This window comes from Bradyrhizobium sp. AUGA SZCCT0177, from assembly GCF_018130125.1.
Lineage (GTDB): Bacteria > Pseudomonadota > Alphaproteobacteria > Rhizobiales > Xanthobacteraceae > Bradyrhizobium.
Genome location: NZ_JAFCMA010000005.1, coordinates 166,351 through 281,693, shown reverse-complemented (window position 1 = coordinate 281,693; position 115,343 = coordinate 166,351). Strand labels below are relative to the sequence as shown.

The 115,343-nt window shown below is 62.7% G+C and carries 101 protein-coding genes, 1 tRNA gene and 1 pseudogene (2 of these 103 only partly in view); 42 read left to right on the top strand and 61 right to left on the bottom strand.

The window, feature by feature from the left end:
• Window positions 1-553: the end of a xanthine dehydrogenase family protein molybdopterin-binding subunit gene (locus JQ597_RS08510; protein WP_212263743.1), read on the top strand. Its footprint begins 1,811 nt before the window's first position; only the last 553 of its 2,364 coding nucleotides appear in the window; its start codon lies off the left edge, out of view; the stop codon is at window positions 551-553.
• A 185-nt stretch (window positions 554-738) separates the two neighbouring features.
• Here JQ597_RS08510 and JQ597_RS08505 read toward each other — a convergent pair whose 3' ends face one another.
• Window positions 739-2,664, bottom strand: coding sequence for an FAD-binding monooxygenase (locus JQ597_RS08505; protein WP_212263742.1), 1,926 nt, complete (start codon window positions 2,662-2,664; stop codon window positions 739-741).
• A 129-nt stretch (window positions 2,665-2,793) separates the two neighbouring features.
• Here JQ597_RS08505 and JQ597_RS08500 point away from each other — a divergent pair, with 129 nt between their 5' ends.
• Window positions 2,794-3,276 (top strand): MarR family winged helix-turn-helix transcriptional regulator, encoded by a 483-nt coding sequence (locus tag JQ597_RS08500; RefSeq protein WP_212263741.1) that lies wholly within the window; start codon window positions 2,794-2,796, stop codon window positions 3,274-3,276.
• 99 nt (window positions 3,277-3,375) lie between these two features.
• Here the strand turns inward: JQ597_RS08500 and JQ597_RS08495 are convergent, their stop codons facing one another.
• Complete coding sequence (locus JQ597_RS08495; protein WP_212263740.1) at window positions 3,376-3,582, bottom strand: hypothetical protein; 207 nt, start codon at window positions 3,580-3,582, stop codon at window positions 3,376-3,378.
• Here JQ597_RS08495 and JQ597_RS08490 point away from each other — a divergent pair.
• Window positions 3,581-4,411 (top strand): annotated as a pseudogene (locus JQ597_RS08490) (LysR substrate-binding domain-containing protein); the annotation flags it as partial. The gene JQ597_RS08495 and the pseudogene JQ597_RS08490 sit on opposite strands and share 2 nt — an antisense overlap.
• An 87-nt stretch (window positions 4,412-4,498) precedes the next feature.
• On the opposite strand, the gene JQ597_RS08485 reads toward JQ597_RS08490, so the two are convergent.
• From JQ597_RS08485 to JQ597_RS08395, 19 genes are all read right to left on the bottom strand, one after another.
• Complete coding sequence (locus JQ597_RS08485; RefSeq protein ID WP_349628802.1) at window positions 4,499-5,956, bottom strand: amidase; 1,458 nt, start codon at window positions 5,954-5,956, stop codon at window positions 4,499-4,501.
• Window positions 5,957-5,963: 7 nt separating this feature from the next.
• Entirely contained in the window at window positions 5,964-6,767 is an 804-nt protein-coding gene (locus tag JQ597_RS08480) for an FAD binding domain-containing protein (protein ID WP_212263739.1), read from the bottom strand.
• Between the two features lie 11 nt (window positions 6,768-6,778).
• Window positions 6,779-9,166 (bottom strand): xanthine dehydrogenase family protein molybdopterin-binding subunit, encoded by a 2,388-nt coding sequence (locus JQ597_RS08475; protein WP_212263738.1) that lies wholly within the window; start codon window positions 9,164-9,166, stop codon window positions 6,779-6,781.
• A gap of 2 nt (window positions 9,167-9,168) precedes the next feature.
• Window positions 9,169-9,657, bottom strand: coding sequence for a (2Fe-2S)-binding protein (locus JQ597_RS08470; RefSeq protein ID WP_212263737.1), 489 nt, complete (start codon window positions 9,655-9,657; stop codon window positions 9,169-9,171).
• A gap of 28 nt (window positions 9,658-9,685) precedes the next feature.
• On the bottom strand, window positions 9,686-10,792 hold the full coding sequence (locus tag JQ597_RS08465; protein ID WP_212263736.1) for an ABC transporter ATP-binding protein: 1,107 nt from the start codon (window positions 10,790-10,792) through the stop codon (window positions 9,686-9,688).
• A gap of 10 nt (window positions 10,793-10,802) precedes the next feature.
• Window positions 10,803-11,669 (bottom strand): ABC transporter permease, encoded by an 867-nt coding sequence (locus JQ597_RS08460; protein WP_502754339.1) that lies wholly within the window; start codon window positions 11,667-11,669, stop codon window positions 10,803-10,805.
• Between the two features lie 23 nt (window positions 11,670-11,692).
• Window positions 11,693-12,553, bottom strand: coding sequence for an ABC transporter permease (locus JQ597_RS08455; protein ID WP_212263734.1), 861 nt, complete (start codon window positions 12,551-12,553; stop codon window positions 11,693-11,695).
• Between the two features lie 91 nt (window positions 12,554-12,644).
• The gene (locus JQ597_RS08450) at window positions 12,645-13,991 is read right to left on the bottom strand and encodes an ABC transporter substrate-binding protein (RefSeq protein ID WP_212263733.1); all 1,347 of its coding nucleotides are present in this window, start codon (window positions 13,989-13,991) and stop codon (window positions 12,645-12,647) included.
• A 375-nt stretch (window positions 13,992-14,366) separates the two neighbouring features.
• Window positions 14,367-15,533: a M20 family metallopeptidase gene (locus tag JQ597_RS08445; protein ID WP_249147596.1), complete on the bottom strand. Its 1,167-nt coding sequence runs from the start codon at window positions 15,531-15,533 to the stop codon at window positions 14,367-14,369.
• A gap of 114 nt (window positions 15,534-15,647) precedes the next feature.
• Window positions 15,648-17,231, bottom strand: coding sequence for a GMC family oxidoreductase (locus JQ597_RS08440; protein WP_212263732.1), 1,584 nt, complete (start codon window positions 17,229-17,231; stop codon window positions 15,648-15,650).
• A gap of 4 nt (window positions 17,232-17,235) precedes the next feature.
• The gene (locus JQ597_RS08435) at window positions 17,236-18,798 is read right to left on the bottom strand and encodes an ABC transporter substrate-binding protein (RefSeq protein ID WP_212263731.1); all 1,563 of its coding nucleotides are present in this window, start codon (window positions 18,796-18,798) and stop codon (window positions 17,236-17,238) included.
• A 292-nt stretch (window positions 18,799-19,090) separates the two neighbouring features.
• Entirely contained in the window at window positions 19,091-20,281 is a 1,191-nt protein-coding gene (gene mmsB / locus JQ597_RS08430) for a multiple monosaccharide ABC transporter permease (protein WP_212032451.1), read from the bottom strand.
• Window positions 20,278-21,867 carry a multiple monosaccharide ABC transporter ATP-binding protein gene (gene mmsA / locus JQ597_RS08425; RefSeq protein WP_212263730.1) on the bottom strand — a complete coding sequence of 530 codons (1,590 nt, stop codon included), beginning with the start codon at window positions 21,865-21,867 and terminating at the stop codon, window positions 20,278-20,280. Before mmsA ends, mmsB begins: the two co-directional genes overlap by 4 nt.
• An 80-nt stretch (window positions 21,868-21,947) precedes the next feature.
• Entirely contained in the window at window positions 21,948-23,012 is a 1,065-nt protein-coding gene (gene chvE / locus JQ597_RS08420; protein ID WP_212263729.1) for a multiple monosaccharide ABC transporter substrate-binding protein, read from the bottom strand.
• Window positions 23,013-23,195: 183 nt separating this feature from the next.
• On the bottom strand, window positions 23,196-24,083 hold the full coding sequence (locus tag JQ597_RS08415; protein ID WP_212263728.1) for an SMP-30/gluconolactonase/LRE family protein: 888 nt from the start codon (window positions 24,081-24,083) through the stop codon (window positions 23,196-23,198).
• Between the two features lie 10 nt (window positions 24,084-24,093).
• On the bottom strand, window positions 24,094-25,119 hold the full coding sequence (locus JQ597_RS08410) for an aldose epimerase family protein (protein WP_249133282.1): 1,026 nt from the start codon (window positions 25,117-25,119) through the stop codon (window positions 24,094-24,096).
• Window positions 25,120-25,201: 82 nt separating this feature from the next.
• Window positions 25,202-26,131: a Gfo/Idh/MocA family protein gene (locus tag JQ597_RS08405; RefSeq protein WP_212263726.1), complete on the bottom strand. Its 930-nt coding sequence runs from the start codon at window positions 26,129-26,131 to the stop codon at window positions 25,202-25,204.
• Window positions 26,132-26,170: 39 nt separating this feature from the next.
• Entirely contained in the window at window positions 26,171-27,103 is a 933-nt protein-coding gene (locus JQ597_RS08400) for a dihydrodipicolinate synthase family protein (protein WP_212263725.1), read from the bottom strand.
• Window positions 27,104-27,123: 20 nt separating this feature from the next.
• Window positions 27,124-27,846 carry a FadR/GntR family transcriptional regulator gene (locus tag JQ597_RS08395; protein WP_212263724.1) on the bottom strand — a complete coding sequence of 241 codons (723 nt, stop codon included), beginning with the start codon at window positions 27,844-27,846 and terminating at the stop codon, window positions 27,124-27,126.
• A 466-nt stretch (window positions 27,847-28,312) separates the two neighbouring features.
• On the opposite strand from JQ597_RS08395, the gene JQ597_RS08390 reads away from it, so the two are divergent.
• Entirely contained in the window at window positions 28,313-29,269 is a 957-nt protein-coding gene (locus JQ597_RS08390) for a Bug family tripartite tricarboxylate transporter substrate binding protein (RefSeq protein ID WP_212263723.1), read from the top strand.
• Between the two features lie 15 nt (window positions 29,270-29,284).
• Here JQ597_RS08390 and hutU read toward each other — a convergent pair whose 3' ends face one another.
• Genes hutU through hutI form a run of 3 tightly spaced genes read right to left on the bottom strand, consistent with a single transcriptional unit; the run spans window position 29,285 to window position 33,740 of the window.
• Window positions 29,285-30,955 carry a urocanate hydratase gene (gene hutU, locus JQ597_RS08385; RefSeq protein ID WP_212263722.1) on the bottom strand — a complete coding sequence of 557 codons (1,671 nt, stop codon included), beginning with the start codon at window positions 30,953-30,955 and terminating at the stop codon, window positions 29,285-29,287.
• Complete coding sequence (hutH, locus tag JQ597_RS08380) at window positions 30,952-32,529, bottom strand: histidine ammonia-lyase (RefSeq protein WP_212263721.1); 1,578 nt, start codon at window positions 32,527-32,529, stop codon at window positions 30,952-30,954. The genes hutU and hutH overlap by 4 nt, the downstream gene beginning before the upstream one ends.
• Window positions 32,526-33,740 carry an imidazolonepropionase gene (gene hutI / locus JQ597_RS08375; protein ID WP_212263720.1) on the bottom strand — a complete coding sequence of 405 codons (1,215 nt, stop codon included), beginning with the start codon at window positions 33,738-33,740 and terminating at the stop codon, window positions 32,526-32,528. The genes hutH and hutI overlap by 4 nt, the downstream gene beginning before the upstream one ends.
• Before the next feature lie 89 nt (window positions 33,741-33,829).
• Between hutI and JQ597_RS08370 the strand changes: the two genes are divergently transcribed.
• The 5 genes from JQ597_RS08370 to JQ597_RS08350 all read left to right on the top strand — a co-directional run bounded on the left by JQ597_RS08370 (window position 33,830) and on the right by JQ597_RS08350 (window position 38,637).
• Window positions 33,830-35,188 carry a formimidoylglutamate deiminase gene (locus JQ597_RS08370; protein ID WP_212263719.1) on the top strand — a complete coding sequence of 453 codons (1,359 nt, stop codon included), beginning with the start codon at window positions 33,830-33,832 and terminating at the stop codon, window positions 35,186-35,188.
• Window positions 35,185-35,928, top strand: coding sequence for a histidine utilization transcriptional repressor HutC (gene hutC, locus JQ597_RS08365; RefSeq protein WP_212263718.1), 744 nt, complete (start codon window positions 35,185-35,187; stop codon window positions 35,926-35,928). The genes JQ597_RS08370 and hutC overlap by 4 nt, the downstream gene beginning before the upstream one ends.
• Before the next feature lie 115 nt (window positions 35,929-36,043).
• Complete coding sequence (locus JQ597_RS08360; protein ID WP_249147594.1) at window positions 36,044-36,994, top strand: ABC transporter substrate-binding protein; 951 nt, start codon at window positions 36,044-36,046, stop codon at window positions 36,992-36,994.
• Between the two features lie 87 nt (window positions 36,995-37,081).
• Window positions 37,082-37,855 carry an ABC transporter permease gene (locus JQ597_RS08355; RefSeq protein WP_212263784.1) on the top strand — a complete coding sequence of 258 codons (774 nt, stop codon included), beginning with the start codon at window positions 37,082-37,084 and terminating at the stop codon, window positions 37,853-37,855.
• A complete protein-coding gene (locus JQ597_RS08350; RefSeq protein WP_212263717.1) occupies window positions 37,852-38,637 on the top strand; it encodes an ABC transporter ATP-binding protein in 786 nt (261 codons plus the stop codon). Before JQ597_RS08355 ends, JQ597_RS08350 begins: the two co-directional genes overlap by 4 nt.
• A 42-nt stretch (window positions 38,638-38,679) precedes the next feature.
• On the opposite strand, the gene JQ597_RS08345 is transcribed toward JQ597_RS08350, so the two are convergent.
• From JQ597_RS08345 to JQ597_RS08275, 15 genes are all read right to left on the bottom strand, one after another.
• Complete coding sequence (locus JQ597_RS08345) at window positions 38,680-39,765, bottom strand: putative FMN-dependent luciferase-like monooxygenase (protein ID WP_212263716.1); 1,086 nt, start codon at window positions 39,763-39,765, stop codon at window positions 38,680-38,682.
• A 143-nt stretch (window positions 39,766-39,908) separates the two neighbouring features.
• A complete protein-coding gene (locus JQ597_RS08340) occupies window positions 39,909-40,904 on the bottom strand; it encodes an ABC transporter ATP-binding protein (protein WP_212263715.1) in 996 nt (331 codons plus the stop codon).
• Window positions 40,901-41,890, bottom strand: a complete 990-nt coding sequence (locus tag JQ597_RS08335) for an ABC transporter ATP-binding protein (RefSeq protein WP_212263714.1) — start codon at window positions 41,888-41,890, stop codon at window positions 40,901-40,903. Before JQ597_RS08335 ends, JQ597_RS08340 begins: the two co-directional genes overlap by 4 nt.
• Before the next feature lie 4 nt (window positions 41,891-41,894).
• A complete protein-coding gene (locus JQ597_RS08330) occupies window positions 41,895-42,818 on the bottom strand; it encodes an ABC transporter permease (RefSeq protein ID WP_212263713.1) in 924 nt (307 codons plus the stop codon).
• The gene (locus JQ597_RS08325) at window positions 42,815-43,756 is read right to left on the bottom strand and encodes an ABC transporter permease (RefSeq protein WP_212263712.1); all 942 of its coding nucleotides are present in this window, start codon (window positions 43,754-43,756) and stop codon (window positions 42,815-42,817) included. Before JQ597_RS08325 ends, JQ597_RS08330 begins: the two co-directional genes overlap by 4 nt.
• A gap of 17 nt (window positions 43,757-43,773) precedes the next feature.
• Window positions 43,774-45,378, bottom strand: coding sequence for an ABC transporter substrate-binding protein (locus tag JQ597_RS08320; RefSeq protein ID WP_212263711.1), 1,605 nt, complete (start codon window positions 45,376-45,378; stop codon window positions 43,774-43,776).
• Between the two features lie 234 nt (window positions 45,379-45,612).
• Window positions 45,613-46,785 carry an amidohydrolase/deacetylase family metallohydrolase gene (locus JQ597_RS08315; protein ID WP_212263710.1) on the bottom strand — a complete coding sequence of 391 codons (1,173 nt, stop codon included), beginning with the start codon at window positions 46,783-46,785 and terminating at the stop codon, window positions 45,613-45,615.
• 81 nt (window positions 46,786-46,866) lie between these two features.
• Entirely contained in the window at window positions 46,867-48,240 is a 1,374-nt protein-coding gene (locus JQ597_RS08310) for an amidohydrolase family protein (RefSeq protein ID WP_212263709.1), read from the bottom strand.
• Window positions 48,237-49,817 carry an ABC transporter substrate-binding protein gene (locus JQ597_RS08305; protein ID WP_212263708.1) on the bottom strand — a complete coding sequence of 527 codons (1,581 nt, stop codon included), beginning with the start codon at window positions 49,815-49,817 and terminating at the stop codon, window positions 48,237-48,239. The genes JQ597_RS08310 and JQ597_RS08305 overlap by 4 nt, the downstream gene beginning before the upstream one ends.
• Before the next feature lie 49 nt (window positions 49,818-49,866).
• Window positions 49,867-50,751: a polysaccharide deacetylase family protein gene (locus tag JQ597_RS08300; RefSeq protein ID WP_212263707.1), complete on the bottom strand. Its 885-nt coding sequence runs from the start codon at window positions 50,749-50,751 to the stop codon at window positions 49,867-49,869.
• Complete coding sequence (locus JQ597_RS08295; RefSeq protein WP_212263783.1) at window positions 50,738-51,550, bottom strand: ABC transporter substrate-binding protein; 813 nt, start codon at window positions 51,548-51,550, stop codon at window positions 50,738-50,740. Before JQ597_RS08295 ends, JQ597_RS08300 begins: the two co-directional genes overlap by 14 nt.
• A gap of 16 nt (window positions 51,551-51,566) precedes the next feature.
• On the bottom strand, window positions 51,567-52,331 hold the full coding sequence (locus JQ597_RS08290) for an amino acid ABC transporter ATP-binding protein (protein WP_212263706.1): 765 nt from the start codon (window positions 52,329-52,331) through the stop codon (window positions 51,567-51,569).
• Window positions 52,328-53,185 (bottom strand): amino acid ABC transporter permease, encoded by an 858-nt coding sequence (locus JQ597_RS08285; RefSeq protein ID WP_212263705.1) that lies wholly within the window; start codon window positions 53,183-53,185, stop codon window positions 52,328-52,330. The genes JQ597_RS08290 and JQ597_RS08285 overlap by 4 nt, the downstream gene beginning before the upstream one ends.
• Entirely contained in the window at window positions 53,182-54,006 is an 825-nt protein-coding gene (locus tag JQ597_RS08280) for an ABC transporter substrate-binding protein (protein ID WP_212263704.1), read from the bottom strand. The genes JQ597_RS08285 and JQ597_RS08280 overlap by 4 nt, the downstream gene beginning before the upstream one ends.
• Before the next feature lie 41 nt (window positions 54,007-54,047).
• Window positions 54,048-55,007, bottom strand: a complete 960-nt coding sequence (locus tag JQ597_RS08275; protein WP_212263703.1) for an N-carbamoyl-D-amino-acid hydrolase — start codon at window positions 55,005-55,007, stop codon at window positions 54,048-54,050.
• A 149-nt stretch (window positions 55,008-55,156) separates the two neighbouring features.
• On the opposite strand from JQ597_RS08275, the gene JQ597_RS08270 reads away from it, so the two are divergent.
• The gene (locus tag JQ597_RS08270) at window positions 55,157-56,056 is read left to right on the top strand and encodes a LysR family transcriptional regulator (RefSeq protein ID WP_212263702.1); all 900 of its coding nucleotides are present in this window, start codon (window positions 55,157-55,159) and stop codon (window positions 56,054-56,056) included.
• 28 nt (window positions 56,057-56,084) lie between these two features.
• Here the strand turns inward: JQ597_RS08270 and JQ597_RS08265 are convergent, their stop codons facing one another.
• From JQ597_RS08265 to JQ597_RS08255, 3 genes are read right to left on the bottom strand one after another with little or no spacing between them, the layout of a single operon-like run.
• Window positions 56,085-57,125 carry a 5-oxoprolinase subunit C family protein gene (locus JQ597_RS08265; protein ID WP_212263701.1) on the bottom strand — a complete coding sequence of 347 codons (1,041 nt, stop codon included), beginning with the start codon at window positions 57,123-57,125 and terminating at the stop codon, window positions 56,085-56,087.
• Window positions 57,122-57,850: a 5-oxoprolinase subunit B family protein gene (locus tag JQ597_RS08260; protein ID WP_212263700.1), complete on the bottom strand. Its 729-nt coding sequence runs from the start codon at window positions 57,848-57,850 to the stop codon at window positions 57,122-57,124. The genes JQ597_RS08265 and JQ597_RS08260 overlap by 4 nt, the downstream gene beginning before the upstream one ends.
• Window positions 57,847-58,617, bottom strand: a complete 771-nt coding sequence (locus JQ597_RS08255) for a 5-oxoprolinase subunit PxpA (RefSeq protein WP_212263699.1) — start codon at window positions 58,615-58,617, stop codon at window positions 57,847-57,849. The genes JQ597_RS08260 and JQ597_RS08255 overlap by 4 nt, the downstream gene beginning before the upstream one ends.
• Window positions 58,618-58,935: 318 nt before the next feature.
• On the opposite strand from JQ597_RS08255, the gene JQ597_RS08250 reads away from it, so the two are divergent.
• Genes JQ597_RS08250 through upp form a run of 3 tightly spaced genes read left to right on the top strand, consistent with a single transcriptional unit; the run spans window position 58,936 to window position 62,086 of the window.
• Window positions 58,936-60,186: a GTP cyclohydrolase II gene (locus JQ597_RS08250; protein ID WP_212263698.1), complete on the top strand. Its 1,251-nt coding sequence runs from the start codon at window positions 58,936-58,938 to the stop codon at window positions 60,184-60,186.
• A 30-nt stretch (window positions 60,187-60,216) separates the two neighbouring features.
• A complete protein-coding gene (locus JQ597_RS08245; protein WP_212263782.1) occupies window positions 60,217-61,440 on the top strand; it encodes a URC4/urg3 family protein in 1,224 nt (407 codons plus the stop codon).
• A 16-nt stretch (window positions 61,441-61,456) separates the two neighbouring features.
• Window positions 61,457-62,086 (top strand): uracil phosphoribosyltransferase, encoded by a 630-nt coding sequence (gene upp, locus JQ597_RS08240; RefSeq protein ID WP_212263697.1) that lies wholly within the window; start codon window positions 61,457-61,459, stop codon window positions 62,084-62,086.
• 8 nt (window positions 62,087-62,094) lie between these two features.
• Here upp and JQ597_RS08235 read toward each other — a convergent pair whose 3' ends face one another.
• Window positions 62,095-62,880, bottom strand: a complete 786-nt coding sequence (locus JQ597_RS08235) for an alpha/beta fold hydrolase (RefSeq protein WP_212263696.1) — start codon at window positions 62,878-62,880, stop codon at window positions 62,095-62,097.
• Window positions 62,881-63,025: 145 nt separating this feature from the next.
• On the opposite strand from JQ597_RS08235, the gene JQ597_RS08230 reads away from it, so the two are divergent.
• Window positions 63,026-63,781 (top strand): helix-turn-helix transcriptional regulator, encoded by a 756-nt coding sequence (locus JQ597_RS08230; RefSeq protein WP_212263695.1) that lies wholly within the window; start codon window positions 63,026-63,028, stop codon window positions 63,779-63,781.
• A 30-nt stretch (window positions 63,782-63,811) separates the two neighbouring features.
• Here JQ597_RS08230 and JQ597_RS08225 read toward each other — a convergent pair whose 3' ends face one another.
• Entirely contained in the window at window positions 63,812-64,648 is an 837-nt protein-coding gene (locus JQ597_RS08225) for a hormone-sensitive lipase (protein WP_212263694.1), read from the bottom strand.
• 186 nt (window positions 64,649-64,834) lie between these two features.
• Here JQ597_RS08225 and kynU point away from each other — a divergent pair, with 186 nt between their 5' ends.
• The gene (gene kynU, locus JQ597_RS08220) at window positions 64,835-66,028 is read left to right on the top strand and encodes a kynureninase (RefSeq protein WP_212263693.1); all 1,194 of its coding nucleotides are present in this window, start codon (window positions 64,835-64,837) and stop codon (window positions 66,026-66,028) included.
• A complete protein-coding gene (kynA, locus tag JQ597_RS08215) occupies window positions 66,025-66,894 on the top strand; it encodes a tryptophan 2,3-dioxygenase (RefSeq protein WP_249133270.1) in 870 nt (289 codons plus the stop codon). The genes kynU and kynA overlap by 4 nt, the downstream gene beginning before the upstream one ends.
• A gap of 3 nt (window positions 66,895-66,897) precedes the next feature.
• On the opposite strand, the gene JQ597_RS08210 is transcribed toward kynA, so the two are convergent.
• From JQ597_RS08210 to JQ597_RS08200, 3 genes are all read right to left on the bottom strand, one after another.
• Window positions 66,898-67,680, bottom strand: coding sequence for an aspartate/glutamate racemase family protein (locus JQ597_RS08210; RefSeq protein WP_249147592.1), 783 nt, complete (start codon window positions 67,678-67,680; stop codon window positions 66,898-66,900).
• Window positions 67,681-67,759: 79 nt separating this feature from the next.
• A complete protein-coding gene (locus JQ597_RS08205; RefSeq protein ID WP_249147589.1) occupies window positions 67,760-68,947 on the bottom strand; it encodes an ABC transporter substrate-binding protein in 1,188 nt (395 codons plus the stop codon).
• A gap of 263 nt (window positions 68,948-69,210) precedes the next feature.
• Entirely contained in the window at window positions 69,211-69,780 is a 570-nt protein-coding gene (locus JQ597_RS08200) for a winged helix DNA-binding protein (RefSeq protein WP_212263692.1), read from the bottom strand.
• Window positions 69,781-69,854: 74 nt separating this feature from the next.
• Here JQ597_RS08200 and JQ597_RS38250 point away from each other — a divergent pair, with 74 nt between their 5' ends.
• The 13 genes from JQ597_RS38250 to JQ597_RS08130 all read left to right on the top strand — a co-directional run bounded on the left by JQ597_RS38250 (window position 69,855) and on the right by JQ597_RS08130 (window position 87,256).
• Window positions 69,855-72,689, top strand: a complete 2,835-nt coding sequence (locus JQ597_RS38250; protein WP_349628801.1) for an ABC transporter permease subunit — start codon at window positions 69,855-69,857, stop codon at window positions 72,687-72,689.
• Window positions 72,686-73,405 carry an ABC transporter ATP-binding protein gene (locus tag JQ597_RS08185; RefSeq protein ID WP_212263691.1) on the top strand — a complete coding sequence of 240 codons (720 nt, stop codon included), beginning with the start codon at window positions 72,686-72,688 and terminating at the stop codon, window positions 73,403-73,405. Before JQ597_RS38250 ends, JQ597_RS08185 begins: the two co-directional genes overlap by 4 nt.
• Window positions 73,406-73,410: 5 nt before the next feature.
• A complete protein-coding gene (locus tag JQ597_RS08180) occupies window positions 73,411-74,580 on the top strand; it encodes a thiolase family protein (RefSeq protein ID WP_212263690.1) in 1,170 nt (389 codons plus the stop codon).
• A gap of 13 nt (window positions 74,581-74,593) precedes the next feature.
• The gene (locus JQ597_RS08175) at window positions 74,594-75,838 is read left to right on the top strand and encodes an SDR family NAD(P)-dependent oxidoreductase (protein WP_212263689.1); all 1,245 of its coding nucleotides are present in this window, start codon (window positions 74,594-74,596) and stop codon (window positions 75,836-75,838) included.
• On the top strand, window positions 75,835-76,662 hold the full coding sequence (locus JQ597_RS08170) for a cyclase family protein (protein WP_212263688.1): 828 nt from the start codon (window positions 75,835-75,837) through the stop codon (window positions 76,660-76,662). The genes JQ597_RS08175 and JQ597_RS08170 overlap by 4 nt, the downstream gene beginning before the upstream one ends.
• Window positions 76,659-78,269 carry an ATP-dependent acyl-CoA ligase gene (locus JQ597_RS08165; protein WP_212263687.1) on the top strand — a complete coding sequence of 537 codons (1,611 nt, stop codon included), beginning with the start codon at window positions 76,659-76,661 and terminating at the stop codon, window positions 78,267-78,269. The genes JQ597_RS08170 and JQ597_RS08165 overlap by 4 nt, the downstream gene beginning before the upstream one ends.
• Window positions 78,270-78,353: 84 nt before the next feature.
• Window positions 78,354-80,504, top strand: a complete 2,151-nt coding sequence (locus tag JQ597_RS08160; RefSeq protein WP_212263686.1) for a ferredoxin family protein — start codon at window positions 78,354-78,356, stop codon at window positions 80,502-80,504.
• 12 nt (window positions 80,505-80,516) lie between these two features.
• Window positions 80,517-82,067, top strand: coding sequence for an indolepyruvate oxidoreductase subunit beta family protein (locus JQ597_RS08155; protein WP_212263685.1), 1,551 nt, complete (start codon window positions 80,517-80,519; stop codon window positions 82,065-82,067).
• Window positions 82,068-82,075: 8 nt separating this feature from the next.
• The gene (locus JQ597_RS08150; protein ID WP_212263684.1) at window positions 82,076-83,038 is read left to right on the top strand and encodes a PDR/VanB family oxidoreductase; all 963 of its coding nucleotides are present in this window, start codon (window positions 82,076-82,078) and stop codon (window positions 83,036-83,038) included.
• 17 nt (window positions 83,039-83,055) lie between these two features.
• A complete protein-coding gene (locus JQ597_RS08145; protein ID WP_212263683.1) occupies window positions 83,056-84,369 on the top strand; it encodes an aromatic ring-hydroxylating dioxygenase subunit alpha in 1,314 nt (437 codons plus the stop codon).
• An 8-nt stretch (window positions 84,370-84,377) separates the two neighbouring features.
• A complete protein-coding gene (locus tag JQ597_RS08140; RefSeq protein ID WP_212263682.1) occupies window positions 84,378-84,860 on the top strand; it encodes an aromatic-ring-hydroxylating dioxygenase subunit beta in 483 nt (160 codons plus the stop codon).
• A 7-nt stretch (window positions 84,861-84,867) separates the two neighbouring features.
• Entirely contained in the window at window positions 84,868-86,520 is a 1,653-nt protein-coding gene (locus JQ597_RS08135) for an AMP-binding protein (RefSeq protein ID WP_212263681.1), read from the top strand.
• 7 nt (window positions 86,521-86,527) lie between these two features.
• Window positions 86,528-87,256: an SDR family oxidoreductase gene (locus tag JQ597_RS08130; RefSeq protein ID WP_212263680.1), complete on the top strand. Its 729-nt coding sequence runs from the start codon at window positions 86,528-86,530 to the stop codon at window positions 87,254-87,256.
• A gap of 6 nt (window positions 87,257-87,262) precedes the next feature.
• Here JQ597_RS08130 and JQ597_RS08125 read toward each other — a convergent pair whose 3' ends face one another.
• The 6 genes from JQ597_RS08125 to JQ597_RS08100 form a co-directional block, all read right to left on the bottom strand.
• Complete coding sequence (locus JQ597_RS08125; protein ID WP_212263679.1) at window positions 87,263-89,134, bottom strand: bifunctional sugar phosphate isomerase/epimerase/4-hydroxyphenylpyruvate dioxygenase family protein; 1,872 nt, start codon at window positions 89,132-89,134, stop codon at window positions 87,263-87,265.
• Window positions 89,135-89,264: 130 nt separating this feature from the next.
• The gene (locus tag JQ597_RS08120) at window positions 89,265-90,326 is read right to left on the bottom strand and encodes a Gfo/Idh/MocA family protein (protein WP_212263678.1); all 1,062 of its coding nucleotides are present in this window, start codon (window positions 90,324-90,326) and stop codon (window positions 89,265-89,267) included.
• A 3-nt stretch (window positions 90,327-90,329) separates the two neighbouring features.
• On the bottom strand, window positions 90,330-91,625 hold the full coding sequence (locus tag JQ597_RS08115; RefSeq protein WP_212263677.1) for an NAD(P)/FAD-dependent oxidoreductase: 1,296 nt from the start codon (window positions 91,623-91,625) through the stop codon (window positions 90,330-90,332).
• 19 nt (window positions 91,626-91,644) lie between these two features.
• Window positions 91,645-92,376: an amino acid ABC transporter ATP-binding protein gene (locus JQ597_RS08110; protein WP_212263676.1), complete on the bottom strand. Its 732-nt coding sequence runs from the start codon at window positions 92,374-92,376 to the stop codon at window positions 91,645-91,647.
• Window positions 92,373-93,026 (bottom strand): amino acid ABC transporter permease, encoded by a 654-nt coding sequence (locus tag JQ597_RS08105; protein ID WP_192734427.1) that lies wholly within the window; start codon window positions 93,024-93,026, stop codon window positions 92,373-92,375. Before JQ597_RS08105 ends, JQ597_RS08110 begins: the two co-directional genes overlap by 4 nt.
• 101 nt (window positions 93,027-93,127) lie before the next feature.
• Window positions 93,128-93,895, bottom strand: a complete 768-nt coding sequence (locus JQ597_RS08100) for an ABC transporter substrate-binding protein (RefSeq protein ID WP_212263675.1) — start codon at window positions 93,893-93,895, stop codon at window positions 93,128-93,130.
• A gap of 184 nt (window positions 93,896-94,079) precedes the next feature.
• Between JQ597_RS08100 and JQ597_RS08095 the strand changes: the two genes are divergently transcribed.
• Window positions 94,080-94,679: a cupin domain-containing protein gene (locus JQ597_RS08095; protein ID WP_212263674.1), complete on the top strand. Its 600-nt coding sequence runs from the start codon at window positions 94,080-94,082 to the stop codon at window positions 94,677-94,679.
• 768 nt (window positions 94,680-95,447) lie between these two features.
• Here the strand turns inward: JQ597_RS08095 and gntH are convergent.
• Both gntH and JQ597_RS37575 read right to left on the bottom strand, forming a co-directional pair.
• Window positions 95,448-96,956 (bottom strand): guanitoxin biosynthesis MBL fold metallo-hydrolase GntH, encoded by a 1,509-nt coding sequence (gene gntH, locus JQ597_RS08090; RefSeq protein WP_212263673.1) that lies wholly within the window; start codon window positions 96,954-96,956, stop codon window positions 95,448-95,450.
• Between the two features lie 223 nt (window positions 96,957-97,179).
• On the bottom strand, window positions 97,180-97,392 hold the full coding sequence (locus JQ597_RS37575; protein WP_502754336.1) for a hypothetical protein: 213 nt from the start codon (window positions 97,390-97,392) through the stop codon (window positions 97,180-97,182).
• A gap of 398 nt (window positions 97,393-97,790) precedes the next feature.
• On the opposite strand from JQ597_RS37575, the gene JQ597_RS08085 reads away from it, so the two are divergent.
• From JQ597_RS08085 to JQ597_RS08070, 4 genes are all read left to right on the top strand, one after another.
• Window positions 97,791-98,792 carry a SphA family protein gene (locus JQ597_RS08085; protein WP_249147605.1) on the top strand — a complete coding sequence of 334 codons (1,002 nt, stop codon included), beginning with the start codon at window positions 97,791-97,793 and terminating at the stop codon, window positions 98,790-98,792.
• Window positions 98,793-98,959: 167 nt separating this feature from the next.
• On the top strand, window positions 98,960-100,909 hold the full coding sequence (locus tag JQ597_RS08080) for a DUF3604 domain-containing protein (RefSeq protein WP_212263671.1): 1,950 nt from the start codon (window positions 98,960-98,962) through the stop codon (window positions 100,907-100,909).
• Complete coding sequence (locus tag JQ597_RS08075) at window positions 100,906-101,766, top strand: peptidylprolyl isomerase (protein WP_249136237.1); 861 nt, start codon at window positions 100,906-100,908, stop codon at window positions 101,764-101,766. The genes JQ597_RS08080 and JQ597_RS08075 overlap by 4 nt, the downstream gene beginning before the upstream one ends.
• Entirely contained in the window at window positions 101,763-102,785 is a 1,023-nt protein-coding gene (locus JQ597_RS08070; protein ID WP_212263670.1) for a HupE/UreJ family protein, read from the top strand. The genes JQ597_RS08075 and JQ597_RS08070 overlap by 4 nt, the downstream gene beginning before the upstream one ends.
• Window positions 102,786-102,864: 79 nt before the next feature.
• Here the strand turns inward: JQ597_RS08070 and JQ597_RS08065 are convergent, their stop codons facing one another.
• Window positions 102,865-103,500, bottom strand: coding sequence for a hypothetical protein (locus tag JQ597_RS08065; protein WP_212263669.1), 636 nt, complete (start codon window positions 103,498-103,500; stop codon window positions 102,865-102,867).
• A gap of 366 nt (window positions 103,501-103,866) precedes the next feature.
• On the opposite strand from JQ597_RS08065, the gene JQ597_RS08060 reads away from it, so the two are divergent.
• The gene (locus JQ597_RS08060; RefSeq protein ID WP_212263668.1) at window positions 103,867-104,175 is read left to right on the top strand and encodes a hypothetical protein; all 309 of its coding nucleotides are present in this window, start codon (window positions 103,867-103,869) and stop codon (window positions 104,173-104,175) included.
• Between the two features lie 122 nt (window positions 104,176-104,297).
• On the opposite strand, the gene JQ597_RS08055 is transcribed toward JQ597_RS08060, so the two are convergent.
• Entirely contained in the window at window positions 104,298-104,837 is a 540-nt protein-coding gene (locus JQ597_RS08055) for a PRC-barrel domain-containing protein (RefSeq protein ID WP_212263667.1), read from the bottom strand.
• 408 nt (window positions 104,838-105,245) lie between these two features.
• Between JQ597_RS08055 and JQ597_RS08050 the strand changes: the two genes are divergently transcribed.
• Window positions 105,246-105,488 (top strand): hypothetical protein, encoded by a 243-nt coding sequence (locus JQ597_RS08050; RefSeq protein WP_212263666.1) that lies wholly within the window; start codon window positions 105,246-105,248, stop codon window positions 105,486-105,488.
• A 330-nt stretch (window positions 105,489-105,818) separates the two neighbouring features.
• Here JQ597_RS08050 and JQ597_RS08045 read toward each other — a convergent pair whose 3' ends face one another.
• Both JQ597_RS08045 and JQ597_RS08040 read right to left on the bottom strand, forming a co-directional pair.
• On the bottom strand, window positions 105,819-106,163 hold the full coding sequence (locus JQ597_RS08045) for a hypothetical protein (RefSeq protein ID WP_212263665.1): 345 nt from the start codon (window positions 106,161-106,163) through the stop codon (window positions 105,819-105,821).
• 212 nt (window positions 106,164-106,375) lie between these two features.
• Window positions 106,376-106,469, bottom strand: a tRNA-Ser gene (locus JQ597_RS08040).
• Window positions 106,470-107,460: 991 nt separating this feature from the next.
• Between JQ597_RS08040 and JQ597_RS08035 the strand changes: the two genes are divergently transcribed.
• Window positions 107,461-109,017 (top strand): porin, encoded by a 1,557-nt coding sequence (locus JQ597_RS08035; RefSeq protein ID WP_212263664.1) that lies wholly within the window; start codon window positions 107,461-107,463, stop codon window positions 109,015-109,017.
• Window positions 109,018-109,241: 224 nt separating this feature from the next.
• Window positions 109,242-109,508 (top strand): DUF3551 domain-containing protein, encoded by a 267-nt coding sequence (locus JQ597_RS08030; RefSeq protein ID WP_212263663.1) that lies wholly within the window; start codon window positions 109,242-109,244, stop codon window positions 109,506-109,508.
• Window positions 109,509-109,544: 36 nt separating this feature from the next.
• Here the strand turns inward: JQ597_RS08030 and JQ597_RS08025 are convergent, their stop codons facing one another.
• Window positions 109,545-111,764 carry a lytic transglycosylase domain-containing protein gene (locus tag JQ597_RS08025; RefSeq protein ID WP_212263776.1) on the bottom strand — a complete coding sequence of 740 codons (2,220 nt, stop codon included), beginning with the start codon at window positions 111,762-111,764 and terminating at the stop codon, window positions 109,545-109,547.
• Window positions 111,765-112,134: 370 nt separating this feature from the next.
• Here JQ597_RS08025 and dapA point away from each other — a divergent pair, with 370 nt between their 5' ends.
• From dapA to JQ597_RS08005, 4 genes are all read left to right on the top strand, one after another.
• The gene (gene dapA / locus JQ597_RS08020; RefSeq protein WP_212038330.1) at window positions 112,135-113,025 is read left to right on the top strand and encodes a 4-hydroxy-tetrahydrodipicolinate synthase; all 891 of its coding nucleotides are present in this window, start codon (window positions 112,135-112,137) and stop codon (window positions 113,023-113,025) included.
• 42 nt (window positions 113,026-113,067) lie between these two features.
• Complete coding sequence (mscL, locus tag JQ597_RS08015) at window positions 113,068-113,484, top strand: large conductance mechanosensitive channel protein MscL (RefSeq protein ID WP_212263662.1); 417 nt, start codon at window positions 113,068-113,070, stop codon at window positions 113,482-113,484.
• Window position 113,485: 1 nt separating this feature from the next.
• Entirely contained in the window at window positions 113,486-113,959 is a 474-nt protein-coding gene (gene smpB, locus JQ597_RS08010) for an SsrA-binding protein SmpB (RefSeq protein WP_027537130.1), read from the top strand.
• A gap of 149 nt (window positions 113,960-114,108) precedes the next feature.
• Window positions 114,109-114,684 (top strand): peroxiredoxin, encoded by a 576-nt coding sequence (locus JQ597_RS08005; protein ID WP_212263661.1) that lies wholly within the window; start codon window positions 114,109-114,111, stop codon window positions 114,682-114,684.
• An 87-nt stretch (window positions 114,685-114,771) separates the two neighbouring features.
• Here JQ597_RS08005 and JQ597_RS08000 read toward each other — a convergent pair whose 3' ends face one another.
• Window positions 114,772-115,343: the 3' portion of a uracil-DNA glycosylase gene (locus JQ597_RS08000; RefSeq protein WP_212263660.1), read on the bottom strand. 82 nt of this gene lie beyond the right edge of the window; 572 of the gene's 654 nt are visible here — the last part of the coding sequence; the start codon falls outside the window, past its right edge; the stop codon is at window positions 114,772-114,774.

Genomic DNA, 115,343 nt, shown 5'->3' with positions numbered 1-115,343 from the left:
ATGCGTCGCCGGCCACTTCATCGACGCGATCGACATCCCCGTATTCGCTGTCCATGATTGCGAGGTCGCCGTCGACGGAGAGACCGGGCATGTCGAAGTGCTCAGCTATCGCGTCGTCCAGGATGTCGGCCGCGCACTGAACCCGCGCGCGATCCAGGGCCAGATCCAGGGCGGCGTCGTGCAGGGACTGGGCTATGCCTTGCACGAAGAGGTCACGATCGGCACCAACGGCCGCGTCAACCAGAACGGATTCGAAACCTACCGCGTGCCGCTGGCGCTCGATGTCGTGCCGGTCGAAATCAGCCTCTACGAGGGTGCGCCGTCAATCGGACCGCTCGGTACCAAGGGTGCCGGCGAAGTGCCCATCCTCAATGTCGGCGCGGCCATCGCATGCGCGGTTGCTAACGCAACGGGTAAACGCGTCCAGGAGCTGCCACTCACGCCACCGCGCGTGCTCGAACTGCTCCTCGACCAGAAGCCAGACCTCTCGCTGCCCCACATTGCCGAAGACTGGATGGATAATCTGGTACGCCCGCACGGTACTACCGGATAGAATTGAACGAAGACTGCGATCGATCGCAGCTTTGCTGCCAGGCGTCCCCCTTGGCAGGTGAGCAAGCACCAGTTTCAGGACGAGATAAGAAAAGCAGCGTGCTCAACAGCCGCCGCTAGACTAGACACAGCTCGAGATGCACAACGAAGACGTCCTCAAAACTTCAATTCGGGCGCTGGCTGCGTTCAGTCCGGTTGGGTCATGAAGCCATCGAAGAATGTCGTGAGCGGCCCATAGCCATCGAGCGGCAGAACGTGCGCCACGTACTGGTCTGGCCGCACAACCACCATGCATCCCCGTTCGCGATCGATGCCACGCATCGTGAAGATATCGTTGCCGCCTGTCAGGCCGGCGCAGAACATTTTCTCGTAGTCGCGAAGTCCATATCGTCCCTTCCCCGGCAGCAGGAAGGACGGCATCGCCTCGATAGCGAGCGCATGATGATGCTGCTGGAAAACCGCGCGAACATCGATCACCGAGTCGATGTCCTCACCATCAGGGGTGTATTTCCGCACAGGAGAGTCCTGCGCCTCGCCGAGGAAGTCGCACAGGGCCCGGATGCCGGAGTTGGGCGCCGCAGGATCCTCCGCGCCGGCAAAGGCAAAAATGCGCCAGCGTCCGTCCGCCCTGACCGCGTGGCCGAGGTGAACCGGCTTGGCGTCGGCCACACGGATGACCGGCGCGGAATGAAAGCGCATGCCGATCGTCAGCCCCTTGGCCAGATGCTGATGGGTTGGCTCGCCGGTCAGGATCGAGGGCCGGTAACGGGCCGCGGTTCCGGCGGTGTAGCGCCCGTGACTCACAAAGTATCCCTGCGTCTCGGCCGGATCGAACCCCTCGCTCGACGCGAGCAAGGCGGCCCATTCGCGGTCGAAATCAATCAGTTCCTTGGCGATCGCCTGGCGTTCGGCCGAATAGCTGTGCAGGAGGCTGGGCGCGCATCGCTTCCGCAAGACAGCCGCCAGCTTCCATCCGAGATTGAAACCGTCCTGCATGGATACGTTCATGCCCTGGCCCGCTTTCGGGCTGTGGGTGTGGCAGGCGTCGCCGGCGATGAACACACGCGGCAGACGTTTCGCGACGTCCGCTTCCGGCACGTCATCGAACTTGTCGCACAGGCGCTGGCCGATCTCATAGACCGACCACCACGGAACCTCTTTCACGTCGAGCGAATAGGGCTTGAAAATGCGCCGCGCCGCCGCGATCAGGTCGTCGGCCGTGATGTTACGATTGGAAATCCTCTCGCCGGCATCGAGCTTGTCGAGTTCGATGTACAGCCTGAAAAGATAACCGCCTTCGCGCGGAATGATGATGATGCTGCCGTGGTTGGCGGACTGTATCAATGACTTGAAGCGGACGTCCGGAAAGTCGGTGACGGCCAGCACGTCCATGACGCCCCAGGCATGGTTGGCGGAGTCGCCGCGCAGCGTGCGCCCGATGCTCGCGCGCACCGTGCTGCGCGCGCCGTCGCAGCCCACCACATAGCGCGCCTTGATGGTCTCGATCTGTCCTTCGTGCGCGGAATCGAGCCGTTCGAATCTCGCGGTCACCTGATGGGGACCGGCATCGTCGCCGGAGGTGGCAGCAGGGTCGATCTGAAGATCGAGCAGGCGCCGCGCATAATACGGCTCGAGCCGCGACGGCGATTTGCGCATGACGTCGAGGTAGAAATCATGCACCCGCGCCTGGTTCAGGACCACATGCGGAAACTCCGACAGCCCGTCTTCGGTGTCCTGCACCCGTCCGCTGCGGACGATGTTGTCGGGCTGCGCAGCGTCGGGCTTCCAAAAGGTCGTCTCGTTGATCCAGCAGGCTTCCTTCAGCACACGCTCGCTGAAGCCGTAGGCTTCGAACATCTCCATCGTGCGGCAGGCAACGCCATCAGCCTGGCCGCGGAGCAAAGGGCCCGGCTTCTGTTCAACGATGCAGGTCTTGATATCGGGAAAGGCGGACAGTTGAGCCGCCAGCGTCAGCCCGGCCGGACCGCAGCCGACGATGAGGATGTCGACCTCCGCCGGAATGGCGCCGGCAGATCCTGACGCAACAACCCGTTGTGCAGGGTCTTGAATCTCGGGGTCGCCGGGTTCGAATCCGTTCAGATGAAATTGCACGAAACCCTCCCCGCGCCTGACGCGACTTCCGGGCCGTCAGCTTGCTGGGGCTCCAAAAAGTCGTTGCCGAATTTAATCAGTATGCTTATTATCAGTATACTTGTCAAGCGAGCAACCTGGAGGGTTTTGGTGACCGAGAACGACGACAAGCCGGGGCACCTGGCGCGCCGGTTCCAACAGATTGCGGTGGCGGTCTTCCATGCCGCGGTCGAGGAAGCCGGCTATGACCTCACCCCAGTTCAATACGCAGCGCTCACCACCATCGGGACGCAACCGGGAATCGATCAGGCGACGCTTGCCGGGTTGATCGCCTATGACAGGACGACCATCACCGGCGTTGTGGATCGGCTGGTGCAGAAAGGCTTGCTGGTTCGGCTGGCTAGCCGCACCGACAGGCGCGCCCACGCGTTGCAGGTCACCGATGAAGGACATCGGACGCTCGACGGGATAGAGCCGGCAGTCGAGGCTGCACAGCGGATCTTGTTGGCTGGCCTGTCCAATGCCGAGGCCGCGACACTCATGCGGCTCTTGCGCAAGGCCATCGCCGCCGGCAACGAACTTAGCCGCGCCCCGCAGCAAACGGCTTTGACAGATGCCGCCAGAAAGAAATAGCTTTCGTTCGTCAGGCAGCGACGACAGGAAGCCCACGGTCCCCTACTCGGCGCGCGTGTTGACAAGCCTTAATCCGGTCGTTTCCTGCCGACGTCCAGCTTAAATCGCACTGACTGCTATCTTTTTTGGCTTGCTGCTTAATCCGTGATCGCTGGCGCGCGAATCTTTCGAGAACAGGACGCGGCGCTCCGCGCCAGTCGTAAGCACACCCCGCTCTTTATCAGCACCGGCCCAGGACTCCTTATTTTCCCACCCAAGCACGAAAATTGCATAGAACGGCCCTGCCTGCACAGCGAGCAACGCCATGAACCTGATCAATCTGGACATCCGCATGCTGCGTTCGCTGATGTCGGTCGTCGAAACCGGCAGCATCACCGAGACGGCGCGGCGGCTTGGTCGTACCCAACCCGCGATTACCCTTCAGCTACAGCGGCTGGAGGAGCTCACCGGAAAGGCGATTTTCATTCACGAGGGCCGCCGGCTGTTTTTGACGGCGGAAGGCGAGACGGTCCTGAGTTACGCACGATCGATCGTCGGATTTCACGACGAAATGTTGTCGCAACTCGCCTCTCCGGACATCGAGGGTCACGTGGTGCTCGGCACCCCGGACCTCTATGCCGCCTTCATGCTCCCCTCGATCCTGAGGATTTTCCGCAAAGCCTTTCCGCGCGTTCAGCTGGAGCTGAACTGCTCTCTTTCGACACCACTCGTCGGATGCGTGAAGCGCGGCGAAGTCGATATCGCGCTGGTGACCCGCATGAACGATTTCACCGGCGGACTGGTGGTGCGGCAGGAGCAGTTAGTCTGGATGACCGGGGAGCAATCCACGGCGCATAACGAAAAGCCGATCCCCCTGGCGCTGCTGCCGCCGGGCAATATCTTTCGCGACCATGCGATCGAACGGCTGGAAGCATCAAGACTCCGATGGCGCATTGCCTGCGTCAGTCCCAGCGTCGGCGGTTTGCAGGCCGCCGCTTTCGCCGGCATGGCGGTCACCGTCCTCGGCCGCTCCGCACTGGTGCGCAACATGCGCGAGATCGGCGACAAGGAAGGGCTGCCGCCGCTACCGAAAGTCGATCTCCTGCTGTACAAGTCCCCGACCGCGACATCAAAGGCCGCGAGCGCCCTGCACGACTATCTCGCACACTATCTCAATCTCGAAGACGAGCTCCTGCTGGGCAAGGAGCTTCCGCTATCCGAAAGCGACAGCAGCGCCAGCCGATCAGCTCATCTGGGGCCGAAACTCGGCCCAGGGCCGCGCCCGCTCGAAGGCGGCGGCGATGCGGATGATGAGCCCCTCCTCGAGCCACGGCGCGATAATCTGAAGTCCAATCGGAAGCCCGTCGCTGTCGAAACCGCAAGGAATCGTGGCGGCCGGCAGCCCGGTCAGATTTATCGGCCAAGAGAACGGCGACCAACCTAGGTGGCGGTCGACGGCAACGCCGTCGACTTCATCGACCCCAAGTGCACCGGCCGGAAATGCCGTCACGGCCACCGTCGGCGTGACGATCGCATCGACCTTGCCAAACATTTCCAAAAACGAACCGCGCAGGCTGTTGCGGCGATAGCTGGCCTCGACATATTGGACGCCGCTATACACTGCGCCCTTCGCCACGACGTCACGGTAGTCGCCATCCGAGCCTGCGAGCGCGCTGGCGTCGCTGGCCGCGACGGCTGCGGCCTGCTCGGTGTAAGCGATCGGCTTCAATATTCGTTCGAGCATATCAGGTTCGAAATGAACGCAATCCGGAACGATGCTGGCGCCAAGCGAATCGAGCGTCTCAACCGCCGACTGAAAGGCCTTGCGAATGTCGGGCGCCACCGCCGCATAGCCGAAGTCGACACTGCTTCCGATCCTGATCCCGTCGAGCTTTACCGCTGTGGCGTCAAAGCTGCGCGTCGGCACCGGCAGGCTGGCGGCATCACGCAGATCGTGGGCGGCGATCACTTCGAGAAGCAGGGCCGCGTCGGCGACCGTACGCGCAATCGGTCCGGTATGTGCGAGCGACGCCCATGACGGCGGCGAGAAGCCCGGCGACCTCGGAACCAGCCCAAAGGTCGGCTTGATGCCGACCACGCCGCAGAAGGAGGATGGCACGCGTATCGATCCGACTCCGTCGGTGCCGATCGCGAGCGGCCCGCATCCGGCAGCGACCGAGGCCGCGGCCCCGCCACTCGATCCGCCACTGGTCCGTTTCGTGTTCCAGGGGTTGCGCGTGATACCGGACACCGGGCTGTCGGCCGTCAGCTTGTAACCGGATTCGCAAGTCGTGGTCTTGCAGGTCACGATTGCACCTGCCGCCTTCAAGGCCGCAACGGCCGCGCCATCGACGGTCGGCACCAGATCCCTGTTGGCGGGCGCGCCTCCGAGCGCGCGCACGCCGGCGACGTACACGAGGTCCTTGATGCTGACCGGCACGCCGGTCAGTTTGCCTGCCGGCTGTCTGGCAGACCAGGCAGCTGTCGCCACGTCAGCCGCCTTGCGCGCCTGATCATAGGTCTCGGTCACGACCACGTTGCAGGATGCATTGGTCAGTTCCAGTGCGGCAATCACATCCTCGATGACGTCGCGCGGCGTGAACCGCCTGGTGCGATAGCCCTCCAGTAATTCAACGGCTGACAGCCTGGCCAACGCATTGGCTTCAGTGGCGCCGTCGGCGCGGGCCTTTCCTGCTTTCACGGCAACCTCACAACGTCTGGAGAGCGGCCGCTATGGCCTTCTTTGCCATCACAGTCACGAGATGGGCGCGGTATTCCGCATCCGCGTGGATATCGGAGCTGAGGTTTTCCGAACTCACCTTGATGGCGGCGACTGCACCCGGCGTGAACGAGCCTTCGAGCGCAGCTTCCATCGCTCCGACGCGAAACACGCCGGGCCCCGCCCCGGTCACTGCGACCCGGACCTTTCCGGCCTTCTTCGCCGCGCAGACGCCGACGACCGCATAGCGCGACGCCGGGGATTTGAACTTGGCATAGCCGCCGGCCGACGGCACCGGGAAGCGCAGCGCAATAATGATCTCGCCCGGTTCGAGCGCCGTTTCAAACAGCCCGCGAAAGAACGCGTCGGCGGCGATCTCCCGGCGATCGGTCACCACAATCGCATCCAGCGCGAGCACCGCGGCCGGATAGTCGGCCGAGGGATCGTTGTTGGCGACCGAACCGCCGATCGTGCCGCGGTTGCGAACCGCGGGATCGCCGATACCGGCGGCGAGACTGGCCAACAGTGGGATCTTGCCGCGCACCAGTTCTGATTCCGCGACATCGACATGCCTGGTCATCGCGCCGATCGTCAGGACATCGTCCTTGAACGAAATCCCCGCCATTTGCGGGATCTTCGACAGGTCGATCAGCGCGGCCGGCGCCGCCAGCCGCTGCTTGATGGTCGGCAGCAATGTCATCCCGCCGGCCAGTGGCATGCTGTCTGCCACACCGCCAAGCAGCGCCGACATCTCGTAAAGCGTGCTCGGCCTGTGAAATGCAAATGATCTCATTTCGACTTCTCCTACTCTGCGGCCTGCGGCATTGCGGCATTCTGAATGACGCGCCAGATCCGGTTCGGCGTCGCCGGCATATCGACATGCATCACGCCAAGATGCGACAAGGCATCGACGACGGAGTTGATGACGGCCGCGGGCGACCCGATGGTGCCGACCTCGCCGCAGCCCTTCACACCCATCGGGGTGTGCGTACACAGCGTGGAATGGGTCTTGATCGTCATGTTCGGCAGATGATCGGCGCGCGGCATGGTGTAGTCCATGAACGATCCTGACAGCAGCTGCCCCGAGACGTCGTCATAGACGGCGTTCTCATAGAGCGCCTGGCCAACGCCTTGAACGATGCCGCCATGCAGCTGGCCTTCGACGATCATCGGGTTAATGACGGTGCCGACGTCGTCGACCGCGGTATATTTCTCCAGCGTCACGATGCCGGTCTCGGGATCGATTTCGACCTCAGCGATGTGACAGCCGCCGGGATAGGTGAAATTGACGGGATCGTAATAGGCCTGCTCCTCCAGCCCGGGTTCGAGGATTTCGAGCGGATAATCGTGCGGTACATAGGCGGCGCCCGCGATTTCCTGAAAGGTCTTGCTGCGGTCGGTACCGGCGACCGAGAAGACGCCCGCCTCGAACTGGATATCCTGCTCACTGGCTTCGAGCAGGTGCGCGGCGATCTTCTTGCCCTTAACGACCACCTTGTCGCTGGCCTTCGAGAGCGCGGCGCCGCCGACTACCAGCGAACGCGAGCCATAGGTGCCCATGCCGAATTGCACACGGTCGGTATCGCCGAACACGATGTCGACATTGTCGAAGGCGACCCCGAGCTTTTCCGACACGATCTGCGCGAAGGTGGTCTCGTGCCCCTGCCCGTGATTGTGGGTCCCGATCAGCACGGTCACCTGCCCGGTCGGATGCACACGCACGGTGGCGCTTTCGTAAAGACCGCCGCGGGCGCCGAGCCGGCCGGCAAAGCGTGACGGTGCAAGGCCACAGGCTTCGACATAGGTCGAATAACCCAGCCCGCGGAACTTACCGTCGCGTTCCGACGCCGTCTTGCGTTCCGCAAAGCCGGCGACATCCGCCGCCACGAGAGCGCCTTCGAGGCAACCCATCGGATCGCCGGAATCATACTCGACCAGAACCGGCGTCTGGTACGGATAGGCTTCCTTGGGGATGATGTTGCGGCGGCGCAATTCGACGCGATCGATGCCCATTTCCTTGGCCGCGACATCCACCAAACGCTCGACCACGAAGGTCGCTTCCGGTCGCCCGGCGCCGCGATAGGCATCGACCGGCACCGTGTTGGTGAAGACTACCTTCACGTTGCAATAGATCGCGGGCGTGGTGTAGACGCCGCCGAGCAACGGTCCATAGAGGTTGGTCGGGATGTTGGGGCCGAAGGTGGAGAGATAGCCGCCCATATTGGCCAGCGTGACCACCTTCAGCGCCAGGAATTTTCCGTTCTCGTCGAGCGCGAGTTCAGCCTCGGTGACGTGATCCCTTCCGTGCCGGTCCGAGACAAACCCTTCCGAACGGTCCGCTACCCATTTGACGGGACGGCCGACGCGTTTGGCCGCCCAGGTGATCACGGCCTCCTCGCCGTAATGGAATTGCTTGACGCCAAACCCGCCGCCGACATCAGGCGCCACCACGCGCATTTTCTGCTCGGGAATCTTGAGCACCAGCGCGCTCATCAGGAACCGCACCACGTGCGGAAACTGGCTGGTCGTCCACAGCGTGTAGTGGCCCGTTCCGCCATTATACTCGGCAATCGCCGCGCGCGGCTCCATCGGGTTGCCGATCAGCCGATTGTTGACGAGGCTGAGGCGCGCGACATGCGCGGCCTTCCTGAACGCGGTCGCAACCGCGGCCTTGTCGCCGAGTTCCCAATCGCAGCAGAGATTGTTCGGCACCTCGTCGAACAGTTGCGGCGCGCCAGGGCGAACGGCTTCGAGCACGCCGACTACCGCCGGCAGCACGTCATAGTCGATCACGACCGCTTCCGCCGCCGCGCGCGCGAGCTCCAGCGTATCGGCGATCACGAAGGCGACCATGTCGCCGACGAAGCGCACCTTGCCCTGCGCCAGCATCGGAAACGCCGGCTCCTTCATCGGCAGGCCGTCCGAGCCGTGAATGCCCCAGCCGCACGGCAGCGAACCGAGCCCGTCGGCGGCGACGTCGTCGCCGGTGAGCACGGCCTCGACGCCCGGCATTGCCAGCGCCGCCGTCCTGTCGATGCCACGGATGACAGCATGGCCGTGCTGGGAGCGAATGAACACGCCGAACGTCATGTCAGCGCGCTTGACGTCGGCCACGTAGTTGCCGCGGCCGGTCAGAAACCGGAAATCTTCCTTGCGACGGGGCGCGGCGCCAATTCCGATAATGTTGGACATGGCTATTCTCCGATCGCAGGTGCGTTCATGGCGGCGGCACCTGAAAGCACCGATGCCACGATGTTCTGATAACCGGTGCAGCGGCAGATATTGCCCTCGAGACCGTGGCGGACCTCGGCTTCCGTCGGCGTCGGGTTTTTCGTCGCCAGCGCCACCGCGGTCATCACCATGCCGGGGGTGCAAAAGCCGCATTGCAGGCCGTGATTTTCATGAAACGCCTGCTGCATCGGATGCAGGGCGTTCGAACCGCCCGGCCCCGACAATCCCTCGATGGTCGTCAGCGTGCCGCCGTCGAGCATCGGTGCAAGCAGAGTGCAGCTCTTCACCGCCTCGCCGTTGAACAGCACGACGCAGGCGCCGCACTGGCTGGTGTCGCATCCGACATGGGTCCCTGTCAGGTTGAGGTTCTCGCGCAGCAATTCGGCGACCAGCGTCGCAGGCTCGACATCGACCGTCCGGGGCCGGCCGTTAAGCGCAAAACTGATTTTCATCTGGCATCTCCGGGGGCTGGGGCTGACATCAGGCAAGAACGCGGGCGCGGCCCGCCGACCAGGTCGCAAGCAGCATATCGCCGACATCGAAGGGATCGCGGAAGAACGTCCGCTCCGGGATGTAGGCAACAAAATCCTCGTCAGGCAACGTGTCGAGCATGACCTTGACGAACGATCCCTGATACTCGATGGCGACGACGCGGCTCGGCAGCGCCGTGGCGCCATCGCCGAGGCCGCCGGCATCGACCCGCATCAACTCGATATCGTCGCGCCGTACCGCCAGATCGATCCGGTCACCGACAGCAAGCCGCGTATCGGCGCACAGCCCGACCTGGATTCCGCTGCGGTTCGGTTGCGACAGCACGACATGGCCGTCGCCGATCTGCTCGACCTTGCCGGACAGCACATTCTGCCCACCGAGGAATTCAGCGACGTAGCGGTCCCGCGGATAGGCATAGACGTCCCGCGCCGGCCCGGATTGCTTGATCTTGCCCTTTTCCATCACCACGACGATGTCAGCGAGTGCGATCGCCTCGAGCTGGGTATGGGTAACGTGAATGAAGGTGATGCCGAGTTCGCGCTGCATCCGGCGCAATTCCTGGCGCATCTGAACCCGAAGCTGCTCGTCCAGCGCCGACAACGGCTCGTCAAGCAACAGCACCCGCGGTTCGGTGATCGCCGCACGCGCCAGGGCGACGCGCTGCTGCTGACCACCCGACAGATTGGCCGGCAGGCGGTCCGCCAGTTCGGTCAGCCGCACCTTTTCCATCATCAGATCCGCAGCCTTGTAGCGCTCGGCCTTCGACTGGCCGCGCACCCGCAGCGCGAAGGCGATGTTGTCGCGCACGTTCAGATGCGGAAACAGCGCGTAGGACTGGAACATCATCGCGGTGCGTCGCTCGACCGGCGCCAGTCCTGCGACATTCTCGCCGCCGATCACGATCTCGCCTGCGGTCGGATCCTCGTGACCCGCAATCATCCGCAGGATCGTGGTCTTGCCGCAGCCGGACGGCCCGAGAAAGCAGCAATAGGCGCCGTCGGGGATCTTGAGGTTGACGCCATCGACCACGTTGGCTGCGCCGTCATAGCTCTTGCAGAGACCTGCCAATTCGATATCGCCGGCGCCTGCGCGCATTCCCAATTCCTCAGTGCGTTGCCGCGCGCACGCCGCGGCGCTTGTTGATGAAAACAATGGCGGCGATGCAGCCGCCGATGATCGCAAAGGACACGATTGTGGTAACGGTGCCGAGCGCATAGAGCGATGGCGACGTCACGTTGAGCGTCATGCTCCAGATTTCGAGCGGCAGGGTGTTGAGCGAGCCCGCGGTCTGCAGCGTGCGGGCGAACTCATCATAGGACAGCGTGAAGCCGAACAACGCGACCGCGACCAGGCCGGGCGCCAGCACCGGGATCACCACCAGGCGGATGGTCTGCCAGCGGGTGGCGCCGAGATCGCGGGCCGCCTCCTCCCACACGCTGTTGAAGCGGGACATCACGGCGAACATCACCAGCACGCCGAACGGCAGCGTCCACGACAGCTGCGCACCCAGCGCGGAGGTGTACCAGCTCGCGTTGATGCCGAGCCACTGAAACAACAGACCGATGCCGAGCCCGAGCACCAGCCCGGGCGCCACCAGACTGCCGATCATCAGGTAGAACACGAAGGTGTCACCGAAGAAGCGGCGGCGGAACGCCAGCCCCGCCATCAGCGACACGACCAGTGTAATCACCGTCACCAGCGCCGCCAGTTTGATCGAACGGTCGAACGATCCCTTGACGTCGCCGGTGCGCACCTGCGTGAACAGATCGACGAACCAGTGCAGCGAATGCCCTTTCATCGGAAACACCAACCCGCCGCGGATATCCTGGAACGACAGGATGTAGATGCAGATCATCGGCCCGTAGAGTGCCGCGACGTAGAGCGTGAAAACGGCCGCGAGCGCGTAGAACGTCCAGGGGCGGCGATCGCCGCGCGCGACGGCGGGGACACGCCGGGTTCTGACCATAGCCATATCAGCCTCGCCGAGAGCGACCGTCATTGCGTGATCTCCCGGCGAATATCGACGACACGCAGGATGAGGGCGATGACGGCAATCAGAACCACGGTCAGCAGCACCGCGCTGGCCGCGGCGATCGGATATTGCAGCACGCCGACGTTCTCGTAGAACGCGCTGACGACGGAAGCCGACCCGCCGCCGGACATCACCTTGACCACAAAGAAGTCGCCCATCACGATCGAAATCACGAAGGTCGATCCCAGCGCGATGCCGCTCTTCGACATCGGGATGATGATGTAGCGCATCACGTCGAGGCGGCTGGCGCCGGCGTCGAGCGCCGCCTCCACCACTCGCTTGTCGATGCGCGCCAGCGAATTGAAGATCGGCACCACCATGAAGATCGTCAGCTGGTGGACATAGGCGATGACGACCGCGAGACCGGAATAGAGCAGCACTTCCAGCGGTTCGCGGATGAGGCCGACGCCAAGCAACGCCGAATTGACGAGTCCTTCCTTTCCGAGCAACGGTATCCAGGAAATCATCCGGATGATATTCGAAGTCCAGAACGGAATCGTGCAGATCAGAAACAGGCCGATCGCGAGCAGCTGGTTCTTGACGTGAAAGACCAGGAAATAGGCGACAAGGAACCCGATGATCAGCGTGAACAGCCAGGTCAGGACCGCGAACTTCAGCGTCGCGACATAGAGATGGAAGGTCTGCGCCGATGTGAGTACGTCAGCGTAGTTTGCCAGCGTGAACGTCGGCAACAACCCGCCAAAACCGTCGGTCTCGAAGAAGCTCGCGACCAGCACGACCAGCGTCGGCAGCAGGAAAAACGGCACCAGCACCAGCATCAGCGGTGTCACGTAAAGCCATGCGCTCAAATTTGGTTGCCGCATCACCTGGCCTGACTGGACTTCATTTCGGATCTTTCGGGACGGCAATTTGAGGTTTGCCGGCGCTCGGGCTGCGCCGGCAGGACCGTTCACCTCAAGCGACCTTGAAATCGTTCCAGCGCTTGTTCATGTAGGCCGCCTCATCCATCAGCGTGTTCCAGCAGGAGATGTTCTTGACCCGGTCGAGGAATGAGCCGCCGTCGCGCTTGGTGCCGGCCTTCTCCATCGGCACCCCGTAGGGATCGTTGATGACCGAGGGCGCGGGTTTGCCGTCGTACCAGAAGTCCCATTCGGCCGCGGTCAGGAACTTCTTGGCCGTCGATGGCACCGGGCTGTAATAGCCGTAGCGTCCGACAAACCCACCCTGCCAGCCCGAGAGATACCAGTTGAGATAGTCGTAGGCGGCACCGAGCTTCTTGCCCGACAGGTGCTTCATCAGGCCCATGCCGTTGCACCAGCCGCGATAACCTTCCTTGCCGTTCTTGACGTTGACCGGCGCATAGACGCAGGGAATCTCCTTGACGCGGACGGCGGCAACCGCCGGCGACCACATCGACTGGATCACCACCTCACCTGCCGCCATCAACTGCACCGACTGGTCGAAGGTGGTCCAGGTCGCGCGGAACTGACCGGCCTTCTTCAGTTCGATCAGCTTGTTGCAGGTAAAGTCGATCTCCTCCTTGGTCATGTTGCCCTTGTTGCCGTACTTGATCAGGCCGGCGCTCTCGAAACAAAGGGCTGCGTCCATGATGCCGATGGCGGGAACGTCGAGGATGGCGGCCTTGCCCTTGAACTTCGGGTCGATCAGGTCCTTCCACTCGGTAATTTCACGACCGACGAGATCGGGACGATAGCCGATCGAGTCCGCATTATAGACCTGCGGCAGGAAGGTCGCCCATTCCGTCACGCCGTCGTTCAATTCGGTCGAATTCGGCTTGGCGATATACATCGCTTCATAGGGGGAAATGCCCTGCCGCGGAATCTTGTGGCCGTCGATCTCGCCCTTGGTGAAGATCGGCAGGATGTTGTCAAACTCCTTGATCTTCTTGACTTCGATGCCCTGGATCACGCCGCGCTTGGCAGCAAGCTTGGCCTGCCATCCCTCGAGGTCCGCGATATCCACCGAGTCCGGCTGGCTGATGAAGCGGTTGATCGAAGCCGATGTATCCAGGTTCTGCATCGTGACCTTGAAGCCGAGGTCCTTTGCCGCCTGATCGCCGATCGCCTTGACCACCGAGTAGGAGACGCCGACATGCCGGAGCTCGATGTCCTTGATCTCCTGCGCCCAGATCGTCGGGAAGCCGCGAAACGCGTCGGAGCCGACAGCCGCACCGGCCGCAGCCGCACCAGCTTTGAGCAGCGCCCGCCTCGAAAGACCTTTCTTCTTTACCGGAAGCTTGGACGAACCGGCCTTCGCAACGTCCTTGTCGTCATCAAACATGGTTCTCTCCGTTCGCGTTTGGTGGACCAGCCTGCACCCCAACCGGCTCGTTCGTTTGCGCGACCGTGTTGATGATCAACCGTAGCGAGGGAGAAATCCGATTGTAAAATCGGAAGTTAAAATTCCACGTATAAGGACGACTAATGTAGATCGCCGCCTGCTCAATGTGGCAGCAAGCCGATCTATAATTTGACCTTTACTTTGGAGAACGGTGGACGACCGATGAGCAGATCACGGAGGCTGCCTGGCGTCGTTTCGACATTGACGGTCCAACCAGGATGTCGAAATTCGGGATTGCTACCGTCGTCGGAAGCTGAGTTGAACCTTCATGGACGCTCACGGTGCAATGGCGGTCGCGGCCGAGGAAGCGGCAGATTAATCGACACCAGTCCTGAGGATCGCCAGCGCGAGCGCCTGGGCGCGCGGGACGATGCTGTCGAGTTCGAGATATTCCTGTGCGGTATGGGCTTTGCCGCCAACCGGGCCTACTCCGCAAATCGTCGGGGTGCCGACGCTCGCGGTGAAGCCGGAATCGGCGCAACCGCCGGCGAATTCGCCGTCGAGGTTAGGCAGGCCTGCATCCTTTGCCGCCGCGCGGTAGCCATCAAACAGGATTTTCGACGTCTCACTCTGCACCACCGGCAGGAATTCGCCGTTGATGTGCAGCTTCGCCGTCGTGCCCGGCACCGTCGACGTGGCGATAATGGCCTCGATCGCCGCCAGTGTGGTGGCGCGATCGGCGGGATCGATGTAGCGCATGTCGATCTGGCCCTCGGCATACGGCGCAGTGGTGTTGACCGACTGGCCGCCGGCGACCAACCCGACATTGAGGGTGATGCCTTTTGCAAGGTCGGTCAACGCGTGGATCTGCACGATCTTGTGCGCGAGTTCGCCGATCGCGCTGATGCCTTCGGCAAAATTGCCGCCGGAATGCGCCGCCTTGCCTGATATCTCGAAGCGCATGAACACGCCGCCCTTGCGGCTGGTGACGACGTTGCCGGTCGGCCGGCCGGGCTCGGAATTATACACCGCACGCGCAGCTCGGCCTTCACGTTCGATCACTGGACGCGACGATGGTGAGGCGATCTCCTCGTCGGCGGTGAGCAGCAGCTTGATCGGGCACGGCGCGCCGCCGAATTTGTGGAATGCCGCGGCGACGAAGGCGTTGATCACCAGACCGGCCTTCATGTCGGCAACCCCTGGCCCATAGGCCCTGCCGGCCTCGATCGTGAATGGCCGGCGCGCCACCTCGCCCTTGGGAAACACCGTGTCGCGATGGCCCATCAACAAGACAGGCTTTTCGTTGCTGCCCGGCTTCGTCACCAGCGCATGGACGGCATCGCCGAACACGTCATGAGGTTCGCGCCACGCCTCGATACCGTGTGCCGCAAAATGCTGCTCGAATCGTGCGCCCACCGCATCGACGCCCGCCTTGTCATAAGAGCCGGAATCGATATTCACGACGTCGCGCAGCAGATCGATCATGGTTTGCTTTTGCGACGCGATCCATTCGGTGATCTGCGCTTCTGTGCTGGCGGGCATGGCAGTTCCTTCGTAAGCCTTATCCAAGTTGCAGCATTCGAGGCGCCCCCTCTCCCGCTTTGGAAGAACGAGCCGCTCTCGTTTCTTACAGCGCCAATTCCTAAAGTGCCATTCCTATAGCGCCATGGCGGCGGCGTTGTTTGACACGCCCGTCTTCTGCATCATCATGCGGGCAATCGCCTCGCCAATCACCACCGTGGTGAAATGGGTGTTGGCGCGGCAATCGGACGGCATGATGGAGGCGTCCGCCACACGCAGCGCGGCGATGCCCTTCACGGTGCCATCCGGATTCACGACGCCGTTGGCGTCGTTGAAATCAGCCATGCGGCACGAACCGGCGGCATGCTGGATGTCGCCTGTGTCGCGGCGGAGCAGCGCTTCGAGTTCACCGTTCGGCAGCGCAGCAGCTTGCGGCAGCGTCAGATCGGTATCGATCAGGCGAATCCACTCGGCGATGTCAGCCAGCGCCGGCCGGGTGGTGAGCACGGCCAATCGCTTCACCGCATCGACCATGCGCAGCAAGTCGCGGTCATCGGCAAGCATGTTTTCCTCCACTATCGGATCGATCGACGGGTCGGTCGAAGCCAGCTTCAGATTGCCGCGCGAATAGGCGTTGAACAGCCCCGCACCGATGGCGCCGGGATTGCCGATGCCGCGATGGTTGAAAGCGATCAGGATCATGTCGCGCTTGCCGCCATCCGCAAGCCCGGACGAATACGTCACGCAGCAATTGGTGTGACGCGTGTCCGGATCTGTCGGCTGGAATTCGTCGCGCAGCTTGATGGTAGCGCGAAACAGCGGATGGTCGAAGAAGTGCCTGCCGACCGGCAGGTCGCGCTCGACCGCGATGCCCATCGCCTTCAGCTCGTCGGCCGGGCCGATGCCCGAACGTAGTAGTATCGCCGGGCTATGGATGGCGCCGGCGCACAGCACGATCTCGCGCGCCTTGATCTCCGAACTGCCCTGCCCTTCGATGTGAGCCAGCACACCGGTGGCCTGACCGTCCTTGATCAGGAGGCGGTCGACCAGCGCGTGACCCCGGATCTCCAGATTGGCGCGGCCGCGCGCCGGCTCCAGATAGGCTTCATTGGTGGTGATGCGGCGGCTGTCGCGGCTGTTGATCGGATAACAGGCGACGCCCTCGCCATCCGGCCCGTTGAGATCGGCACACCACGGATATCCCGATGCCAGCGCGGCGTCGCGCAGCCCGCGATCGATCGGCCCCCACTTCTCCGGCGGCGCGCGATAGACGGGCAACGGTCCGCCGCGGCCATGACGTGCGCGGTCGCCGAACTCGAAATCATCCTCGATGACCGAAAACAGCGGCATGACCTGTTTCGCCGACCAGCCGGTGCAGCCACCAGCCGCCCATTCGTCGAACGCGTCGGCCACACCGCGGATGGCGATCTGGCCGTTCATCATCGAACTGCCGCCGAGGCCCTTGCCGCGCCAATAAAAGCGCGCTTCCTGCCCCGCCACCCGGCGCGTCAGCAGGTTAGGCCACTGCCATTTCTCCTGATATTCGCGCATATGAATGATTGGAATCGGATTTGGCGTCCGGACCTCCCAGGGCGCCTCATCGGCGCGCCAGTCGAGGCCAGCTTCCAGCAGCAGCACGCGCCTGGTGCCATCCTCGGAGAGCCGGGCGGCAACCGCGGCGCCGGCAGAACCGCCGCCGACTACAATGACGTCATACATGGCGTTACTTCTCGATGTTCCAGAAGATCGGAATGGCGGACGGTATCAAACCGCGCAGATTGGCGCGATAGGCGGCCGGCTGAGCGAACTGTCCCCACGGAATGCCGGGTGCCTGATCATACATCACGGTCTGGATCTCGGAAGCAATCTTCTTGCGATCCTCCTCGGCGGGAGCCTTGGCAAAGGCGTCCAGCAGCGGAGTGATGCGCGGATCGCACTGCCAGCCCGTGAAGTCGGCGCAGTTGAACGCCACCATGACGTTGGTCAAAGGTGACGCCAGATCGAAGCCGCCGGCGTGAACGCCATAAACGCTCCAACCTTCCTTCTTGGTGCGACGGGCAAGCACCGAGGCCCAATCCATCACCTGCAGATCGACATTGAAGCCGGCCTGCTTCAACTTCTCTGCAAGGACCTGCGCCGAAATGCGCGGCGCCTCGAGGTCGCTGGCCTGCATCACGATCACGGGCTCGCCGGCATATTTCGTCGCCTTGAGCGCCGCGCGCGCCGCCTCGACGGAAGGATTCGCGGCTGCTTCGGTTCCGGCCTTGCTGTCATAGGTGGTGCCGCAAGTAAAGAATGTTGCGCAAGGTGTGGCGTATTTGGCATCGAGCCCCAACCCGTCCATCACCTCGCGCTGATCGACCAGCTTCCACAGTACGCGCCGGATCGCCGGATCGTCGAACGGCTTCTGCGTGGCGTTCAGGCGATAGGCGCCGGCAAACATGTTGCCGCCGGCGAAGTTGACGACCTTCACGCGGGCGTTCTTTTCCAGAACCGGCAGCAGGTCGAACGGCGCGTATTGCATGTAATCGACTTCGCCGGTCTGCAGCGCCGACGCCGCGGTGGATCCATCCGGAATGACGCGAATTTCCAGCGTGTCGATGTTGACGCGCTTGCCGCCGGCCAGGAAGTCGGCGGGTTCGGAACGCGGCACATAATCGGCGAACTTCTTCAAGATCATGCGGTCGCCGCTGCGATGATCGGCCTTGCTGTAGACGAACGGCCCGGAACCGACGATTTCGGTGATGCGTTGATCGGCCGGCGTCTTGGCCACCCGCTCCGGCATCATGAAGGCAACAGGGCTGACGGGATTGCCGAGCGCGTCGATCACGAGACCTGAGGGCTCTTTCAGCGTCAGCACAAAAGTCCTGGCGTCACTTGGCTCGAGCGACGCGGCGATGGCGAAGATTCGCCGGCCAAGCGCGTTGCGCTGTCCCCAGCGGCGCAGCGATGCGACGCAATCCGCTGCCGTCACTGGCTGGCCGTCATGCCATTTCAGGCCGTCACGCAGCGTGAAGGTGTAACCTAGGCCATCCGGCGAAACCTTCCAGTCCTGCACCATCTGCGGCTTGATCTCACCCTTGGTGTCCTTTGCGAACAGGGTGTCGAACACCATGAACCCGAAGGTCCGCGAGATATAGGCCGGCGTAAAATGCGGATCGAGCGTGGCGATTTCCGCTTCCAGCACCGCGACAAGATTGCCGCCAGCATAGGACGGCGTAATCGCCGGAGCCGCGCCGAGCGCGAGCGAAAACGTGGCAGCGATGAAAGCCTTCAATTTGAACATGGATGCCTTTTTTGGGTTCGTGAGGAGAGTCTGCGAGGCTTCGGAAGCCGAGAAACGCACCCCCGCAAGCAGGTGCTTAATCAAGCAATGTCCGTGCCGTGTGGGGCACGCTGCTCATGTCGCAACGACTACCTGCCGTGCATTTGCCGAGGCCTCGGAGCACCGGTTGTGACGTTGGTCCCGGCACGTCGCCTTCGAGAATGAAGCGATCGCAGACGTATCCGCGCCACAACTACGGCCGCGCGCGCATGCCGGATCGCCGGCTGATTGAGGAATTGGATTGCTTCGCGCCTCAGCGTCGCTGGTTATAAACGTCAAGACATACCGCGCCCAGCAACACGAGGCCCTTGATCACCTGCTGGTAGTCGATCCCGATGCCGAGGATCGACATGCCATTGTTCATCACCCCCATGATCAGCGCGCCGATCACGGCGCCGGCGACTCGCCCGACACCGCCATAGGCCGAGGCCCCGCCGATGAAGCAGGCGGCGATCACGTCGAGCTCGAAGCCGACCCCGGCCTTTGGTGTCGCGGTGTTGAGCCTTGCGGCGAACACCAGGCCGGCGAGCGCGGCCAGCACACCCATGTTGACGAAGGTGAGGAAGGTCAGCCGCTCGGTCTTGATGCCTGATAGTTTTGCGGCCTTCTCATTGCCCCCTACCGCATAGATCTGCCGCCCGATCGTGGTGCGCGCGGTGATGAAGCCGTAGAGCGCGATCAGGGCGATCATGATCACGAGCACGTTGGGCAGTCCACGATGCGAGGCGATCAGATAGGTGAAATAGACGATCACGCCGAACAGAACTATGTTCTTGAACACGAAGAAGCCGGTCGGCTCGACCTCGACACCGTGGCTTGCGCGCCGGGCGCGGGTCGTGACGCTGACATATACCAGGCCAAGCGCCAGCACAGCGCCTATCAGGAGTGAGGTGGGGTTGAGCGAGCCGGCGCCGGGAAACAGTTCAGGAATGAAGCCGGAGGAGAGTTTCTGGAAGGTCGGTGAAAACGGGCCAACCGATTGACCTTGTAACACCGCCAGCGCCAGCCCCTTGAACACCAGCATGCCGGCCAGCGTGACGATGAAGGACGGAATCTTGAAATAGGCTACCCAATAGCCCTGCGCCGCGCCGATTAGCCCACCGAGCGCGAGGCAAATGATCGCGGCTGGAATGAAATGCATGCCGTAACGTACCATCAGCACCGCGGCGATCGCGCCGATGAAGCCCGCAACCGATCCGACCGACAGATCGATGTGCCCGGTGACGATGACCAGCAGCATGCCGAGCGCCATGATCACGATATAGCTGTTCTGCAGCACCAGATTGGTGAGGTTGAGCGGGCGTAGCAGCGTGCCGTCGGTGACGACCTCGAAGAACAGCATGATCGCGAACAGCGACAGCAACATGCCGTATTCGCGCAAATTGGCCTTGAGAAAGCCCGCATGCTTGCGCGCCTCGGGAAGCATCACGGTGTTATCGCTCATGGATGCGCCTCTCCCAACAGCTTCTCTTCCAGTTTTCGTTCCAGGTCTCTGTCGACCAGTTGTTCGCCCTTGCGCACGATGACCCTCATGATTTTTTCCTGGGTCGCCTCGGCGCGATCGAACTCGCCGACAAAGGCCCCACCGTTCATGACGCAGATGCGGTCACAGATCCCGAGTAATTCCGGCATTTCCGACGAGATCACGATGACCGCCTTGCCGGCATCGGCCAGCTCATTGATGATGCAATAGATCTCGTATTTGGCGCCGATGTCGATACCCCGGGTCGGCTCGTCGAGGATCAGGATTTCCGGATCGGTGAACAGCCATTTCGACAGCACCACCTTTTGCTGGTTGCCGCCGGACAGGTTGCCGGACGTCTGATAGACATCGGAACAGCGGATGCGCATGCGGTTGCGATAATCGCTCGCCACCTGCAACTCCTTGATGTCGTCGATGACGCGGCCGGCTGCGACACTGTCGAGATTGGCCAGCGTGATGTTCTTGCGCACGTCTTCGGCGAGCAGCAGGCCGAGCTGCTTGCGGTCCTCGGTGACATAGGCCAGGCCGGCGTCGATGGCGCGGCTCACGGTCGAGAGATCGATCTCGCGACCATGAAGCAGAGCGCGGCCCGTGATGTTGCGGCCCCAGGAGCGGCCGAACAGGCTCATGGCGAATTCGGTGCGGCCTGCGCCCATCAAACCGGCGATGCCGACGATCTCGCCGCGGCGAACCTGGAAGTCCACATTCTTGATGACTTGCCGATCGGCATGCTGGGGATGATAGACCGACCAGTTCTCGACCTTGAACACCACCTCGCCTATCGCAGGCTCCCGCTTCGGGAAACGATGCTCCAGATCTCGGTCCACCATCTTGCGGATGATACGATCTTCCTCGACCGCACCTAGCTCACAATCCAGCGTATCGACAGTACGACCATCGCGCAGCACCGTAATGCGGTCCGCGACGCGGGCCACCTCGTTGAGCTTGTGCGAGATCAGGACCGCGGACATGCCATGGGAGCGGAACTCGAGCAGAAGGTCGAGCAGCGCCGCACTGTCGCTTTCGTTGAGGCTCGCGGTAGGCTCGTCCAGAATCAGAAGGCGCACTTCCTTGGACAGCGCCTTGGCGATCTCAACCAGTTGCTGCTTGCCGACGCCGATATCGGTGACCAGCGTGTCCGGCGCCTCATTGAGCCCCACTTTCGCCAGCAGCTGCTGCGACCGCCGGTAGACCGCGTCGCGATCGATCACGCCGAACCGCGACGGCGGGCTGGCAATGAAGATATTCTCCGCGATCGAGAGCAGCGGGATCAACGCAAGCTCCTGATGAATGATGATGATGCCGAGCGCCTCGGAATCGTTGATGTCGCGGAAGTGGCGCTCCTCGCCGTCATAGACGATGCTGCCGTCATAGCTGCCGTGGGGATAGACGCCGCTCAGCACCTTCATCAAGGTCGACTTGCCGGCGCCGTTCTCGCCCACCAGCGCGTGGATCTCGCCCTGCCTCACCGTGAAATTGACGTCGTCGAGCGCCTTCACGCCGGCAAAGGCTTTGCTGATACCGCGCATTTCAAGCAATGTGGCCATTCAAGTTCCCTGGAAGATGCGGGAAGGCATGGATGGCCGGGGCATATGTTCCCCGGCCATCCGCTTCATTACAGCTCGCCTCAGTTGATTTGCGCCTTCTTGTAATAACCGCCGTCGATCAGGATTTTTTCCCAATTGGTCTTGTCGACGACGACAGGCTTGAGCAGGAAGGACGGCACGACCTTGACGCCATTCTTGTAGGTGGTGGTGTCGTTGACAGTTACGGTCTTGCCGCTCAACGCCGCGTCCACCATGTCGGCGGTGACCTTGGCAAGGTCACGGGTATCCTTGAAGATCGTGGAGTATTGCTCGCCGCGCAGCATCGATTTGATGGAAGGCACTTCGGCGTCCTGACCGCTCACGATCGGCATCGGCATATTGCCGCTACCGTAGCCGACGCCCTTGAGCGACGACAGGATGCCGATCGAAAGGCCGTCATAGGGCGAAAGCACCGCGTCGACCCGCTTGGTGGTGTAGAACGCGCTGAGCAGATTATCCATCCGGGCCTGCGCCGTGGCGCCGTCCCAGCGCAGCGTCGAAACCTTGTCCATTCCCATCTGCTTGCTCACGACCACGAGCTTGCCGCTGTCGATATAGGGCTGCAGCACAGACATCGCGCCGTTGTAGAAGAAATAGGCGTTGTTGTCGTCGGGTGAGCCGCCGAACAGCTCGATGTTGAACGGGCCCTTGCCTTCCTTCAGCTTCAGCCCTCCCTCGATCGACTGCGCCTGCTGCACGCCGACCTGGAAATTGTCGAACGTCGCGTAATAGTCGACGTTGGGCGTGTCGCGGATCAGCCGGTCATAGGCGATCACGGTGATGCCCTTGTCCTTGGCCTGCTTGAGCACATCGGACAGGGTGGTGCCGTCGATCGAAGCGATCACCAGTACCTTGGCGCCCTTGGTCACCATGTTCTCGATCTGGGAGAGCTGGTTCGGAATATCGTCTTCGGCGTATTGCAGGTCGGTATTGTAACCGCGCTCCTTCAACACCTTGACGATATTGTTGCCGTCATCGATCCAGCGCGCCGAAGCCTTGGTGGGCATGGCGATGCCGACAGTGGGCTTGGTTTGCGCGAGCGCGGGTTCCGCAAGGGCGACCGCGCCGAGCAGGATGGCCGATAGAGCAGATTTGAGTAGTTTCATGTTTCACTCCCAGGTGTTGAACGTTAATCGCCGCGTTATCAGCGGTTTGCTTTTGGCGCCGGTAACGTATCGGCGCATCATTGGGGAACGTCAGGCCGGCAGAGACGTGAACGGATGATCGGTCACACCTTGTGGTTCCGCAAGTACATGCAGCGCTCATGCGCCGTATTGTTAAGCGACCCGTCATGTCGAACCGAGCCTGATGCGAGGTTCCGGTCGCCCCCGTGCGCCGACGTCGAGAACGAAGGTTTGGCCGTGGTGCGGGTCGGCAGCCCTGGCATGCTCGTCCATGCCCTCCCAGGCCGTGGTGACCAGCAGCGAAGCGAAATTCCGGCCGACAAAGACCGGGCAACTCGGCTGCTTCGCCGGAATCCTGATGGTGCGGACCCGATCGCCTGCCGGGGTGTAGACATCGATGCAGGATCCGCCCCAGCGCGCATTCCAGATCAACCCTTCAGCATCGACCACGGCGCCATCCAGGCTGCCTACCCCGCCGCTGGCATCATAGAGTGTCTCGGGATTTCCGGTCGGCAGCGCATTCGCCGGATCGACGGCGACACGGTAAAGGACGCCCTTGCTGGTATCGGTGAAATAGGCCGTGGCGCCATCGGGCGAAAAGCAGATGGCGTTCGGGATGGTAATGCCGGCATAGAGCTGACGCAGCTCGCCGCGGTAAAAACGATAGATCGCGCCGGCTCCCTTCTCTGCGGTGCGGCCCATGGTCCCGATCCAGAGCGCGCCGCAGGGATGAACGCGTCCATCGTTGGAGCGGGTTGCCGCATTGTCCGCTTCGAGCGGCATATGAAGCGTGAGGCGGCCATCCGCGATGTCGCGGACATAGAGACCATGTTCTGTCGCAAGCAATTGGCGCTGGTCATCGATGAATGCCAGCACACTGGCCATCAGCGGAAGCGCATGCGAAATGACCGCGCCGGATGCAAGGTCGGCCTGAAACAATTTGCGTTCGATGATATCGAACCACCATGCGGTGTCGGTCGCCGCATCATAGGTGCAGCCCTCGCCGAGATGGCAATGCCAATCGCTCAGGATGCTGGTGCCGACTTCTTCCACGCGAGCTCCCCTAGTCCTCAACGACTTGATTGACGGAAAATCGATACAGCGACGTATGACGATAGGTCTGCCCGGGATCGAGCCGCGCCGATGGAAAATCGGGACGGTTTGGCGTGTCGGGATAGACCTGCGGTTCGAGGCAGAGCGCGTCATACTGCCGGTGAACGCGGCCATACTTGCCGGTCACGGACCCGTCGAGAAAATTGCCGGAATAGAACTGGACGCCCGGCTGGTTGGTCCATAGTTCGAGAACCCGGCCCGACTTTGGCTCTTCCACGCGGGCGGCAAAGCGCGGCTCCGTGGTCGCGCCGCCGGGAAGACAGAAATTGTGGTCGTAGCCTTGCCGGATCTGAACCTGCTCGGCCGCATCGCGCAGGCGAGCGCCGACAGGACAGGATTTCCGAAAATCAAACGGCGTTGCATCGACCTTGCCGGGCGCGCCCAACGGAATCCCGACGGCGCTGATCGGCAGATATGCGTCCGCCGCGATCGTCAGATGATGATCGAGCACGCCGCCATTGGAATCGACGCCCGCCAGATTGAAAAAGCTGTGGTTGGTCAGATTGACGATGGTCGGCTTGTCGGTCACCCCTGAGAATTCAAGCGCGAGCTCGCTGCCACCGGAAATGCGATAGGTGATCTCGGTTTTCAGCGTGCCGGGATAGCCTTCCTCGCCATCCGGACTGACATAGGACAGCGTGACGAACGGCGCCGGGTCTTCACCCATTGCCGTGATGGTCCATGGTTTGCGATCGAAGCCTGATAACCCGCCATGCAGCGCGTTGGCTCCGTCATTGGTGGGCAGCTGAAAGCGTTCGCCATCGAGTTCGAACGTGCCGCCCGCGATCCGGTTGGCATAGCGCCCGACGGTGGCGCCGAGGAACCGCCGAACCGCGAGATAGCCTGCAAGATCATCGCGGCCGAGGACCACATCGGCAAGGCACCCGGCCCGGTCAGGCGCGAAGATCGACTGCAGCGCCGCGCCATAGGTGATGAGACGCACCTCAAAACCATTGTCACCGCGCAGCCGCACCATTTCGATCGCGGTGCCGTCCGGAAGATGCCCGAATATCTCGCGAGCAACCTTCGCCGTCTGTGATGGGCCTGACTGCGTCACGTCACACCTCGATGAATGGTTCGACGTCGCGGCGCCGGCCGAGCATGAAGGCATCGGCGACATGGATCAACGGCGACAGATCGACATCGGACACACCGCTTGCGATCAGTTCGACGAAGCGCCGATAGATGCCGCGATATTCCGCCTGCTTTTCGTCAACCAGGATATGGCCATCATGCGAGAGATGGCTGCCGCCGGAAGAGAGCGTCAACCGCCCGGCGTCGGTCTCGACCCGGATGTCCCAGGTCTGGGGGCCGGTCTGGCGCCAGTCGAATTCCGCCCTGATCGGAATCCCCGTCTCGTCCGAAAAGACGAGATCGGCCGCGATCGGCGCCGCGCGATTGCGCGGGAAGGACAACTCGGCCTCGGTCAGAAAGAACGGCCGCGGCAGGATGCGGGTCAGGATCGAGAGCGCGTTGATGCCGGGATCGAACACGCCAAGTCCGCCCGGCTGCCAGATCCAGGCCTGACCGGGATGCCAGACCCTGACATCCTCCTTCCATTCGACGACCACCGATTTGATCTGGCGGCCGGCGAGGAAGGCGCGCCCGGGTTCGACGGCCGGCGCAAAACGCGAATGCCAGGTTGCAAACAGCGTTCGCCCGGTTTTCCTGGCCGCAGCGACCAGCGGATCGAGTTCACTGACGGTGGCGCCCGGCGGCTTCTCGAGCAGCACATGCTTGCCGGCCTTCAGCGCAGCCGCCGCCTGCGCGTGGCGCACCTGGGGCGGCGTGCAGAGCGCAACGGCATCGATGTCGAGTCTGGCGTCGAGTAGTTCGTCAAGCGTCGCAAAATGCACGATCCCGTCGATCGAAGCATTGCGGCTGGCGATCGCGGCAAGTTCGATGCCGTCGGTGTCTGATATCGCCGGGATATGCTGATCCCTAGCGATCTTGCCGAGGCCGACGATGGCAATGCGAATGGTGGTCACGTCAATTCTTCTCGACGTTCGAGGAACGATGTCAGCGGCTCACTTGCCCCAGCGCAGCACTAGCGGATTCAGCGGGCGCGCGATTTCGATCAGCCCAGCCCGAACGGCCGGATGCAGCGGCTGCAGCGGAAGCCGGACGGTTTCGTGCCGGATGACGCCGCCTTCCTTCATCAGCGCCTTGCAGGCGATCAGGCCGCACTGGCGGTTTTCATAGTTGATCAGCGGCAGCCAGCGTTCATAGGCCGCAACCGCTTCGGCGCGTCGGCCGGCGAAATACGGATCAGTGATCTGGCGAATGCCGTCGGGATAACCTCCACCGGTCATGGCGCCAGTCGCACCGGCATCGAGGTCGGCCATCAGCGTGATCGCCTCCTCGCCGTCCCAGGGACCCTCGATCGCCGTGCCGCCGAGCGCGATCAACTCGCGCAGCTTGGCGGCGGCCTGAGGCGTCTCGATCTTGAAATAGGCGATGTTCTCGAGCTCCCGCGCCATGCGGGCGAGAAAGGCCGCCGACAGCGCCGTACCGGCGACCGGCGCATCCTGGATCATGATCGGAATCGAGATCGCATCCGAAACAGTGCGGAAAAACTCATAGATGGCGTTTTCCCCGACCCGGATGGTCGCGCCATGATAAGGCGGCATCACCATCACCATCGCGGCGCCGGCCTGCTGGGCCCGCCGCGAACGTTCAGCACAGATGTGCGAAGCAAAATGCGTGGTCGTGACGATGACGGGGACGCGTCCCGCGACGTGCTTCAACACGGCATCGAGCACCGTGTCGCGCTCGGCATCGGTCAGCACGAACTGCTCGGAGAAGTTGGCGAGGATGCACAGTCCCTGCGAGCCGGCATCGATTATGCAATCGACGGCACGTTTCTGGCCGTCGAGATCGAGCCGGCCGTCGCCGTCGAACACCGTGGGGACGACCGGAAATACGCCTTTATAAGGCCGCGCGACGGTGGAACCTGCCATGACCATTCTCCGCGTTCGCCTTAACCAGCCGCGCCGTGGCGGCGCAGGCCGTTGAAGATGACTTCCTTCATCGCCGCGGAAGCCGCCTCGGCATTCCGCTCGGCGATTGCGTCGACAATTCGTTCGTGGGCTGCGATGGTGATTTCGCGCTCTTGCTCTTCGGTCGGCGCGCTCAGCCGGAACGACGCGCGCAATGCCGCCTCGATCACGGCGCCGATCGATCGCATGAACGGGTTGGCCGAACTGGTCGCGATGTCGAGGTGCAGCCGAAGATCGGCGTCAGCAAATTCAATTGAATCAGAAGCGAAGCTGCGCATCCTGGCGATGCTGTCGCGCAGGTGAGCGATCGCATCATCCGCCCGTCGCTCGGCGGCGAGAGCTGCGGCATGCGGCTCGACGGCGAGGCGAATGTCGGCGAGATCGCGAAGAAACCGCTTGTCGATCCCGGCTTCGAGGTGCCAGCCGAGCACATCGGAATCGAACATGTTCCAGGCCGAACGTTCCCTGACCCGCGTGCCGACGCCCGCCTTGGAAGTCAGCAATCCCTTGGCGGACAACGTCTTGACGCTTTCACGCAATACGGTGCGCGAAACGTCGAACATGGCAGTCAGCTCCGCATCGCGCGGCAGACTGGCGCCTTCCGGATAGCGGCCGACAATGATGTCGATCCCGATCGTCCGGGTCACTTCCACCTGGCTGAAATGACCGCGGCCCGGCGCAATCACGACCCGGTCGGACCTCATGGCGGGTCTTTCAGAGTCATGGCTGGTTTCGCTCCCTGATCGTTGCGGACCGTCCTGCCTCTTCGGGCAAGCTCAAATCTGGCGCGATCTCCCATGCCACAACCCTCAAGCCTTGTATAGCATATTGTCATATTAGTATGACTTTCTTTCGGTCGACCATTTTGTGTCCTTCGGCCCCCTCGTCGCGGCTGTGCTCAAGGGGCTGCGCAGTTGGCGCCACAGCATGTCAACAGTTTCCATATCGTGGATATGAACTGGCAACTGTAGACACTACGTCAGCGAACCGGTATGAACGGCGACCTGCGGGCAACCGCATCGTCGGTCGAAAAAAGCGTTTCGAGCGCCGCGCCGGACACCTGGCGCAACCGACGTCTTCAGCCAAAACACTGCGCGCCGTTGCATTTTTTCACGGCCAACCGGCTTTCATCGCCCGAGGGAATCGACAGTGGACATTTGGAGCAGATCCATGCGCCGTACCGTGCTGGCGTTCGCAACGCTTCTTGCCGTGTGTGGCGTCGCAACGGCGGAAACATACCCCTCACGTCGGATCACTGTGATCGTGCCGTTCGGCGCGGGCAGCGGCACGGATGGCGTGGCCCGAATTGTCACCCAACGGCTCTCCGAAATGCTCAAGACGACCATCGTGGTGGAGAACCGCCCCGGCGCGAGCGGCGCGATCGGTGCGGTCGCGACCGCGCGTTCCGCGCCGGACGGCTATACGCTGATGTTCGGCGGATCATCCACGCATGCCGCCAACCCCAGCCTGCTTAAGTCCATCCAGTATTCTCCCAAGGACGACTTCGCGCCCGTCTCCCGTGTCGGCCTGTTCCCCTACATCCTCGTCGTCAATCCCGGGATCGAGGCCAAAAACGTCGGCGAACTGATCGCGCTTGCAAAGCAGAAGCCCGGCTCGATGTCGTTTGCTTATTCAAACGCGCTGGGCCAGCTTGCCGGTGAAATGTTCAAACGGCGCGCCGGTATCGATATCCAGGCCGTGCCGTACAAGAGCAGCCCGGAAGCCATAACGGACGTCATCGCCGGTCGCGTTTCCCTGATGTTCAACGATGTAACTTCTACCCTGCCCCTGGCGCGGTCGGGTCAACTTCGCGCACTTGTGACCATCACGAAGGACCGCACGACGCTGCTATCCGAATTGCCCACCATCCAGGAGCAGGGACTTGATTTCGGCAATCTCTCCGCATGGACCGGGGTGTTCGCGCCCAAGGGCACGCCGCCGGAGGTGGTCGAAAAGCTGGCGGAGTCGCTGCGCGAAATCCTGGCTGAACCCGCGGTCCGCCAGCGCCTCGCCGAAATCGGCTTCGAAGCGCAGTGGCTCCCGCCGAAGCCATTCGCCGAACACGTCGCCACCGATATCGAGCGATGGGCAACACTCACCAAGGAAGCGGGCATCGTGCCTCAGTGAGGCTGACGGTTTCGGCTACGACGACAAGCCGGGCAGATCGAGACCGTTGGCTCGGGCACACTCGATCGCGGTCTCATAACCCGCATCGGCATGCCGCATGACCCCCGTTGCGGGGTCATTCCAAAGCACCCGCTCGAGGCGGCGCGCGGCCTCCGGCGTTCCGTCTGCGACGATCACCATGCCGGCGTGCTGCGAATAGCCGATACCAACGCCGCCGCCGTGATGCAGCGAGACCCACGTGGCCCCGCTGGCACAATTGAGCAGCGCATTGAGCAGCGGCCAGTCGGATACTGCGTCCGAGCCGTCGCGCATCGCTTCGGTTTCGCGGTTCGGGCTGGCCACCGAGCCGCTGTCGAGATGATCGCGACCGATCACGATCGGTGCCTTCAACTCGCCCCGCGCCACCATTTCATTGAACGCCAGGCCCAGCCGGTGGCGGTCGCCAAGGCCGACCCAGCAGATCCGCGCCGGCAGTCCCTGGAACTTGATCCGCGCTCGGGCCATATCGAGCCAGTTGTGCAGATGCTTATCGTCAGGCATCAACTCCTTGACCTTGGCATCGGTGCGGAAGATGTCTTCGGGATCCCCCGATAGCGCCGCCCACCGGAATGGCCCGACGCCTCGGCAGAACAGCGGGCGGATATAGGCCGGAACGAAGCCTGGGAAATCGAACGCGTTCTTCAATCCCATGTCCTTCGCCATCTGGCGGATGTTGTTGCCATAGTCGAGCGTGGGAATGCCCTGCGCATGGAAATCCAGCATGGCCTGGACGTGGCCGACCATGGAAGTCTTCGCCGCCGCCTCAACCGCTTTCGGATCGGCCTCGCGCCTGGACGCCCACTCGGCAAGCGTCCATCCCTTCGGCAGATAGCCGTTGATCGGATCATGCGCGCTGGTCTGGTCGGTGACGATGTCGGGCCTGACACCACGGCGCACCAGTTCGGGAAAAATATCGGCGGCATTGCCGAGCAGGCCGACCGAGACCGGTTTCCCGCTTTGCGCCGCCTCCGCCATGATCGCGAGCGCCTCATCGAGCGTGCTTGCCTGCCTGTCGAGGTAACCCGTGCGCAACCGCATCTCGATGCGGCTCGGCTGGCATTCGACCGCGAGCATCGACGCACCGGCCATCGTGGCGGCAAGCGGTTGGGCGCCGCCCATGCCGCCAAGACCCGCCGTGAGGATCCACTTGCCCGCGAGGCTACCGCCATAGTGCCGACGCCCGACCTCGACGAAGGTCTCGTACGTGCCCTGCACGATGCCCTGGCTACCGATGTAGATCCACGATCCCGCCGTCATCTGGCCGAACATCATCAAGCCCTGCTTGTCGAGTTCGTTGAAATGATCGAGCGTCGCCCAGTGCGGTACCAGGTTCGAATTCGCGATCAGTACGCGCGGCGCATCGGCATGGGTGCGGAAAATTCCAACCGGCTTACCCGATTGAACGACCAGCGTCTGGTCGCCTTCAAGCTTGCGCAGTGACGCAACGATTCGATCAAAGCTGTCCCAGTCGCGGGCTGCACGGCCAATGCCGCCATAGACGACGAGTTCGCTCGGCCGTTCGGCAACGTCAGGATCGAGATTGTTCATCAGCATTCGGAGCGGCGCTTCGGTGAGCCAGCTCTTGGCGCTGATCTCGGACCCGTGCGGCGATCGGATGATGCGGTCGTTGTCCAGTCGGCGGTTCATGACAAATGACCTTTCTCGGCAAGGTTTGGAAACGGATTGTTCTCGAGCACCGAAATCGCAACTGATGGCAATGTGCCGGCTGCGACCAGCGCCGTTGCTTTCGCAATGTCGTCGGCCATATAGCGATCGCCACCGAGCGCCGGTACTTGCTCGCGCAGCGTAGCAATCACCGCAGCAAGTGCGGGGCTGGTCGTATGCGGCGCGCGCAGCCCGATGCCCTGCGCCGCCACCAGCAGCTCGATGCCGAGAATGGTCGCAAGATTATCCGCCATGTCAGACAACCGGCGGGCGGCGTGCGCGGCCATCGACACATGATCTTCCTGGTTGGCGCTGGTCGGTGTCGAATCGATCGAGCAGGCCGCGGCACGTTGCTTGTTCTCGGCATAAAGTGCGGCCGCCGTCACTTCGGCAATCATGAAGCCGGAATTGATGCCGGGCTCCGGGGTGAGGAATGGCGGCAGACCAAAGTTCAGCGCAGGATCGACCAGCGTAGCGATGCGCCGTTCACTGATCGCGCCGATCTCCGACAAGGCCAACGCAATCTGGTCAGCGGCGAACGCGACCGGCTCGGCGTGAAAATTTCCACCCGAGACGATCTCTCCGGTCTCCACCAGCACCAGCGGATTGTCGGTGACCGCGTTGGCCTCGATCGTCAGTGTGCGGGCGGCTTGCATCAAGAGGTCAAGCGCCGCACCGGCCACTTGCGGCTGGCAGCGCAGGCAATAAGGATCCTGCACGCGCTCGTCGCCTTCGAGATGCGAGTTCCTGATATCGCTGCCCTCCAGCAATGCGGTCAGGGCCGCCCCGGCTGCGATTTGCCCGGCATGTCCGCGCAATTGCTGGATCTCGGCGCGAAACGGCGCCGTCGAGGCCATCGCCGCATCGACCGACAAGGCGCCGGTCACCAGCGTCGCGCAGAGCAGACCATGGGCGCGCAATAATCCGGAAATCGCATAGGCCGTCGAAAACTGCGTGCCGTTGATCAGGGCCAAGCCTTCCTTCGGCCCGAGCGTCACCGGCGCGAGACCGGCGGCGGCAAGCGCATCAAGGCCCGGCACGATTTTGCCATCGACGAGCGCCTGCCCTTCGCCGATCATGACGGCCGTCATATGCGCCAGCGGCGCCAGATCGCCGGACGCGCCCACTGAGCCCTGCTGTGGCACCAGCGGAAAAACGTCGTGCGCCAGCATCGCCCGCAATTGCTCGATGATTTCGCGTCGAACGCCCGAGGCGCCCCGCCCCAGCGAGACGATCTTCAGCGCCATCATCAGACGCACGATCGGTTCGGGCGTTGGCAGCCCTACCCCGCAGCAATGCGACACGATCAAATTTCGCTGCAGCAGAGTGGTCTGGCCGGGCGGGATTCGCTTCGACGCCAGTTTTCCAAAGCCGGTATTGATGCCGTAAGCCGGAATGTCCGCGTCCGCGGCCTTGGCAACAATGGCCGAAGCCGCCTCGACGCGCGGCAAGAAGGATGGATCGAGCGCGACGGCCGCGCCCGCAAGCACTTGCGCAAGCTCGTCGAGGCTGACCCGTCCGGGCGAAACGACAATGGATGCGTTGCGGTCGCTCATTGTCCCCTCCACACCCTTGCGTGCAACGGGTTGAAGCCCATCCGGTAGACGAGTTCGGCGGGCCGCTCGATATCCCAGATCGCGAGATCGCACCATTTGCCGGCTTCGAGCGTGCCGGTCTCCCCGAGAACGCCGAGCGCGCGAGCTCCTTCGCGCGTCACACCGGCCAGGCATTCGGCAACATTCATCCGGAACAGCGTCGCGCCCATATTCATGGCCAGCAGCAGCGACGTCAGCGGCGAACTGCCGGGATTACAGTCGGTCGCGAGCGCCATGTTGACGCCGTGGGCGCGGAACGATTCGACCGGTGGTTTCCTGGTCTCGCGAATGAAATAGAACGCGCCCGGCAGCAACACGGCTACCGTACCCGCCCGCGCCATTGCCGCGGCGCCGGCTTCATCGGTGTGTTCAAGATGATCGGCGGACAGAGCGGAAAATTCCGCAGCAAGGGCCGCTCCGCCGAGGTTCGACAACTGATCCGCATGCAGTTTGACCGGCAGTCCCAGCGCCCTTGCCGCACGGAACACCCGCGCCGTTTGATCGCCCGAGAAAGCGATACCTTCCATGAAGGCGTCGACGGCGTCGGCAAGCCCGGCCTGCGCCACCGCCGGCAGCATCTCGCGGCAAACAAGCTCGATGTACCGATCCTGGTCGCCATCGGCTTCCGGCGGCAGTGCGTGCGCGCCAAGAAACGTGGTTCGGATGCTGACCGGCCGGCTGCGGCCCAGCGCACGTGCGGCTGACAGCTGTCGCATCTCGGTTTCGGTGTTGAGCCCGTAGCCGGATTTGATCTCGACCGTCGTCACGCCCTCGCCGATCAGCGCATCTAACCTCGGCAGCGCACCGGCAACCAGGTCGGCCTCGCTGGAGGCCCGCGTCGCCGCGACCGTCGAGACAATACCGCCACCCGCCCGTGCGATCTCTTCGTAGCTTGCGCCCTGCAGGCGCAGCTCGAACTCGTGGGCGCGGTTTCCGCCGAACACCAGATGGGTATGACAATCGATCAGTCCCGGCGTGATCCACCGCCCCGTGCAATCGATCCGTTCGACCGCATCGGCGTCAGATGGAAAGTCGGAACGGCTGCCGGCAAAGACGATGCGGCCATCCCGCGCGGCAATCACGCCCTGCTCGATCACGCCGAGGTCGGGCAGATCCTCCCGAACGGTGGCGAGCCGGGCATTATGCCAAATTCGATCAAAGCGCTCGGCCATGCAGCATTCCCTCAACGGCAGAAGCTTGACGGGACGATATGTCTATACATATTATCGTGCCGGTGTTCTGTCCAGCCGGTTTGGAAAACATGTCCACTCTGCATTTCGCGTCAGCGCTGCTCCCGTCCGGGTGGGCCGATGACGTGCAGGTGGTTGTGACTGATGGGATTATCACCAACGTTACCGCTGGCACGGCTCCGGAAGCCGACGATGAACGCCACCAGTTGGCCATCCCGGGAATAGCGAGCTTGCATAGCCATGCGTTCCAGCGCGGCATGGCAGGTCTTGCCGAAACACGCGGTAATACCGCCGATACCTTCTGGACATGGCGCGAGACGATGTATCGCTTCGCGCTGAGCATGACCCCCGACGATGCCAAAGCCGTCGCGACACTGCTCTATGTCGAGATGCTGGAGCAAGGTTTTACGCGCGTCGGGGAATTCCACTATCTCCATCACGACCACGATGGCACGCCCTACGCCAATCCGGCCGAGATGGCGACGCGAATTGCGCAAGCCGCCGAGGCCACCGGCATCGGGCTAACGCTGCTGCCGAGCTTCTACGCGCACGGCTCCTTTGGTGGCGCCGCGCCCCATGCCGGCCAGCGCCGCTTCATCTGTTCGGTCGACCAGTTTGCTGAACTGATTGCCGCCACAAGGCAGGCCGTCCGTGCGTTGCCCGGAGCCAATGTCGGTATCGCTCCGCACAGTCTGCGCGCCGTGACGCCGGACGAACTGGCGGCCATCGTGCCGTTGGCCGAGGGCGGGCCGGTCCATATCCACGCCGCCGAACAGACCAAAGAAGTCGAGGAATGCATCGCCTGGTCGGGCCGGCGGCCAGTCGAGTGGCTGCTCGAGCATGCCCCAATCGATCAGCGCTGGAGCCTGATCCATGCGACGCACACCACCGCAACCGAGATCGCCGCGCTTGCCAAAAGCGGCGCCGTCGCGGGCCTCTGCCCGGTTACCGAAGCAAGCCTCGGCGATGGCATTTTTCCGGCGCGCGAATTCCTTGATGCAGGCGGCCGGTTCGGCGTCGGCACCGATTCCAATGTCCTCGTCGGCGTCGCCGACGAACTGCGCCAGCTCGAATATGGCCAGCGGCTCAAACACCGGGAACGCAATGTGTTGTCCGGCGGTCCCGGCATCTCGACCGGACGCGCATTGTTCGACACCGCGCTGGCCGGCGGCGCCCAGGCGCTCGCGCAGCCGACCGCAGGAATCCAGGCAGGCGCGCGCGCCGATATCGTCACGCTCGACACCGCACATCCCTCGCTCGCCGGGCGCCATCGGGATGCGGTCCTCGACGGTTGGATTTTTGCGTCCAATACGGGGGCTATCGACTGTGTCTGGGCAGGCGGCAGCAAGGTCGTCGAAGGCGGGCGTCACCGGCTTCGCCAGAAGGCGCGCGAGACCTTCAACGCCGCCGTTCGAAGGCTCGTCGCATGAGCCTCTCGATCGATCGCGACAAGGCCCATGCAACCGACAAGCCGACGCTGTACAAGCAGATACGCCTCGACATCGAACGCCGCATCCTGACCGGCGAATGGCCGCCGGGTCACCGCATCCCGTTCGAACACGAACTCATGGCGCACTATGGCTGCGCGCGGATGACCGTGAGCAAGGCGTTGTCGGAACTGGCCCAAGCCGATCTCATCGAGCGGCGGCGGCGGGCCGGCACCTTTGTACGCCGACCCAAATTTCTGTCAGCAGTCCTGACGATTCCTGATATCCGCGCGGAAATCACCGCGCTCGGCCGCAGCTACTTCTATCAGCTGATCCAGTGTTCGCGCCGTGCCGCCAACGCCGCCGACCGCGCGCGTCTTGGGGTACGAAAGACCGGCAAGGTGATCGCGATTGCCTGTCGCCACAGCGCCGACGGCGTGCCGTTCGCGATCGAGGACAGGCTGATCGATCTCGACGCGGTACCCGAAGCCGCCACGGCCGATTTTGCGATCGAACCGCCCGGCACGTGGTTGCTTCACCATGTCCCATGGACGGAAGCAGAGCATTCGATCAGCGCTATCGTGGCCGACGACAAAGCCGCAGCCGCACTGGATATTGCGATCGGTGCGCCCTGCCTCGTGATAGAGCGGCACACCTGGCGCAGTGCACGGACACTGACGGCAGTGCGCCTGCTCTATCCAGGCGATTCCCACAAACTGGTCGCCCGCTTCAAGGGCGGCTGAGAGGGATATCAATGCGCATAAGATCCGGCACAATTTATGCATCAGCAATAAACAAAGCAGCAACGCTGCACAGACGAGCAAGACGCAATCCATGAACCAGAAAAGGGATACAGCCATGCTTAGTTTTAGTTTTAGAGTGCTTGCCGCAACCGCAGCGCTCCTGGTGTCCGCACCAGCCGTCGCACAGGACGTGAAGGTCGGCATCGGCATCTCGGGGTGGACCGGCTTTGCACCGCTCACGCTCGCAAACCAGGCCGGCATCTTCAAGAAGAACGGCCTCGACGTGACGATCAAGAAGATCCCGCAGAAGGACCGGCACCTGGCCATTGCGTCAGGTGACATTCAGTGCGCGGCAACCACGGTGGAAACCTGGATTTCCTGGAATGCCAATGGCGTCGCGACCAAGCAGATCTTCCAGCTCGACAAGAGCTACGGCGCCGATGGCATGGCCACGCGAAACGACGTCGCCGCGATCAAGGACCTGAAGGGCAAGACGGTCGCCGCGTCCGCGCCCGGCACCGCTCCCTATTTCACCCTGGCCTGGATGCTCAAGAAGAACGGTCTCACGGTCAAGGACGTGACCGTGGTGAACCTCGAGCCCGCCGCGGCCGCGCAGGCCTTCGTGGCCGGCCAGAACGATGCCGCCATGACCTATGAGCCTTACCTCTCGACGGTGCGTGCGGCGCCGGACAAGGGCAAGATCATCGCCACCACGCTCGACTATCCGATGATCATGGACACGTTCGGCTGCATGCCGAAATTCCTGACCGACAATCCGAAAGCCGCGCAAGCGCTGGCCGACAGTTATTTCGAGGCCGTTGCGCTGATCGAAAAGGACCAGGCCAAGTCGTACGAGATCATGGGATCGGACGTGAAGCAGTCCGGCGAGCAGTTCGGCAATTCGGCAAAATATCTGCGCTGGCAGGACAAGGCTGCGAACCAGAAATTCTTCGCGGGCGAGTTCCAGGCTTTCACCAAGGAGGCTGGAGAACTGCTGCTCGAGATCGGTATCATCAAATCGATCCCGAAAACCGACGACCTCTTTGACGCGAGCTTCATCAAGTAGACTCCCGGTCGGCGACGCGCCGGTCCCGCTTCTGTGGAAGCGGGACTTGCCGCTTTCGGCGCACCGCTTTGAGGAATTTGTCCTGTGATACGACCCCTGGATCCCGTGACGTCGAAGCAGCGCGTGGCCTATGGCTTCGCGTTCTTCGTCCTGTTCGTTGCCCTGTGGGCGTGGGCCACGTTTGGCGGCTATGTTTCGAAAACATTTCTCGCCAACCCGCTGACCATGCTGCAGGAAGGCTGGGAACTGCTGACGAAGCACGGCTTCCTGTACGATATCGGCATGACGATATGGCGGGTGATCGGCGGCTTCGTGCTGGCGGCCATCATCGCGGTGCCGCTCGGCGTTCTGATGGGCGCTTACAAACCGATCGAGGCTTTTCTCGAGCCGTTCGTTTCGTTCGCCCGTTATCTGCCCGCCTCGGCCTTCATCCCGCTGTTGATTCTGTGGGCCGGTATCGGCGAACTGCAAAAGCTGCTGGTGATTTTTATCGGCTCGGTGTTCCAGATCATCCTGATGATCGCCGTGAACGTCGGCAACACGAGGCGCGATCTCGTTGAAGCCGCCTACACGCTTGGTGCTGGCGACAGCGGCATCATCCGCCGCGTCCTGCTGCCTTCGTCCGCTCCCGAGATCGCGGAAATTCTCCGGCTCGTTTTGGGTTGGGCATGGACCTATGTCATCGTCGCCGAACTGATCGGCTCATCGTCAGGCATCGGCCACATGATCACCGACAGCCAGGCGCTGCTCAACACCGGCCAGATCATCTTCGGCATCATCGTCATCGGGCTGATCGGCCTCGTCTCGGACTTCCTGTTCAAGGCCTTCAACGCCTGGCTGTTTCCGTGGAGACTAGCGTGACCACGCTGAAGATCGATCAGGTCTCACGGACCTTCCCTGCGCGCCAGGGCAATGCGCCGACACGGGCGCTGGAACCGACCAATCTTGACGTCGGCAACAATGATTTCGTCACCATCCTTGGCCCCTCGGGCTGCGGAAAATCCACGCTGCTACGTATCATCGCCGGGCTCGACCGGCCGACCAGTGGCCGCGTCATTCTCGACGGGCAGGAGGTAACGGGCCCCGGCGCGGATCGCGGCATGGTTTTTCAATCCTACACGCTGTTCCCGTGGCTGACGGTGCGCGAAAACATCGCGTTCGGGCTGCGCGAGCGCGGAATTTCCGAGGCCGAACGCGGCAAGATCGCCGATGGATTTATTCAACGGGTCGGTTTGTCCGGCTTTGAGAATCACTGGCCGAAGCAACTCTCCGGCGGCATGCAGCAACGCACGGCGATCGCGCGTGCGCTTGCCAACGATCCCAAGATCCTGCTGCTCGACGAGCCGTTCGGCGCACTCGATAATCAGACCCGCGTGCTGATGCAGGAGATGCTGCTCGGCATCTGGGAGCGCGACCAGAAGACCGTGCTGTTCGTCACCCACGACATCGAGGAGGCCATCTTCCTCGGCAGCCGCGTCATCGTCATGAGCGCCCGCCCCGGCCGCATCAAGGCCGAGATCGCGGTCGATCTGCCCCACCCACGATCCTACAAGATCAAGACCGCGCCCGAATTCGTCCAGCTGAAGGAAAGGCTGGTGGAAGAGATCCGCGCCGAGGCATTGAAGGTGGCGGTTGATGCCTGACGGATGCTCGTTGCCTTGCTGATTTCCGCACCGCGAATGGTATTATAGAACCCCCAACCCCGGACTATCTTTCTTTGCATGGGGTTGTTTTCGCGATTCTGTGTCCAGGCTCGGTATGGTCCCTTTCGTCCACCCCAATGCCGGCGCAACCCTTTCGGCGATCAACTCGATCGATCGCAGAATGAACGGGTGCGGCGGATCGACCGAATGGGCCTGAAACACCAGATCGGTCACCCGCTCCAAAATGCTGTCGGCGCGCAACGAAGCGATGACGTCGTCGGGCGTCCCGACATGGGTATCGAACGCGGCGATCATGTCGCGCAACGCCTCCCCCGGCGGGGCATGACCGCCGGCGATGAAGCTCGCGCGCGCCCGGCGTAGCCCGATGTCTGCCAGCTGTAGCGCCTCCTGCCGTTCATCGGCGGCGAAGATACTGCGCGATGCCATGATGCGAGGCTCGCGCCCCGGCAGCAGTGCGGCGAGATAGGCGTCGATGATGGGGTGTTGAATCTCGGCAAGCGACGCGTGCGGCGTCTCCCTTGGGCGCGGCTGCGTTCGCGACAACAGCAAGCCGTCGCCCGCTTTGCCGGCCCTCGTCCCGCCGCTGACGGAAAAGGTCGCCTGCCAGATCCGGTCGCACAGTTGCGGCCTCGGTGGATAGAGCGTATCGCCGCCGGCCAGCAGCGCACCGGCCAGGGCGTTACGGACAATGTCGAGGTTATCAGCGAAAATCTCCGCGCGTTGCGCACTGTCCAGCCCAAAGGCTGCAAAGGCTGACGGGTTTCCGCCGGTGCCGACACCAAGCTCCAAACGGCCGTTTGATAACAGGTCGAGGACCGCGGCGTCCTCCGCCACCCGTACGGGATTTTCCAGCGGCAGGGTAACGATGCCGGTGCCGAGACGAATGCGGGATGTCTGTGCCGCGACGAAGCCGAGAAAAGCAAAGGGCGCCGGCAGCCCGCCCTCACTCTCATGAAAATGGTGCTGCGCGATCCATGCGGAATCAAGACCTGCTGTTTCTGCGTGGACGATCTGCGCTGCCGCGAGGCGATATCGTTCCGCCGGACCAACGTCGTCGAGAAGGCGCGTGAAGAATCCCAACCGCTTCAAATTTGCCAGACGATTCATGAAGACTTTCGGAGAACATAACCCATGCGACCGCGGCCCAGCCGCCTCCGCCTCACGAGTCTGCGCGGGGATCGCGGGACAGTCAAATCAGCGCAGGCAAACGGACTTCGATGGTTCGAGCCCTCGCGGACTCCGCCGCGGAATTAGACCGGCAGTGCGTCGAGATGACACGCGGCCCACTGGTCGTCGCCACCCGAGCGAAGTTTTGGCTCCTCGGTCCGGCAGCGATCGAACACGTATGGGCACCTCGTGTGGAATCGGCAACCGCTCGGCGGATTGATCGGGCTCGGCACGTCGCCCTTCAGGATGATCGGGTTACGGATCGCCCCAGGCTCCGGCACCGGCACGGCCGACAGCAACGCCCTGGTATAGGGATGCCTGGGCGCGGTGAAGATCTGCTGCCTGGGCGCCATCTCGACGATCTTGCCGAGATACATCACCGCGACACGGTGCGTCATGTGCTCGACGATCGCCAGATCGTGGCTGATGAAGAGCAGCGCGAGGCCGAACTCGCGCTGCAGATCCTGCAGCAGGTTGACGATCTGTGCCTTGACCGAGACGTCGAGGGCCGAGACCGCCTCGTCGCAGACGATCAATTCGGGCTCCGCCGCCAGTGCCCGGGCGATACCGATGCGCTGGCGCTGGCCGCCCGAGAATTCGTGGGGCCGGCGGCCCAGCGCGTCACGCGGCAGGCGCACGGTGTCCATCAGCGCGGCGACCTTGGCCTCGAGTTCGGCGGAAGATTTGGCGAGACCAAAATTGCGGATCGGCTCGGCCAGGATATCGCGCACGCGCATGCGCGGATTGAGGCTGGAGAACGGATCCTGGAACACCACCTGCACGCGGCGGCGCATGCTGCGCAAGGCTGCGGGTGAAGCGTCGTCGATGCGCTGCCCGTCGAGCACCACTTGGCCCGACGTGATGTCGAACAAGCGCAGAATCGCGCGGCCGACCGTCGACTTGCCGCAACCGGACTCGCCGACCAGCGACAGCGTTTCGCCGCGCGCGACCTCAAAGGACACGCCGTCCACCGCATAGACCCATTTGGACTTGCGGCTGAACAAACCGCCGCGGACCGGAAAATGTTTCTTGAGATCGTTGACTTGCAGCAACGGGACTTGGAGCAGTGGCGCGTTCATGCCGCGGCCGCCTCCTTGGCGGCATAATGACAGGCGGCGATATGGCGGGGGCCCTTCTCTTCAAGACCCGGCGCGACCTGCCGGCAGAGATCGGTCGCCAGTGTGCACCGCCCCGCGAACACACAGCCTTCGATCCGTCCTTTGAGGCTGGGCACCTGGCCCGGGATTTCGGCGAGACGCCGCGCGGCCCCTGTTAACGAAGAGCCGAGCTTGGGCACCGCGCCGAGCAGGCCCTGCGTATAGGGATGACGCGGCGAGCGGAACAGTTCGGCCACCGGCGCCTCCTCGACCTTGCGGCCGGCATACATCACCATGACGCGCTCGGCGATTTCGGCGACCACGCCGAGATCATGGGTGACCAGAATGATCGCCGCACCGACCCGGCGCTTGAGGTCCAGCATCAACTGCAGGATCTGCGCCTGGATCGTGACGTCGAGCGCCGTGGTCGGCTCGTCGGCGATCAGGAGTTTTGGGTTGCAGGCCAGTGCCATCGCGATCATCACGCGCTGGCGCATGCCGCCGGAAAGCTGATGCGGAAATTCGCGCACGCGCCGTACAGACTCCGGGATGCCAACCAGATTCAGCATGTCGACGGCGCGGGCCTCTGCGGCCTGCTTGTCGAGCCCCTGATGCATGCGCAGCGTTTCTCCGATCTGACGACCGACCGTCAGCACCGGATTGAGGCTCGTCATCGGCTCCTGGAAGATCATCGAAATGTCGTTGCCGCGGATGGCGCGCATTTCGCGCTCGGAGAGTTGCAGCAGATCCTTGCCCTGGAAACGAATCGAGCCCGCGATCTTGCCGGGAGGCTCGGGGATCAGCCGCATCAGCGACATCGAGGTGACCGACTTGCCGCAACCGGATTCGCCGACGATGGCCAGCGTCTCGCCCTCATTGACATGGAAGGAAACACCGTCCACGGCGCGGTTGATGCCCTCGGGGGTCCGGAAATGGGTCTGCAGATTTTCGACTTCGAGCAATGCCATCAGATCAGAGACTCTTGGCCATGCGCGGATCGAGCGCATCGCGCAGGCCGTCACCGAGCAGATTGACGGCAAGCACGGTGACGGACAGGAACGCGGCAGGAAAGAATACGATGTAGGGTTTGACCTGCCACAGCGCCCTGCCCTCGGCCATGATGTTGCCCCAGGACGGAATGGTGGGCGGCGTGCCGGCACCGATGAAGGACAATATGGACTCCACGATCATGGCGCTGGCGCAGATATAGGTCGCCTGAACCAGCATCGGCGCCAGCGTGTTGGGCAGGATGTGGCGCAGGATGATCATCGGCGTTCGCGTGCCGGAAGCTGTCGCGGCGTCCACATAGGGCTGTTCACGCAGCGACAGCACGACGCTGCGTACCAGGCGCGAGACGCGCGGGATCTCGGCTACCGTGATCGCCAGGATCACATTGCCGACGCTGGCGCGCGTCAGCGCCATCAGCGCAACCGCAAGCAGGATCGGCGGGATCGACATCAGCCCGTCCATGAACCGCATGATGATGCCGTCGGCCCATCGCACGAACCCGGAAACAAGACCGATGGCGAGACCGGCCAGCGATGCCAGTATCGCCACCGAAAGACCGACCGTGAGCGAGACCCGCGCTCCGTAGATCACGCGTGAATAGATGTCGCGGCCGAGCAAGTCAGTTCCGAACCAGTAGTCCGCGGAAGGCAAGCGCGTGCGTTTGGCGGGCGCGATCGCGGTCGGATCGACGGTCCAGAGATAAGGCGCAAAGATTCCGACCAGGACGAGGCAGACGAGCAAAGCACCGCCGATCGCCACCGTCGGATGGTTGCGCAGGAAACCGAGGACGCCGCGACGAATCTTGACCGGCGACAGCAGATCCGGCAATTGCGGCGCGACCACAAGACCCGGTGGTATCCGTAGCGTGTTGGTTTCCAGGACGGTCAATAGCGGATCCTCGGGTCAACCAGGGTGTAGGTGACGTCGACCATCAGGTTGACCAGCACATAGAGGAAGCTGAACAGCAAAACGATGCCCTGGATGACGGGATAGTCGCGGCGCAGGATCGCGTCGATCGTCAGCCGTCCAAGGCCCGGAATGGCGAACACGCTTTCGGTCACCACAGCGCCGCCGATCAAAAGCGCGATACCGATACCGATCACCGTCACGATGGGAACGGCCGCGTTCTTCAGCGCGTGAATGAACAGGATGCTGCGCTGGTCAAGGCCTTTGGCGCGGGCGGTGCGGACATAATCCTGCTGCAACACCTCGAGCATCGAGGCCCGGGTAATGCGCGCGATCAGCGCGATGTAGACGGAGCCGAGGGCAAGCGCCGGCAGGATCAGGTTCTGGAACCATGGCCAGACGCCATTGGATAGCGGCGTATAGCCCTGCACCGGAAGCCATTCGAACTGCAGCGCGAACACATAGGCAAGCACGTATCCGACCACAAAGACCGGGAGCGAGAACGCGAACACGGCGAAGGCCATGATGGTGCGGTCGATCCAGCTTCCCGCCTTCCATGCCGCCACCACGCCGAGCGGCACCGCGACAAGGATGGTCAGGACCAGCGTAATCGCCATCAGCGAGAATGTCGGCTCGATCCGCTGCGCGATCATCTTGGCGACCGGCAAATTGGTGAAGATCGAGGTGCCGAGATTCCCGTGCAAGATATCCCATAGCCAGCTGCTGAACTGGACCAGAAACGGCCGGTCGAGTCCGAGGCTTTGGCGTATCCGCTCGACGTCGGCGGGGCTTGCCTGGTCACCTGCAATCACCGCCGCCGGATCGCCCGGCGCGATGTAAAGCAGGCTGAAGACGAACAGCGCGACGATCCCCATTACGGGCAACGTCGAGAGAATACGGCGCAGGATATACGAGAGCATGTCGCTTCACTGTCCCATCATGCGGTCTTCGACACGCCCCAGAAGAACGGTAGCGGCCCCTTCGCGATGCCGGAGACATTCTTGCGCCACGCCGTATAGCTCAGGAAGAAGCCGGTCGGCGCATAGACGACGTCCTCGAGCGCCGCCTTGTTGAGGCGCCCCACCGCGGCCTTCTCCTCGTCGAGATTCTTGGCGCCGAACCAGGCCGTGACTTCCTTTTCCACGGCCTCGCTCGTGGGCCAGCCAAACCACGCCTTGTCGCCAGTGCCACGAACAGCATTGTAGACGGCCGGATTGACGCAATCCGCGCCGGCGTGCCAGGAGTGAAATACTTGCCAGCCTCCCTGACCCGGAGGCGTCTTCTGGGCGCGGCGGGAACCGACCGTGCCCCAGTCGGTTGCGATGAAATCAACGTTCATCCCCATCTGCTTCAGAAGATCGGCGGTGACATCGCCGAACGCTTTAGTGATCGGTTGATCCTGCGCCACCAGGCAAGTGACCGGCTGTCCCGAATAACCGCTCTCGGCCAAGAGCTTCTTGGCCACTGTGAGGTCGCGCTTGCCCTTCAGTATCTCGCCGCCCGCCTCGCTGTAGAGCGGCGTATCCGGCGTGAAGAAGCCCGGCAGCGGCTTCCAGAGCGCGGGGTCATCTCCAACCAACGCGCGCATGTAATCTTCCTGGCTCAGCGCGGTGAGCACGGCGCGCCGCGCCTTCACGTCGTTGAAGGGCGGATGCAAATGGTTCATCCGGAACGAGCCGATGTTGCCGAGTGGATCGGCGATGTCGACGTTGATGTTGCGGTTCTTCTTCAGCGACGGCACCAGATCGGTGATCGGATTCTCCCACCAATCGACCTCGCCGTTCTGAAGTGCTGCGGCCGCCGTAGCGGGATCCGGGATCACCACCCATTCGATGCGGTCGATCAGCATCTGCTTGCCGCCGGCCAGCCAGGACGCTTTCTCTTGCCGCGGCGTGTAATCGGCAAATTTCTCGAACACGGCCTTGGCGCCGGGCACCCACTCGCTTTTCGCGAATTTCATCGGGCCCGAGCCGATATAGTCGGGGATTTGCTTGAACGGATCGGTCTGCGCGATGCGCTCCGGCATGATGAAGGCGATCGGCGTGCTGTTCTTGCCCAGCGCCAGCAGCATTTTCGGATAAGGCGCCTTCAGCGACCACTTGAAGGTCCTGTCGTCGACGGCGACCAGTTCGTTCTGGATCGCCTTGAGCATCAGTCCCATCGGATCGCGAGCCGACCAACGCGTCAGGCTTGCCACCACATCCTTGCTCCGCACCGGCTCGCCGTCATGGAACTTCAACCCCGGCCGGAGCCGGAAGGTCCAGACCAGACCGTCATCGGAGGTCTCCTCGGACTCGATCATCTGGCGCTGCGGCTGCAGCGCCGCGTCGACGCCGTAGAGGGTGTCCCACACCATCGCGGCGGCGTTGCGCACGACATACTGGGTCCCCCAAATGGGGTCGAAATTCGCAAGGTTGGCCTGGGGCACGAAGCGCAAGGTGCGCGCCGCGGCGCCTTGGGAAAGGGCCGGCATCGACAAGCCAGCCGTTGCGGCCAGGCTGCCCACCCCCGCAAATCCCTTCAACAGCGTCCTGCGATCCATGGTGCTCTCCCCAGTTTTGGGTTGTGATGAACGATTCCGCCCGTTTCATGGGCCGAGGGTTCGGCGCCGGTGAGGTGAAACAGGCCAATCAGATGATAGCGATCAGCTTCCTTTGCGTGCAAATGGTATGCCAGCGGGGCCAGGTTGTTCCGCTGCCAAAAGTCAGGTCGATCATGAACGAAGAAACATTTTTCGATCGATCACATCTTCGAGCGATGCATCATCCAGGGCCGACTAACCTGCTGCGAGTTGCCTGAACTTCTCCGATGGTTTCGGGTGCCACCAGCGACCGCCAATGACGACGCCTTCGGACACGATCTTGCGGTCGCCGATCAGATGCTCGCCGATGACGTCGACATAGTCAAACTGCCCTTGCGCGATCGAGATCAGGGTGGCATCGCCGGCGCTGCCCGGCTTGAGGCTGCCGAGTTCGGGACGCCGCAGCGCCATCGCGGCGTTGACCGTCGAAGCCGCGACCACGTCAGGGAGCGGCATTCCCATGCAGAGGAACTTGGACATGGTCGTCACCTGATCGAACGCTGGGCCGTCGATGCACAACAGATGGACATCCGAAGAGATGGTGTCGGGATAGAAACCGTTGGCGAGCATCGCCCGGGCGGTCTTGAAGGCGAAGGAGCCCTTGCCGTGGCCGATGTCGAACAACACGCCGCGTTCGCGCGCCTCGAGAACCGCCCTTTTCACCGTGCCCTGGGCCGTAGCCGGCGTATTGGGAAACGGCCGGAATGCATGGGTGAGGACGTCGCCCGGACGCAGGCGGGCGAGCACCTCCTCGTAGCTCGGCGGCGGATGGTCGATATGCGCCATCAGCGGCATGCCGACCTGTTCGGCGACCTCAAGCGCGATGTCGAGCGGCACGATACCCGAAGTGCCCGAGGCGTGAAGACCTACCCGCACCTTGATGCCGACAATGAGATCACGATTTTGATCCGCCACTGTGGCGGCGTCGATCGGATTCATCAGCCGGAGCTCTTCGCTCTCGCCGACCATAACCCGATGCGAGAAGCCGAAGATGCCGGCATGCGAGACGTGCAGGTAAGCGAGAATGCGGACCTGGCTCGGCTCGATCACATGCTTGCGGAAGCCTGCGAAATTCCCCGGGCCGGCGCTGCCGGTATCGACCGCCGTGGTGACGCCCGAAGTACGGCAGAATTCTTCGGCGTCGATGCCCAGCGAAGTGCCACCCCAATAAACATGGGTGTGCAGATCGATCAGACCCGGCGTGACGATGTAACCCGAGACGTCGCGCACGTCGGTGCCGTGATCGGCGTTGAGCTCATTTCCGACCATGGCCACCTTGCCGCCGGCGAAGGCGACATCTGTCACGGCGTCGAGTTTTTGGGATGGGTCAACCACCCGGCCGCCGCGCAGGATCAAGTCGAAAGGCATTGCTAACTCCTGATAAGACAGTGAAGGAAGCGGCGGGAGCGCGTCTCGCCTCTCCAACATTGCGCGTGTGTCGACGGGACGTCAGCCACTAAAGGCCGCCTGGGCTTCTGGCAAATCCCAGATTTTGCCGATCGCCGCGGTTCCGGCCGAGATCGTCGCGGCCTCGTCGCCATGAATGTATTGGCCGCCATCGATCAGCACACGCCCGTCAACAATGACCTGGTCGATATTGGCGCGATTGCCAAGCGCCACCAGCCCACGCCGCGGATCGAACAGCGGCTGCAGATGGGGATGGGTCAAATCAACGACGGTGAGGTCGGCTGTTGCGCCCGGGGTGATGATCCCGAGATCCGGTCGCTTGATGACCGCGGCCGCGGTTGCCGTGACCGACTCGATCAATTCGGGTGCATTGGCGACGTCGGGCCGAGCAGACACGATCTTCGAGATCATCGACGCCGCGTTGAGTTCGCCGAGCAGATCCATGTTGTAGCCGTCGGTTCCGACCACCGTCCGCACGCCGTGCCCGGCAAACCGGCTGAACGCCGCGGTGACGCCAGCGCGCGCAAACACGCGCGGGCAGTTCAGCACCGTGGCGCCCCTCGCCGCCATCAGCTTCAAATCACCATCGGTGCTCGCGATGCAGTGCGCGGCCAGAAGGTCTGGCGCCAGCAGGCCCAGCCAGTCGAGATACTCGGCCGGCGTGCGACCACCGTGACGGCTGCCGATCGTCGCGACTTCGGCCTGGCTTTGCGCCAGATGGGTGGTGATGGGAACGCCGAGCTCGCGTGCGCGGGCGGCGCACGCCCGCAGCAGATCCGGACCACAGGTGTCGGTCGCGTGCGGGCTCATCGCAAGGCCGATCCGCCCATCGCCGCGCCCATTCCAGAGATGGTACAGCGCGTTCCATGTATCCATATCGGCCTGGCCGTCATCGCCCGCGTAGCGTACCACGCCGTCCGGCCCGGCCTTGGCGTCCGATGTGGAGAACAAATACGGCGCGCCATAGAAGCGGATGCCCATCTCCTCGGCGGCGTCGAACATTTCAGGGATGGTGTTGCGAAACGGCTCCATGACCGTGGTGGCGCCGCCCTTCAGCAATTGCAGAATGCCGAGCCGTGCGATGGCGAGCCGTTCCGAAGGCGACAGCATGTCGGCGCCCCGCTTGGTCAGCGGCAGCAGCACCGTATAGACGATGCTCTGGTTGTTCTTGCGACCGTTGCCGTCCTCCGTATGGGTCCGGGCGACGGCTTCGCTGAAGCAATGGTTGTGCAGGTTCAAAAGCCCGGGCAGCACGAAGCGGCCCGGTCGGTCGAACACCTCGGTGGCGGACGGGCGGTCGCGCGTGACGGCGGCGATCCGCTTGCCCTCGAGCAGCACCCAATGATCGCGCAGCACCTCCTGCGCACCGTCTTTGCGTGACAACACATAGCTGCCGAAGATCGCGATCGTGCTCATGCGGGTTTCACATTCCAGAACACGGCCGTGCCGTCGAGGATCCCGGTGATACCAGAGCGGTAGGCCGTCGGTTGTTTATACTGACCGATCGGGAAATAAGGAATTTCCTCGAACGACAACGCCTGGATATCGCGGCAGATCCGCTGTTGCTCGGCCAGATTGGCGGCGGCGAGCCATTGGCTTCGGAGCGCCCCCATCTTCTCGCTCTTGTACCAGCCGGCCACTTTGCTGTCGCCACGCAGGTTCGAATTGCCGGCCGGGTTCAGCCAATCGATGCCCTGCCAGTTGCCGACGCCCGCGCTCCAGCCGCCCTGGGCGACAGGATCCTTTTTCAACTGCCGCTGCAACACCAGGCCGAAATCCAGCCCGGCATATTCGACGTTCATGCCGGCCTGCTGCAGCATGTCGGCGGCGATGTCGCCGAGCGGCTTTTGTGCCAGCGAATTGGTGGGGACGAGCAGCACCACCTTCTCACCATTGTAACCGGCAGCTTTCAGATCGGCCTTGACCTTCGCCATGTCGCGCGGCCCACGGAACACGTTAAGGCCGACATCGCTCGCCATCGGCGTCCCCGGCGCAAAGAAGCCGATCGGCGCGGATTGATAGGCGGGATCTTCGCCCGCAACCGCCGTCATGAAGGCGGACTGGTCGATCGCGCCGAGCAGCGCGCGGCGGATAGCCGGATTGTCGAATGGCGGCTGCAGATGGTTCACCCGCAACATGCAGGTGTACCCTCGCGGGTCGAGGATCCGCGTGGTGACGCCGGTATGCTTCAGCACCGGCAGCAGATCGTGCGGCGTCGTTTCCTGCCAATCCTGTTCGCGCGTTTGCAGTGCAGCGACCCCTGTCGCCGCATCCGGCATCGTCGTCCAGACCACGCGGTCGTAGTGAACGATCTTGGGACCGGCGGTCCAATCCGGCTTGCCATCCTGACGGGGCTGATAGCGATCGAAGCGGGCGTACACATTGCGCGCGCCCTGCACCCGCTCGTCTGCCACGAAACGGAAAGGACCGCTGCCCACCACCTCGGTCAGCGGCTTGAACGGATCCTGGCTCGCCAGCCGCTCGGGCATCATGAACGGCGCCTGGATCGCCGCCTTGCCGAGCGCCGCGGGCAACAGAGGGAAAGGCCGGCTCAACCGAAAGCGGATGGTGCGGTCGTCCGGCGCCGACAATTCATCCGTCGCCGCCATCAGTTCGGCGCCGAATCCGTCGCGAGCCGCCCATCGGCGAATGCTGGCGACGCAATCCCGCGCCAGCACGCGCTCGCCGTCATGCCATAGCAGGCCGTCGCGCAACGTGAGATCCCATTGCTGGTCTTCATTGGAGACGACGTGCCCAGACACCATCTGCGGCGAGACCTCGAGCGCCGAGTTCATGCCGTAGAGGGTGTCGTAGACCATGAATCCATGGTTACGGGAGACCTGCGCCGTGGAGTAGATCGGGTCGATGAAGGTCAGATCGATCACGGGAATGAAGCGCAGTGTGGTCTGCGACTGCGCCCGCACGATTCCCGGCAGCGACAGCGCCGGCGCCGCGGCGGCAGCCTTCAACAGTGAGCGGCGGGAAACAAGCATCGAGAACTCCTGGAACAATCAATCGGCGGATATTCAATCGGTGCGGTTCTCAGCGGCTGGCGGCTTCGTGACGGCTGTAATTTGCCGCGATCGCCTCGCCGGTCGTGATCCACAGATCGGGGCAGGATTTGGCGTAGGTGAGAAATTCCCGCAGCAGGCGCAGCCGCATTGGGCGACCGCTGCATTGCGGATGCAGCACGGTCGTCACCATCGCGCCCCAATCCCTGACCTCGTCGAGCTCATCCTTCCAGATCGAGAGCACATGCTCCTTGGGAAAGATCGGCCGTGGGCTGAACCGGGCAGACAGGCCGTGCATCCAGTCGTCATAGCTTGCGGTCACCGGAAGCTCGATCGTGCCCGGCCGGCCATCCGCCAGCTGATGGCGGTAAGGCCGCACGTCGTCCCTAAACGAGGAGGTATAGACGATGCCGTGGCGCACCAGCGCCACGCGCAGTTCTTCGGTGAATTCGCCGTAAGGCGCCCGATAGCCGGTCGGCCTGACACCAAGGCGACGCTTCAGCGCTTCAAAACCCCGCTCCAGTTCTTCCTCGATCCAGGGATCGCCCGGATCCGGCAGCAAATGGTGATAGCCGTGATGGCCGATCTCATGGCCGGCCTTGAGAATGGCCTCGGCCATCGCGGGATGCGCATCGACAGACCAGCCGGTGATGAAGAACGTCGCCTTCAGATCAAGCTGATCGAGCAGTTCCAGCAGTTTCGGCGTGCCGACGCGCGCCTCGTAGCCACCGTAACTCATCGTGATCAGGCGCTGGGCATGGGCTGCGTCCTTGCTGGTCCAGGCGCTCTCCGCGTCGACGTCGAAGGAAAGGAACATCGCCGAGGTATAGGGTTTGGGCCAGGGATACTCCGGCGCCATCGGCGCGGTGTTCGCCGGTACCAGCGGAATGCTCGCGAGTGCTTTACTGTCCTGCATTGATCATCGCCTTTTCTACGCCGTAGTCGGTCAATTTCCATTTCGCCAGCAACGCGCGGTAGGAGCCGTCGGCGATCAAGCCGTCGAGGGCCTCCACGAACGCCTGCTGAAGCACCGTCTCCTTCACACCCAAAGCAAGTCCTGTGAACTGGACCGCGAAAACCTCGCCGACCGGAACATAAGTCCCAGGCTCGAGGTCCATGATGTAGGGAAGCGTCTCGCCGCCCTGAACGGCCGCGTCGAGCCGCCCCTGCCTGAGCTGGGTCCGGGCATCGGCCGAGCCTTCGGTGCCGACGTATACGATCGGATTGCCGCCGCAATTCGCATCGCTCCAGGCGGCGATCAATTTCGGAAACGACGTGCGCCGGCTGGCGCCGACCTTTTTTCCGCAGAACGCCTTCGTGTCCTTGAACTCGGCGGCGCGCGATTGCTGCACAAAGAAGCGCGGACCATTGCGGAGGTAGTCGACAAAGGTCGCCGTATCCTGCCGGCTTGCCATGTCGGTCATCCCGGACAGGATCGCATCCACCCTCCCCGTCGCAATCGCGGGCATCATCTGGTCGAAACTGGTTTCCTGCCAGACGATCTTGAGTCCGAGCTTGCGGCCGAGCGCCTCGCCGAGTTCGACATCGAAACCGGCCAGCGTGTTGGTCGCCGGATCCTTGAATTCCAGCGGGGGATAGTTCGGCACGATGGCGACCTTGATACTGCCCTGCTTTGCGATTTCCGGAGGCAACTCGACCGCCATCGCTGAGCTATCGGCGGCACAGAGGAACGCCGCTGCAAGAATACGTTTGATCATGAAAATGTCCCCATCAGATCACCGCGGAAAGAAACGATTTTGTGCGCACTTCACGGGGCGCGCCGAGAACTTCGGCAGCGGGCCCGGACTCCACGATCGCGCCATGGTCCATATAGATGACGGTGTCGGCGACCTCGCGCGCGAAGCCGAGTTCGTGCGTCACCACCATCATCGTCATGCCGCTGCGGGCAAGCTCCTTCATGACGCCGAGCACCTCTCCGACCAGTTCGGGATCGAGCGCACTGGTGGGCTCGTCGAACAGCATCAGCATCGGCTTCATGGCGAGCGCACGGGCGATAGCCACCCGCTGCTGCTGCCCGCCGGAAAGCTGGGAGGGATAGGCATCGGCCTTCGCCACCAGCCCGACGCGCCGCAGCAGTTCCATCGCCTCCGCCTGCACCTCAGCCCGGTTGCGGCCCTGCACCTGCACCGGACCTTCGGTGATGTTTTCCAGTGCTGTCTTGTGCGGAAACAGGTTGAAGCGCTGGAACACCATGCCGGTCTTCAGGCGCTGGCGCGCGACCTGCCGCTCGGTGAGGCGATGCAACCGCCCGCCCTCTTCCCGCACGCCCAGCAGCTCGCCATCGAGCCAGATGCCGCCGCTGTCGACCGGCGTAAGCTGGTTGATGCAACGCAGCAGCGTCGTCTTGCCCGACCCTGACGCACCGATCAGGCAAAGCACCTCGCCTGCCCGGACGTCCAGCGAGACCTTGTTCAGGGCCTGAAACTCCCCGAAATTCTTGCTGACCGATCGGATGGCGACGAGGGGTTGGGTCATCGGGTGATCTGCAATGCGCCACGCGCGAAGCGGCGCTCGAGCAGCATCTGCAGAGGCGTCAGAATTGACACGACGAGCAGATACCACGAGCCAGCGACGATCAGGAGTTCGATCACGCGCGAGTTCGCGTAATAGATGTTCTCCGCGGCGTGCAGCACCTCCGGATACTGAATGACGCTCGCCAGCGACGTCGCCTTCACCATGCCGATGAACTCATTGCCGAGTGGCGGGGTCACCACCCGCATCGCCTGTGGCAGAATGATCCGGCGCAGCGCGCGCAACCGTCCCATGCCGATCGCCTGCGCGGCCTCATATTGTCCGACGTCGACCGACAGCATGCCCGCCCGCATCACTTCGGACGTATAGGCGCCCTGATTGATGCCGAGACCGAGAAGGGCTGAAAGGAACGGCGTCATGACGTCGACCGCCCGGGCCTCCCACAGGCCGGGAATGCCGATCGTCGGAAACACCAGCGCGATGTTGAACCACAATAGCAGTTGCAGGATCAGCGGTGTGCCGCGGAACAGCCACGTATAGCCGGCTGCGACCGATTTGAGCACTGGATTGGGCGACAGCCGCATGATCGCGGCGACGACGCCGAGCACGATGCCAAGGGTCATCGCAAGCACCGCCATCACCATGGTGTTGACGATGCCTTCGAGGATCGCCTTCGCAGTCAGAAAGCGACCGACATAGCTCCATTCGATCTGACCGTTGACGAAGGCGCGACCGATCGCAGCCAGCACCACGAGAATAGCCGCCGCGGCAAGCCATCGCTGCCAATGCACCTGACGCGCGACCGTCATGCCGGAGATGTCGGGGAAGCCTCCGGCCAGCGCGGGCGCCGTTCTCATTGCGTGGCCGCATTCATCATCGGCTGGGCGACCGCGTTCGCACCGAGCCCCCATTTCTCGAGGATGGCCTTGTACGATCCATCCTTCATCATCGCGGCGAGATGCTCCGTCACCACCTCGCGCAATGCCACATCGTCTTTCCGGAACATGATGCCCTGATAGCCGGTGGAAAACGGCTCACCGATAACGCGGTATTTCCCGACCTCCTGTGCCTGGGCGTAGGGCAAGGTTTCGCTGCCTTGCACCGCGGCGTCGATGCGGCCCTGCTTGAGCTGGTTGCGGACATCGATGCTGTTTTCGCCCGGAACATATTGCACAGCGGGCTTGCCGGTCGCTTCGCAGTTCTGCTTGCTCCACTTCTCGATCTCGATCGGGAAGCTGGTGCTGCGCGTCGTTCCAACCTTCTTGCCGCAGAGATCGATGGCGGCCTTCGCCGCATTTTCAGCCAGGACGAAGAACTGCGGACCTGTCGCCAGATAGTCGATGAAATCAGCGGTCTCGCGCCGCGAGGCGCGATCCGAAATGCCGCTGATGATGAAATCCGCGCGCTTGGTCTGCAATGAGGGGATGAGCTCGGCGAACGGCGTTTCGCTCCAGATGATCTTCACGCCGAGGCGTTTCGCAAGCTCGTTCGCGAGATCGATGTCGAGCCCGACGAGTTGGTTCGTCGTCGGATCGCGGTACTCCATGGGCGCGTAGGTCGAATTGACCGTCAGCCGCAACGTGCCCGCTTGCTTGATCGTTTCGGGCAGTTCGGCGGCCTGCGCAGTTGTAGTGGCAAGGAGGGCGGCGAAACCAGCGGAGTACCAGAGGCGTGTCATATCAGCTCCTTCGGCCCACGGCCGCGACTGGACGCAGCATGTTAAATCGCATCGAGATCAGCCGGTTCGACGACGCCCGCGCGCTCCGTAATAGCCATGTATTGCTCCGGCCGCCGATGCGCGGCGAAATTGAACATCTTGTCCTTGCCCTGGCGGCAGAGATCAAGATCGAGGTCGGCGACCACGATTTCATCCGCGAGCGTCTGCGCCTCTGCAACAATCCGGCCATTCGGATCGACGATGCAGGAGCCGCCGATCAGTCCGGAGCCGTCCTCGTTCCCTGCCTTGGCGACCGAGATCGCCCAGGTCGCGTTCATGTAAGCGTTGGCCTGCGTTACGAGCTTTGAATGGAAGGTACGCAGCGCCGCATCTTCGGAAACACCGCCGTTGGGATCGTAGGCCGCGGAATTGTAGCCGATACACACCAGCTCGACGCCCTGCAGGCCCAACACGCGCCAGGCTTCCGGCCAGCGGCGATCGTTGCAAATCATCATGCCCATGATCGCGTGGCGCCAATCCTCCCCCGCCCGAAAGGCAGGAAATCCGAGATCACCATATTCGAAATAGCGTTTTTCGAGCTGCTGGTAGCGTGCGCCGGCCCGCGGCTCGACCGAACCCGGCAAATGCACCTTGCGATAGCGGCCTAGAATTTCGCCGTCGCCATCGACCAGGATGGAGCAATTGAAGCGCTGACCATCCGAGGTCAGCTCGGCATAACCGACATAGAAGCCGATCCGCAGCGCCCGGGCGCGATCGAACAAGGGCTGCACGGCCGGATTCGGCATGCCGCGCTCGAAATAATGCTCGAGCGCTTCACCCTCGATCAGCCATCGCGGGAAGAAGGTCGTAAACGCCAATTCGGGAAAAACCACCAGCGTTGCGCCACTCGCCGCGGCCGCCTCCAACAGTTCCAGCATCCGGCCAAGCGTATGCTCTCGCGGATCCGCTTTTTGCGTCGGCCCCATCTGAGCGGCGGCGGCGCGGAGAACTCGAACCAACATTGCCTCCAATCTGAGCGGATTGCTTACGCAGGAGGCGGACAAGCCCGCTCCGGCAACGCCCCGATGCAGAGGTGATTACGCGAAAGCGCGGGCCAAAACGCAATCACTCGTGCTATGATATTTTCACCGAGACAATAACCGGTGGTTATATGAACCTGCGCCAATTGGAGATCCTGCGGGCGGTCATCCGCCATCGGACCACGGTCGCGGCGGCCGACGAACTGGCGCTGTCGCAGCCGGCGATCAGCAATGCGCTCAAGGCGATGGAAGCACAGGCGGGTTTCGCCCTGTTCGAGCGCGTCAACAACCGGCTGTTCCCGACATCAGAGGCGATGACGCTCTACAAGGAAAGTGAAGCGATCTTTGCGCTGCACGCCAAGCTTGAAAATCGCGTGCGCGATTTGCGGGAGTGCCGCACCGGCCTTCTATCGATCGTGGCGACGCCGCCGCTGGCCTACAGCATCATTCCACACGCTCTATCGGACTTCCTGCGCCGCCGTCAGCAGACGCGCGTCTTCTTCGACGTACGGCGCTACGAGGGTATCATCGACGGCGTCACGAGCAGGGTCGCAGAACTCGGCTTCGCGCTTGGGCTGTCACATCATCCCGGCATCGCGCACGAGGTGGTTCACACCGGCGAAATGGTCTGCGTCTTGCCGCCGAACCATGCGCTGGCCGAACGGCCGGTCATTTCAGCCACCGACCTCGTCGGCTTGCCCTTCATCGGGCTGGAGCGCGGTACGCGATTGGGTGAAGCCGTGCGCGAGAGTTTTGCGCAAGCCGGCGCGCCGTTCCAGCCGACCGTCGAAGTGCGATACTGCAATACGGCCTGCGTGCTCGCGGCCGCCGGCGTAGGCGCTGCGGTCGTCGATCCGTTTTCGCCGCGCCAGGGCGGCGGCCAGGGCCTTATCGTCCGGCCTTTCACGCCGAAAACCGTGGCCGTGGCGTATATGCTGTGGTCTGAGGCGGAGCCTCTGTCGCGTTTGGCCAAGGCGTTCCTGAACGAAGTCCGGCAGGCGAGCCGCGCCCTGGACCGGGACGGCGCTTAGGCATTGAACCCCGTTGATGGCCGGAGCCTCATCCGGAGGCCTCAGCGCCGACAACACCGTCGATCAGATTGAGGCCGAGCAGAAATTCGGAGCTGAGTTCGGTGCGCGTCAGCGGCTCGACGACAATGCCGCGCGCCAGCAACGCGGCCTCGCTGCGGCGCGCTTCGACCGCCTGTCCGATCGTGACCGCCGCGAATCTGAACACCGCTCCCGGTCGCGCCTGCGCCAGCCGGCCAAGATCGGGTCCGATGATGTTTGCAATCTTCGGATAACCGCCGGTGGATTGGCGATCGGCCATCAGAACGATCGGACGGCCGTCTCCCGGCACCTGGATCGCCCCCATGGCGATCCCGTCAGACACGATGTTGTAGCCACGCGCGTGCGTCAGCCGGGGTCCGTCAAGATAATACGCCATGCGATCGACCTTGGCGGAGACCGTCCAGGGCCCGGCAAGAAACGCGGCGATCTGGTCGTTGGCGAAGTAGTCGTGCTGAGGGCCTAGGACCACGCGAATGGTGTCGAGGGGACGGTCGAGCCATGGTGCTGCGATGGCGCTCAGCGACGATGTCGAAGAAGCGGATCGCTCGATGGCGAGACGATCGCCCGCGGCAAGCGCGCGGCCATTCACGCCGCCAAAGCCGGTGCGCGTGTGGGTGGCGTGAGAGCCCAGCACCTTTGGCACGATAAAGTGGCCCGCCACCGCCAGATAGCACCAGGAGCCGCGACCGCCGGCGCGAATTTTCAGCACGGCGCCTGCCTCCAGATTGAGTACCACCGCCGGTGGGAGCGACCTGCCGTCGAGGCTGAGCGAGAATTCGCCGCCGGCAACGGCGACACAGAGCGGTCCAGATTCAGCGGTCACCTCTAACCCACCGACGGATACTTCGATCGCGGTTGCGCCCGCGGGATTGCCGACCGCTAGGTTTGCCGTGGCGTGCGCCAGTTGATCCATCGGGCCTGCGGCAGTGACACCAAAGCGCAGATAGCCGTGCCGGCCGGCGTCCTGCAGCGTTGCACCCGGCCCGGCCGACAGGATGCGAAGGATCGCCTCCGAAGCGTCAGCCCTCATGCGGCACGCTTGCGGGCAACGATTTCGCCGCTCCCGGCGCGTTGCGCCAGATCGCGAAATGTCACGAGATCGATCGGCTCGAACCGCACGAGATCGCCGGCCTGGATCAGAAAGGCATCTTGGCGTTCCGCGGCAAAGAGGCGCTCCGGCGTTTGGCCGATGACATACCAACCGGTCGGCATCACGAACGGCACCACGGTGCCAAGACCACCTCCGATCGACACCGCACCGGCCGGATGCGGCGGTCTTGGGGTCGCGCGGCGCGAGATCTTCAGCTGCTCGGGTACGCCGCCCAGATAGATCTGGCCAGGCGTGAAACCACACATATAGACGCGATACGTCGCCTTCGTATGCAAAGCGACGGCGTCATCCCGCGTGAGGCCGAGAATCCTGGCGGCCTCGTCGAGGTCCTCGGCCAGCGCGGGATCGTAACAACAAGGCAACGTCCAAATGGTGCCCTCGCCCCGCCATTCGGTAAGACCCGTCATCATACGGCGCACGATGGCAACCAGCGTTTCCCTGTCGATCCCAAGCGGATCATAGTGAATCATCAGCGAGCGATAGGTCGGCACGAATTCACGCGTTCCCGTCGGAGGATCGGCACGCAAAGCCGCGTCGAGGGCAAGCACCCTGTCGTTAATCACGGGATCAACGATGTCACCGAATTCGACGACGAGGGCGGCTTCCCCCGCGTCGAGAAAGCGCGGATCGATCTGCAGTTTCATGCGGCCATCGGCTTGAACGGCTTCAGCGTAACACCGGCCTTTTCCAATCGCGCGCGCACGAGGCTGGCGGTCGCAACCGCATGGTCGGAATCGCCATGAACGCAGATCGAACGGATCGGTGTCGGCAAATGCTTGCCGCTTGCGGTGATCACCGCCCCCGCCTGCACCATCGCGAGCACGCGCGCGGCAGCTTCTTCAGCGCCTTCGATCATTGCGCCGGGCTGACCGCGCGGGATCAATTGCCCGGTTTCGGTGTAACCACGGTCGGCATAGATCTCCTGATGAATTTCAAGTCCCGCGGCTTCACCGGCCGCGACCAGCTCCGTCACCGCGATGGCCAGCAACGCCAGATTAGGATCGACCGCCCGAACCGCCCGCGCTACCGCGTCCGCAACGTCGCGTTCCTCGCAGGCGATGTTGCCGAGCGCGCCGTGGGTCTTCACATAGGTGATGCGATGACCGGCGTAAGCCGCAAGCGCCATGGCCGCGCCGATCTGGTAGGCGACGAGCCGCTCGATCTCGCCGTTCGAGAACGGGAGGCGGCGGCGGCCAAAACCCCACAGATCCGGAAACCCGGGATGGGCCCCCACCGCGACGCCGCGCTTGCGCGCGAGGGCAAACGTCCGCGCCATCACCTCGGGGTCGCCGGCATGAAGCCCGCAGGCCACGTTGGCCGAGGTGACGATGGCGAGCATAGCGTCATCGTCGCCGCAGCGATAAGTCCCAAATCCTTCGCCAAGATCGGAATTGAGGTCGACGGTTGGCATGGCGGTCTCCTGAGCGTTGCTGATGTCCGCAATTGAACGTCACCTTCGCCGCGAAACACGGGATCGTAAAGTCGGGAGGCATCGACCGATGCCGATATCTGCCCTGCAATGCTGCGGGGGCATAAAAACAGGCATCGCGGCACCGCACCCAAAAGGTTAACAGGCCGGGAAGGCCTCCGTAGCGCGTTCTGATCGCCGTTGTAATCGGCCAAAATTTGATTATATTGCTCTCTCAGCTGCAACCGCTGCTGAATTTAACGTTGGTGTGACCAGGCCCGTCTGTCCAGGCGGGCCGTCGCCGTTTCAGGGTTCGTAGCGATGACTCGTTCCAATCGGGTTGATCATATTCGCATTACGTCGCACCCGGCTCCGGGTGCCAAGCTCAACTTTCCAATCAGCTGGGGCGCCGCCAGCGCGCGTGAGCGCGGACCGGTGATCGGAACGGTGTCGCGCCCGCAGGACCGCAACGTCATCGGCACCCATGGCGGCTCCTATTCAGTCTATCGGGCACTGGCCGTCTCCTCCGGCGCGCTCGATCCGATCCGACGCCCGGATCTCACCAACACCCATCCCGCCGAAACCATTGGACCGTTTCCGCAATGGACCGATCCGCAGCGGATCGTTTCGCTGGATCCCTGGGGACATCTCGCCGCGGAAAATTTTGCAACCGAGATCGCCGAGGGCATCGACATCCGCCCGAGCATTGCCATCACCCGCGCGCGCCTTGACCTGCCCGAGTTGCAGGCGGCGATCGAAGCCGGACGGCTCAAGCACGACGGCGAGTTCGTGCACAAGAACGGCAGTGTCTCCGTGGTCAAGATCGCGATCGACCCGGTGTGGTACCTGCCGGGCCTGGCCGAGCGCTTCGCGACCACCGAAAACAATTTGCGCCGGCAATTGTTCGAGCAGACCGCCGGCATGTTTCCGGAACTGGTGACACGGCCCGATCTGCAGGTTTTTCTGCCGCCGATCGGCGGCACGACCGCCTATCTGTTCGGCGACGTTACCAAGCTGCCGGACCACCGCACCAAGATCACCTGCCGCGTGCATGACGAGTGCAACGGCTCCGACGTGTTTGGTTCTGATATCTGCACCTGCCGTCCGTACCTCATTCACGGCATCGAGGAATGCGCGCGCGCCGGCCAGACCGGCGGTCTCGGCATCATCATCTACAATCGCAAGGAAGGCCGCGCGCTCGGCGAAGTCACGAAGTTTCTGGTCTACAACGCGCGCAAGCGTCAGGAAGGCGGCGATGCCGCGGCCCAGTATTTCGAGCGCACCGAATGCGTCGCCGGCGTGCAGGACGCCCGGTTCCAGCAATTGATGCCGGATGTGGTGCATTGGCTCGGCCTGAAGCGGATCGACCGCTTCGTATCCATGAGCGACATGAAGCACGACGCGCTGACCGGCCAGGGCATCGAAATCGTCGAACGCGTGCCTATCCCCGACGACATGATCCCAGCCGACGCGCATGTGGAAATCGCGGCAAAGAAAGCCGCCGGCTACTACACGCCCGAGCCGCAAGAAAGTCCGGACAATCCGGTCGGCCGTCCGCTCGAAAAATTTTGAGAGGGCGCTGTGTCCCCCGCAGATCCGAAGATGTCGGCCGCGTTGTCATTGCTGAACGCCAGCGCGGTCCGTGAGCGGGCGCATCGCATGCTCGCAATCGGCCTTGACGACAGGCTGCCGAATTTCCGTGTTCACCTCGATCGCATGGACAGCGCCGTCGATTTGGTGCTGGAGACCACGCGCAAGGCCTATCCCTCCTTCGACGTTCCCTTTCATTCGCGCTGGCGGCACTTCGTCACCAATGGGGATAATCGCTGGGCCGATATCGCCGGCCGGACCAAATGGCTCGGTCGGGCGGCCCGCGCCCGGGCCGAATTCGATCTGGCGATCGTCAGCGTCTTCCTCGATGCCGGCGCCGGACCGTCGTGGCGCTACCACGATCCGAAAACCGGATCTGACATCGGCCGTTCGGAAGGATTGGGGCTCGCCAGCCTCGCGATGTTCGCGGGCGGCGCATTCTCCACCGATCCGCAGGAACCGCTGCGCGCCGATGGCGAGATTCTTGCAATTCTGGCCGTCGCCGACCTCGAGAGCGGCATGCAGGTCTCGGATACCAATCCGCTGGTCGGAATGGACGGTCGCGCCGAGCTATTGCGCCGGCTGGGCCAACTGGTGGTCTCGAAGCCGGATGTGTTCGGCAGCCAGGACACGCCGCGGCCCGGCGGCCTGTTCGATCGATTGGCGAAACTCGCCTACGGCGGAAAGCTTCCCGCGCCAACCATTCTTGTGGAGTTGCTGCAACAGCTCGGCCCAATCTGGCCATCGCGGCTGACGCTGGGCGGAATCCCGCTCGGCGACTGCTGGAAGCATCCAGCATTGACGACAGCGGATGCCACAAATGGACTCGTGCCGCTGCACAAGCTCTCGCAATGGCTGGCTTACTCCCTGATCGAGCCGCTGCAAACGGCCGGCATCACCGTGACCGATATCGATGGCCTCACCGGCCTCGCTGAATATCGCAATGGCGGACTGTTCATCGATATCGGCGTGCTCGCGTTTCGCGATCCGGAATCCGCGCAAAGGGAACACGAGGTCGCGTCACCGCTGGTCGTGGAATGGCGTGCGCTGACGGTGGCGCTGCTTGACCGCATCGCCGATGGTTTACGACACCGGCTCAAAGTCGATGCCACCTCGATGCCATTGGCAAAAATTCTCGAAGGCGGCACCTGGGCGGCGGGTCGATTGCTGGCGCGCGAACGCCGCGCCGACGCTTCGCCGCCGGTGAAAATTATCAGCGACGGCACTGTTTTCTAGATTTGGGATTAGCAACATGGACGGCGTCACGATCGTTAGTCATCCGCTGGTGCAGCACAAGCTGACGCTGTTGCGGAAGAAGGAAGTTTCGACCAAGTCGTTTCGCGAACTCCTCAAGGAGATCGGGATGCTGCTGTGTTACGAAGTCACCCGTGACCTGCCGCTGGCCGACGTCGAAATAGAAACGCCGCTTGCGCATATGATGTCGCCGCAGATCGCGGGCAAGAAGCTGGTGTTCGCACCGATACTGCGCGCCGGCATTACGTTTGCCGACGGCATGCTCGATCTGGTGCCGACCGCGCGTATCGCGCATATCGGTCTTTACCGCGAGCCGGAAACCTTCGTTGCCGTCGAATATTTCTTTAAAGCCCCGAGTGATCTGCACGAGCGACTGGTGATCGTGATTTCACCGATACTGGCAACGGCGAACTCCGCCGTCGCCGCGATCGACCGGCTGAAAGAGCGCGGCGCCAACGACATCAGGCTGGTGTGCCTGATCGGCGCACCGGAAGGCGTCGAGCGCGTGCGCGGCATTCACCCGGACGTTCCGATCTGGCTCGCCGCGATCGACCAGGGGCTGGACGACAACGCCTACATTGTGCCCGGTCTCGGCGATGCCGGTGACCGTGCCTATGGCACCAAATAGGCTGGTGATCAAAGTGCCGCGCGGAGCGCGCTGTTGAATTCCTCGGCCCTGGTCAGGAACGCGCAGTGCCCGCCGCCGGGTATGAGTGCGATTTTTCCGCCAAGCGTATCAGCCAGGAACTGGCTTGCCGCCGGCGGACAGACCATGTCTTCAGTACCGCAGAGCACGCTGACCGGTTCGCGGATCGAGCCCAACAGGGGACGAAGATCGCTGCCGCCGAGATTCTGCATGCAGGCCAGCGTGACGCGCGGCGGTGTCGCCAGCATGATCTGCCTGACAAAGTTCATATCATCCTCAGAATTGGCTTCCGGGAACATCATGCGACAGAAGCCGTCGACGCCCGCGTCATAGTCGGTTGCCAGCGCCTGCCCGAGTTGCTCGGCGGCCGCCGGCGGCACCGCGTGCGGCCAATCGGGTCGCTGAATCAAGCATGGCGTCGTACCGATCAGCACCAATCGCGAGGCTATCCCAGGAAACGTCGCCGCAAATGCCAGCGCGATGGCTCCGCCCATCGACCAGCCGGCAATGATCGGCCGCGTCAGATTGAGATGATCGATGACGCCCTTCAGATCAGCGACAAAGTTCTCTCCGGAGTACCCGGTCTCCGGCTTGTCGGACTGGCCGAAGCCGCGGAGATCGACGGTGACGACCCGATGGTCGGCAGACAGCGCGCTGACCTGGCGCTTGAAGACGGCACCGCTCATCATGATGCCGTGCAGAAACACGATGGCCGTATCACCATGTCCTTCCGACTCGACGTGGAGGCCGCATCCGTCCGGCATTGAGATCTTCATGTCGTTCCTCGTCTTGATCCACCGGGAGCTGACGGGGCGCCCCTCCCGCGCTTGACGCACCCCACGCTAGCTTTCACAATATTTGCCCACTATCCCTGTTTTCTGGGATGCGCCTCACTGCACGACAGGAGCCCTCGGCAACGCCATGGCGCTTAGTCTTTCTTCCAAGGATGTGACGCTCCTGAAGCGGGTGAGCGAGGCCCTGCTCCAGCCATTGGCTCCCGATTGGTTGCTGACAGCGCCAGGCGTGGCCTCGGATCTGCAGCACCTGCTATCGATGGATTTCATCGGGACCACCCTGTGGAATCCCGCCAGTGGCCGCTACGAAAACGCCATGTGCGTCGGCCGCGGAATGGACATGGCGCGGGCCTATGTCGCGGAATTCCAGGGCTGTGACCCTATTTCGCCGCGGCTTCGGCACCGCAAGGGTCCGACGCCGATCTATTCGGTGATCCGCCGCGATGAACTCGAGCGCACGCGGTACTTCCACGAATTCTTGCGGACCTACCGGACCACCGACGGTATCGATCTCCATCTCCATGACGGCGGTACGAACGTTGGCGACTTCAGGTTCTGGCGCGATCGAGGCCGCACGCCGGTCGGGTCGCGCGAAATGTTGCTGCTGGGACTATTGCAGCCGGTGCTGCTGCGGGCGACCCGAGAGGTGCGCAACCAGAGCCTCGCCCCCGCTTCGCTTTGCTTTCAGCAACTGACGGTCAGGGAACGGCAGATAGCTGCGGGCGTTGTGAACGGCTTAACCGATCGCGCCATCGCCAGATCACTGCAGATCAGCTATTGGACCGTCCGTTCGCATCTCGACCATATTTTCGAGAAGCTCGCGGTGGGCAATCGCGCGGCCCTCGTCGCGCGGCTTCATCGTGGACCTTCCGCGACCGAATAAACACGTCGATGCCTCCAAAGTCATGGTGAACTACGCGGCATCGGCCAGGAGGGTCCGGACGATCGGATGATTCCGGTCGGCCAGGCCGTCAATGACGTTGAAATGGTGGCGACCGGGTTCTTCGATCGTGCAGGTTTGCGCGCCGAGCCCGGTCCAGATGTTGGCAAGCAGGGCGTTCTGGCGGACGAATTCCGGGCGCTCCGCGCTGCCCACCCAGCAGGTCACGCGGGCACCAGGCAAAGGCTGCAGGAGCGCGGGGCTTTCGGTTTGCGCTTCGGCGTCGTCGATCCGCAGCTCGGCATTCATCGTGGTCTTCAGCATCGGGCGAAGGTCATGGACGCCCGAGATCGAGACGGTATTGCGGATGCGCGCGCGGGCGGGCTCCGACAGCGGCGAAGTCGCCGAAATCATGCGCGTGACCAGGTGTCCGCCTGCGGAGTGGCCTGTCAGGAAAATCGGGCCTTCCACCATCGAGGCCGCCTGCGTGATCGCGGCGGCAATTTCGCGCGTAATGTCGGCAACGCGAACGGCGGGGCATAGTGTGTAGGAAGGCATCGCCACCGCATAGCCGCTTTCGACGGAGCCGCGCGCGAGGTGCGACCAAAAACTCTTGTCGAGGGCGCGCCAGAACCCGCCATGAACGAAAACGACCAGGCCCTTGGGCTGGCCCTCGGGGCGGAACAGATCGAAGCGGTTTCGCGGCCGCTCGCCATAGCCGACATCAAGCGTCGTGCGGCCACTCCCCCCTAGTTCATCGCGATAGGTCTGGGCGGGTTGCACCCAGGCCGCCGGCCAGCGTTCGCCACCGGGGATGTTGGGGCCATTGGCGTAGGCGTCGTTCCAGTCGGAAATCTGATGAAAGATCATGCGGGTCGGTTTCCGTTTGGTCTTGAGTAGCCGGCGCAGGCGCCTACGATCAGGATTCAGTTGGGTGATATCTACTCACATCGGCCGCCAGCAGGACAAGTCCAAAAGTATTTTAGACATATAACTTATGGGCTTGAAACAATTCGCCGCCATGCGAGTATCCGCCGCCTGCGAACGAGGCCAATGATGACCGATTTCACGCGAACGCGATCCCTGTTCCATATGCCGGATGGCGTCATCTATCTCGACGGCAACTCGCTCGGTCCCCTCCCCGTTGCGGCGACCGATCGCGTCCGCAGCATGATGTCCGAGCAATGGGGGAAACAGCTTATCAGGGGCTGGAACAGCGCCGGCTGGATGGCTCAGCCGCGCCGCATCGGAGATCGCGTCGGCCGGCTGATCGGCGCGCCTGAAGGCACCGTGGTGATCGGCGACACCCTGTCGATCAAAGTCTATCAAGCGCTTGCCTCAGCGCTCGAACTCAATTCCAGCAAGCGTGTGATCCTGTCGGACAACGGCAACTTTCCAACCGACCTCTACATGGCCGAAGGTCTGCTCAGATCGCTCGACCGGGGATATCAGCTCAAGATTGTTGCCCCCGAGGAAGTCGAAGACGCCATCGACGCAACGATTGCGGTGCTGATGCTGACCGAGGTCGACTATCGCACCGGCCGCCTTCACGACATGAAGGCCTTGACGCAGAAAGCGCACGCCGCCGGCGCATTGACGGTTTGGGACCTCGCCCACTCCGCGGGAGCCATCCCGGTCGACGTGTCAGACGCCAAAGCCGATTTCGCGGTCGGCTGCACCTACAAATATCTCAATGGCGGTCCTGGCGCGCCGGCCTTCATCTATGTCGCACCTGACCATGCCGACATGGCGCGGCCGGCACTTTCCGGATGGATGGGGCATCAGGCGCCGTTTGCCTTCGATCTTGATTACCGGGCCGGCGCCGGCATCGAACGGATGCGGGTTGGAACGCCTCCCGTCATTGCGATGGCCGCGCTCGACGCAGCGCTCGATGTCTGGGAGGGCGTCAGCATGAACGAGGTCCGCAAGGCGTCAATCGCGCTGGCGGATCAGTTCATCCGCGAAGTCGAAGCCCGCTGTCCGGAGTTGACGCTGGCCTCGCCGCGGGACGGCAACAAGCGCGGCAGCCAAGTGTCGTTTCGCCACGCCTACGGCTACGCGATCATGCAGGCGCTGATCGCGCGCGGTGTGATCGGCGATTTTCGCGCCCCCGACGCGATCCGCTTCGGGTTTACACCGCTCTACATCGGCGAGGCCGAGGTTCGCGCGGCGGTCGATGCGATCGAGGACGTCGTGAACAATCGCCGCTGGGATGCCGCGGAGTATCGCAAAATGGCTGTCGTGACATGACCGAAAAACCCGTGACCGAAAAACCCTTGACCGAAAAACCTTTGGACCCCTCCCGCGAGGGAGCCCAGATGTCGTTCGACGGGCGGATGTCCTACAGTGATTACCTGCATCTGGAACGCGTATTGGACGCGCAGGAACCGCTTTCGGATGCGCATGACGAACTTCTGTTCATCATACAGCATCAGACCTCCGAACTCTGGATGAAGCTGGCGATCCACGAAATCCGCTCCGCCATCAAGGCCATCCACAACGACAAGCTCCAACCCGCGTTCAAGATGCTGTCGCGCATCGCCCGAATCTTCGAGCAGCTCACGGGCGCCTGGGATGTTTTGCGGACGATGACGCCGAGCGAGTACACCGAATTTCGCGACCAGCTCGGCCAATCGTCAGGCTTCCAGTCGTACCAGTACCGGGCGATCGAATTCCTCGCCGGCAACCGCAATGTTGCAATGCTTGGCCCTCATGCCCACCGCGGCGACATCGTCGCGAAGCTGGAGGAGATTCTGAGCCAGCCCAGTCTCTACGACGAAGCCCTGCTTCTGCTGGCGCGCAACGGCTTCGACATCGGCGAAGATGCGCATCGAACGGATTGGCGCCTGACGCGGACCGCAAATGACAAGGTGCTGGCTGCCTGGAAGACCGTCTACGCATCTCCCGACAAACACTGGATGCTGTACGAGCTGGCCGAAAAACTGGTCGATTTCGAAGACTATTTTCGCCGCTGGCGCTTTAACCACGTCACGACGGTCGAGCGCATTATCGGCCTAAAGCGCGGAACCGGCGGTACGTCGGGCGTTTCCTATTTGCGCAAGATGCTCGAGGTCGAACTCTTTCCGGAGCTTTGGAAAGTAAGAACGGAGCTTTAGGCCCTAGCCGAGCTTCGGATGCGTCATGAATTCCTCGATGATCTCCGCTGGCGGCTTGACGAATTCCCCCGCGCGACTGACGCCGAGGCCGGTGAGACGGCGAAGTTTTACCGCCATTTCAGCCACCTTCACCACGATCGGTATGCCGTTGATGACGGGCGCGCCGTCGATCGCGTGATTGCGGAGCGCAGCAAACAGCAGCATCGGGATGCCGCCGCCCGGGATCAGCACTTCGACACCCTTGGCCACCAGCGGCCGCGCCTGTTCGGCGAACAGCTCTTCGACCTCACGCGCCAGCGCTTCCGATTCATAGGCCTTCAAGATCTGCCCCGGCTCGAACGTCATGGCGTGGGTGCCCGCAACGCGGCGCTCCAGCCCGTATTTAGTGATCTGGTGATGGAACCAGGGAATGTAGCGGGGATTGATCGTGATGATGCCGCTGCGTTGGCCGAGCTGGCAGCCGTGGAGCATCGACGATTCGCCGAGCGCCAGAACCGGAATATCGACCACCGAGCGGGCTTCGTATAAACCCGCATCCTGGAAGTGGCCGATCACGAAGGCATCGTACCCCTCGCGTTCAGCCCGCACCGCATTGCAGATCACTTCGCGCGCACAACGGAATTCGACGATGGCGTGGGCATAGGAATCGTGCGGCGTAATGCCCTTGATGTCGATCGTGGTGCCGGGCTCGACGACGTCATCGAGATGTTTGCGCAAACGATCCCAATAGGTCTTGCCGTTCTCGTAGTCGACGTAGCTCTGATACCAGATGCGGATCGGCTTCATGGCAGGCGTCTCCTTCCGCGCGCGTCCCTAAGGACGGCGCGGCGTTTGATGAATGCGGCGCGATCGTCGGAGCCGTGGCTCAGCCCAGCAGCTTCCACGCCCCTTTCTCGAGCGTGACGATGACGCGTGCGCGTTCGTCGACACCGGAATTGTCGTTCTGGGTATAGTTGTAGACGCCATGCGAGCCCACCACGTCCTTGGTGCGGTAGAGCTCATCGCGCAACGCCGCGCGGAAGGCAGGCGTGCCGGGCGGTGTCGACGCGAGCGCGCGCTTGGCCGCGGCGGCGAAAACCAGCCAGCCGTCGAAGGAATAGGCCGAGAAGGCGTCGGTCGATGCCACGTTGTTGGCCTTGAGGTGAGCGGCGCGGAATTCCAGACCGACCTTCTTCACCGGATTGCTGTCGGGCAATTGTTCGGCGACGATCACCGGCCCGGTCGGCGCTAGAACGCCTTCGACCGCAGCACCACCGACCCGGATGAAGTCAGGGTTGATCAGGGCATGCGTGCCGTAGATCGGGCCGCGAAAACCGCGCTCGCGCAGCGCCAAAAACGGCAGCGCCCCCGGCGTTCCCGAACCGCCGGTCATGACGGCATCGGGCTGGGCGGCCATGATCTTGAGCGTTTGTGCGGTCACCGTGGTATCGGGACGCGCATAGCGCTCGTCTGTCAGGATCTTGATGCCAACGGGCGCGGCCGTCTTTGACAGCGCGTTGAAGACGAGATCGCCCCAGGCGTCGCTGAAGCCGATATAGCCGAGGCTCTTGATGCCGGCTTTTTGCATTTGCGCGACCACCGCCGCGACCATCAGCGGTGGCGGTTGCGGAATCGAAATCGCCCAGAATCCGCCGTCACCCTTGCCCGCCGTCGGCGGAAGCGGCGAGATGGAAACGAACGGCACCTTCTGCTCGCCGGCGACCGCCGCCATCGCGACCGATCCAGGCAGCCCCGACGTCCCGATCAACAGGTCGACCTTTTCTTCTTCGACTAGCTTGCGGGCATTGCGCGTGGAGGCCGACGGATCGCCGCCATCGTCCATCTGAACCAGCCTGATCTTATGGCCTTCGATCGTGTCGAGGTAAGCCATGGCAGCGGCAATTCCCCTCGAATAGGGAATGCCGATGGAGGCGCCCGGTCCGGTCTGACCGGTAACGAAACCAACGGAGATGGGAGCGGACTGCGCCCGAAGGATCGCGGGAGCCGCGACGAAACCGGAGAGTGCTGCACCGCCGACGAGAACGTTTCGGCGCGAAATCATCTGTCTGCTCATCGTCGCTACCTCCTGTTGGGCCGCCGGTCAGTCGACGGGGGCCGGGCTACTGAAGAAGTGGGAGACCGGAGCGATGGCAGGCCGACGGCGGCATGGCCGCCGGTTCGTCCCCGCGTCGTGGCTTGATTTACTGTTCACAGCCGCGCCATCCGCCATTCCGGACAAAAATTGTTTTAGACATAAAATATAAAAGCGTGCAGTATGGCCCCAGTCAAGAGGCAATTCACATGATCAACTTACCGATTAAAGTTGCAATTCATGCCTTATGGCCGAAGGCCGAGGGTGTCGCCGATCTGGCTCGACAGGATCGTGCTGGCCTGATCGTAGAGACCGGTCATCACATGGAGGATCGAGGTCGCCTGCTGCAGTGCGTCCTGGGTGCCCGACATGCTGCCGACCAGACGCACCAGGGTGTCGCGCCGGTGCTGCAGATAAGCGTCGACGATGGCACGGCCGGGCTCGGTGGGCACGTAAGTGGTGTTGCGGCGCGAGGCGCCATTGCTCGCTTTCTCGATAAAGCCCAGCGAAAGCAGCTTCTTCAGCCCATATTGCAGATTGGCAAGATCATCGCGGTGCAGAAGCCGCGCCACATCGCTCAGGCCCTTCGGCGTGCCATTGAGATGAAGCACATGCAGGATCGAGGCCTCCGTACCGCCCAGCGCGTTCGTTGGCATGGCGCCCAGACAGTCGCGCCGCCAGCGCGCGAACGCCGAACCGAAATGCCAGGCGGCATATTCGAACGCGTTCACGGTCTGCTCGATCGGCGAAATTTCGGCGGCCGGCTCCGAGACTACTGCCGTTATTTGTGCCGAAACTGCTTGTTTTTTGGCCACAGAATGCCTCCTCAAATATCAATTTCAAACAGCAATTTAATGTATTAACCTGACTAATCAAGGTGCTGGATCGCATGACGACTGAAATCGCCATCATTCTGCTGCTCGATGGGATCGCCAATGGAGCGATCTACCTGCTGGCGGGCCTCGGCCTCGTGCTGATCTTTTCGGTCACCCGCGTCGTGTTCGTGCCGTTCGGCGATATCACGGCGTTCTGCGTACTCTCGATCGCCGCGTTCGAACTTGGCCGGGTGCCAGGCACGATCTGGGTGGTCGCGATCCTGGCCATTATCGCAACCATTGTCGATGCGGCCGGTCATTACCGATCAGGCGAACACGCGCGGATCCCGCGTTCGTTTTTCATGTATGGCCTGCTGCCGCTTATTCCCTGCGCGCTGGCCTGGGTCGCCGCATCGTACGCCCTGCCCCAGGCGGTGCAGATCATCCTTGCGCTGGTGCTCGTGCTGCCGATCGCCCCGCTGCTCGACCGCATCGCGTTCCGGCCCGCCGCCGATGCTTCCGTGCTGGTTCTGCTCATCATCGCGCTGGCGGTTCATTTCGCGATCAGCGGACTGGGCCTGATGGCCTTTGGCGCCGAAGGATTCCGCATTCGTCCCTTGGTCAATGGCATCTACAGCTTCGGCGGCGTCATCGTATCGGCGCAGGTCCTGCTGATGCTGGTCACCGCCGCCCTGCTCAGCCTGCTGTTCTTCCTGTTCTTCGAGCGCTCGATGTCGGGCCGGGCGCTGCGCGCGACCGCGGTCAACCGCATCGGCGCCCGGCTCGTCGGTATCCGGCCGGCACGCACCGGCACGATCGCCTATTTCATTGCCTCGCTGCTCGCCGGCGTCTCCGCCATCCTGATCGGTCCGACCACGACGATCTATTACGATTCCGGTTTCATGATCGGGCTGAAAGCCTTTATCGGCGCCATCATCGGCGGCTTCACCAGCTATCCGATCGCAGCGCTCGGCGCCGTGTTCGTCGGCATCATGGAAAGCTTCGCCTCGTTCTGGAGCAGTTCCTACAAGGAAGTGATCGTGTTCGGCCTCTTGATCCCGGTGCTGCTCTGGCAGTCCTGGAAGTCGGCCGGGCATGCCGATGAGGAAGGCGAGGAAATGGAAATGCCCGACGCGATCGCGTTGAGCGCGCCGCTTCGCATCGGCCTGATCAGCGCCGCCGTCATCGCCCTGCTGATCGCACCTGCACTGCTCGGCAGCTTCGCCATTACGCTTCTCAACTATATCGGCATCTCCGCGCTGGTCGCGCTCGGGCTGGTGTTGCTGACCGGCATCGGCGGCATGACGTCTTTCGGGCAAGCCGCCTTTGTTGGTATCGCCGCCTATGCGACGGCCTGGGCGACCGTGACCCTCGATTTGTCGCCGTGGGTCGGATTGCTGCTGGCGCTGGCAATGACCGGGCTTGCGGCGCTGGCGATCGGCGCGCTGACGCTGCGGCTCGGCGGGCACTTCCTCTCGCTCAGCACGATCGCGTGGGGGATCTCGATCTATTTCCTGTTCGGCAATGTCCCGGGCCTCGGGCAGAATACCGGCATGGCCGGCATCCCGCCGATCACCATCGCCTCGGTCCCGCTGATCTCCTCGCAAACCATCTTCTATCTGATCTGGCTGATGGTCGGGCTCGCGATGCTGGCGAGCGCCAATCTGCTCAATTCCCGCGAGGGCCGTGCGATCCGAAGCCTGCGTGGCGGCGGAGTTTTGTTGGCGAGCCTCGGCGTCAACATCTTTCGAATTCGCCTTGTCACCTTCGTGATCGCGGCCCTGCTCGCCGGATTGGCCGGCTGGCTCTATGCGCACATGAACCGGTTCATCAGCCCCGCCCCCTTCGACGTCAAGCCCGGCATCGAATACCTGCTGATGGCGATGGCGGGCGGTGCCGGCCATATCGCGGGCGCCGTCGCCGGCTCCGCTTTGATCACGCTGCTCAAGAACTGGTTGCAGGATGTGCTGCCGCTGGTGACGAAGAACCCGGCGCAATTCGAGATCATCGCTTTCAGCGTTCTCCTTGTCCTGCTGCTGCAGAATGCCCGCGGTGGCCTCATCGCGTTCATCGCCAAGCGCCTGCCCAAGGGCACGCGCCCGGCGCCCGCGGTCGCCGAGGCGATGCCGCGCCGCGCGCTGCCGGAAAATGGCACGCTGATTTTGAACGTCGAAAACGCCGTGAGGACCTTCGGTGGACTGACCGCCGTCAACAAAGTGAGTTTTGATCTCAAGGCCGGCGAGATCCTGGGCCTGATCGGTCCGAACGGCGCCGGCAAGAGCACGATGTTCAACCTCTTGACCGGCGCCTTGCAGGCCAATGCCGGCCGGATCAGTTTCCTGGGCCAGGACATCACGTACCGTCCACAGATGGAAATCGCGCGCATGGGCATCGCGCGCACGTTCCAGCACGTGAAGCTGCGGCCTAACATGAGCCTGATCGACAACGTCGCGCTCGGCGCCTATGCGCGCACCGCGACCGGTTTCCTGAAGAGCGCGCTTCGCCTCGATCGCGCCGAAGAGCGGCGGACGCTGCACGAGACCCAGCGGCAATTGCAGCGCGTCGGCCTCGGCGACAAATCTTACGAACTCGCCGGCAACCTTCCGCTCGGCGGACAGCGCATCCTCGAAGTTGCCCGCGCGCTGGCGGCCGATCCCGTGCTGGTGGTGCTGGATGAGCCGGCCGCAGGCTTGCGGCCGCCCGAGAAGGAAGCGCTTGCCAAGGTCTTGCGCCAGATTCGCGATGAAGGCGTCACGATCCTGATCGTCGAGCACGACATGGATTTCGTCATGGGCCTGGTCGACCGGCTGGTGGTCATGGAGTTCGGCTGCAAACTGGTCGAGGGAAATCCGGCAGCGGTCCGCGCCGATCCGAAGGTGCAGGAAGCCTATCTCGGAGGCGTATTATGAGCGCGATGCTCGAAATATCAGATCTTCATGTGGCTTACGGCAAGGTCGAAGCCGTACGCGGCGTTTCGCTATCGCTGCAGAGAGGCCAGATCGTCACGGTGATCGGGCCGAACGGCGCGGGCAAGACCACCCTGCTTGCGGCCACCATCGGCCTTTTGCCATCGCGCGGCCGGCTTATCTTCGAAGGCCAGGATTTGTTGAAGCTCGACGTCGAGGCGCGTGTCGAGCACGGCTTCTGCCTGGTGCCGGAGACGCGGGAGCTGTTCGGAGAGTTGACGGTCTACGACAATCTCGTGCTCGGGGCCTACCCGCGCCGTTCGGATCGCGCCTTCGTCGCCCGCGCGCTTGAGGAGACGTATGGACGCTTTCCACGCCTTGCCGAACGTCGTTCCCAGCGCGCCGACACGCTTTCCGGTGGCGAACGCCAGATGCTCGCGCTTGGCCGCGCGCTGATGTCGGCGCCGCGGCTCCTGATGCTCGACGAGCCCAGCCTCGGCCTCGCGCCGCTGATCGTGCGTGACATCCTGCGCATCGTCGCTGGCCTGCGCGATGCCGGAGTCTCGATCCTGCTGGTTGAGCAGAATGCGAAGGCGGCGCTTGAAATCGCCGACTACGGCTATGTGCTGGAAACCGGCGAAATCGTGCTCGACGGTGAAGCCGCTAGCCTGCTCGGCGATGCCCGCGTGCAGGCAACTTATCTGGGCGGAGGGCATTGACCGCCATGGCAAACCGCATTGCAAGTTACGACGGGGTCGCCGTCGCGGTACCCGTCACCGTGCCCTATGAGCGCTTCTCCATCCGCGGCGCGCACTGGTTCATCGCCCGCGCGCTGAAGGCCCTGGTTGATGGCGCCGGGATTTCCAAGGATGAAATCGACGGCCTGTGCGTGGGGAGCTTCACGCTGGCGCCCGACAGCGCCGTCGGCCTGACCCAGCATCTCGGCCTTTCGCCGCGCTGGCTCGATCACGTGCCGATGGGCGGCGCATCCGGCATTGTCAGCCTCCGCCGCGCCGCGCGCGCCGTCCAGGCGGGTGACGCCGAGATCGTTGCCTGCATTGCCGGCGACACCAACCACGTCGACAGCTTCCGGCTCAGCACGGCGACCTTCAGCATGTTTGCGCAGGACGCGGTCTATCCCTATGGCGCCGGTGGGCCCAATACCAGTTTCGCCTTCCTCACCGCCTATTACATGCGCACCTATGGGGCCAAGCCTGAGGATTTCGGCAAGCTCTGCGTCGCGCAGCGCTCGAACGCGTTGCAATTCCCCCATGCGCTGTTCAAGAAGCCGCTGACGCTGGACGAATATCTTAACGCCCGGCCGGTGGCCGACCCGCTTCGGCTGTTCGATTGCGTGATGCCTTGCGCCGGCGCGGAAGCTTTTCTTGTCATGAGCGAGGATCGGGCCCGGCGCCTCGGATTGCCGCACGCGCGGCTGCGAGGTGCCATCGAGCGGCACAACGCCTTCCCTGATGATCCGGTGCAGCACCGGGGCGGCTGGGCAATGGACCGCGACCGCCTGTACGAAAGCGCAGGCGTCGGGCCTGAAGACATCGACCTGCTCGAGGCCTATGACGATTATCCTGTGATCTGCGTGTTGCAGATCGAGGATCTCGGCTTCTGCGGCAAGGGCGAAGGGCCGGACTTCATTCGTCGCAACACTTTCGAAGCGAACGGCAGCTTTCCCTTCAACACATCGGGTGGCCAATTATCTGTCGGCCAGGCCGGTGCCGCCGGCGGCACGCTCGGGATCGTCGAAGCGCTCCGGCAGGTCACGGGACAGCCGCTTGGCGCCCGGGTCGAGAACGCCCGTCATGCGCTGGTCTCCGGATTCGGCATGATCAACTTCGACCGGGGACTATGCACCGGCGCCGCCATTCTCGCCGCAACATGATTGGGACTTGATGATGAGTGAAACAATCAAACGGCCGAAGCGCAAGAACCCGATCCTGAAGACGCGCGCGCCGACACTGCCGCCGGACCGCCGCAGCCGCATTGCGCTCGGCCTCGTTCGCGGCGCAGCACTTGGTAACCTCGAACTGCAATGCTGCGCGGCCTGCGGCGCCGTGCAATATCCGCCGCGCGAGGCCTGCGTTCGCTGTCTGTCGGCCGAACTCGAATGGACCGTGATGAGCGGACGGGGCGAACTCGTCAGTGAGACCACGTTGCATCATTCCCAGGAGCTGTTCTTTCGCGAACGCATGCCCTGGCGGCTCGGACTGGTCCGCCTGGCCGAAGGCGTCAGCCTCGTCGTCCACCTCGACGCGCGCTGCGGCCCGGCGCCGTCTCCGGTCATAGTGGAGGCCGTGCTCGACCGCGCCGGCCAGGCCGCACTCGTCGCCAAGCCGGATGGTGGCAATACCGCACTCGCCGACGAGCCGAAGCTGCGCAATTTCACGTCGGATCCGAGATTCCGCAAAGTGCTGGTCACCGACGCCAAATCGGCGGTCGGCCAGGCTGTCGTGAAAGCGGCGCTGGAGGCCGGCGCCGACCTCGTCTGGGCCGGCCATTGCGAACCCTGGAAGAACCCGCCGGGCTGGCCGGCGATCGCCGAACTGCCCAAGGTGACGCTGGTCCCGCTCGACGTCACCGACACCAAATCGGTCAATGAGCTTGCCGCCGAACTCGGCTTCAAGGTCGACATCGTGATCAACACATCAGAACATCATCGCACATTTGGCATTTTCGGCCGTGCCGGCGTCGAAACCGCGCGGGCGGAGATGGAGACCAATTGCTTCGGCCTGTTGCGGCTGGCCCAGGCGTTCGGTCCGGTGATGCAGTCGCGCGGCGCCGATGGCGAAACCAGCGCGGTGGCCTGGGTCAATCTGCTGTCGATCTATGCGCTGTCCAATTTTCCGCAGCACGCGACCTATTCGGCGTCGATGGCCGCGGCCCTTTCGGTCGCGCAGGCGCTGCGCGCCGAAATGCGCGTCGCCGGCATCAGGGTCGTCAACATCTTTCCGGGACCGATCGACGACGAATGGAATCAGCTGCTGCTTCCGCCGAAACTGGCGCCATCGGCGGTCGCCCGCGCCATCGTCGGCGCGCTCAAAGGATCGGTCGAGGACGTCTATCCCGGCGATATCGCGCAGGACTGGCTCGCCCGCTTCCGCGACAATCCCAAGGCACTGGAACGGGAGCTTGGCCGATGAAACCGCACGATCCAGCGCCCGGCCCTGAAATCCTGGCGGGCTTCACCGCAGCGCTTGCGACCGGCGCGATCCGCATCATCGATCTGACGCAGACGCTTGCTCCCGATTTTCCGAGCATCGTGATGCCGCCGGAAATAGGCCAGAGCCGCGCATTCCGTATGGAGGAGATTTCGCGTTACGACGAACGCGGCGGCGCCTGGTACTGGAACAATTTGTCCTTTGGCGAACATACCGGCACGCATTTCGACGCTCCGATCCACTGGGTCTCGGGCCGCGACCTTCCCAACAGCTCCACCGATACGATCCCGGTTGCCGATTTCATTGCGCCCGCCGTGGTGATCGACTGCTCGAAGGAATCCGCACAGGATGCCGACTTCCTGCTGACGCCGGATTTCATCAAGGCCTGGGAAGCCGTGCACGGCAAAATCCCGACGCGGTGCTGGGTGCTGATGCGCACCGACTGGTCGAAGAAGACCGATCCGGCGGCCTATCAGAATTTCGACGACGTCGGGCAGCACACACCGGGTCCCGATCCTGACGCCGTGCGTTTCCTGCTCAATGAGCGCGACGTGCTCGGCTTCGGCACCGAAACCATCGGCACCGATGCGGGCCAGGCGGCGCATTTCCTGCCTCCCTATCCGTGCCACTACTACATGCACGGTGCCGGACGCTATGGCCTGCAATGCCTGACCAATCTCGACCTGCTGCCACCGACCGGCAGCTCGCTGATCGCGCCGCCGCTGAAGATCCAACAGGGCAGCGGCAGCCCATTGCGCGTGCTGGCGCTGGTGCCTTCAAATCATGCGGGAGCGCCCCGCTCGTGAGCCTCCATGCGCCCGGCATGATTCCGCTGCCGCCGGAAGACCGGACGCTGCCGCGCATGCTCGAGATTCAGGCCGGAAGCCACGGCGACCGGACCTTGGTCTCGTGCGCAACTGATTCATGGACGTTCCGCGAGGCGCGCGACATCGCGGCCGGCCGTGCCGCGACGTTGCGCGCTGCCGGCGTTTCGGCCGGCGACCGGGTCGCGATCCTCTGCTCCAATCGCCTCGAAATGCTGGAGATCGTTTTGGGGTGTGGCTGGATCGGCGCCATCGCTGTCCCGATCAACACCGCCGCGATGGGACCGCAGATCGGTTACTACCTGTCGAATAGCGGTGCACGGCTGTTCGCGATCGAGGCGCAATTCGTCGAACGCCTGGCCCATGTCCCCGAAGGCATGGCCTCACTTGGTTCGATCTGGGTGATCGGCGCCGATGCCCCGCCCAAGGGTGCAGCGCCGTTGATGGAAGCCATGCCGCCACGCGCAGCCCCGATTTCGGCAGCGCCCGTCAGCCCCGGCGACACGCTCGCGATCATCTATACCAGCGGCACCACCGGTCCATCCAAGGGCGTGATGTGCCCGCATGCACAATATTATTGGTGGGGCATCCACTCCGGCCGCATTTTTGGCCTGACGGCAGACGACGTGCTTTGCACGACCCTGCCGCTGTTCCATATCAATGCCCTCAATACTTTCGCGCAGGCGCTTCTCAGCGGCGCGCACATGGTCCTCGAACCGCGTTTCTCGGCCTCCGGTTTCTGGCCGGCCATGATCCGCAACGAAGCAACGGTGATCTATCTGCTCGGCGCCATGGTGCCGATCCTGCTCGCGGGTGAACCGCGAGCGGACGAACGCGGGCACAAAGTCCGCACCGGGCTCGGACCAGGGGTTCCGGCTAATCTCGGCGCGACATTCGCTGCGCGCACTGGCGTTACGCTGCTCGAAGGTTACGGCTCGACCGAAACCAATTTCGTCATCGGCGCATCGCCGGAAACGCAGAAGCCGGGAACCATGGGCCGTATCATCGATGGTTTTCAGGCCCGCGTCGTCGATATCAGCGACGTTGAATTGCCGGATGGCGAGGCCGGTGAGCTGGTGCTGCGCGCCGACGAGCCGTTTGCGTTCGCGAGCGGCTATTTCGGCATGGCCGAGAAGACCGTGGAAGCCTGGCGGAATCTCTGGTTCCATACCGGCGATCGGGTTATCCGTGACGAGAACGGCTATTTCCGCTTCGTGGACCGGCTCAAGGACGCGATTCGCCGCCGCGGCGAGAACATCTCGTCCTATGAGGTTGAGCAGGTGCTGCTGGCTCACCCTGACATCGAGATGACGGCGGTCTTTCCCGTGCGCTCGGAACTTGCCGAGGATGAAGTGATGGCCGCGATCGTGGTGCGGCCGGGAGCGGCGATCCCGCCCGTCGAACTGATGCAATTCTGCGCCCTGCGTCTGCCCTATTTCGCGGTGCCTCGCTTCATCGATTTTGTCGCGGACCTGCCACGGACGGAGAACGGCAAAATCCGGAAATACGAGTTGCGCGAGCGCGGCGTGACCGCGTCGACCTGGGATCGCGAAGCGGTTGGCTACCACCTGAAGCGGGGTGTCATGTAATGGATAATTATTTGACACTTAAAATATGTCGGCTTAGCATTTTGACCGATCTGCCGCCGTCGCTTGAGCCGAAGGAAATGCGTCATGGCTGAACGCTCTTTCGCCCGAGAGGTCCAGGACCTCAAACTAGGCAACGGGGATGTCTTCCATGGCGAGGGGATTCTGGCCATCACCAAGGCGCTGCTGCAGTCCGGCGTCGGCTATGTCGGCGGCTATCAGGGCGCGCCGATCTCGCATCTGATGGACGTGTTGGCGGACGCGCAGGACATTCTCGGCGATCTCGGCGTGCACTTCGAAACGTCGGCGTCCGAGGCGGCCGCAGCCGCGATGCTTTCCGCATCCGTGATGTATCCGATCCGCGGCGCCGTCACCTGGAAATCGACCGCCGGCACCAACGTCGCCTCCGATGCGCTGGCTAATCTCGCCTCCGGCGGCGTCACCGGCGGCGCGTTGATCGTGCTCGGCGAAGATTATGGGGAAGGCTCCTCCATCATGCAGGAGCGCAGCCACGCCTTTGCGATGAAATCCCAGATCTGGCTGCTCGATCCCCGCCCCAACCTCGAATCGATCGTGAAAGCGGTGGAGGACGGATTTGAGCTGTCGGAGGCGACCAATACGCCCGTGATGCTCGAAGTGCGCATCCGTTCCTGCCACGTCCATGGCCGCTTTGTCGCCAAGGACAACAAGCGCCCCGAATTCACGCTGGCCCAGGCGCTGGAAAATCCGCGGCGGGATACCAACCGCATCGTGCTGCCGCCGGCCGCCTACCAGCACGAGAAGGAAAAGATCGAACAGCGCTGGCCGGCCGCAATCGCGTTCATCAAGGCGCGCAAGCTCAACGAGGTATTCGAAGGCGACATCGACGACGTAGGTATTATCCTGCAAGGCGGCATGTACAATGGCGTGATCCGCGCGCTGCAGGGCCTTGGCCTGGCGGACGTCTGGGGCAACACCCGCATTCCGCTCTACGTGATGAACGTGACCTACCCCTTGATCGACGATGAGCTGATCGACTTCTGCCAATCGAAGCGCGCGGTGCTGATGGTTGAGGAAGGCCAGCCTGATTACATCGAACAGGCCCTGCACAAGGTGCTGCGAAAGGCTGATGTCTCTACGAAGATCTACGGCAAGGGCGAGTTGCCGATCGGCGGCGAATATACCGCAGCCGTGATGGCGGCGGGGCTTCGCAACTTCCTCACCGCTGCCGCGCCCGGCGCGCTGCCGGATCGGATCCGCGCCCCGAACGACCCATCGATGTCAGCGCACGACAAGGTCAAGGCCTTGGCCGAAGTGGTGCCGGCGCGTCCCGCCGGCTTCTGCACCGGCTGCCCGGAGCGGCCGATCTTCGCCGCGATGAAGCTCGTGGAAAAGGACCTCGGGCCGCATCATGTCGCGGCCGATATCGGCTGCCATTTGTTCTCGATCCTGCCGCCGTTCAACATCGGGGCGACGACGATGGGCTATGGCCTCGGCCCGGCCTCGGCGTCCGCGTTTAACGTGAAGGCAGACAAGCGTTCGATCGCTATCATGGGCGACGGCGGCTTCTGGCACAACGGCCTGACCAGCGGCATCGGCAATGCGGTCTACAACCAGCATGACGGCGTCATCCTGGTTGTAGACAATCATTATTCCGCGGCCACCGGCGGCCAGGACATCCTGTCGTCCCGCGCCGACAATAAATCGCGCTCGACCAACCACCCGATCACCGAGGCCGTCAAAGGCATCGGCGCCAAATGGGTCCGCCAGATCGACCGCACCTACGACGTCGCCAAGATGCGCGACACGCTGAAGGAAGCGCTCACAAGCACCGACAAGGGACCGAAGATCATCGTCGCCTCGTCCGAATGCATGCTGAACAAGCAGCGCCGGATCAAGCCGCTGTTCAACAAAGCCGTGAAGGGTGGCGAGCGCGTCGTGCGCGAGCGCTTCGGTGTCGATGAGGACGTCTGCACCGGCGACCATGCCTGCATCCGGCTGTCCGGCTGCCCCTCGCTTTCGGTGAAGCACACCGACGATCCCCTGAAGGACGATCCGGTGGCGGCGATCGACAACAGCTGCGTCGGCTGTGGCAATTGCGGTGAGGTGGCGGAGGCCGCCGTACTGTGCCCGTCATTCTACCGCGCGGATATCATCCACAACCCGACCGGATTCGATCAGTTCATGGCGAAACTGCGCGGCGGCATTATCGGTTTCCTGCAGCGACGCCGCGACCGGCGCCGTCTCGCTCTGGTTTGAGGGCATGACCGAATGAACATCGTGCTGCAGCCCCTCGCCATCGATCTGACCCGACCGCTTTCGATCGCCGTGCTCGCGATGGGCGGCCAGGGCGGCGGCGTGCTGGTCGACTGGATCGTGGCACTGGCGGAAAGCCAGAACTGGATTGCGCAATCTACCTCGGTGCCCGGTGTCGCCCAGCGCACCGGCGCGACCATCTATTATGTCGAGATGATCCCTGCCCGCGCCGATGCCGCCTACCCGGTGCTGTCGCTGATGCCGGTCCCCGGCGAAGTCGATGTCGTGGTCGGCGCCGAACTGATGGAAGCCGGCCGCGCCATCCAGCGCGGCCTCGTCACGCCAGACAAGACCACGCTGATCGCCTCGTCGCATCGTTCCTTCGCGGTCCAGGAGAAGCTCGTGCCCGGCGACGGCATCAGCGATTCCAGCAAGGTATATGAGGCGGCAGAGGCCACCGCGAAACGTTTTGTCGCCTTCGACATGGCTGTGCTTGCCGACAGCACCGGCAGCGCCATCTCGGCGGTGTTGTTCGGTGCGCTCGCCGGCAGCGGCGCCCTGCCGTTTGGCCGCAAAGCTTATGAAGCGACCATCCGCGCCGCCGGCATCGGCATCGAACCGAGCCTGCGCGCGTTCGCGGCGGGTTTTGAGCGCACCCAGGCGGATGCCGCAACCGCGACGCCGCCCGCGCCGCCTAAGCCTGCTTCAGCCGGCAAGCTGTATCCGGCGCTCGCACCAATCGGCGACTCCGCCTTCGATGCACTCGTCACCGACGCAAGCACGACTTTCCCCACGTCCCTGCACGGCATCATCGCCGCAGGCTTGCGCAAGGTCGTCGATTTTCAGGACGTCAGCTATGGCCGGGAATACCTCGATCTCGTCGCAGGCTTTATGCGCCTGGAACACGGCAGCGATCCCGCATTGACGCGAGCGGCGGCAAAACATGTCGCCGTGGCCATGGCCTATGACGACGTCATCCGCGTTGCCGACCTCAAGACGCGTGCAAGCCGTTTCGAACGCGTTCGCGGCGAGGTTCTCGCGAAACCCGATCAACTCGTCTACACCACCGAATTCATGCATCCGCGCATGGAAGAGGTCTTGGGCACGCTTCCCGCGGGCCTTGGCCTGTGGCTCGAAGGCAAGCCTGGCCTGTGCAAGAGGCTCGACCGCCTCGTCAATCGCGGGCGGCGCGTGCAGACCGGCACCGTGCGCTGGTTCCTGCCGCTGTATGTGCTGGGTGGCCTGAAGCGCTTTCGCCGCGGCACGTTGCGCCATCAGCGCGAGGTCGCCCATCGCGATGCCTGGCTCGATCTTGCCCGCACGACCGCCGCAAAAGATTACGAGCTTGCCGTCGCCATTCTCGAGGCGCGTCGGCTGGTGAAGGGCTATTCCGACACCCACGCGCGCGGCGCCTCGAAATTCGACAGGGTGATCGCGGTTGCACCGCGTCTTGCCGGTCGCGCTGATGGTGGCCAATGGCTGCGCCGCCTTTGCAAGGCGGCACTCGCCGATGAAGAGGGTAAGGCGCTCGACGGCGCGCTTGCCACGGTTGAAACATTTCTGTGATTGATACGATGGACCAGTTCGACCTCACCGTGACCGATATCCACGCGGAAACCACGTTGATCCGCGCGATCAAGCTCGCCCGTCCGCACGCCGAGCCGCTGCCCTCCTGGGAGGCCGGCGCGCATGTCAAAGTACGCCTGCCCGATGGCAGCGAACGCTCCTACTCGCTGATCAACACCTCGCTCGATCCGGCAGCGACCACGCGCCCGCACGCCTACCGGCTCGGCGTGCGGCTGGAACAGCCGAGCCAGGGCGGCTCCCAATTCATGCATGCGCTCAAGGTCGGCGACGTTCTCTCGCTCGCCGCGCCACGGAATAACTTTCCGCTGGAGCCGGCGTCGAAACCGATCGTGCTTCTTGCCGGCGGCATCGGGGTGACGCCGGTGCTCTCGATGGCAACGACGCTCACCGCCAGCAAGCACCCCTACCGCTTCATCTATGCCGGCCGCTCGCGCGACCAGCTCGCCTTTCTCAGCGAAAGCGAGGCGCTGTGCGGCGAGCATTTGACCGTCCACACCGACGACGCCAACGGCATCTTCGACGTGAAGGGCCTGATGACCTCACTCACCGGCGACGAACCGCTGTACGTCTGCGGACCCAAGCCGATGATCGATACGGCGATCCAGAGCGCCAAGGATCTCGGCTGGGCCGACGGTCGCTTGCGGTTCGAGATTTTTGCCACCGCCGCCCCCCTCGCCGGTGACCAGCCCTTCGAAGTAGTGCTGAACAATTCCGGCAAGACCTTCCTTATTCCGCCCGACAAGACCATTCTCGCCGTGCTGATCGAAGCGGGTGAAGATCCCATGCATGATTGCCAGCGCGGCGATTGCGGCATCTGCCAGGTCAGCGTGATCGAAGGCACGCCGGACCATCGCGACTATATCCTGACCGATACCGAAAAGGCCGATGGCAAGGTCATGCAAATCTGCGTCTCGCGGTCGAAAAGCCCGCGGCTCGTGCTCGATCTTTGATTCCTGAGGAGGTGTTGATGGCCAGATATCGCGGAAATCTCGAAGCAATCAAAGGCCTCGTGCGCGAGACCGAGGTTCATCGCGACGTCTATATCGACGAGGAGGTTTTCCAGCTCGAAATGGAGCATGTCTTCGCCAACACCTGGGCCTATGTCGGCCATGACAGCCAGGTCGCGAAACCGGGCGACTATTACGGCACCACCATCGGCACCCAACCGATCCTGATGGTGCGCCACACCGACAACACCGTGAAGGTGCTGCACAATCGCTGCCCGCACAAGGGCACCCGCATCACCACCGAATCCTGCGGCAACACCGGAAAATTCTTCCGCTGTCCCTATCACGCCTGGAGCTTCAAGACCGACGGTTCGCTGCTCGCGATCCCCCTGAAGAAGGGTTACGAGAACACCGGCGTCGAACAGAGCCATGCCGGGCGCGGCATGAGCCCCGTCAAGCACGTGCACAATTATCGCGGCTTCGTTTTTGCAAAACTCAACGATGTCGGCCCCGGCTTCGAGGAATTTTTCGGCGACAGCCTGTCGAGCTTCGACAACATGGTCGACCGTTCCCCGGCCGGCCGGCTCGAAGTCGCCGGCGGCGTGCTGCGTTACATGCACAATTGCAATTGGAAAATGCTGGTCGAGAACCAGACCGACACCTGCCATCCCATGGTCGCGCATGAATCGTCGGCCGGCACCGCGATCGAGGTGTGGAAGAACGCGCCTCCCGGCGCCAAGAAGCCGATGGCGGTGGAGATCTACGCACCCTTCATGGCGCCCTACGAGTTCTTCGAGAACATGGGCATCCGCGTCTGGCCCAACGGCCACGGTCATACCGGTGTGCATCACTCGATCCATTCCGACTATTCAGCGGTGCCCGGCTATTTCGAGAAAATGACGGCAGCCCATGGAGAGGAACGCGCCAAGGCGATCCTGGGTGAGAACCGCCACAACACGGTGTATTTTCCCAACATCATGATCAAGGGACCGATCCAGCTGGTTCGCGTGTTCAAGCCGATCGCGGCCAACAAGACGCTGGTGGAAAGCTGGACCTTCCGCCTCGTCGATGCACCCGACATGCTGCTGGAACGTACCTTGATGTATAACCGGCTGATCAACGCGCCGACCTCCGTCGTCGGCCATGACGACCTCGAAATGTACGAGCGCGCGCAGGAAGGCCTGCATGTCGACGCCAATCAATGGGTCAATCTGCAGCGGCTCTACGACCCTTCCGAAATACCGGACACGACGGCCGTCACCAACGGCACCACCGAATGGCAGATGCGGAACCAGTTCCGCGCCTGGTCGAAATTCATGACGATGTCGATGTGAGTGCTGCCATGACCGCGCCCACCGACCAGCAATTGATAGATTTCGTCATTCGCGAAACCCGCTTGATCGACCAGCACCGTTTCGAGGAATGGCTCGACCTGTTCGCCGAGGACGGTTTTTACTGGATGCCGCTCGAATGGGGCCAGACCGATCCGCGGCTGACGACGTCGCTGATGTACGAGGACAAGCTGCTGCTCAAGATCCGCGTCGAGCGCCTCAAGGGAAATCGCACCTTCTCGCAGAAGCCCAAGAGCCGCTGTCATCACGTGCTGCAAACGCCGCAGGTCGACAGCCGCAACGAAGCATTGAACGAGTACGTCACCTGGACGCCGATGCATTATGTCGAGACCCGCCTCGATCAGCAGGACCTCTACGCCGCCTGGGCCACGCACACCTTGGCCGTGGTGGACGGCGCGCTCAAGATCAAGCTGAAGCGGGTCGACATCGTCAATTGCGATGCCGCCTTCGGCAACATCCAACTGTTCATGTGAGACGGTGATGCAGCTTCCGATCGAGGCTCCGGCAACCGTCTTCGAGGCTTTCGCGCGCGCCGCGGCGAGCCACGGCGACAAGCCATTTCTCGCCGTGCTGCCCGAAACGGCGCAGGCCTATGGCATCGCGGCCGGCGAGATCGGCTATGGCGAGGCGCTCGCGCGGATGGCGGCGTTGACCGACGCCTATCGCGCCAAGGGCTACGGAAGCGGCCATCGGGTCGGCATCCTCATGGAGAATCGCCCGGGCTTCTTCCTGCATTGGTTTGCGCTCAATGCGCTCGGCGTGTCGCTGGTACCCATCAACCCGGACATGCGCGCAGCGGAACTCGAATATCTGATCGGCCATTCCGAGATCGTCGCGGCGGTCGTGATCCCTTCGCGTCAGGACGATGTCGCGGCCGCGGCCAAGGCGATTGGGCGCGACATTCCCGTCGTCGGCCCCAACGACGAACCGGCGGCGATCCGTGCGTGCGCACCGCGGCCTGGCGCACCCGATCGCGACAGCGAGTGCGCCCTGCTCTACACGTCTGGCACCACCGGCCGGCCCAAAGGCTGCGTGCTGCCGAACGAATATTTTCTCTATGCCGGTCATTGGTACGCCACGGTCGGCGGCTTGATCGCGCTGAACCATGGCTCCGAGCGGATGCTGACGCCATTGCCGGTATTCCATATGAATGCGATGGCCTATTCCGCAATGGCGATGGTGACCACCGGTGGCTGCCTGATCGTGCTCGACCGTTTCCACCCCAAGAGCTGGTGGGCCAGCGTCAAGGAAAGCCGTGCCACCATCGTGCATTATCTCGGCGTGATGCCGCCGATGCTGATGGGCGCCCCCGAAAGCGCCGACGACAAGCGCCATGACGTCCGCTTCGGTTTTGGCGCCGGTGTCGACAAGGCGCTGCACGATCCGTTTGAGGCCCGGTTCGGCTTTCCGCTGGTCGAAGCCTGGGCGATGACCGAAACCGGCGCCGGCGCCGTGGTCGTCGCCTCCCAGGAGCCCCGCCACACCGGCACGAGCTGCTTCGGCCGACTCGGATCCGAACTCGAGGCCCGCATCGTTACCGATAGCGGCGCCGAAGCCGGCATCAACGAGCCCGGCGAACTTCTCGTGCGCCACGCCGGTGCAGCGCCGCGCTACGGCTTCTTCCGCGAATATCTCAAGGACGCGGAAGCCACCGCGGAGGCCTGGGATGGCGGCTGGTTTCACACCGGCGACGTGGTGCGGCGCGGTCCGGATGGGGCGTTTCATTTCGTCGACCGCAAGAAGAACGTGATCCGCCGCTCCGGCGAAAATATCTCGGCGGTCGAGGTTGAGAGCGTGCTGATGCAGCACCCGGCCGTGAGGCAGGTTGCGGTGGCGCCTGCCCCGGACCCGGTGCGCGGCGACGAGGTCTTCGCCTGCGTGGTGAGCGAGGGAGCCTCCCCGGACGCCGCGGCACGCAAGCAGATCGCGGCCGATCTCGTCGCCTGGAGCCTGAGCCGCCTCGCCTATTACAAGGCGCCCGGCTATGTCGCGTTCGTGTCCGCGCTGCCGCTGACCTCGACGCAGAAAATCCAGCGCGGTGCGCTCAAGGAACTGGTTGCTGCGACGATCGGTTCTGATCAGTGCGTCGATACAAGGTCGCTGAAGAAGCGGCCGGTGCAGAAGGCCGGATGAGGGAATCATGAGCGAGCGCAACGTTGCCATCATCACGGGCGCCAGCGGCGGGATCGGCCGGGCCATCGCCGAGGCGATGCTTGCGGCCGGTCACCAAATCATCTCGCTCGACCGGCGCCTGCCGGACTGGACGCACGCCAACCTCGAGCCGGTTCTGGTGGATCTGTTCGATCCGAAGGCGACGGCGGATGCGGCCCGGGATGTAGCCGCACGGCATGAAGTTTCACACATCGTCCACAATGCCGGGATCATCCGGCCCAACCTGATCGAACAGGTAACGGTCGATGACATCGCAGCGCTCAGCCAGCTTCATCTCGGCGCCGCATTGACGCTGGTCCAGGCGGCGCTGCCCGGCATGAAGCAACGGCATTTCGGACGCATCGTTCTGATCGCCTCGCGCGCCGCGCTTGGCGCCGCCACCCGCACCGCCTATTCGGCCACGAAATCCGGCATGCTCGGCATGGCGCGGACCTGGGCGCTGGAAACGGCGGCGCACGGCATCACGGTCAATGTCGTGGCTCCTGGGCCAGTCGAGACCGACATGTTCCACGAGGTCATTCCGCAGGGCAGCCCGAAGGTCGATCAACTCGCCCGCTCTATACCGGTCGGCCGCATCGGCAGGCCGAGTGATGTGGCGCGCGCCGTGATGTTCTTCTCGAGCCGCGATGCCGATTTCATCACCGGCCAGGCGCTCTATGTTTGCGGCGGCGCGAGTATCGGATCGATCGCGCTCTAGATTTTTTCACGCGCGGGGAATGGTCAAGGGCCGCGACTCCCGCGTCTGCGCCGCGAGGCGAACCGCGGCATTGGCGGCGCCAAATCCTTGATAATCGCGCCGCTGGACGATCTCGAAGAAGAATCGGTCATCGAAGGTATGGGTGTAGACCTGGAAGAATTCGCCGTCGCCTTCGCGATCGTACAGAATCTGGTTGTCGCGCAGCGCCGTCATCGTCGCGGCATCGAGATCGTATTTGGCTTCGATATCGTCGTAATAATTGTCCGGAATCTTCAGGAAATCCGCGCCGCGCGAGCGCATGTCCGCGACAGCCGTGAAAATATCGCTGCATGAAAATGCAATGTGCTGAACCCCGGAGCCGAAGAATTCGTTGATGAATCGGGCCGACAGCGTCCGCGTCGCCGACGAGCCGTTCAGGATCACGCGCAAGCCCTGATTGCCGTTGATCAGCGCCTGGCTCTGCACCAGCCCGACCGGATCGGCGATCTCCATCTGCGGCAGGCGCTGCAGATCGAGTATGCCGGTGTAGAACAACAGCCAGGACAGCATCTCGTCATAAGGCATCGACTGCGAGATATGGTCGACCACCTCGAGACGGTCGGTCGCGGCATCGCTGCGCAACGCTTCGAAATCGGTGTCCCAGTTCTTGCCCGCCGCCTCCAGAAAATACAGCAGGCTGCCGCCCACGCCCCGGATCGCGGGGATCTCGAGCTCACCGGGCCCAACCGGCTGATAGAAGGTGTGGGCCTTCAGCGCTTCCGCGCGGGCCATGGTTTTCCCGGCGTCGTCGATGTCGATCGCGATGGCGCAGACGCCCGGGCCGTGCGTGACGTAGTGCGAATGAGCAAAGCCGTCCGGTTCGCAATTGATGACCAGCTCGATATGGCCCTGCGACCAGCGTTCGACATCCTTGCTGCGGTGGGAACCGGTCTTGCGAAAGCCGAGTTGGCCGAGCAGCGCCGACAGGTTCCTCGCTTTGGTTTCATCGACGGCGAATTCGACGAAGCCGACGCCGCGGCTCTGCGCTTTGGGCTGCAGCCTGTTCGTCGATGCCCTGGACGAACTCTTGGCGAGTTCATCCTCCAGCAAGATCAGCGAACGCAGCCCGTCGGTCGCGGTGCGGACCGGCGAGCCGGAGCGAAACTGATCGTTGAATATTTCCAGCGACAGCGGGCCGCTGTATCCGGTCGCGGCCACAGCGTCCATGAAGGCCCCCACCGGCAGGTCGCCCTGCCCCGGGAAGCAACGGAAGTGCCGGCTCCAGGACAATACGTCGAGACCAAGCTTCGGCGCGTCGGCAAGCTGAACCAGGAAGATCCTGTCCGCCGGAATCGACTGGATCGCGCTGACCGGAAATCCCGGCGCCAGCGCGTGAAAACTGTCTAGAATGACCCCGATCGATTTGTGATCGGCGCGGCGCACGATCTCCCAGGCGTCGCGATAGTCATTGACGTGGCGCCCCCAGGCCAGCGCCTCGAAACCGACGCGCAGGCCGTGCGAAGCCGCGAGTTCGCCAAGCGCACGGAAATCCGCAGCGGCGCGGTCGATGCCTCCAAGGGACGCCGGTGAAACATTGCTGCAGATCAGCAGCAAGTCGGTCCCCAATTCCTGCATCAGATCAAACTTGTGCGCCGCGCGCGCGAAGTTGCGGGCGCGCTGCGGTTCGGGCATGCCCTCGAAATCGCGAAACGGCTGGAACGCGCAAATTGAAAGGCCGAGGTCGCGGCAGAGCTGCCCGACGTCGCGGGGGCTGCCGTTGAACGTTAACAGGTCGTTCTCGAAAATCTCGACGGCATCGAAGCCGGCGCCGGCAATGGCGCGCAGCTTTTCGTCGAGCGAGCCGCTCAGCGAAACCGTGGCAATCGAGCGTTTGGTCATGCGATTAGCTCCGGAAGGTCCCAGGCGCGTCCCGAGGGCCGCACGATAGAGCTAAAGCATCTTCTTTTTCAACCATTTGGACCAATTGTTATCTCTGGTCTCCGATAACTTTCACTGATTCTGAGCGGACCTATGGCGAAAGCGCCGCATACCGCTCCCGCAAGTCGATGCGCCGCCCGGCGGTGGCCGCCTCGGCGATCGCAAGCGTTGCGAGCAGGGACCGCGCGCCGTCCTCGACCGGCTGCAACGAGGAAGCGGTGCTGCGGATGATATCGCGGAAATGATCGAGCTGGGCGACATAGGGATCGATCGTTGGCGCGTGGAGGCGCTGGGCCTGGATCGGCTTGTTCCAGTCCTGCGCGTCGTCCGCCTGCGTCCATTGCACGAGTTCGGGAAACTCGACCGCACCGCGACGGCCCATGAAGCGGTAGCTGCTTTCGCCGCTGAACGGGAATTCCGGCGCCTCACCCAGACCCTGCTCCGTTGTCCAGGGGGAGACGGCGCTGTCGCTGATGAAAAAGGTGCCGAGCGCGCCATTGTCGAATTCGATCAGCGCGGCGGCGCTATCCTCGACCGCAAAGCCGCGCTGGCGATTCGACGCGATGGCTTCGACGGCGACGATTTCGCCGACGGTGTAGCGCAGGAAATCGATCTCGTGGATCAGGTTGATCAGGATCGGGCCGCCGCCAGCCTCACGCCGCCACGGCGCGATCTTGAAGTAATCCGCCGGCTTATGCGTCGCCCAGATCGCCGATACACCGACGATATCCCCGATCCGGCCATCCCGCAGCAGCGCTTGCAGCGTCTTGACCGGCAAATGATGGCGGCGGTGATGTCCGACCAGCGATTTGACACCGCCCTTTCGCACTTCCGTGATCAAGGTGGCCGCCGTCTCGAGCGTATCAGTGACCGGCTTCTCGATCAGGATATGAATGCCCCGCCGGGCGCATTCGATGCCATTCTCCGCATGAAGCTGGTTGGGGGAAGCGATGATCACGGCTTCCGGCCGTGCCTCGTCCAGCAGCTGACGGTAATCGGCGAAAACGCGCGTCCTGGGGTGCTCGGCGGAGACCGCATCGGCATTCACGTCCGCGATGCCGACGAGCTCGTAGTCGTGCCGCTCGGCGATTTTGCGCAGATGTTTGCGCCCGATCAGCCCGGCGCCGATCACGCCGATCGTGATGTTCTTCATGTCCTAAAGCCCAAGGCGATCGCGGATCCGGCCCGTCATCACCACACTCTTGACCGCCACCGGCCACAATGCGTGAAAACGAATGGGTTTCAAGCCGGTAATCGGCATGTCGATATCGGCCTTCTCGCCCCCGATCAGCCGTTTCGCGAGTTGCTGCCCCATGGCGGTTGCGAGTGCGACGCCGCGGCCATTGCAGCCGAGATAGGCCAGCGCGCCCGCGCCGGGTTCGTGCACATGCGGGTAGTGATCCGGCGTCATGGCGAGGCGGCTGTTCCAGCCGTGCGTCCAGCGCGCGCCGCGGATTCCAGGCCAAAGCCGTTCCGCGTAACGCATGAGGTATGAGACCGGCGCTGGATCCTTGATCCATTGCATCGGACCGCGGCCCCCCATCAGCAGGCGGTTCGACGCATCGATGCGATAATAGACGGTGATATGGCCGCTTTCGTACAGCACCGACCGCGTCGGCATGATTTTTCGCGCGACCTCGTCGGGCAAAGGCTCAGTCGCGGCGATCGAGCTGAACACCGGCACGATGGTGCGGCGCAGGTCGGGCCAGAGATCATCGGTAAAGCCGTTGGTGGCGATCAGGACTTTTTCGGCCCGGACCACCGCGCGCGAGGTTTCAATGCGCCATCGTCCGCCTTCGCGCCGCAGCGAGGTCGCCGGGGTCTCGCCGTGAACGGCAGCACCGGCAGCCATCGCCGCCCGCGCAAGACCGCGCGCGTAGCTCAGCGGCTGCACGTCGCCGCCGCGCGCGTCCCGCATCGCCAGCAGATAGCGGTCCGTCCCGGTCGCTTCGCGGACGGCGTCGCGGCCGAGTACCGTGACCGGCATGCCGCGCCGGATGCATTGCTCGGCTGATGTTTCGACCCCCGCGGTGCTGGACGGATGATAGGCGGCGCGCAGGGTGCCGTTCTGCCGCGCCTCGCAGGGTATCCCGAGACGGCGGATCAGGTCGAGCGTGAACACCGGCGTGTTGTAGCTGAACGCGATCATGCGCCGGCCGAGATCCGCACCGAACGTCGCCTCGACCGTATCCGGGTCGAGCTTCAGTCCGGGATTGAGCTGGCCGCCATTATTGCCCGATGCGCCCCAGCCGGGCTGCTGGGCTTCGAGCACGATCGCGTCGGTTCCCGCTTCAGCAAGATGCAGCGCGGTCGACAATCCCGCAAAGCCGCCACCGATGATCGCCACCGACACGGTCTTGTCGACATCAAGCGGCGGCGTCGCGACCGGCGCAACGGCGGTGTCCGCATAGAGGCTCGGCGGCAGGGCAAGGGGATGGTGGGTCACGGTCATCAGGTCCGGCAGCTTCAATTCAGAGGGGATGCAGCACGCGGTGCAGGAAATCCTGGGTCCGCGCGTGCTGCGGCGCGTTAAGCACGGACTTCGCCGCCCCCTGCTCGACGATGACGCCGCCGTCGATGAACAGCACGCGATCGGCGACATCCCGGGCAAAGCCCATCTCATGGGTGACCACGACCATGGTCATGCCGTCATCGGCGAGCTTGCGCATGACGCCGAGCACCTCGCCGACCAATTCAGGGTCGAGCGCGGAGGTCGGCTCGTCGAACAGGATCGCCTTGGGCTGCATCGCCAGCGCGCGCGCAATGGCGACGCGCTGCTGCTGGCCGCCGGAAAGCTGCCCCGGATGGGCGTCGGCCTTCTCGGCAAGGCCGACCTGCGCCAGCAGCGCGCGGCCGCGCTCGAGCGCCTCGGCCGGCGGTTCCTTTTTCACATAGATCGGTCCTTCGACGACGTTCTCCAGCGCGGTCCGATGCGGAAACAGGTTGAAGCGCTGGAACACCATCGAAACCTGGGTTCGGATCGCCACGATCGATGGCGCCTTGTTATCGACCTTGGTGCCTTCCACCAGAATGTTGCCGGAATCGTAGCTTTCCAGGCCGTTGATGCAGCGCAGGATGGTCGACTTGCCGGAGCCTGACGGACCGATGATGCAGACCACCTCGCTCTTCTCAACCGAAGCTGTAATGCCCTTGAGTACCTCGTTGGAACCAAAGCTCTTGTGGACGTTGCTGAGCTCGATCATTTGCGCTTCGCCTTGTTCTCGAAATGGCGAACCAGCAGGATCAGCGGGATGCTCATGGTGAGGTACATCAGCGCGACCAGCGTGAACACGCTGGTGTTCTTGAAGGTCGAGGATGCGATCAATTTGCCCTGCAACGCCAGTTCGGCGACCGTGATGGTGGAGGCCTGCGAGGAATCCTTCAGCATCATGATCATGACGTTGCCATAGGGCGGCAGCACGATCCTGACCGCCTGCGGCAGCACCACGCGGCGCATGGTCAGCCACCAGCCCATCCCGATGGTCTGGGCGGCCTCGATCTGCCCCTTGTCGATCGCCTCGATGCCGGCGCGGAAATTTTCGGCCTGGTAGGCCGAATAGGCGATGCCGAGCCCGATGATCGAGGCCTGCAGCGCCGTCAGCGCGACGCCGAAATCGGGCATCACGAAATAGAGGTAGAACAGCAGCACGATGATCGGGATGCCGCGGATCACGTTGATCAGGCCGGCGCTCAGGCCAGTCAGGACCCGAATGCCGGAGACCCGCATCAGGGCCCATAGCAGGCCCAGAACGGTCGACAGCAGCAGCGAGCCGATGGTGACGACGACCGTCAGCCAGACGCCCTGCAGCAGGATCGGCATGAACTCGACGGCATCGCGCAGGAAATTTTGCATCAGTTCATCACGCGTTGCCGGCTTTATTTTTTGACGCGTTTTCTTTGCGCGAACCGGTATCCACTTCGCTCGAAAACGCTATGCCGCATCAAGGGGCCTGATCAGGAAGCTTTGGGCTTCAGACCCCATTTGTCGAGAATCTTGTCGAGGGCGCCATTGGCCTTGAGCTTGGCGAGCGAGGCGTTGATCTTGCCGAGCAGTTCCTGGTCGGTCTTGCGGACCCCGATCGAGACCGTGCCCACCGTGACCGGCTTGTAGGAATCCACCAGCCGGACTTCGCCAAACGCGCCCTGCTTCAAGTTGTAGGCGAGGATCGGGAAGTCGGCGAAGCCGGCCTTGAGACGGCCCGCATTCACATCACGCAGAATATCCGGAATGGTGTCGTAGACCTTGACCTCGCTGAACAATCCCGTCTTCTTCAACGCATCGACGAAGGCCGTTCCGACCTGGGCGCCGACCACCTCGCCCTTCAGATCTTCCTGCGAGGCATAGTTCTTGGCGTCGGCCTTCGGCACCACGAGGCCCTCGCCATAGGTGTAGACGGCCTCCGAGAAATCGATCACTTCCTTGCGCGCGGCGGTGGCGAACATCGCCGCCGAGATGATGTCGATCTTGTTCGACGTCAGCGACGGCACCAGCGCGGAGAATTGCATCGGTTCGATCTGGACCTGGAAGCCGGCGTCCTTGCCGATCTCCGTGATCAGATCGACCATCACGCCCTGAATGCTGTTGGTCTTGGTTTCGAGGAAGGTGAAGGGCACGCCGGTCGGGGTCGACCCGACCTTGAGCACCTGCTGCGCCGATGAAGGCGTGGCGGCGGCAAGGACGAGCGCCGCGGCCGCGGCCTGAACGAGACGTTTGAAAAGCATCGTACCCCTCAACTGTTTGGGCACCGGGCGGCGAATTTGCCTCATCGTCAACAAGCCAGTTGCAGGTTTCGCCGTCCAAGCCTATTTTCACAACCATGAAATTATGGACACATTGCCCGGAATTGCGCAAGCGGGATTTTCATACACATGAAGGACGCGGTTTGACGTGAGCGGCGGCAAGCGCATGAGCAAGAAGGCCGTCAAGGCCGAACCGGCGGTGGACGTCGCGGTCGGGCAGCGCCTCCGCGACCTGCGGCGAAGCCGCAAGCTGTCGCTTGAAACGATTGCCGCCCGCACCGATCTGTCGATCGGCTTTCTCAGCCAGATCGAACGCGGCCTGTCCTCGCCTTCGCTGCGGGTGTTGGCGACCATCGCCGACGTGCTGGGCGTCGGCATCGCCGGCCTGTTCGGCGCCAAGGAAGCGGCCGGAAGCGGCTCGGAAGCCATTGTCACCCGCGAACCGCAGCGCGCCGAGTTGAATTTGTGGCGCACCGGCATATCCAAGCAGTTGCTCAGCCCGTCGGGTTCTGAAGGCCGTCTCAATCTGTTTCTGGTCCACATGGAGCCCGCCGGCAGCACCGGTGACGAATTGTATACGCATGACGGCGAGGAAGCCGGTCTCGTGCTCGAAGGCGAAATGAAACTCACGGTCGACGCCGAAAGCTGGACGCTCAAGACCGGCGACAGTTTCCGTTTCGCCAGCCGCCGCCCGCACCGTTTCAGCAATCCGTCTGACAAGGCCAAGGCGGTGGTGCTGTGGGTGAATTGCGTTTCGGCGCAGTAGCTGTCGTCCCGGCGGAGGCCGGGACCCATACCGCGTGATCTCTCAATAGAGGCTCGGTAGCAGAGACCGTTCGCAAAACTACTCCCTGGGGTTATGGGTCCCGGCCTTCGCCGGGACGACAAGGATACAGTTTCGCATTCTCGCGACGCACTGCGCCCGAGCTTTGCCAGAAACTCCTTGCCCCCGAAATGAGAGGGCGCAGGGAAGACCGGGTGCGCGCTGCACCCGCGGTCCCGTGTGCGGTTAGCACTAAGTAGGCTGCACACGAGCATACAGGGCAGCGGGGAACACCCGGCCTTCCCTGCGCAATGGCTTTACGGCTTATGCCGTGCTCTCCCCGGAGACGAGTTCTTGGTTGACTCCGTCGCTGCCGTTCGGCTCTCGCCCACCGACAGCTTGACACCTGCAACGGGTGCCAGGACCACACGGTTTTGCCGTACGCTCGATCCACGCCATCGTCAGGCGTGAGCCCAGCGTCCACCGCAACCCGCCCAACGTCCGTGACGACGGCCGACGCCCTCTGAGTGGGACGGGATGGCCAAACATATGCACCTGATTTGCCTTCTGGTAAACAGAAATATCTTTTATTTTGGGGCTTGACATGATTTCCGTAAATCAGAAGTGATTTGCCCGTCGGGCAAGCGGGGATGACGCCGCCGTCTACCTTGCTCTTTTTTGCGGCCTCATGTCGATCGATGGCTTTAGGTCAATGGGCGCAAATGGCTAGGCCGGTCGTGAACCAAACGACTGCCGCGGATTACTTCATGCTTACTTCGACCTTTTCTTCATCTGCTCCGGCACAAGCGATTCGGGAAGGAAGATCGGCTTGTCAGATGGCCACCAGGGCATCAGCTGGGGATGATAGCCTTCCGGGTAGTATTTCTGGGGGGAGATTTCCGCGTCACGAATGAACTGTGACTGTACGTCACGACGCGTTGTTGGCGGCAGCGGCATGATCAACCCGCCCGATGTCGAGACGTCGAACTGGGGCGGCGCCATGTTTGGATACTTGGGCACTACGCCATCCCGTACCCAAATTTTGTCCTTGGTCATGTTCACAACTACCATGTCCGGCGCACCAAACTGGAACGGACCCTTCCAATGGTGGCGCACTTCTGCCACGAGTTCCGGCATCACGTACTCGTCGTATGACACGTGAGTTGCCATCGCGAGGCGCGGCTTCACTTCATTGTAGAGGTACCCAGCGGCGTAGGCGGGATTATGCCAGCCATCAATGGTAGTGCGCGAAGTCAGGGGCATGGTGCCTGACACCGAAGAGCTGATGGCCACCGTCTCCGGCTGAATCTCGGTGATCAGCAGGTCGCAACCCTTGGCGTACGTTATTGTCAGCGAATTGGGGCGACCGTCTCCGGTGAACGCGACACACATGCCGTTCCAATCAAGACGATACGCCGAGGCGCCATCGCTCCCATGGGATTGTTGCCAGTGGGTGATCCTGACACCGTTCTTTTCGTAGGCCACGCCGCCGTCATTCTTGTAGTCAAACTCGTTGACTTCGATGTCATAGCCTTTGCCAATCGGGCTACCGGCACTGAAGTTCTCCATGTGCCAAAACAACATCTCCTTCATATGATACACCATATGATTGATGCCGTGTTTCGGAGTCCGTCCGGAGGGGCCATTAATCCGGAAGGTTTCGTGCCAGCGGCCACCCCAGGCACCAAACACAAAGGCATACGGGACGGAAGCGAAATGATCCCAATGCAGGTGGGTGATGAAGATGTCGTTGATCTGGTTCAGCGGTACGCGGGAGGCCAAATAGTTGGCGATGGAGCCGGGGCCGAAATCGAAGATGAAGCGGTTGCCGTTGCCAAGCTCGACATAGATCGACGTGCCCATTTGGCCCGGTCGTGGCAAAGGCGAACTCCCCATGAAGGTCACGCGGATTTCTTCCGGCTGCACCTCTTCCGTACCCGGGGTCCAGTTGGCTGCGCTCTTCAGCCACGGCATCGGCGCGATGCCATCAAACATGAGCCCTTCCTTCCAGCGTCCGAGTGGTCGGCCGGCTGTGGCGATATCCTGCAAGATCTTCGGGTCTGCCTGAAACCCCTTCTTCTCAAGCTCCTGCAACTGCTCTGGGGTGAGCGAGAGGCTGGGCATCTGTGCGGAAGACACTGATTGTAGACTGATCATCGCCAGGACAATCAGAATTATCCGCGCCGGGATTTTCATCTTTTCGCTCCCTTCGTGATGGCACTCAGTCAGAAAACGGAAGAAGTCACGGAGAGTGTTGCGGACTAAGTCGACCGCTTCCATCGAAAACTAATTCGTCCGTCGCAACGGAGACGCCCACTTCTGCTCGGTCATCTCGGCGCCAGGCATGTAAGTCCGCAAGAGCAGAAAAAATACGCTCTGCTCCTCACAATCAGCCCTGTTCCCTTACGCAACGTGGACGACAAAGGCGGGCATTACGTCCGTCAGCTTCTGCCAACGACGACTATGCCGGTTTTGCAGGCCTCCGCCCGGACGCTTTGGGATATCAGCGCCTGCCGACCCGATTAACCGGACCCCCGCGATTCATCGGTGTTCCTGGCCGCACGCCAACACCAGCCGCACCGACGCCGGGGGTCACCACAGCTCGCGCGACTGGTCGCGGCCGCAGCACGACGCCAGGTCTTACGACGCATCCAGCCGGATACGAAACGTATTGGCAGTAAACTACGGCACCAGCCGGTTCGCTGCTTGCGGCCATGAACCCAGTGATCAGTAGCGCCGATAACGCGAACGGAGTCTTCATTTTGGCCTCCTTTGTTTCGACGATTGATTGAGCCGGAGCCCTTCTTGGTCTGAGTTGCACTGGCTTCTAGGCCGAAGTTGGCTTCGAACGAACCCAAAAGCAAAGAGCTGCTTGATCTGGATTGCTAAGCACGGTGGGATGCTTACGGCCTGGCGTAGCTTTAGTGGTTTTCGAGCAACAGCCACGGCTGGCGTGTCCCGCCAATCGGTTTTTGCGTTGCGCCGAGACGCGGTGAGGCATTCAATCCATGAGCGGAAACAATTCGCTCTGGGAGCTAAGACATGGCACATGCGAAATCCCAGCAAAGGACAGGCCGCTGGCTCGTGCACGCCGGTTTTGCGCTCGCAGCGCTGATGTTCGGGGTGCTGCCCGAGCCGGTACAGGCCGACCAAGCCGGGGTATCGTACTGGGTCCCCGGCCGCTTCGGCAGCCTCGCAGCAGCGCCAACCGTGCCGGGCTGGTCGATGGCCGAAGTGTATTATCACACCACGGTGGGGGCGTCCGGCGCTGCGGCGGCGGCAAGAGAGATTGAGATCGGCAGGATTCCGAGGACCGTCAACGTAAATTTAAACCTCAACCTGAATGCGCAGGCTGATCTCATCCTGCTCAATCCCACCTATACCTTCGCGACGCCGGTGCTCGGTGGGCAGTTGGCCATCGGCGTAACCGGCCTGTTCGGGCGGTCGAGCGCCAGCATCGACGGCACGCTGACGGCGGCGGTCGGCCCGCTTTTCGCGACTCGAACCGGCTTTCTCGGCGATTCAATCACTTCCGTCGGCGATCTGTATCCCCAGGCAACACTGAAATGGAACGCCGGCGTCCACAACTTCATGACCTATGTGACCGGCGACATTCCTGTCGGGGCCTATGATCGAACCCGCCTTGCCAATCTCGGGATTGGTCACGCCGCGATCGATGGGGGCGGTGGCTACACCTACTTCAATCCAGCAACCGGGCACGAATTTTCGGCGGTCGCGGGCTTTACCTACAATTTCATAAACAAGGATCGGGATTATCAGAGCGGCATCGATTTCCACGTCGACTGGGGCGCGTCCAAGTTTCTGTCCAAGCAGGTGTTCGTCGGACTTGTGGGGTACGGTTATCAGCAAATCACGGATGACTTCGGCGCCCATCCGATCCTGGGTGGATTCCGATCGCGTGTCCTCGGGATCGGACCGCAGATTGGGTTCCTTTTTCCGGTAGGCGACATGCAGGGATACCTGAACCTGAAGGGTTACGGCGAATTTGAAGCCGCCAACCGGCCGTCGGGTTGGAATACCTGGCTGACATTCTCGATATCGCCGATGGCCCCCACCAGCACTGTGGCGCCCACCCGCCGGATCGCCACCAAGTAACGCGATCATATGTCGTTCTCGGAGGGAAGCGCCGGTTACGGCAACGTCCGGAAACGGTAGTATGCCTGACCAAATACTGCGGGCTTCCAAGCGGTTTCGGGAAGGCCTAACATCGCGACAGTTCAAAATTTATTTAAGCCATTACTTGAAGTGATAGGGGGGCACCGATGATGTTCCGTTTGTCCTCCATGTCCGGAGCCGCGCTGGCTGGCGCTTGTGCCGCAAGCCTGTTTGTCACTGTGGTCGCCGCAGAAGACTTAACCACGGACATCGGCACGCTCGACAAGGAAACGGCCGATAAAGTGTTTCCGTCCAAGCCGCCTTACTCGCCCTATGCGGGACGCAATTTTCCGACACGGCCGTACTTCGGCGACACGCACACGCACACCTCATACTCGATGGACGCCGGCGCGTTCGGCGCTCGGCTCGGTCCAAAGGACGCCTATCGCTTTGCCAAGGGCGAGGAAGTTATCGCTTCCAGCGGACAACGTGCCAAACTGTCGCGCCCGCTGGATTTCATGGTGGTAGCGGATCATTCGGACGGCATGGGTTTTTTCCCGCAACTGATCGGCGGGGATCCCGGCCTGCTGGCGACGCCGCAGGGCCGGAAGTGGTACGACGAGATCAGTTCCGGCAAAGGTGCGCAGGCGGCGATGGATATCATCGTCAGTTTCGGCAAAGGGCAACTGCCGAAGGGCTTCCCGACGCCGGGTACGCCGGCCTATCGCAGCGCCTGGCGCGAAACCATCAAAGCGGCGGAAGAAGCCAATGAACCGGGTCGTTTCACGGCTTTCATCGGCTATGAGTGGACTTCGAACGCGGGCGGCAACAACCTTCATCGCAATGTCATTTGGCGCGACAACGGGGCCAAGGCCAGCCTCGTCGAACCCTACACCACGCAGCCGCCGCTTGGCAGTCCAAATCCCCGCGATCTCTGGAAGTGGATGGCGATGGTTGAGGAGAAGACCGGCGCCGAAATTCTTGCGCTGGCGCACAACGGAAATCTGAGCAACGGTCGGATGTTTCCGATCATCGAATCGTTCAATGGCAAGCGGATCGACCGCGAATATGCGGAGAACCGCATGCGCTGGGAGCCGCTCTACGAAGCCACGCAAATGAAGGGCGATGGCGAGACCCATCCATTTCTTTCACCCAATGATGAATTTGCAAACTACGAACGATGGGACAAGGGCAACCTCGATCTGACGGAAGTGAAAAAGCCGGAGATGCTCGAATTCGAGTATGTCCGTTCGGCGCTCAAGAACGGTCTCAAGATGGAGGTCGAACTCGGCGTTAATCCATACAAGTTCGGCCTGGTCGGCAGCACCGATACGCATACCGCGCTCGCGGCCGTCGAGGAGGACAATTTCTTCGGTAAGACATCTTCCGCCGAACCAAGCGCCGGCCGGGCGACGCATCCCTTCGTCAAAACCAATATTGCCGTTATCATGGGCTGGGAGACCACGGCGGCCGGGTACGCCGCGGTATGGGCAACTGAAAATACCCGTGAGGCGATTTTCGACGCTATGAAGCGGCGCGAGACCTACGCCACCACCGGGTCGCGCATGGCGGTTCGCTTCTTCGGCGGCTGGGACTTCGAGGCTGCCGATGCCAACAACCGCACGCCGGCGCGAATTGGCTACACCAAGGGTGTGCCGATGGGTGGCGATTTGAGCGATGCGCCAAAGGGAAAATCGCCTTCGTTCATTGTCGCCGCATTGAAGGATCCGATCGGCGCAAATCTGGATCGCATCCAGGTCATCAAGGGCTGGGTTGGCAAGGACGGGCAGGCGCAGGAACGCATTTATGATGTCGCAGTGTCTGGAGGCCGCACGATCGACGCCGACGGCCGCAGCAGAACATCCGTCGGCAGCACGGTCGATGTCGCGAATGCGACATGGACGAACACGATCGGCGCGGGTGAGATGATCACGGTATGGAAAGATCCCGATTTCGACCCCGCATTGCGCGCGTTCTACTATGTGCGGGTGATCGAAATTCCGACGCCGCGCTGGACGGCCTATGACGCAAAATACTTCAGTGTCAAAATGCCGGCGGAAGTCAGAATGACGACCACCGAACGCGCTTATACCTCACCGATTTGGTACACGCCTTGATCGCTCGGCTGCTGAGAGAGCCATTACTCCAGTTCCTCGCTCTTGGCGCAATGCTGTTCGCGCTCTACGGTCTGGTCGGCAAGCGAAGCACGGAGACACCTGAGAAAATCGTCGTTTCCGCCTCGCGGATAGCCAATCTCGGCGACGGATTTGTGCGAACGTGGCGGCGGCCACCAAGCGAGCAGGAACTGCAGGGGCTGATCGAAGACTACATCCGCGACGAAGTCTTCTACCGCGAGGGCAAAGCGGCCGGGCTCGACCGAGACGACGTTATCATTCGTCGTCGCGTGCGGCAGAAGATGGAATTTCTCGCCGCAGACATGCCGGAACCGAGCGATGAGCAGCTTGCCGCTTACCTCGCATCCAATCCGGAGCGCTTCAAATCCGACGATCAAATCACATTCCGCCACGTCTTCCTGAGCGCCAGGCGGCGCCCGAATACCATCGAGAGCGACAGCAAACAGGTTGCGAGCGTCCTGGCTGGCGCGGATGCGGCTGTAGATACGACGGCACTCGGCGATCCCTTTCTGCTTGGCGAGGAGTTTCGGGGCTTCTCGGCAACAAAGGTAACGAACCAGTTTGGCGAAAGCTTCGCCAAACGGGTACTCGCGATGGAAAAGGGTCGCTGGCAGGGGCCGGTTTCTTCGAGCTTTGGACAGCATTTCGTCTTTATCAGCGAACGAGTTTCCGGCAGCTTGCCTCCGCTCGATGATGTCCGGCCGGCCGTCCGCCGAGAGTGGGCGAACGCGCGGCGCCTTGAGGCAGAACAGAAGCTGTATGCCTCGCTACGGGAGCGCTACGAAATCGTGGTGGAAGCGCCTCCTTCCAAGGCGGCGTCGGCCGACGTTGGTCGATGACCCGTTTTCGTTTGTTTATTGCTGTTCTGGCGGTGCTGCTGGCGCAACCCGCGATCTCGGATGAACTTCGGCCTGGCTATCTGGAAATGCGCCAGACCAGCCCCGGCGAGTATAATTTTCTTTTCAAAATCCCTGCGCGCGGGGACGACTTGCGGCTCGCGATCTACGTCAAGCTGCCCGAGGGCACTCAGGATGTAGGGCCGCCCCGTGCATCGTTCAGCGACGGAGTCTATGTTGAACGCCGCACCATTCGGCGGGACGGAGGATTTATAGGGCAGCCGGTGTCCATCAACGGACTATCGGCCACATCGACTGATGTACTGGTTCGGATCGAAAGCCTTGGCGGCGCAGTACAGACCGAACGGCTTTCTCCAACGAAGACGGCATTCATCATTCAAGCCGTGCCCGGCGCTTGGGAAATCGCAGCGACCTATCTGCACCTGGGTGTCGAACACATTCTTTTCGGCTTCGACCATTTGCTGTTTGTGCTGGCGCTGGTGATTCTCGTACGAGGCTGGGGCCGCGTGGCCATTACGGTTACGGCATTCACGATCGCGCACAGCATTACCCTTGCAGCGGCGGCGCTGGGCTTCGTAAATGTGCCGGGTCCGCCCCTGGAGGCAACCATAGCACTCAGCATCATGCTGGTTGCGGTCGAGATTCTGAACGCCCGCCGTGGGAAGCCGAGTTTGACCGCGCGCCTGCCATGGCTCGTTGCCTTCTCCTTCGGCCTCCTGCATGGCTTTGGATTTGCTGGCGCGCTGGCTGAGGTGGGATTACCTCAACATTCGATCGCCGTTGCGCTGCTGTTTTTCAATGTTGGGGTGGAGATTGGGCAGCTCATCTTCGTTGCCGCAGTCTTGTCGCTGATAGCATTGCTGCGCCATCTGGCGTCAATGCTCCTGGAGCCCACGCGGATACAGCCGGCACTTGACCGTCTCGATGTGAGCGTCGCGTACGCCATAGGCATCATGGCGGCCTATTGGGTGATTGAGCGCACGACGGCTTTTTTTGCGTAGCGCGCGGGCGCGTTTGAGCACAGAGGCCGCTTGCAAGCTCGAACTACGCCGTTAGGATTCGAGGTTTAGGGCTTATCCGCTAGAGGTTGCGCAGGATCTCTCGTCCTCCGAGCAGCGCTTGCACCAGCTCGACATTGCCGTTGGGGCAGGTCATGCCACCGTCGGCGTCGAAGAACTCCGCCTTGAACTCGGGCCGAACTTCCGCGATCCAGGAACTCACCGGCAGCGCGACCTCGACGTGCTCGGCGTCTTTCCAGCCGCGTGCGTCGGCGTTCCCGCGCACGATGGTCGTGTGATCATCAATGACGAAGTACCTTGCGTGGACGTTCCGGCCGACTTCGATAAAGCCGTGATTGTAGGTCGAACTCAGTACACCATCGATCCGCGCGTCCCTGGCGATCCTGATGTCGGCGCTGCTCGCGACCAGGTTCTTGCAGCGCAGGTCGCGGCCGACAGCAAGGAAGCAGGCCGGCGTATCGATCTCCCAATTGAAGAGGGTGCCGTTGACGATCAAATCCTTCTCGGCCCAGATGCCCGCGACACCATTCCAAAAAAGCGCATCAAGGTCGAGGTCACCCTCAATGATGGCGTCCTCGGCATAGTGACGGATACTGCGGCCGTCGTCGTCATAGTCGTGGTACGAAAAATGGCTTTCCAGTCCCAACCGGTCAACCACGTCCGCGATCGCAAGCGTCTCGAACGGCGAATTTGGCAAGTTTACTCTCCCTTCGGCCACGAAGACCTACGGGATGAGTGACGCGTGAGGGTTGGAAGGTTCAAATGTGAGCACCGTCCGGGTGCTCGTCGACGACCGCATGCCTTGTCGCGTCGCCGAAATTGCGAATCCCGTCCAGGCAAACAAATCCGCGCCGGCCGGGGACGCCAGGAAGTCGGCGACGCCCCAGCACCGAGGCGAGCAGAAACGGCCCCAGCCTCGGGGTTAGGACGCTGAGGCCGTTTCCATATGTCCGGTATCCTCCAGACGGAACGTTCAACGCCGGCCATTGCCACTTGTTCCCGAATGCTGGAACTTAACAGGGTTCTCGCTGTTGTGTGCAGGGCAACAGCGTGGGCGCGGATGATGAAATGGATGCTCGTGGTCCTGGTCGGCGGCATCACCCCCGTGAATACAAACCTGGTGTTCGAGAAGTTCTCCGAGTGTCTCGCCGCGGAAGAACAGATGCGCAAGCACTATGCTGATGCATTCGAGGCTTGGGACCGCGGGGCTGCCGTCAACTTCGAGCGTCGGCGCGAGTATGCCAGAGCACGTGACGTGCAAGCCAAACGGCTGTTAAGCAACGTGGGCACCTGTGTGCCCCACGGGACTGGCGAACTCCAGCCCGCGCCGCCACAAACGTCGACGACGCCCCCGGCCAGCCCCCGAAGTTAGCGTTTGTCGTTATCCGGACAGGATCCGGAGAAAATGACGTAGCCGCGCAGCGGCGGAAGTCCCCCGGCCGTGATCATCGTTAAGAAAAAGGGGGCCCAGGATGGGCCCCCTCAATTTCGAGCCTAGTTGTAATCCGAATATTTGAACTGCGGCATCGCCTTGAGCTGCTCCTTGGTGCCGCTCATCACGGCATGATCGGGTACCCAATCATTGGCGCCGGCCGTGCGCGCGGGGGCGGGAGCTGTGGCCGCGCCGGTAGTGCTATCACGCGTGGTCGCCGGAGCGGTTGTCGTCGCCGGAGCGGTTGACGCGGTCCGGGCGGGCTCTTCCATGAACTTCAACTTGTCCATGGAAACGGCGATGTCGTGCTCGCCCATTCCCAGGAAGCCGCCGACGCCGATAACGACAGCACTAACCTTGCCGTTTTTGTCCAGGATGATTTCGTTGACATCACCCAACTTTTCATTGGCTTCATTGTAGACGTCGAGGCCCATGAGCTTCGACGCGCGCCAGTTTCCCTTGAGCATCATCTTGGTGTTGGAAGCCGCCGGGCTGGTGGTCGCGGCCGGGGCAGCGCGATCAGCAGGCTGAGCGGTCTGGGCATAAGCCGGGGTGCTAATTACGGCAACACTCAAAAGAGCGGCAGTGACGAGAGTCTTCATTTCATCCTCCAGGGTTTAAACAGTTCTTGGAGAACAGAACAGAAGATCAAATGTTCCAGCGGGCCAGAGGAAGCCGACAGCCCGCCGCACACGACGTGGCGGGGCGGTCGCCGTGCCGCGGCTTGCTCGCTAGACCGGGAACAAGTGGCAATTGGGCAGGTTAGTCCCTGTGATCGGCAGGGTTTTTCTTTGCCCGGCGTTTTTGATTTGCGCCGGCTCATTCAAAATCAGTGGCCGCGGAACGATTGGTACTCGCACTCGTTTGCGTTCGTTATCAACCGATGGGATGGCAGCACTCAGCGTGCAGCTTTCGACTGATCCGAACGCCAGGAACTTATCCTCACTTCCTCGCTTTTCCCTGCAAGGTATCGTTCAGGCCTTTGACCTGTTGGCCGCAGGACGTCGACAATGGAGAGCACTTTAGTCAGGCGCGACCAGTTCAATATCACTCCGCAAGGCATCGTGCATAAGCCGACCGACGCAGCCTTCACGCCATATCCGGGCGATCCCTTTTCGGGAATCGAACGCTCAGGTCAACTCGCAAACAGACATCCGAATGGAAGCGGCTTCAGGGCTGAGGACGTAAGGCGGATGATGCGCGAGCTTTGGGCTGAATACGTCACGAGCAATCCGCAACTGTTTAACCTATGAGACGTCCGCGGGCCGGGTGGGATCGAGGTCGTCAAGGCGGCGAGCTGACGACAACGCTGGTTGCTGCCGCGGCGAAGCCTCAAAAAAAGAACGGCCTCAGCGCACGGGGGGGAAGCGCGCTGAAGCCGTTTAGGGGTCCTATGTCCGTGTCTTTCAGACGCGGGATAACGCCAAGAATTGCCACTTGTTCCCGGGCATAGGGAAGAAAGATTGCAGCATCCTGGTGAGCCGAAGCAGCACTTTCAGCCGCTTGAGCCATTCCTGTAAAGTTTGCGCCCGGAACAAGATATGAGGCTGGCTATCCCCCGGACCGATGCGCACGCGCGATGATTATTCGCAGCGTTGTTTTTCGCAACGTGTTGCTAACCCTGACTTGAGCCTGCCGGAGATCTCATCCGGCGGGTTTTTTCGTTGGCGGTTTCTGGCGACGTTCGGACTCCGAAAAGGAATCGGAACCCAGCGCTCACGGCACCAGAACGCGATTTGCATCACGCATAGACGGCTGAAGGAGATGAGATCGGACCAGCCGTCACGCGGCAACTGCTCGCCGGGATTGATTGCGACCTGCCTGAACTCAGGCATTGCCTGCCAGATGAAAGTGATCGTCCCCAATATCTGGATGGCAGGCAGCAGCAGATAGAGGGCGGATTTGCGAGGCTCGTTGTTCGCGTTCATCCGGGGTGATGATATCCGTCAATCAGTGCCGGTCTAAGACTGGCGCATGATCGTTTTTTACGGATGCAAGTGTGTTGTCGAAGCAAGAGCAAGGCGGCGAGGGGAGAACGTTCGAACCAGCCTGCCGTTGCCGTTTCGCAGCTATGGGGCGGCAACCGCCTTCGCTTGGGCTTCACCGCGGCACGCCGCGCCGAAGCGTAAGCGAAGGCGGGTGGCGGAGCCGGAGGGATTCGAACCCTCGATAGGGCTTTACAACCCTATAACGGTTTAGCAAACCGCCGCCTTCAGCCACTCGGCCACAGCTCCGTAAGGGCGGATATGCCCGACGCGGGGGCGGGCCGCAAGCGGCAGATTCAGGTTACGCCGGGGCCATTTAGCGACGCTGCCGCCTCCCGGCACGGCTGGTACGCCAATTCGCATCTAGCGGCGCCGGTTTGAGAGGCTTCCTTGAGGGCTTCGGAAGCCCCCGTGCGGCCAGGCGGTCAGGCGGCGTCCGTTCAATAAAGCCGGCTTTGGGATCATTTCGCGCGCGTGCTGGCTTTGACGTCTTCAAAATGCGGGATCCGTTGATTCACGCGACACGCTTTCAGCGATTCGGCGCCACCCACCGCGGATTCTGATGAGGCGGGTTAGCCGCAAAGGTAAAGGCGCGTTTCGGCCGCCAGGTAATAGGGACTTTTGCAATCCTGGGGCGGTTCCGCAGAGCTGTTCGTGGCCGCACCCGTTCCGGTAATGCGACACCCGCGGCCTCTGAGCCTTTATATGGTTGCGATGGATATATGGCGGCGAACGGGCATTACGGCGGTCGTTTCGCCGATTCTACGTTTCACCACGGGTGTGACGGTCTGACGGGGATTCGGTGATTTCGGGTGCTCGATTCGACGCTGCGACATGCCCGAGGAGGGAAAACCGCCCGCCGGCCGGCCGCCAGCAACAATTCGGGAGGCAAATGGAACTTTTAAAAAATGTCTATTTGAAACAATTAGTTACGGAGAAAGTCCGATCACGTCCGCGTGTTATTTGTGCAACACCCTCTGGAAAAGGCGCTGAGTCATGCGTCTGGAAGCGGTTCCTTTGTTGCGTGTGCAGAAGTCCTCGGTAATTGTGATCACGCGACGGAGGGGGGCATCCCGAGGTCGTCCCGTTAGGTGGTTCGCTTAAGTCCCTCGCGTTAAGCGGGAGTGGTCCGAAGGCGCGAAGCGACTAAGCGGGTTTCATGGGATTAAGGGAACCAACCTTAGGGTGTTTGCACCCGGCGGATCCGGAACCTTCCCTACAGAGCAACTTGGAGGTTATCATGAAGATGGTTAAGAGCCTTATTCTCGGCTCAGCGGCGGGTCTCCTCGCCATGAGTGGAGCTCAGGCTGCCGATCTTCCCGTCAAGGCCAAAGCGGTCGAGTACGTGAGGATCTGCTCCCTGTACGGTGCTGGTTTCTACTACATCCCCGGCACGGACACCTGCATCAAGCTGGGTGGCTACCTGCGCGTTGAAGTGGCGCTCGGCACCAACTCGGTGTTCGGCGGTGCTTACCAGACCCAGGCCGGCGCTCAAAATCGCCTGTCGAACTATTACACCGCTCGTTCCCGCCAGGACCTGAACATCGATACGCGCACGGCGACCGAATACGGCGTCCTCCGCACCTACTTCGATGCGACGTTCTCCTGGACGTCGGGCGCCTACGCCGGTAACGGCCTCGGCGGCACGTTCTACTCTGGCGCTGCGCAGGCCGGCGGCTTCGGTGGCGTTGGCAACCCGTCTGACGGCGGTCTCTCGGGCGGTTCACTCGGCGTCTACCATGCGTTCATCCAGTTCGCTGGGTTCACGATGGGTAAGACGATCTCGCAGTTCGACGCTCCCTGGAACAACTATCCGGGCAACAACTTCGACGGTCTCGTCGGCGGCAGCGGCATGGTCACTGGTGTGAACCAGTTCACCTACACCGCTCAGTTCGGCAACGGTATCTCGGGCACCGTGTCGCTCCAGGATCAGACCCAGTACTCTCAGGCCAACGTGATCAACACGAGTGCAGGCCTCGTCGCCCCCGCAGCCTTCGCAGGTGGCGGCTACGGTGCCAGCGATATCGGCGGCTCAAGGGTTCCGGATATCATCGGCGTGCTCAAGGCCGATCAGGCTTGGGGTATGGTCCAGTTGTCGGCAGTGGGGCATAACATTCATGCTGCTTACTACGGTGCCACTGAACCCACCGGTCATCCCAGCGACACGTGGGGCTGGGCTGTCCAGGGTGCCTTGCAGATCAAGAACATCCCGACCGGCCCCGGCGACACGATCAACATCCAGGCGGTCTACACCGACGGTGCAACCCGCTATAACTTCCAGAACCTTGCTCCGCAGGGCTTCGCGATGTACGGCGGCACCGGTGTACCGGGCGCCTATCAGAGCGTTGGCCTCGCTGCAGTAGCTGACGGGATCTTCGGATTGGGAACCGGCATTTCCAAGGTTCAGACCTGGGGTATGCGCGGTGCCTTCAACCACAACTGGGATCCCTACTGGAGTTCGTCGCTTTACGGAGCTTACGCCCAGCTTAAGTATGGTAACGGCGGAACTGCTCTGCTCTGCGGCCCCGGCGGCGCTCTCACAGGCCTCGTAGGCGCTGCGGGTATCACCACCTGTAACCCGGACTTCAACGTCGCCCAGCTCGGTCTCATCACTCGCTGGACGCCTGTGAAGGGCCTGACCTTCTCGGCGGATGTTACCTATACCCATCTCGACCAGAAGTTTGTTGGCTTGATTGCTCCCGCAGCCCAGGCTGGTATCGCGAAGCCGGCAGCTGTGTACGAGCTGAAGGACCAGAACACCGTCAGCATGCTGCTCCGCGCTCAGCGCAACTGGTAATCCAGTTCGTCTGATCAACGTCTAAGCGAGCCCCCGGCGGGAAACTGCCGGGGGCTTTGCTTTGTTCGGCAAGACATTGCGCGAGGTTTGCTCGCGCCACGACAAGTTGACGCGAGCATCAAGTGGCGCGATCGGGTGCCTGATGTAGGGTGCCGGTCGGTCGGATGTTACCGGAAGCCATTTCCCGGGCTTCAAGAAAGACCACCCTTCAGAGGTGACACACGATGCGTTGTTTGTTCTCGATCGCCGTCGCGCTTTCTGCTGCCGTTTCGACCGGCATCAGGACGGCTTCAGCCCAGGCACGGGACTATCCGTTCTGCATCAAGGGCGCCAATTACGTTAGCTCGGTGGGGGATTGCAGTTTCGATACCTACCAGCAGTGTCTGGACACCGCGTCGGGCCGCTACGCCTTTTGCGACCGCAATCCCTACTTTGCCCAAACGAGCAAACCGAACGTTGCGAAACGGAGGATTCGGAGCGGGCAGCAGTAGGCAAGACCGCCCCGGGGGCACGCTCGTGCGACGGCGCTACTCGACGCTGGAGCCGCGCCGCAAATCGGCTTCGATCTGAAGCCTGGTCCCGCCGCCGAACCGCGCACGGTAGACCTGCAGGTTCTCCATGATCCGCTGCACGTAGTTTCGCGTTTCGGAGAACGGGATCTGTTCGACCCAGTCGACCGCGTCGACCTTGGGGTCGCGCGGATCGCCATAGCGCTCGATCCATTTCTTGACGCTGCCGCGGCCGGCATTGTACCCGGCGAAGGTCAGGATGTAGGAGCCGCGATAGTCCTCGAGCAGGCCGCCGAGCTCGGCGGCGCCCATTGCGGCGTTGTAGACCGGATCGGTCTTCATCCGGTTGAGGTCGAAGCTGACGCCGGCCCGTTTGGCGACATAGCGCCCGGCGTCCGGCGTCACCTGCATCAGCCCGTAGGCCTGCGCCGGCGAGACGACGGCCTGGTTGAAGGCGCTTTCCTGCCGGCAGATGGCGTAGACAACGCTTTGCTCGACCTCGGGGCCGATCTGCTTGAACGATGGGATGCCGTTGACGGGATAGGCGTAGTGGTCGAACGGCAGGCCGCGATTGAGGGCGGCCTTGCCGAGCAACAGCATGCCGCGTGCATCCGTGTAGCGCGCGGTCAGCTCGCCGAGCCCGGCCAGCGCGTCAGGATCGCCGTTCTCGCCCATGTCGCCGAAAATCGGGATGGCGAGCTCGCGCTCCTGGAGCTCATAGAGCAATTGCACCGCGCGCACGATCTCGAGCCGCTCGGCGCCGCGCCCGCGGGGGACGCCGTTCAGTTCGATCTGCGGCAATCCAAGTTTGGCGCGCGCCAGCTGGCCGTAATAGCTGGTCGACTGTTCGGCAGCCCTTGTGTAGGCGGCGCGGGCCTCCTGGGCGCGGCCGGCGGCTTCCGCGGCACGGCCTTGCCAATAGCCGGCGCGGGCCAGCGCGGTCGGGTTCACGCTGCCGACGCCGATCCGCGCGAAATGCTGGGCGGCCACCGCTGGGTCTTTGAGGAAGCGCAGCGCAATCCAGCCGGCGGTGAACTCCTGCTCGGTCTTGTAGATGTCGCGCGAGGGCAGGGCGGCATCCCGCGCGATCAGATAGGCGTTGCGATGTTCGCCGACGTCCATCATCTTGCGCGCCAGGAGCCGCCGCTCGATCCACCATTCGTTGAGATTGTGCAGGCGGCCCGGATCCTTCGGCGCGCTCAGCATCAGCTGGGCGGCCTCGGCAAATTTCTCCTCGCGACGCAGCAGCTGGATCCTGGCAAAGGTGTAACCGGGATCGCCGTGCAGTTCGCGCGGCACCGCGTCCAGCAAGGCCCGGAGGTTCGAGCCCTTCTTGTTGGCAGCGATGCGCGCCTTGGCCAAGGCCATGTGGCCCGCACCCAGCCGCTTCGCAGCGCGCAGGCCGCCGGCTTCCTGCTCGGTGCCATAGAGCAGAAAATCCATCCGCGCCTTGTGATCGCCGGCCGTCAGCAGGGCGCCGAACAGATCGAGCGCGGCGTTTTCGGTGTCCTCCGACATGCCGTCGTGCCGCCAGGCATCGCGCACCAGGCGTTCCGCATTGGCGCGATCGCCGCGTCCGATCATCACCCGCGCCAGCGCGAACTTGCCCTTGGCGGAGATCGGCGATTCGTTTTCGAACCACGACCACACCGTGGCGTCGTCGCGGCGGTCGTCCCACAGCGCGGCCTCGATGCGCCGGCGCAGGAAGGTCTGCGAAGGCCAGCTCGGATTGGCCGAAACGAAAGTGCGATAGCGCTCGACCGAAGCGCCATTGTCATCGCTGCGAAGGATCACCCATTCCGCAAGCTTGCGGGCGACGGGATCGGAAATCGCGGCCTGTGCTTGCGTCGCATCCCCCGGTTTGCGCTTTCGAATGAGCTCGATGACGTTCTCCAGCGCGTCCTTGTCGGACTGCGAGGTCGACGACGTCGCGGCAACCGCGGCGGCGGTCACGGGCTTGCGCGTGGCGGGCAGGGCGGCGTGCTGGCGCGTCGCAGGCGCCAGCACCGGTGCTGGAATTGGCGCGGCGGGAGCCGTCGTTGCGGGCGCAGCATGTTGCGTCGGGATCGCAGCCGTCGGGTTTGCAGGTGTGAGGCTTGCAGGTGTGGCGCTTGCAGGGGTGGCACTTGCAGGGGTGGTCTTGGGGACCACGTTGCGGGCGATCGGACGCGGCTTCGGCAATGGAACTTTCGGCTGGGCCCAGGCCTCCACCGACATTGCAGATAGCCCGACCGCCATCACCAGACCTGTCGCCAGTGCGGTCGATCGCAATGCGGCTGCGCGGGCGGAGCGGGTCACGGATTTCCTCTGCGGCGGCGAATCACTCAATCGCTCAAGCCTTAGGTCTATTTGATTGAATATGTGGACAAAATGCTAAAAACGTCGCGGCCCGGAGTGTTTGCGCCAACACCACGGCAAAATCGCGGCTGCGGCGTTTTCGAGTCTTCCGGATTCGATCCGGGAACGTTTGCGCCTCGCGGCCGGAAAATGCGTCAAAAACAAAGGCCTGTGGTCATATCCTTCGGCCCTTTCGCCAGATCGCCAGACCCGATATGAATTGGCTGGTCATTTTTAGCCGTGCCGTCACGAACGCGTTGGGAGGAAATCCATGGCAGCCAAGACAAAATTCCAGGGATCCTTCACCGCCTTGGTCACGCCATTCAAGAACGGTTCGCTCGACGAGGCGGCGTTCCGCGGTCTCGTCAGCTGGCAAATCGAGCAGGGTTCGCACGGTCTCGTTCCCGTCGGTACCACCGGCGAAAGCCCGACGCTGAGCCATGCTGAGCATCACCGTGTGGTCGAGATCTGTATCGAGGAGGCAAAGGGGCGCGTGCCTGTCATCGCCGGGGCGGGCTCGAACTCCACGCGCGAGGCCGTCGATCTGGCTGTCCACGCCGAGAAGGCCGGCGCCGATGCCGTGCTGGTGGTAACGCCGTATTACAACAAGCCGACCCAGGAAGGGATGTATCAGCACTTCAAGGCGGTGAATGACGCGATCGGCATCCCGATCATCATCTACAACATCCCGCCGCGCTCCGTCGTCGATATGTCCGTCGAGACCATGACCCGGTTGTTCGAGTTGAAGAACATCGCCGGCGTCAAGGACGCCACCGCCAATCTCGCCCGGGTGTCGCAACAGCGCCATGCGATGGGACCGGATTTTATCCAGCTCTCCGGTGAGGACATGACGGCGCTGGCCTACATGGCGGCGGGCGGACATGGTTGCATTTCGGTGGTCGCCAACGTGGCGCCGAAACTGTGCGCCGAGCTGATGACGGCCGTCCTGAAGGGCGATTTCGCCACCGGACTGAAGCTTCAAGACCGGTTGACGCCGCTGCACGATGCCGTCTTCAAGGAGCCGGGCCTCGCGGGAGCCAAGCATGGCCTCAAGCTGTTGGGACGGCTGGAAGAAGAAGTGCGTCTGCCGCTGATGAATGTGACGCCGCCAACCGGCAAGGTGATCCGCGACGCCATGGTCCATGCCGGCCTGATCAACTAAGGCCGGCCTCTCACTTCGCCTGATGCACGAAGGAAACCGACTATGTTGAAGGAATTTCGCGAATTTGCGATGAAGGGCAACGTGGTCGACCTTGCCGTCGGCGTCATTATCGGTGCGGCCTTCGGCGCCATCGTGACCTCGCTGGTCGGCGACGTCATCATGCCGATCATCGGTGCGATCACCGGGGGTCTCGACTTCTCCAATTATTTCACCGGATTGTCGAAGTCGGTGACGGCGACCAATCTGGCCGATGCCAAGAAGCAGGGCGCCGTGCTGGCCTGGGGCAGCTTCCTGACCCTGACACTGAATTTCGTCATCATCGCCTTCGTGCTGTTCATCGTCATTCGCGCCATGAACACGCTGAAGCGCAAGGATGAGGCCGCGCCCGCGGCACCGCCGAAGCCGACGCGCCAGGAAGAGCTGCTGACCGAGATCCGCGATCTCCTCAAGAAGAGCTAACGTGGCCGAGAAGAACGAGCGCCCGATCAAGGTCGTCGCCGAGAACCGCAAGGCCCGGTTCAACTATGCGATCGAGGACACCATCGAGACCGGCATCGCGCTGACCGGCACCGAGGTGAAATCAATTCGCAACGGCAAGACCACCATTGCGGAGTCCTATGCGGACACCAAGGACGGCGAGATCTGGCTGATCAACGCCAATATCCCCGAATATCTGCAGGCCAACCGATTCAACCACGAGCCCAAGCGGCCGCGCAAACTGCTGCTGCACCGCAAGCAAATCAACAAGCTGATGGGCGCGGTCGATCGCGACGGCATGACGCTGATTCCGCTAAAACTCTATTTCAACGAGCGCGGCCGCGCCAAGCTGCTGCTGGCGGTGGCCAAGGGCAAGAAGCTGCACGACAAGCGCGAGAGCGAGAAGAAACGCGACTGGGGCCGGGAAAAAGGCCGCTTGCTGCGGGCGCGGGGGTAGCGGCTACCTAATGTCTTCCGTCATTGCGAGCGAAGCGAAGCAATTCATCGTGCGGCCAAGGAAGAATAGATTGCTTCGTCGCAAGTGCTCCCTTGCGCAAACGCTTCGCGTTTGTCGCAGGCAATGACAGCCGTTGGAGAGTTACCGAAATGAATCAAAAAAATCTGCTGGAAGTCGACTGGAGCAAGATTCCGGCGCCGTCGGATGATGGCGCAGCCGCCCATCTGGTAGGCTTGGCGATCCCGCCGCTCAGCCTGATGGCGACCGACGACAATTCGGTAACGCTGTCGGCGTTGCCGGGCAGGGTCGTCGTATTCGCCTATCCCCGCACCGGCGAGCCCGGCAAGATCAGTCTGGTCGATGATTGGGACATGATCCCGGGCGCGCGCGGCTGCACGCCGCAGACCTGCTCGTTCCGCGATCTGTTCGCCGATCTGAAGGCGGCCGGCGCCAGGCACGTCTTCGGCCTGTCGACGCAATGCAACATCTACCAGACCGAAATGGCGTCGCGGCTGCATCTGCCGTTCCCGGTGCTGTCGGATGAGAAGCTGACGCTGACCCGCGCCTTGAAATTGCCGACCATGGAGGTGGCGGGGCTGACGCTGATCAAGCGGCTGGCGCTGATCATCGATGGCGGGCGCATCAGCCACGTGTTCTATCCGGTGTTTCCGCCGGACCGGAATGCCGGCGACGTGCTGGCGTGGCTGAAGGAAAACCGGGTTTGATCTTGTAGGGTGGGCAAAGCGAAGCGTGCCCACCATGCTCGTTTCGATGAAGATGGTGGGCACGGCGCAAGCGCGCCTTTGCCCACGCTACGAATCCAGATCCGCCCTTACTTTCGCAAACACATTGCGAAACATTTCCGGCGTCAGCACGCGCGTATTGGTGTTGTAGCGGGAGCAGTGATAGCTGTCGTAGAGCCTGAGCGCGCCGGCCGTATGCACGGCGCCGTGCGCAAATGGCACCGCGGCGTTTCGCAGCCCCAGCGCTTTCACCGTCGATTCATGGGCGATGCGCCCGAGCGCCACGATGGCGCGAAGTTTTGGCATGCCGGCGATGGTCGTGATCAGGAATTGCCGGCAGGTGTTGATCTCGACCGGCAGCGGCTTGTTCTGCGGCGGCACACAGCGCACCGCGTTGCTGATCCGGCAGTCGGCCAGCCGCAACCCGTCGTCGGGCCGTGCCTGATAGCTGCCTTTGGCAAAGCCATGTTCCAGCAAGGTCGCATAGAGCAGGTCGCCGGCGTAGTCGCCGGTGAAGGGGCGTCCGGTGCGATTGGCGCCCTGCAGGCCCGGTGCGAGCCCCACGATCAATAGCCGGGCCTTCGGATCGCCGAACGAGGCCACCGGAGCATTGTGCCAGCCCGGCTCGCGCAGGCGCGCCT

Excerpts from the sequence above, each read along its gene's own strand:
- JQ597_RS08340 (WP_212263715.1), bottom strand. The coding sequence starts at position 40,904 with ATGAACGCGCCACTGCTCCAAGTCCCGTTGCTGCAAGTCAACGATCTC.
- JQ597_RS08210 (WP_249147592.1), bottom strand. The coding sequence starts at position 67,680 with ATGAAGCCGATCCGCATCTGGTATCAGAGCTACGTCGACTACGAGAAC.
- JQ597_RS08005 (WP_212263661.1), top strand. The coding sequence starts at position 114,109 with ATGAATCAAAAAAATCTGCTGGAAGTCGACTGGAGCAAGATTCCGGCG.
- JQ597_RS08105 (WP_192734427.1), bottom strand. The coding sequence starts at position 93,026 with ATGCAAAATTTCCTGCGCGATGCCGTCGAGTTCATGCCGATCCTGCTG.
- JQ597_RS08260 (WP_212263700.1), bottom strand. The coding sequence starts at position 57,850 with ATGAAACTGCAGATCGATCCGCGCTTTCTCGACGCGGGGGAAGCCGCC.
- JQ597_RS08465 (WP_212263736.1), bottom strand. The coding sequence starts at position 10,792 with ATGCGCGCAGGCGCCGGCGATATCGAATTGGCAGGTCTCTGCAAGAGC.
- JQ597_RS08125 (WP_212263679.1), bottom strand. The coding sequence starts at position 89,134 with ATGACCAAACGCTCGATTGCCACGGTTTCGCTGAGCGGCTCGCTCGAC.
- JQ597_RS08115 (WP_212263677.1), bottom strand. The coding sequence starts at position 91,625 with ATGACCGTGACCCACCATCCCCTTGCCCTGCCGCCGAGCCTCTATGCG.
- JQ597_RS08145 (WP_212263683.1), top strand. The coding sequence starts at position 83,056 with ATGGCCAGATATCGCGGAAATCTCGAAGCAATCAAAGGCCTCGTGCGC.
- JQ597_RS37575 (WP_502754336.1), bottom strand. The coding sequence starts at position 97,392 with ATGGCCGCAAGCAGCGAACCGGCTGGTGCCGTAGTTTACTGCCAATAC.
- JQ597_RS08435 (WP_212263731.1), bottom strand. The coding sequence starts at position 18,798 with ATGTTCAAATTGAAGGCTTTCATCGCTGCCACGTTTTCGCTCGCGCTC.
- JQ597_RS08140 (WP_212263682.1), top strand. The coding sequence starts at position 84,378 with ATGACCGCGCCCACCGACCAGCAATTGATAGATTTCGTCATTCGCGAA.
- upp (WP_212263697.1), top strand. The coding sequence starts at position 61,457 with ATGGACGGCGTCACGATCGTTAGTCATCCGCTGGTGCAGCACAAGCTG.
- kynU (WP_212263693.1), top strand. The coding sequence starts at position 64,835 with ATGACCGATTTCACGCGAACGCGATCCCTGTTCCATATGCCGGATGGC.
- JQ597_RS08300 (WP_212263707.1), bottom strand. The coding sequence starts at position 50,751 with ATGCAGGACAGTAAAGCACTCGCGAGCATTCCGCTGGTACCGGCGAAC.
- mmsA (WP_212263730.1), bottom strand. The coding sequence starts at position 21,867 with ATGGCCACATTGCTTGAAATGCGCGGTATCAGCAAAGCCTTTGCCGGC.
- JQ597_RS08470 (WP_212263737.1), bottom strand. The coding sequence starts at position 9,657 with ATGAAAATCAGTTTTGCGCTTAACGGCCGGCCCCGGACGGTCGATGTC.
- JQ597_RS08205 (WP_249147589.1), bottom strand. The coding sequence starts at position 68,947 with ATGAGCAGACAGATGATTTCGCGCCGAAACGTTCTCGTCGGCGGTGCA.
- JQ597_RS08345 (WP_212263716.1), bottom strand. The coding sequence starts at position 39,765 with ATGAATCGTCTGGCAAATTTGAAGCGGTTGGGATTCTTCACGCGCCTT.
- JQ597_RS08250 (WP_212263698.1), top strand. The coding sequence starts at position 58,936 with ATGACTCGTTCCAATCGGGTTGATCATATTCGCATTACGTCGCACCCG.
- JQ597_RS08305 (WP_212263708.1), bottom strand. The coding sequence starts at position 49,817 with ATGCTTGTTTCCCGCCGCTCACTGTTGAAGGCTGCCGCCGCGGCGCCG.
- JQ597_RS08060 (WP_212263668.1), top strand. The coding sequence starts at position 103,867 with ATGAAATGGATGCTCGTGGTCCTGGTCGGCGGCATCACCCCCGTGAAT.
- kynA (WP_249133270.1), top strand. The coding sequence starts at position 66,025 with ATGACCGAAAAACCCGTGACCGAAAAACCCTTGACCGAAAAACCTTTG.
- hutH (WP_212263721.1), bottom strand. The coding sequence starts at position 32,529 with ATGAGCGACCGCAACGCATCCATTGTCGTTTCGCCCGGACGGGTCAGC.
- JQ597_RS08100 (WP_212263675.1), bottom strand. The coding sequence starts at position 93,895 with ATGCTTTTCAAACGTCTCGTTCAGGCCGCGGCCGCGGCGCTCGTCCTT.
- JQ597_RS08270 (WP_212263702.1), top strand. The coding sequence starts at position 55,157 with ATGAACCTGCGCCAATTGGAGATCCTGCGGGCGGTCATCCGCCATCGG.
- JQ597_RS08400 (WP_212263725.1), bottom strand. The coding sequence starts at position 27,103 with ATGGCAGGTTCCACCGTCGCGCGGCCTTATAAAGGCGTATTTCCGGTC.
- JQ597_RS08310 (WP_212263709.1), bottom strand. The coding sequence starts at position 48,240 with ATGAGCACGATCGCGATCTTCGGCAGCTATGTGTTGTCACGCAAAGAC.
- JQ597_RS08480 (WP_212263739.1), bottom strand. The coding sequence starts at position 6,767 with ATGAGATCATTTGCATTTCACAGGCCGAGCACGCTTTACGAGATGTCG.
- mmsB (WP_212032451.1), bottom strand. The coding sequence starts at position 20,281 with ATGAGCGATAACACCGTGATGCTTCCCGAGGCGCGCAAGCATGCGGGC.
- JQ597_RS08395 (WP_212263724.1), bottom strand. The coding sequence starts at position 27,846 with ATGAGGTCCGACCGGGTCGTGATTGCGCCGGGCCGCGGTCATTTCAGC.
- JQ597_RS08045 (WP_212263665.1), bottom strand. The coding sequence starts at position 106,163 with ATGAACGCGAACAACGAGCCTCGCAAATCCGCCCTCTATCTGCTGCTG.
- JQ597_RS08245 (WP_212263782.1), top strand. The coding sequence starts at position 60,217 with ATGTCGGCCGCGTTGTCATTGCTGAACGCCAGCGCGGTCCGTGAGCGG.
- JQ597_RS08175 (WP_212263689.1), top strand. The coding sequence starts at position 74,594 with ATGAGTGAAACAATCAAACGGCCGAAGCGCAAGAACCCGATCCTGAAG.
- JQ597_RS08315 (WP_212263710.1), bottom strand. The coding sequence starts at position 46,785 with ATGCCTTTCGACTTGATCCTGCGCGGCGGCCGGGTGGTTGACCCATCC.
- JQ597_RS08180 (WP_212263690.1), top strand. The coding sequence starts at position 73,411 with ATGGCAAACCGCATTGCAAGTTACGACGGGGTCGCCGTCGCGGTACCC.
- JQ597_RS08455 (WP_212263734.1), bottom strand. The coding sequence starts at position 12,553 with ATGCGGCAACCAAATTTGAGCGCATGGCTTTACGTGACACCGCTGATG.
- JQ597_RS08390 (WP_212263723.1), top strand. The coding sequence starts at position 28,313 with ATGCGCCGTACCGTGCTGGCGTTCGCAACGCTTCTTGCCGTGTGTGGC.
- JQ597_RS08440 (WP_212263732.1), bottom strand. The coding sequence starts at position 17,231 with ATGTATGACGTCATTGTAGTCGGCGGCGGTTCTGCCGGCGCCGCGGTT.
- JQ597_RS08370 (WP_212263719.1), top strand. The coding sequence starts at position 33,830 with ATGTCCACTCTGCATTTCGCGTCAGCGCTGCTCCCGTCCGGGTGGGCC.
- JQ597_RS08445 (WP_249147596.1), bottom strand. The coding sequence starts at position 15,533 with ATGCCCGCCAGCACAGAAGCGCAGATCACCGAATGGATCGCGTCGCAA.
- JQ597_RS08025 (WP_212263776.1), bottom strand. The coding sequence starts at position 111,764 with ATGGCGGTCGGGCTATCTGCAATGTCGGTGGAGGCCTGGGCCCAGCCG.
- JQ597_RS08055 (WP_212263667.1), bottom strand. The coding sequence starts at position 104,837 with ATGAAGACTCTCGTCACTGCCGCTCTTTTGAGTGTTGCCGTAATTAGC.
- JQ597_RS08070 (WP_212263670.1), top strand. The coding sequence starts at position 101,763 with ATGACCCGTTTTCGTTTGTTTATTGCTGTTCTGGCGGTGCTGCTGGCG.
- JQ597_RS08095 (WP_212263674.1), top strand. The coding sequence starts at position 94,080 with ATGAGCAAGAAGGCCGTCAAGGCCGAACCGGCGGTGGACGTCGCGGTC.
- JQ597_RS08135 (WP_212263681.1), top strand. The coding sequence starts at position 84,868 with ATGCAGCTTCCGATCGAGGCTCCGGCAACCGTCTTCGAGGCTTTCGCG.
- JQ597_RS08280 (WP_212263704.1), bottom strand. The coding sequence starts at position 54,006 with ATGACACGCCTCTGGTACTCCGCTGGTTTCGCCGCCCTCCTTGCCACT.
- dapA (WP_212038330.1), top strand. The coding sequence starts at position 112,135 with ATGGCAGCCAAGACAAAATTCCAGGGATCCTTCACCGCCTTGGTCACG.
- JQ597_RS08030 (WP_212263663.1), top strand. The coding sequence starts at position 109,242 with ATGCGTTGTTTGTTCTCGATCGCCGTCGCGCTTTCTGCTGCCGTTTCG.
- gntH (WP_212263673.1), bottom strand. The coding sequence starts at position 96,956 with ATGGAAGCGGTCGACTTAGTCCGCAACACTCTCCGTGACTTCTTCCGT.
- JQ597_RS08085 (WP_249147605.1), top strand. The coding sequence starts at position 97,791 with ATGTTCGGGGTGCTGCCCGAGCCGGTACAGGCCGACCAAGCCGGGGTA.
- chvE (WP_212263729.1), bottom strand. The coding sequence starts at position 23,012 with ATGAAACTACTCAAATCTGCTCTATCGGCCATCCTGCTCGGCGCGGTC.
- mscL (WP_212263662.1), top strand. The coding sequence starts at position 113,068 with ATGTTGAAGGAATTTCGCGAATTTGCGATGAAGGGCAACGTGGTCGAC.
- JQ597_RS08460 (WP_502754339.1), bottom strand. The coding sequence starts at position 11,669 with ATGGCTATGGTCAGAACCCGGCGTGTCCCCGCCGTCGCGCGCGGCGAT.
- hutC (WP_212263718.1), top strand. The coding sequence starts at position 35,185 with ATGAGCCTCTCGATCGATCGCGACAAGGCCCATGCAACCGACAAGCCG.
- JQ597_RS08185 (WP_212263691.1), top strand. The coding sequence starts at position 72,686 with ATGAGCGCGATGCTCGAAATATCAGATCTTCATGTGGCTTACGGCAAG.
- JQ597_RS08255 (WP_212263699.1), bottom strand. The coding sequence starts at position 58,617 with ATGCCAACCGTCGACCTCAATTCCGATCTTGGCGAAGGATTTGGGACT.
- hutI (WP_212263720.1), bottom strand. The coding sequence starts at position 33,740 with ATGGCCGAGCGCTTTGATCGAATTTGGCATAATGCCCGGCTCGCCACC.
- JQ597_RS08320 (WP_212263711.1), bottom strand. The coding sequence starts at position 45,378 with ATGGATCGCAGGACGCTGTTGAAGGGATTTGCGGGGGTGGGCAGCCTG.
- JQ597_RS38250 (WP_349628801.1), top strand. The coding sequence starts at position 69,855 with ATGACGACTGAAATCGCCATCATTCTGCTGCTCGATGGGATCGCCAAT.
- JQ597_RS08325 (WP_212263712.1), bottom strand. The coding sequence starts at position 43,756 with ATGCTCTCGTATATCCTGCGCCGTATTCTCTCGACGTTGCCCGTAATG.
- JQ597_RS08265 (WP_212263701.1), bottom strand. The coding sequence starts at position 57,125 with ATGAGGGCTGACGCTTCGGAGGCGATCCTTCGCATCCTGTCGGCCGGG.
- JQ597_RS08035 (WP_212263664.1), top strand. The coding sequence starts at position 107,461 with ATGAAGATGGTTAAGAGCCTTATTCTCGGCTCAGCGGCGGGTCTCCTC.
- JQ597_RS08475 (WP_212263738.1), bottom strand. The coding sequence starts at position 9,166 with ATGTCCAACATTATCGGAATTGGCGCCGCGCCCCGTCGCAAGGAAGAT.
- hutU (WP_212263722.1), bottom strand. The coding sequence starts at position 30,955 with ATGAACCGCCGACTGGACAACGACCGCATCATCCGATCGCCGCACGGG.
- JQ597_RS08235 (WP_212263696.1), bottom strand. The coding sequence starts at position 62,880 with ATGAAGATCTCAATGCCGGACGGATGCGGCCTCCACGTCGAGTCGGAA.
- JQ597_RS08230 (WP_212263695.1), top strand. The coding sequence starts at position 63,026 with ATGGCGCTTAGTCTTTCTTCCAAGGATGTGACGCTCCTGAAGCGGGTG.
- JQ597_RS08155 (WP_212263685.1), top strand. The coding sequence starts at position 80,517 with ATGAACATCGTGCTGCAGCCCCTCGCCATCGATCTGACCCGACCGCTT.
- JQ597_RS08130 (WP_212263680.1), top strand. The coding sequence starts at position 86,528 with ATGAGCGAGCGCAACGTTGCCATCATCACGGGCGCCAGCGGCGGGATC.
- JQ597_RS08160 (WP_212263686.1), top strand. The coding sequence starts at position 78,354 with ATGGCTGAACGCTCTTTCGCCCGAGAGGTCCAGGACCTCAAACTAGGC.
- JQ597_RS08150 (WP_212263684.1), top strand. The coding sequence starts at position 82,076 with ATGGACCAGTTCGACCTCACCGTGACCGATATCCACGCGGAAACCACG.
- JQ597_RS08225 (WP_212263694.1), bottom strand. The coding sequence starts at position 64,648 with ATGATCTTTCATCAGATTTCCGACTGGAACGACGCCTACGCCAATGGC.
- JQ597_RS08120 (WP_212263678.1), bottom strand. The coding sequence starts at position 90,326 with ATGAAGAACATCACGATCGGCGTGATCGGCGCCGGGCTGATCGGGCGC.
- JQ597_RS08335 (WP_212263714.1), bottom strand. The coding sequence starts at position 41,890 with ATGGCATTGCTCGAAGTCGAAAATCTGCAGACCCATTTCCGGACCCCC.
- JQ597_RS08275 (WP_212263703.1), bottom strand. The coding sequence starts at position 55,007 with ATGTTGGTTCGAGTTCTCCGCGCCGCCGCCGCTCAGATGGGGCCGACG.
- JQ597_RS08495 (WP_212263740.1), bottom strand. The coding sequence starts at position 3,582 with ATGGCGTTGCTCGCTGTGCAGGCAGGGCCGTTCTATGCAATTTTCGTG.
- JQ597_RS08285 (WP_212263705.1), bottom strand. The coding sequence starts at position 53,185 with ATGAGAACGGCGCCCGCGCTGGCCGGAGGCTTCCCCGACATCTCCGGC.
- JQ597_RS08080 (WP_212263671.1), top strand. The coding sequence starts at position 98,960 with ATGATGTTCCGTTTGTCCTCCATGTCCGGAGCCGCGCTGGCTGGCGCT.
- JQ597_RS08170 (WP_212263688.1), top strand. The coding sequence starts at position 75,835 with ATGAAACCGCACGATCCAGCGCCCGGCCCTGAAATCCTGGCGGGCTTC.
- JQ597_RS08290 (WP_212263706.1), bottom strand. The coding sequence starts at position 52,331 with ATGACCCAACCCCTCGTCGCCATCCGATCGGTCAGCAAGAATTTCGGG.
- JQ597_RS08450 (WP_212263733.1), bottom strand. The coding sequence starts at position 13,991 with ATGTTTGATGACGACAAGGACGTTGCGAAGGCCGGTTCGTCCAAGCTT.
- JQ597_RS08110 (WP_212263676.1), bottom strand. The coding sequence starts at position 92,376 with ATGATCGAGCTCAGCAACGTCCACAAGAGCTTTGGTTCCAACGAGGTA.
- JQ597_RS08410 (WP_249133282.1), bottom strand. The coding sequence starts at position 25,119 with ATGGTGCGGCTGCGCGGTGACAATGGTTTTGAGGTGCGTCTCATCACC.
- JQ597_RS08050 (WP_212263666.1), top strand. The coding sequence starts at position 105,246 with ATGGAGAGCACTTTAGTCAGGCGCGACCAGTTCAATATCACTCCGCAA.
- JQ597_RS08360 (WP_249147594.1), top strand. The coding sequence starts at position 36,044 with ATGCTTAGTTTTAGTTTTAGAGTGCTTGCCGCAACCGCAGCGCTCCTG.